A 115,343-nucleotide genomic window follows, 5' to 3' on the forward strand; every position below is an offset into this window, starting at 1 on the left:
CGCACTTCATCGGCCACCACCGCAAAGCCGCGCCCCATATCCCCGGCCCGCGCCGCTTCGATGGCGGCGTTGAGCGCGAGCAAATTGGTCTGCTCGGAAATCCCGCGAATCACCGCCAGCACTTGATCGATCGACGCCACCTGCTGGGCCAACTCACCCACCGCTCCGGCGGCGACGCCAATTTCGTCAGACATACTTTCTATATGCCGAATCGAACCACCCACCACTTCCCGCGCCTGCAGCGCTTCATCTCGCGCGGTTTGCGAAGCGACCGCCGCGTTGCCAGCGTTCTGGGCGATTTCCTGCACGGTCAGCCCCATCTCATGGACGGCGGTGGCAACCATGTCGGTCATTTCCTGCTGACGTCCAGAACGCTCAGCAGTGTTGTCCACCACCCGCGCCACCTGGCCGACCGCCGTGCGTAAACGCTCACTGGTGGCCAGCACTTCGCCGATCATCTCGCGCTGACTTTCCAGGAACCGATTAAAGCCGCGAGCCAGGTCACCCAACTCATCGGCGCGGCTGGAATCTAACCTGTGGGTCAAATCTCCACCACCGCTACCGATGGCAACCAACGCCGCTGTTACCTGACGAATCGGTCGCACCAATCCACGAGCCAGCAACACCACCAATAAAAGACAAACCAACGCCACCGCCAGACCAATGCCGCCGCTCATCCACATCGCCCGGCGAGCTTCAGCGTAGATCTGCGACTGCGGCACTTCGGCCACCAGGGTCCAGCCCAGATCACGTAGCGGCAGGCTCAACGCCAGAAACTCTTCGCCATCGCGGGCAAAACTGCTGCTGCCAGACGCGGTGGAGGTCATCACCGCTTGCGCCGCCGAAGCGCCGATCTGTTCGACCAGCGTACGTTTGCCGCTGAACTGCGCCTCGGGATGAACCTGGATCAAACCGTCGGAGCGCACGAGATAGACCTTGCCGCGCTCACCGAAGTTGAAGTTGTGGATCAGCTCCGACAGCTCTTTCATGCTCAGGCCCAGCCCGGCCACGCCCACGACTTTACCGGCCTGCTCGACCTTGAGGTCGATGAACAGCGCCAACTCGCCGGTGGCGGTGTCATTGTCGATATTGAGGGTGCGCGGTTGATTGCTGTCGAGGAACGAATAGAACCAGGCGTCATTGGGATTGGAGCGGCTGAGTGTGCGGTCCAGGCCCTTTTCGGTGAAGTAATGGTTTGAAGCGGCACCGATGATCAGCGCGGTAAAGGCTTTGTGCTCAGCGCGGATGCCTTCCAGGTAACTGACGAAGGTCGCGGTCTGGGCAGTGTTTTCGCCTCCGGCCAACCAGTCGCGCACCATGCTGTTACTGGCGATGTCCTTGGCGGCGGTGAGGGGTTGAACGAGGATGCGCTCGATGTCGTTGCGCATCGCTTCGATGCTCGACGGCAACGCCTGCTCGACCAGATAGCGCTGGGCGAGGCGGTTGACCACGAGGGTATAAATGCCAACCACGATCAGAATACTGACCAGCAGGGCGGTGCCCATGCTCAGGATCAACTGCCATTGAATACTGCGTCGCCAGAACTGCATGGAGCACCCCCAAAGAATAAGAGGCTGAAACACTGCAACAGCCATGCCGATTGTATACAACACAAACGACAATTTATTCTTTGGTTGTGCGCAAAGCCGCTCAGGCCTGTTTGATCGTCTTGGCGATCACTTCAACCGTGGCGCTGACTTGCTCTTGGTAACGGTCGAGTTCCTGCTGGTGACGCTTTTGCATTTCGATCTGCTGCGAGCACAGATTCATCGCCGCCAGCACCAGCAAGCGGTCACCGATCAGCGCCGGGTATTTCTTTTTGGTCTCGGCCAGAGCGGCCTTCAACATTAAGGCGGCGTCCAGCAGGGTCTGCTCTTCCCCGGCCGGCGCCTTGATTGAATAGTCTTCACCCAGAATCGAGACGACTTTTACCCCTGCGGCGCCGTAACTCATGCGCTGACAGGGCCGGCGCTGACGCGCTCAACCAAGGCCTGAATGCGTGCAACGGTGGCGCCTTGTTTCTCTTCCTGCTCCATCAGGCTCAGTTGCAAGCTTTCGTTTTCATCCTTGACCTGGGCCAGCTCCGCACTCAGGGATTGATTGGTGCCGAGCAGAACCTGGTTCTGTTGCACCAGGTCGCTGACCAGTTGTTCCAATTGGCTTAGGGATGCTTCTAACATTTTGATTTTCCGGGCATTTTCAAAGGGCGCGTACGATAAAGAAAAGTCACTGTGGAAGCCAGGGTTATGCAGGCGCAAGGCCTTGATTTTGCTGGCAGTCGACCTTCCTCGCGAACTTTAAAGACTGTGAATGCCGGTTCTGGTTCCTGCACTTCGTCGTCGCGGCCCTACTGCGACAAATGCGCGCAGCGACTCAAGACTTTAGTCGTATGACCGATAAGTCATCCATACAACAGTCTCAGCCTCGCACGGAGGCGCTTTTTTCGGTGAACACCATGTCCCTAAGAAATATGAATATCGCACCGCGGGCGTTCCTCGGTTTCACCCTGATTGGCGCCATGATGCTGATCTTGGGGGTGTTCGCCCTGAACCAGATGAGCAAGATTCGCGGCGCCGCCGAGGAGATCACCTCAAACAGCGTACCGAGCATTAAAAGCCTCGACGAATTCACTCAGCTGACACTGCGCCTGCGTGTGCTGGCCTATCGTCTGCTCGTGAATCGTGAGCCGGACGTCCAGCAGAAAACCATCGAGCTGCTGGAAACCCGAAACCAGCAGATCCGAGCGGCTCAGGCATCCTACGAAAAGTTGATCGCCAGCCCACAGGAACGTGCAGCCTATGATCAGTATGTGCAGTTGCTGGGGCAGTACCGCCAGATCGAAGACCGGATGAAGAGCCTGTCGCGCAACAATCAGATCGACGAACAGCGCACACTGGTCAATACCGATTTGCTGAACAACTCTGAAGCCATGAACACCGTGCTCAATCGCTTGCTAGAGATCAACACCCAGCAGACCATCGACACCAACCAGCAAGCCGCCGACCAGTATTCTTCGGCCTTCAGCCTGGTGGTGACCCTGCTGGTCATCGCCACCGGCCTGACCCTGCTGTTCGCCTGGCTGCTGACCAACAGCATCACCAAACCGATCGCCAACGCCCTGAGCGCCGCCGAAGAAATCGCCGAAGGCAACCTGACGCGCCCGATCACGGTCGATGGCGAAGATGAAGCCGGTCGTCTATTGGCCGCCATGGCGAAGATGCAGGACAAACTGCGCGACACCCTGCAACGGATTTCCGGTTCGGCCACGCAACTGGCGTCTGCTGCGGAAGAACTGAACAGTGTCACCGACGAAAGCGCCCGTGGCCTGACCCAGCAGAACAACGAAATCGAACAGGCCGCCACCGCCGTCAACGAAATGACCAGCGCCGTGGAAGAAGTCGCGCGCAATGCCGTGAGCACTTCCGAAGCCTCGAAAAACGCCACCACTTCGGCGGGCGACGGTCGTGACCTGGTACAGGAGACCGTCAGCGCCATCGAACGCATGAGCGCCGACGTGCAGAGCACCGCCACTCTGATCGGCGATCTGGCCAACGAGTCGCGAGACATCGGCAAAGTGCTGGACGTGATTCGCGGCCTGGCTGACCAGACCAACCTGTTGGCGTTGAACGCCGCCATCGAAGCGGCCCGTGCCGGTGAAGCCGGTCGTGGCTTTGCGGTGGTTGCCGACGAAGTGCGCGCCCTGGCTCATCGCACCCAGCAGTCGACCAGCGAAATCGAACGCATGATCGGCAGCATTCAGAGTGGCACCGAACACGCCGTGGACTCGATGCGCAACAGCACCGAGCGCGCCGAGTCGACCTTGAACATCGCGCGCGGTGCCGGCCTGTCGCTGGACACCATCAACAGCGCCATCGTCGAAATCAACGAGCGCAACCTGGTGATCGCCAGCGCGGCCGAAGAGCAGGCGCAAGTGGCCCGTGAAGTGGACCGCAATCTGGTGAACATTCGCGATCTGTCGGTGCAATCGGCCACCGGTGCCAACCAGACGAGTGCGGCCAGCAACGAACTGTCGCGCCTGGCGCTGGACCTGAACAACATGGTTGGGCGGTTTAGCCTGTAACGGCTGCCCCCCTGTGGCGAGGGAGCTTGCTCCCGCTCGGCTGCGAAGCAGTCGCAATTGACCCACGCGTTGAACCTGGCGCACCGCAGCGCCGGTTTGGGGGTCGCTACGCGGCCCAGCGGGAGCAAGCCCCCTCGCCACAGGGGATGATCGCCGTCAAAAGCTTTTTGACAGCATCACATTTCAACAGGTTAGAATCGCTGGCACGCGGACTGCATGGTCAGTTTGCGCCCGCCTTTATGCTTCCGGAGTACTGCCTTTGAATGCGACGACCATCAACAGCCTGTTCTTGATCGGCGCGTTGCTGGTAGGTGCGAGCATTCTGGTGAGCTCACTTTCATCGCGCCTCGGGATCCCGATTCTGGTGATCATCCTTGCGGTGGGCATGTCGGCCGGTGTCGACGGCGCCGGCATTATTTTCGATAACTACCCCACGGCTTATCTGGTCGGCAACCTCGCCCTGGCAGTGATCTTGCTCGACGGCGGCTTACGCACCCGGGTGGCGAGTTTTCGCGTGGCGTTATGGCCGGCGCTGTCGCTGGCCACGGTCGGGGTGTTGATCACCACCGGGCTGACCGGGATGGCGGCGGCGTGGTTGTTCGACCTGAACCTGATTCAGGGCCTGCTGATCGGCGCCATCGTCGGTTCCACCGATGCCGCGGCCGTGTTCTCGCTGCTCGGCGGCAAAGGCCTGAACGAGCGGGTGACCGCCAGCCTGGAGATCGAATCCGGCAGCAACGACCCGATGGCAGTGTTTCTCACCGTCACCCTGATCGACATGCTCGCCAGCGGCCAGACCGGCCTGCACTGGAGCCTGCTCGGGCACTTGCTGCGTGAGTTCGGTATTGGCGGCGTCATCGGCCTCGCCGGTGGCTGGCTGATGCTGCAACTGGTCAACCGCATCCACCTGGCCACTGGCCTTTATCCAATTCTGGTAATTGCCGGCGGCCTGGTGGTGTTCGCCCTGACCAACGCCCTGCACGGCAGCGGCTTTTTGGCGGTGTACCTGTGCGGCCTGGTGATCGGCAACCGCCCGGTACGCAGCCGTCACGGCATTTTGCATATGCTCGACGGCATGGCCTGGCTGGCCCAGATCGGCATGTTCCTGGTGCTGGGGCTGCTGGTCACGCCCCATGACCTGCTGCCGATCGCTTTGCCGGCGCTGGGCCTGGCGCTGTGGATGATTCTGTTTGCCCGCCCGCTGTCGGTGCTGGCTGGACTGCTGCCGTTCAAGGCGTTCCATGGACGCGAGAAGGCATTCATTTCCTGGGTTGGCCTGCGCGGTGCCGTACCGATCATTCTGGCGGTGTTCCCACTGATGGCGGGACTGCCCAATGCTCAACTGTATTTCAATCTGGCGTTCTTTATCGTGCTGGTGTCGCTGTTGGTGCAGGGCACAAGCCTGCCGTGGGTCGCCAAGCTTTTGAAAGTGACCGTCCCGCCGGAGCCCCTGCCGATCTCCCGATCGGCGCTGGAAGTGCATGTCACCAGCGAGTGGGAACTGTTCGTGTATCGCCTCGGTGCCGAGAAATGGTGCATCGGTTCACCCCTTCGCGAGCTGAAAATGCCCGAAGGCACACGTATCGCGGCCCTGTTTCGTGGCCAGCAACTGCTCCATCCGTCGGGTAGTACGGTGCTCGAAGTCGATGATTTGCTCTGCGTGATCGGCCATGAACACAACCTTCCGGCCCTCGGAAAACTCTTCAGCCAGGCACCGCAACGGGGGCTGGATTTGCGCTTCTTCGGCGACTTCGTACTCGAAGGAGACGCCCAGCTGGGCGCGGTTGCTGCCCTGTATGGATTGAAAGTCGAGGGCATCGATCCGAACATGTCCCTGGGCCACTTCATTGCCCAGAAAGTGGGCGGCGCTCCAGTCGTCGGTGACCAGGTGGAGTGGAACAACACCCTCTGGACCGTCGCGGTCATGGAAGGGAACAAGATTGGGAAAGTGGGCGTCAGATTCCCCGAAGGAAGTCGCCCCGGCCCCGGCCTGTTCCTCTAAACTCCTTACTTCGTCTCGTTTTCGATCGGTCTCTATGTCAACTCTGCGTACCTTTTTCATCATGGCCCTGCTGGGCTTAAGTCTTTCCATCAACACGCTGCAAGCCGCCGAGCCGCCGTCCAGCGAAGCCGTGCAAGCGAGTCTGGACAAGATCGCTGACCGCAAACTGCCGGAGGCCGATCAGAAAGCCCTGCAAGCGGTCCTGCAGAGCACGCTCACCCAGCTCAACAACCGGCGTGATTACGACCAGAAGCTGATCGATCTCAAGCAGCAGTTGACCAACGCTCCAAGGCAGAACATCGAGAACCAGCGCGAGCTGACCCGCCTCAAGGCCACCAAAGTGGTGCCGGTGGGGCAGCGCTATACCAAAGAGACGATTCAGCAGCTTGAGCAACTGCTGACCGAACGTTCCACTCAACAAAGCGACCTGCAGAAAGCCCTGGCCGAAGCGAACAGCCTGATCATTACCGCCCAGACCCGCCCCGAGCGCGCCCAGGCCGAGATCTCTGCCAGCCAGACGCGCATCCAGCAGATCAACAACATCCTCAAACTTGGCAAGGACAGCGGCAAGCCCCTGACCGCCGAGCAACGCGATCAGCTCAACGCCGAGCTTGCGGCACTGAACGCCTTGATTCCGTTGCGTCGCCAGGAACTGGCCGGCAACAGCCTGTTGCAGGACCTGGGCAACAGCCAGCACGACTTGCTGTCGGAAAAATCCGATCGCCTGGATCAGGAGATCCAGGACCTGCAAACCCTGATCAACCAGAAACGCCTGGCCCAGTCGCAAGAGACCGTGACCCAGCAGTCCATCGAGGCGCAGAAGGCCGGTGGCAGTAGCCTGCTGGCCACCGAAAGCGCGGCCAACCTGAAGCTCTCCGACTACCTGCTCAAAAGCACCGACCGCCTCAACGAAGTCACTCAACAGAACCTGCAGACCAAGCAGCAACTGGACAGCGTGACCCAGAGCGACTCGGCGCTGGACGAACAGATCAACGTGCTCAAGGGCAGCCTGCTGCTCTCCAAGATTCTCTACAAACAGAAACAGGCCCTGCCGCGTCTAAGGCTCGACCGCGACCTGGCCGACCAGATTGCCGACATTCGCCTGTATCAGTTCGAAGTCAGCCAGCAACGGGAACTGCTCAGCAACCCGATCACCTACGTCGATAACCTGCTGGCGACTCAACCACCCGAGCAAGTCACCCCACAACTGCGCAAGAGCCTGCTGGACCTGGCCAACACCCGCGCAGACCTGTTGGAGCGCTTGAATCGCGAACTGAGCGCGGTGCTCAACGAATCCATCACGCTGCAACTCAATCAGAAACAACTGCTCAGCACCGCGCAAAGTCTGCGGGCTACGCTGGACGAGCAGATGTTCTGGATTCCCAGCAACAAGCCGCTGGATCTTGAGTGGATACATAACGTACCGGAACGCCTGCAACGCCAGGTCACGACCCTGCCATGGGCCTCGAGCCTGAGCGAATTGACCGATGGCCTGACGCAACGACCGCTGCTGTTCCTGCCGCTGGCCTTGCTGATCGGCGCGCTGCTGTGGCGCCGCAAAAATCTCTATGCCCGCCTGAACAAAGTTCACCAGGACATCGGCCATTTCAAACGCGACAGTCAGTGGCATACCCCGCAAGCGATTCTGATCAACATCCTGCTGGCGATGCCGGTTTCCCTGGGCCTGGCCTTGTGCGGCCTGGCCTTGCAAATCGACGCCCGCGGGCAGAACGCCAATATGGGCGCGGCGCTGTTGCAGATGGCCCAAGCCTGGTTGGTGTTCTACACCGCCTACCGCATCCTCGCACCGGGCGGCGTGGCCGAACTGCATTTCCGCTGGGAAAAACCCCAGGTCGAATTCCTTCAAGGCTGGATTCGCCGGCTCGGGCTGGTGGTGATGGCTCTGGTGACCGTGGTGGCGGTCGCCGAACTGCAACCGGCGACGCTGGCTGATGATGTGCTCGGCATGCCGGTGGTACTGACCTGCTACGCCTTGATGGCCTGGCTGCTCAGCCGGCTGCTGGTCAGCAGCCCGACCCACGAAAACGCCTCGCTGTTCCGCAAGGCCGTGGGAGTCATGTTCACCGTCCTGCCGATCGCGTTGTTCGTCGCGGTGTGCTTCGGCTACTACTACACCGCGCTGAAACTCAGCGACCGGTTGATCAACACCCTGTACCTCTTGATGTTCTGGCTGGTGATCGAAGCCACCTTCGTGCGCGGCCTCAGCGTTGCGGCACGCCGCCTGGCCTATCAGCGCGCCCTGGCCAAACGCCAGGCTGCGAAAGAGGCTGGCGACGGCGAAGCGGTGATCGAAGAGCCGACCCTGGACATCGAGAAGGTCAACGAGCAGTCCCTGCGACTGATCCGCCTGGCCCTGCTCGGCGGTTTCATCGCGGCGCTGTACTGGGTCTGGTCAGACCTGATTTCGGTGTTCTCGTACCTGGACAACATCACCCTCTACGAATACACCAGCGGCACCGGCGCCAACATGAGCATGGTGCCGATCAGCATCGGCGACATGCTTGGCGCGCTGATCATCATCGGCATCACCTTCGCGCTGGCGCGCAACTTGCCGGGTCTGCTGGAAGTGTTTGTGCTGTCCAAGCTCAACCTGGCCCAGGGCAGTTCCTACGCCACGACCACGTTGCTGTCCTATGTGATCGCCGGTGTCGGTTTCGTCTCGACCCTGTCCACGCTCGGCGTGAGCTGGGACAAGTTGCAATGGCTGGTGGCGGCGCTGTCGGTGGGTCTCGGTTTCGGGATGCAGGAAATCTTCGCCAACTTCATCTCCGGCATCATGATCCTGTTCGAACGCCCGGTGCGGATCGGCGACACCATCACCATCGGCAACCTGTCAGGCACCGTGAGCAAGATCCGCATCCGTGCCACGACCATCACCGACTTTGACCGCAAGGACATCATCGTCCCGAACAAGACGTTCATCACCGGGCAACTGATCAACTGGTCGCTGACCGACACCATCACCCGGGTGACCCTCAAGCTCGGCGTCGACTACGGCTCGGACCTGGACCTGGTCAAAGAGCTGCTGCTCAAGGCAGCCCGCAATAACCCGCGCGTGCTGAAGGACCCGGAACCCCAGGTGTACTTCCTGAACTTCGGCGAAAGCACCCTCGACCACGAGTTGCGCATGCATGTGCGTGACCTCGGTGACCGCAACCCGGTGCTCGATGAGGTCAACCGCTTCATCAATCGCGAATTCAAGAAGCAGCACATCAACATCTCGTTCCGGCAGATGGAGGTCTATCTCAAGAACCTTCAGGGCCAAGAGTACAAGATGGTGCCGATCGAACCGGAAGCCAAAACCGTTGTTCCGGCACCCACCAGCAAACCGCGGCAAGAGCCGCCGCCTGTCGAACTCGACTAAGCGCGCTATCCCTAGCAGAATGCTCGGACATTCTGCTGGAGATGGCCGTTGAAAGCCCTCGACGAACTGACCTTCGACAATCGCTTCGCCCGCCTGGGCGATGCGTTCTCAACCCACGTCCTGCCCGAGCCCATTGCGGCTCCGCGACTGGTGGTCGCCAGCCCCGCCGCCATGGCGCTGCTGGACCTGGACCCGGCCGAGGCCGAAACGCCAGTGTTCGCCGAGCTGTTCGGCGGCCACAAGCTGTGGGCTGAAGCCGAGCCGCGGGCGATGGTCTATTCCGGGCATCAATTCGGCTCCTACAACCCGCAGTTGGGCGACGGGCGCGGCCTGTTGCTGGGCGAGGTCTATAACGAAGCCGGCGAGCATTGGGACCTGCACCTCAAGGGTGCCGGTCAGACGCCTTACTCACGCATGGGCGATGGACGGGCGGTGCTGCGCTCCTCGATCCGCGAGTTCCTTGCCTCCGAAGCCCTGCATGCCCTGAACATTCCCACCACGCGCGCACTGTGCGTGATCGGCTCTGACACGCCGGTCTGGCGCGAGAAACAGGAACGCGCGGCCATGGTCCTGCGCCTGTCGCCGAGCCATGTACGCTTCGGGCACTTCGAATTTTTCTACTACACCAAGCGCCCCGAGCAGCAGAAAGAACTCGGCGAGCACGTGCTGGCCATGCACTTCCCACACTGCCTGGAGCAGCCGGAGCCGTACCTGGCGATGTTCCGCGAAATCGTCGAGCGTAATGCCGAACTGATCGCCAAATGGCAGGCCTATGGGTTCTGTCACGGCGTGATGAACACCGACAACATGTCGATCCTCGGCATCACCTTCGACTTCGGCCCGTTCGCCTTCCTCGACGACTTCGACGCCCACTTCATCTGCAACCACTCCGATGACCAGGGCCGCTACTCCTTCAGCAACCAGGTACCGATTGGCCAGTGGAACCTCAGCGCCCTCGCCCAGGCCCTGACACCGTTCATCAGCGTCGAAGCCCTGCGCGAGACCCTCGGCCTGTACCTGCCACTGTTCCAGGCTCACTACCTGGACCTGATGCGCCGCCGCCTCGGCCTTACTACCGCCGAAGACGACGACCAGAAACTGCTGGAGCAGCTGCTGCAACTGATGCAGAACAGCGGCGTCGATTACAGCCTGTTCTTCCGCCGCCTGGGCGATGAATCACCCGAACTGGCCGTCGCCCGCCTGCGTGATGATTTCGTCGACATCAAGGGCTTCGATGCCTGGGGTGAGCGCTACATCGCCCGGGTTGCCCGTGAAGGTGAAGCTGATCAGGCGCTGCGCCGCAAACGAATGCATGCGGTCAATCCGCTGTACATCCTGCGCAATTATCTGGCGCAAAAAGCTATCGATGCGGCGGAAAGCGGCGACTATTCAGAAGTTCGTCGACTGCACGCGGTACTGAGCAATCCGTTCGAGGAGCAGCCGGGGATGGAGAGCTACGCCGAGCGGCCACCGGAATGGGGCAGGCATCTGGAGATCAGTTGTTCGTCGTAAAGCCGGCTAATCCAGAGGATCTATGGCGCTGACGACTCGAGCGACGATGTCTGCCATCGTGACGTCATCAAGTCGTTCGATAAACTTGGCCGAACCATCGCGAACACGTTGCTCAATGTCAAAACTGCGTACCTGATTACACACTGCAACGCCGTTTGTTTCGTGGCCGGACACGATAACCGCCAGACCTGAATTTCGACTGAAACTCCCGCCACTGGTCACGGGTACAGTCATGCTGACACCCAGTGCGTTGATTTCCCTTGGCGTTATCACCACGAAGCGATGACGATTCATCATCTCTCGTCCTTCGACCGGATTCGGATCAATCCAATAGACATCGCCCCGCTGCGGGGCTTGTCGACGCACCATTAACCGAGCTCCCGGCCGACTGGATCGCCTTCACGCGCAAAGGCTGTCTGTGCGTTCAATTCGGCCATTGCTTCGGAGCCCTCAAGCAACTCTTCAAGGCTGTAACGCTTGCGAGGCGGCTGGATAACCGGACGAGCTATCAACTCGCCATCCACCACATTCAATTCCAATTGTGCCCCCACCTCCAGGTGCAGGAGCTTCAATAAGGTAGGCGGAAGAGTAATCACCGCTGCGCCGCCTTGTCGGCGGATTTTGGAGGTCACGGACATGGGATAACTCCGATCCGAAAATTGAAAGGTATCGATTTCTCGATAAGTGCAACAAAAGTAGCACGCAGATAACGGCAAAGCGAACTCTCCATAGACGATTCGGGATTCTGAAGCCTTCTTCCAGCGTAGCTACCGATCACAGACCGAATGCCCGATTAAATGTGAGCATTTGCGACACTCACTCCACAAACATCTCCCTTCAAAGACTTGATATATCCCGCTCCCGACTCCAAATCAGCTTCATACGCTCACCCGCTCGGAGGCCGCCCATGCCCGCCCCACTCCTCATCCCCTGCCCCCACTGCAACGGCCTGAACCGCATCCCCGCCGAGCGCCTCAACGATCATCCAAAGTGCGGCCGCTGCAAGGCTGATGTCCTGCTGAACAAGCCGTTCGAATTGAAGCAAGGCGATTACGCCAGTCAGATCAAGGGTGACCTGCCGTTGCTGGTGGATGTGTGGGCGGATTGGTGCGGGCCGTGCAAGTCGTTTGCGCCGGTGTTCGAGCAGGCGGCGGGGCAATTGGCGGGCAAGTGTCGGCTGGCCAAGCTGGACAGCGAAGCGAATCAACAGTTGTCGGCGCAGCTGGGGATTCGCTCGATCCCGAGCCTGATTCTGTTCAAGAACGGCCGGGAAGTGGCTCGCCAAAGCGGGGCCTTCCCGTTACCGCAGTTGATGAGCTGGTTGCGCAGTCAGGGGATCTGATTGCCTTTCAGGGATTTTCCAACAGGTTGTGCAGTTCGACGAATTGCTGGGTCAGCTTGTGCCGCGGGTCGAGGTGGATCAGCGGCGTGTTGGCCTGATGGGATTCGCGCATGCGCACCGAACTCGCCAGGTACACCGGCAGTACCGGCAGCCCTTCGGCGATCAGCTCGTCGAGGATTTGCTGGGGCAGGCTGGCGCGAGCCTGGAACTGGTTGACGACAATGCCTTCGACTTCCAGCCCTTCATTGTGGTCGTCCTTCAACTCTTCGATTTCCGCCAACAGCCCATACAGCGCCTGGCGCGAGAAGCTGTCGCAGTCGAAGGGGATCAGCACACGATCAGCGGCGATCAAGGCCGAGACGGCATAGAAATTCAGCGCTGGCGGGGTGTCGAGATAGATCCGGTCGTAATCACCGTCCAGCTCCTCGAGCAATTTACGCAGCTTGTTGATCTTGTGTTTGGCCTCAAGCTTGGGCTGCAAGTCTGCCAGCTCGGCGGTGGCAGTGATGACGTGAAGGTTGTCGAACGGAGTTTCGTAGATGTCGACCTGACCTTTCTTCGAGAACGGCCCGGAGGACAGGGTCTGCTTGAAGAAGTCGGCGATACCCATCGGGATATCCTCACCGGTGAGCCCCGTCAGATATTGAGTGGAGTTGGCCTGGGCATCGAGATCCACCAATAACGTGCGATAGCCTTCGCTGGCGCTGACCGCCGCCAGATTGCAGGCAATGCTTGATTTGCCCACGCCACCTTTCTGATTGAACACCACGCGCCGCATGTCTAAACCTCCGTGTATCAAAGAATCACCGAGTGTAGTAGTCCACATCGCTGCTTAGCTACCTCGCCAGCATCTAGACTACACAGTCATAGGCAAATCTCTGGCCGGAAAAGCTGCCAACTCGTCCATTGATAGCAGACAGTGCCGACAGACATGTCCGCCGCATTGTGGATAATGGCCAAATGACAGCTTTTCGCGAACCAGACGGTACATTTCGTTGCGCAAAATGTAACCAGCATTTGCTACACGTCCGCAGCACCGGGATAATGCGCGCCACTCGGCGTTAAGCGCCACGTCAGGTCAGCCGCGGTTCTTGCGACTCACCGCGTTAAAGGAAGCCCGCAGGGGCGGGATGAATGTCTGTGATCAACTTCAACATCGCCCAATGGCGCGCTTGGGCCCCTGGGCTTGAAAGCGTGGATGATTGGCAGGCCTGGAGCCGACAACCGGTCGTGCTCGAGCCCAGCGATGCCGCCCCGGATGTGTCGTTTCTGCCGGCCATGCAGCGTCGGCGACTCAGCCGTCTGGCGCGGATGGCGTTCAGTGTCGGCTGGCCCTTGGCCGATGGTCATCCGGATTTACCGTTGGTCTTTATTTCTCGCCACGGCGAAACCCCGCGCACCTTCGAAATTCTCAGCGATCTGGCGACCGACCAACCGTTGTCGCCCACCCAGTTCAGCCTGTCGGTGCACAACGCGGTCATCGGCCTGTGGTCGATCATGCGTGGCGAAACCAGCGAAATGACCGCCCTCGCCGCCGCCGGCGATGGCCTTGAACACGGCATGCTAGAGGCCGCGGCGCTGCTTGAGGAAGGTGCGCCCGCGGTACTGCTGATCGTCACCGAAGAGCAACCGCCCGCCGCCTACTCGGCCTGGATCGATGATGTGCCTTTCCCTTATGCGGTCGGCCTGTTGATCACCCCCGGCAATCAGTGGCAACTGTCGCTGAACAGCGCCCCGCACACGTTGTCCAAAGCCCGCTGGCCCCATGCCCTGAATCTGTTGCGTACGCTGCTCGGCCAGCAAACAACCTGCCAACATGCCTGGAAAAATCGTGTATGGACCTGGCAACGCAACCCGTAACCGATAAGAACCGCGACGCCTACTACTGGCGCCTGCTGGCCACCGCCGCAAGCTTCACCCTGTTCGGGTTGAGCAGCCTGTGCCTGCGACTGGTGGTGTTCCCGCTGTTGAACTGCCTGCCGGGAGACGCTCAGGTCCATCGTCAGCGCGCGCGACATACGGTCAGTCGGTGTTTCTGGTTTTTCATTCGGTTCATGGCGCGCAGTGGCGTGCTGACCTATGACATACAGGGGGCGGAAAAGCTCGGGCGTCCAGGCCAAATGATCGTCGCCAACCACCCCTCGTTGATCGATGTGGTGTTTTTGATCGGCCTGGTGCGCCACGCCAACTGCGTGGTCAAGAAAAGCCTCTGGGAAAACCCGTTCACTCGCGGTCCGCTACGCTGTACCGAATACATCAGCAACGATGGCAGCATGGACATGCTCGACGCCGCTGCCGACGCGCTGAAAAGCGGTCAGACCCTGATCATCTTTCCCGAGGGCACCCGGACCCGACCCGGCCAACCACCGGCCTTTCATCGGGGGGGCGCGGCAATCGCGCTGCGCGGTGCGAGAATCCTCACCCCGGTGATTATCAAGGTCAACCCGACCACATTGACCAAGGCCGAACCCTGGTATCGGATCCCCAAACGCCGCGTGCACTTCAGTTTTCGCGTCGGGGCCGATATAGACCCACAGGCCTTCGCTACGCAAGGCCCTGCACCCCAGGCCTCGCGCAAGCTCAACGACTATTTGCACTCTTACTTTATCAAGGAGCTCGCCGAAGATGAGCGATCAGAACACCGTTAGCCTGATGCAGGAAATCAAAGAGCTGATCATCGAAGCCCTGGGCCTCGAAGACATCAGCGTCGACGACATCGGCGACAACCAGACGCTGTTCGGCGAAGGCCTGGGCCTGGACTCGGTAGACGCGCTGGAACTCGGCCTGGCGATCCAGAAAAAGTACGGTATCAAAATCGATGCCGACGCCAAGGACACCCGTAATCACTTCAGCAACGTGGCGAGCCTTGCGGCGTTCGTCACTGCAAAACAGGCAGCTTGAGACCGGACCATGCAAACTCGTGACGATATTTTCAACACCCTGCGCGATGCTCTGGTCGAACTCTTCGAGCTGGATCCCGAGCGCATCAGCCTGGAATCCAACCTGTACCAGGATCTGGAAATCGACAGCATCGATGCGGTCGACCTGATCGATCACATCAAACGCCAGACCGGCAAGAAAATCGCCGCCGAAGAATTCAAATCGGTGCGTACCGTCAGCGACGTGGTCGAGGCGGTCTACCGTCTGGTTCAGCCCGCCGCATGAGCCGACTGATCGGCCTTGGCCTGCTGCTCGCAGGCCTGCTGTACCCCTTTGCGGTGTATTTCGGCATGGAGCATTTTGCCCCGTGGCAGTTCGGTCTGCTGCTGGGCAGCCTGTGGCTGGCGCGAGCACTGACCGGCGAACGGCGCCCCGGCAGCCTGTGGATGTCCACGGCCGCCATCGCGTTCTGCTTGCTGCTGGCAGCGTTCGACAGCCCGGTGCTGCTGCGTTGGTACCCGGTGCTGATCAGCGCGTTCATGCTGGCGCTGTTCGGTCTTAGCCTGAAATACGGCCCGCCGATGGTCGAACGCCTGGCCCGCCTGCGAGAACCGGAATTACCGCCCAGGGCCATTCGCTACACCCGCCAGGTGACCATTGCCTGGAGCGTGTTTTTTCTCTGCAACGGTTTGTGCGCCGCCGCCCTGACCCTTTGGGCGCCGCTGAGCTGGTGGATGTTGTACACCGGCCTGATCTCCTATGGATTGATCGGCCTGATGTTTGCCATTGAATGGCTGATACGACAACGGGTACGAGGCCACCCATGAATTGGATAAAACTTGAGCAACTGCTGCTCAAGGCTCAGCCGGAGCGTGCCGTGACGGCCGAGCCGGCGTTGAATCACGCGCAATTGTGCGACCGGGCCCTGAGCCTGGCTGCCGGCCTGCAAACCCAGGGTGTGCAGCGCATCGCCGTGCACCTTGAAGACGCCGCCGACCTGGCCATCGCCCTGCTCGGCGCCTGGCGTGCCGGAGTCAGCGTACTGCTGCCCGCCGACCTGCAAGCGCAGACGCGCCAGCGCTGGTCGACCGAGGTCGATCTGTGGCTGACCGATCAGGCCGACGATGCACACCTGAGCGATTATCGGCATCCGCCACTGCCAGCCCACCCGCTGGACCTGGATCGTTGTCAGCTGAGCCTGTGCACCTCCGGTTCCAGCGGTGAACCCAAGCGCATCGACAAAACCCTGCGCCAACTGGCCAATGAAGTCGAAGCGCTGGAGCACTTGTGGGGCGCAGATCTGGGCGAAGCCTGCATCATCGGCAGCGTCGCCACCCAGCACATCTACGGGCTGCTGTTTCGGGTGTTGTGGCCGCTGTGTGCCGGGCGTTCGTTCGTGCGCAAGCAACTGGCTTTCCCCGAAGACTTGCAACGCGCCAGCCGTGAACACCCGGCCTTCGCCTGGGTCGCCAGCCCGGCATTGCTCAAGCGCATGGGCGACAACCTCGACTGGCCAGCGCTGAGCGCAGTGCACCGAGTGTTCTCCTCCGGTGGCGCGTTACCCGCCGAAGCGGCGCAGAGCCTGCACGAACGCCTGCAACAATGGCCGACAGAAATCTTCGGCAGCTCGGAAACCGGCGGCATCGCCTGGCGTCAGGGCCAGGATCTCTGGCAGCCCTTCGCCGGCGTGGAGCTGAGCCAGGACAGCGACGGCGCGCTGCTTATCGCATCGCCATACCTGCCGGAAGGTCATATCGAACACACCGCCGATGCCGCGCGCATCGCTGCCGACGGCCGTTTCGAGCTGTTGGGGCGGCTGGACCGGATCGTCAAACTGGAAGAAAAACGTATCTCGCTACCAATGCTCGAACACGCGCTGATGGCGCACGCCTGGGTCGCCGAAGCGCGCCTGGGAGTGGTTCAGGAAAACCGCGCCTCATTGGGGGCGCTGCTGGTGCTCAGCGAGCGAGGTATGCACGCGTTACGCAATCAGGGACGACGCAGCCTCACGCAGGCGTTGCGTCAGCATCTGAGCCAGCACTGTGAAACGCTGGCCCTGCCACGACGCTGGCGCCTGTTGCGGCAGTTGCCGCTGAACGCGCAGGGCAAACTGCCCCAGGCTGAGGTTGAAGCCTTGCTGCTGGCGCCCCGCCCAAAGGCGCCGCAAGTGCTGGAGCAGGTCGAAGCCGATGGTGAGTGGAGCCTGCAACTGGCCGTCCCGCCGGACCTGGCGTATTTCAGCGGACACTTTCCCCGGGCCCCGGTATTGCCCGGCGTGGTGCAAGTGGAGTGGGCAATGAGCCTGGGCCAACAATTGATGGACCTGCCGGCAAAGTTCGCCGGCATGGAAGTGCTGAAATTCCAGCAACTGGTGCGCCCTGGCGATGAAATCCAGTTGCACCTGCGCTTCGACCCGGTGCGCGGCAAATTGTATTTCGCCTATCGCAACGAAACCGCCACCTGCTCCAGCGGGCGGATTTTGCTGGAGGCTGCCAGCGATGCATAACCCCTGCGCCGTAATCCCGGTCTACAACCACGAAACCGCAATCACTGCCGTGGTCGATGCGCTGCTTGCCTGTGACCTGCCCTGCATTCTGGTGGACGATGCCAGCAGCCCCGCCTGCGCCAAGGTACTCGACCAACTGGCGCAGCGCGACAGGGTTTATCTGATCCGGCTCACCATCAATCAGGGCAAGGGCGGCGCAGTGATGACCGGCCTGCGGGAGGCTTCGCGCCTGGGCTTCAGCCATGCCTTGCAGGTGGACGCCGACGGCCAGCACGACCTGCAAGACGTCAAAGTCTTCATCGAATACTCACGCAACCATCCCGAGGCGGTGATCTGTGGCTATCCGCAATACGACGCCAGCGTGCCGAAGGGTCGTTTGTACGCGCGCTACCTGACTCACGTCATGGTCTGGATCAACACCCTGTCACTGCAGATTCGCGACTCGATGTGCGGCTTCCGTGTCTATCCATTACCGCCAACCCTGGCACTGATCGACTCGGCCAGGATCGGCAAGCGCATGGACTTCGACTCCGACATTCTGGTGCGCCTGGCCTGGCGCAATCAACCGATGCAATGGCTGAAAACCAGAGTTCATTACCCGCTGGACGGCGTTTCGCATTTCCGGCTGTTCTACGACAACGTACTGATTACGAGCATGCACACCCGGTTGTTCTTCGGCATGTTGCTGCGAGCACCGGTGATCCTCTGGCAACGGTGGCGGGCATGAACGGCAATGTAGACAAACAGCACTGGGCCGACCGCCAGGAGCGTGGCAGTTTCTGGCTGATGAAGTTCACCGCATTCTGCGCAAAGGTCTTGGGCCGACGCCTGCTGAGCCCGCTGCTCTACGGCATCGTGCTGTACTTTTTCCTGTTCGGACGCAGCGCCCGCCAAAGCGCCTGGCAATACCAGCAGCGGCTCGCCGACTGGAGCGGGCGCAGCGAATTGCGTCCGACTCATTGGCGGGTGTTCGGCCAGTTCATGGCCTTCGCCGATTCCATGCTCGACAAACTCGACGTGTGGAACGGCAAGCTGAGCATCGAGCAGATCGAAATCATCGACCCGGCGCTGCTGCGCAATAAACTGCGCGGCACACGCGGGCAGATGCTGGTGGGCACACACCTGGGCAATCTCGAGGTTTGCCGGGCACTGGCCGAGATCGGCGAGAAAGTCACCATGAACGTGCTGGTGCACACCAAGCACGCCGAGCAATTCAACCGCCTGCTGGGCGAAGCCGGGGCAACCAATCTGCGGCTGATCCAGGTCAGCGAACTCGACCCGGTGATCATGCTGCAACTGCATGAACGCCTGGAGCGCGGCGAGTGGCTGGCAATTGCCGGCGACCGTGTGCCGCTGCATGGCGGGCGCAGCGTGACGGTGGATTTTCTCGGTCACCCGGCAGCGTTCCCGCAAGGCCCGTGGCTGCTGGCCGGTCTGCTGAAATGCCCGGTCAATCTGCTGCTGTGCCTGAAGAAACCCACGGGCGACTATCGACTGACCCTCGAACCGTTCACCGAGGCGGTGGTGTGGAAACGTAGCGAGCGCGAACAGGTCATTCATCAGTGGGCTTCGCGCTATGCCGAACGCCTGGGTCACTATTGCCTCGAAGCGCCCCAACAATGGTTCAACTTTTACCCTTTCTGGAAGACCGATGACGACGCCAACGCTTGAGCCGGTAACCTTCGGCGAACTCCCTTTGTGCATCGAAGACGTGCTGGCCCTGGCCAACCGTCAGGTGCCGACGCAGTTGCAGGGCGACCCCGAGTTTCGCCAGCGCATTGCCAAGGGTCCGCAGTTCCTTGACTCCCTGCTGGACAAGGAAGGCGTGATCTATGGCGTGACCACCGGTTATGGCGATTCCTGTGTGGTGGCGGTGCCGCTGCACCACGTCGAAGCCCTGCCTCGTCATCTGTTCACGTTCCACGGCTGCGGACTGGGCAAACTGCTCGACGCCCAGGCCACCCGTGCGGTGCTGGCGGCACGTTTACAGTCTCTGTGCCAGGGCGTGTCCGGGGTGCGCGTGGAGTTGCTGGAGCGCCTGCAAGCGTTCCTTGAACACGACATCCTGCCGCTGATTCCGGAAGAAGGTTCCGTGGGCGCCAGCGGTGATCTGACGCCGCTGTCCTACGTCGCCGCGACCTTGTCCGGCGAGCGCGAAGTGATGTTCCGCGGCGAACGCCGGCAAGCGGCTGATGTGCACAAGGAACTGGGTTGGCAACCGCTGGTATTGCGCCCCAAGGAAGCCCTGGCGCTGATGAACGGCACCGCCGTGATGACCGGCCTTGCGTGCCTGGCTTACGCCCGTGCCGATTACCTGCTGCAACTGGCCACGCGCATCACCGCGCTGAACGTGGTCGCTTTGCAGGGCAACCCGGAGCACTTCGACGAGCGCCTGTTCGCCGCCAAACCCCATCCAGGGCAGATGCAAGTCGCCGCGTGGTTGCGCAAGGATCTGGCGATCGACGCGCCGACCGCGCCGCTGCATCGCCTGCAAGACCGTTACTCCCTGCGTTGCGCGCCACACGTGCTCGGTGTACTGGCCGACAGCCTGAACTGGCTGCGCTCGTTCATCGAGATCGAACTCAACAGCGCCAACGACAACCCGATCATCGACGCCGAAGCCGAACGCGTGCTGCACGGCGGGCACTTCTACGGCGGCCACATTGCGTTCGCCATGGACAGCCTGAAAAACCTGGTGGCCAACGTCGCCGACTTGCTCGACCGTCAACTCGCGCTGCTGGTGGACGAACGCTACAACCATGGCTTGCCGAGCAACCTGTCCGGCGCCACCGCCGACCGTGCGATGCTCAACCACGGCTTCAAGGCCGTGCAGATCGGCACCAGCGCCTGGACCGCCGAAGCCCTGAAAAACACCATGCCGGCCAGCGTCTTCTCGCGCTCCACCGAGTGCCACAACCAGGACAAAGTCAGCATGGGCACCATCGCCGCTCGCGACGCCATCCGCGTGCTGGAGCTGACCGAACAGGTCGCCGCTGCCACCCTGCTGGCGGCCAATCAAGGCGTGTGGCTGCGTGGCCAGGCTGAAGACGCGCGCCCACTGCCACCGGCCCTGGCCGCGATGCACGAAGAATTGGCCAAGGACTTCCCGCCGGTCATCGAAGACCGCGCCCTGGAAGGCGAATTGCGCCTGTGCCTGCAACGCATCGCCGAGCAACACTGGAGGCTGCATGCGTAGCAAGGGAGTGCTTCACACCGATACGGAAATCCTCGTCCCGTTCTTTGACGTCGACACCATGAACGTGGTCTGGCACGGCCATTACGTCAAATACCTGGAAGTCGCCCGCTGTGCGCTGCTGGACAGGATCGGCCACAACTACGACGCCATGGTTGCGTCGGGTTACGCATGGCCGGTGATCGACTTGCAGTTGCGCTATGTGCGCGGCGCCGTGTTCGGCCAGAAGCTGAATGTGCGCGCCAGCCTGGTGGAATGGGAGAACCGACTGAAGATCAATTACCTGATCAGCGATCTCGCAACCGGCGAACGTCTGACCCGCGCTGTTTCAGTGCAGGTTGCCGTCGACATGAGCAGCCGCGAAATGCAGTTGGCTTCGCCCAAGGTGTTTACCGACGCGGTTGAAAGGGTGCTGCCATGAATTCGCTTTTCAAATGCCTTGGCGCTTTAGCGTTGCTCGGGCTTTCATCGTTGGCCCAGGCCTTCGATCTGCAGCAACTGAGCGATCAACTGGCCAAACCCGATGTGATCCACGGCAACTTCATCCAGGAAAAACACCTGCGCGCCCTGCCCCAGCCGCTGACCAGCAAGGGCACCTTCGTTCTGGCGAAGAGTCACGGCTTGCTCTGGCTGCTGAAAACACCGCTGCAACAGGACTACCGCATCAGCGACAAGGGCATTGCCCGGCGGGATGCCAGCGGCTGGCAAATGCTGCCGAACAAGAGTGCCGGCGCCGAACAGAACCGTTTGTTCCTCGCCGTGCTGCAAGGCGACAGCAGTGGCCTGCAACGGGATTTCGAGCTGTCGTTGAGCGGCGATGCGCAGAACTGGAAACTGACCCTGACCCCGCGTTCGATGCTGCTCAAGCAGGTGTTCAATCAGATCAACATTGACGGCGGCGAACTGGTGCACAACATCGAGCTGCTCGAAACCCAGGGTGACCGAACCCTGTTGCGCATGCAGGACAGCACCAGCGCCCAACCTTTGAGCGATGCGGAGCAACATGACTTTGCCGAGTGAACGGACGCTGCCACGGCTGTTTCTGATCCTGCTGCTGGCGGTGCTCGCGCTTGCCGGTTGGCAGTGGCGCGATGGCGCTCCACTGTCCGCCAACCTGATGGAACTGGTGCCAGGTACCGCGCCGGACGCGCTGGAACTGCGCGCCGAACAACGCATGCAAGAACCGCTGAACCGGGAAATGCTGGTGCTGGTCGGCCATAAAAACCGTCAGCAAGCCATCGCCATGGCGCAAAAAATCGGTGAGCAGTGGCAGGCCAGCGGCGTGTTCGAAAAGGTCCAGTGGAACCTGCAAGCCGACTTGCCGGCGCTGCGCACGCAATTGCTGCAAGGCCGACTGGCGATGCTGTCCGCGGCCGACCGCCAGCAACTCATCGAGCACCCCGACGCCTTTATCCAGCAACGGGTGCAAGCCCTGTTCGATCCCTTCACCGGGTTCAGCCTGGTGCCGAGCCAGGATGACTGGCTCGGCCTGACCGGGCGCATCCAGAACAGCCAGCCACAGCGCGGCTCGGTGCAGTTGGACATCGGCAGCGGCGTGCTGGTCGCCGATGCCGACGGCAAGAGCTGGGTGATGCTGCGGGCGCGAACCGTCGGCAACGCATTCGACATGAACCTGCCGCTGCAAGTGGCCGACCTGCTCCAGCACAGTCGCGAAGAAGCCGCCCAGGCGGATGTACAACTGCTCGCCGCCAGCGGCCTGCTGTATGCCGCCAGCGGTCAACGGCAAGCCGCGCGCGAGATCACCTGGGTCGGTGGCGGCGCCACCGTGGGGATTCTGTTGCTGCTGTTGCTGGCCTTCCGGCGTTGGCGGGTGGTGCTGGCGTTCGTCCCGGTGCTGGTGGGCATGCTGTTCGGCGCGGTGGCCTGCGTGGCGCTGTTTGGTCAGATGCATGTGATGACGCTGGTGCTGGGCTCAAGCCTGATCGGCGTGGCGGTGGATTACCCACTGCATTACCTGTCGAAAAGCTGGAGCCTGAAACCCTGGCACAGTTGGCCGGCGTTGCGCCTGACCCTGCCAGGGCTGACGCTGAGCCTGATCACCAGTTGCATCGGCTACCTGGCCCTGGCCTGGACGCCGTTCCCGGCCCTGACCCAGATTGCCGTGTTCTCCGCCGCTGGCCTGCTCGGCGCTTATCTGTCGGCGGTGTGCCTGCTGCCGGCGCTGCTCAAGGGCGCGCAACTGCGTCCGGCGCAATGGCCGATGCGTATCGCCGAGTCTTTGCTGGCACTGCGTGAATTGCTGCTCAAATACGTACGCACGCCGGTGTTGCTGGCGCTGTTGATCGCCTTCTGTGTTGGCGGTCTGTTGCAGTTGCAGACCAAAAACGACATTCGCCAATGGGTCGGCGCACCGCAGCAACTGACGGACGAAGCCCAGACCATTGCGCGCATCACCGGCTATCAACCCACCAGCCAGTTTTTCCTGGTGCGCGCGGCCAATCAGCAGGAGTTGCTCGAACGCCAAACGGCACTGAGCGAGCGCCTGGATCAATTGGTCAACCTGGAAAAACTCCAGGGCTACCTGTCGCTCAACCAACTGGTCAGCCCGCCGAACGAACAGCACAAAGTGCGTGATGCACTGAGCAAGCTGCCGCAGTTCTGGCAACCGTTGCTCGACCTTGGCGTGCCTGCTGACGCGCTGCAAGCCGAGTTGGTGAAGCTACAGGCGCTGCCCACCGAAGATATCGACGCGGCCCTGGCCGGCCCATTGGCCGAGCCCTACCGCACCCTGTGGCTGGGGCCGACCGATAACGGCGTGGCCGCGATGGTCAGCCTGCAAGGCTTGAACAATCCCGCGTTGTTGCGGGTCCAGGCGCTGGACTTGCCGGGTGTGCAACTGGTCGACCGCCTCGGCGACCTGAACAAGGTATTTGCCGCAACTCAAATCAGCGCCGCTGAATTGAAACTCGCCTCCTGCGTGTTGATCGTGCTGGTGCTGATCCTGCCATTCGGTCTCGGTGGCGCGCTGCGAATCGTCTCCCTGCCGCTGCTGGCGGCCCTGTGCAGCCTGGCAAGCCTCGGCTGGCTCGGTCAGCCGCTGACGCTGTTCAGCCTGTTCGGCCTGCTGCTGGTGACGGCCATCAGCGTCGACTACGCGATCCTCATGCGCGAACAGATCGGCGGTGCCGCCGCGAGCCTGCTGGGCACCATGCTGGCAGCCGCAACCACATGGCTATCGTTTGGCCTGCTGGCGGTGTCCAGCACACCGGCTGTGAGCAACTTCGGCCTGTCGGTGAGCCTCGGCCTGGCGTACAGCTTCATCCTGGCGCCGTGGGCCGGACGCCAAGTCCACACCGCCCCGGTTGCGGAGCCAGCAGCATGATGGTCGCGGCGTTCTGGGTCATGGCCCTGGTGTTGTTCGCCATGGCCACCCATGTCGGTAGACGTTTCGGTCTGATTCCGATCGTCAGCCAGTTGTTGCTGGCAACCTTCGGCCTGCCGCTGCTGATGTATTTCTGGATCGAACCGGGCTGGCAACTGAGCGGTGCCGACCTGATCTCGCCGGGTTGGCTGAAGAACCTCTACAGCCTGAGCTTTGCCTTGCTGCTGGGGCACATCCTCAGCGACGTGATCGACCTGCGACTGGATCGCCAGAGCCTGAAAATCGCCCTGCCGAGTTTCTGCATTCCGTTTGCCTGCGGGCTGGCGACAGCGGTCTGGCTACTGCCGCCACAGCCGTGGATCAGCTCGCTGGCGGTCGGTCTGTTGTTCGCCATCACAGCGATTCCGGTGCTGTACCTGTACCTGCGACACATCAACTACCCGCCCGCCGCCACCCGACGCCTGGTGCAGACCGCGATCCTGATCGACCTGACTTGCTGGACCCTGTTCGCGTTCGCCCAAGGCAGCCTGCACCTGAGCAGCCTGTTGCTGCCGCTGGCCGGCGCCTGCCTGCCGTTGTTGCTGCGACTGCTCGGCTTGCGCCAACCGTTGCTGTACAGCGGCTGCTTCTTTGCACTGCTGGTGGTTGCCGAACACTTCAAGCTCAACGCGCTGATTTTCGGCATTGGTTACCTACTGTGCATGGCCGCGCTCAAGGTGCCGTTGGTGCTGCCATTGCCGACGGCGTGGATGAGTCGTTTGCAGACCTGGATCGCCATCCCGTTGATCCTCACGTTCGGCATCGTGCAGATCAACGTGCACAACGCCCTCGACAGTCTCGGTGGGGTGCAATTGGCCGCGCTTCTTCTGTTGCCGATCGCCAGCAAATTGTTGGGCAACTGGCTGGGCCTCGGCTGGGCCGGCGTCTCGTTTGAAGGTGCCAGCCGCTGGCGGGAAAGCCTTTTACTGAATATCCGCGGCTTGAGCGAAATCGTCTTTCTCAACCTGCTGCTGCAACAACAACTCATCAGCCCCGAGCTGTATTTCGCGCTGATGTTGATGGGCCTGATCGCAACCCTGCTGCCGGCACTCGCCGGCATGCACCGAATCCCTTTGAACATCGCCGCCCCGGCAAGGAGCACCCGTGCCAACAGTTGAAATGGAACGTCGTCAGGTGGTGGTGATCGGTGCCGGCCCCTCGGGCGCCATCGCCGCCGCGCTGCTCAAGCGCAAAGGCCATGATGTGCTGATGATCGAACGCCAGCATTTCCCACGGTTTTCCATCGGTGAAAGCCTGCTGTCCCACTGCCTGGATTTCGTCGAAGAAGCCGGCATGCTCGACGCGGTCAATGCGGCCGGTTTCCAGTTGAAGAACGGTGCGGCATTCGCCTGGGGCGATCAGTACAGCACCTTCGATTTCGGCGAGACGTTCAGCAACGGCAAGCCGACGACCTTCCAGGTCCAGCGCGCCGACTTTGACAAGCTGCTGGCCGACCAGGCTGAATTGCAGGGAGTCGACGTCCGTTACGGCGAAGCCATCGTCAGCGTTGATTTCAGCTTGGCGAAACCGCAGCTCGATGTACTTCGCGAAGATGGCAGCCAATACCGCGTCGAGGCCGATTTCGTGCTCGATGCCAGCGGCTACGGTCGCGTACTGCCTCGCTTGCTGGACCTTGAGGCACCGTCGAACTTTCCGGTGCGCCAGGCGGTGTTCACCCACGTCGAAGACTGTATCGACAGCCCGGCTTTCGAACGGGAAAAAATCCTCATTACCACCCATCCGACCCAGCGCGACATCTGGTTCTGGACCATCCCGTTCAGCAACGGTCGCTGCTCGGTGGGCGTCGTGGCAGCCGCCGAACACTTCGCAGGCCGCACCGAGAATCTGGACGATTGCCTGCGCGGTTTCATCGCCGAAACGCCAAGCCTGGCCGGGGTGCTGAACAACTCCGTATGGGATACCCCTGCGCGGACCATCGGCGGCTACTCGGCCAACGTCAAAACCCTGCATGGCCCTGGCTTCGCCTTGTTGGGCAATGCCGCAGAATTTCTCGACCCGGTGTTCTCCTCCGGCGTGACCATCGCCATGCGTTCGGCGAGCATGGCCGCCGGGGTGCTGCACCGCCAACTGCAAGGTGAAAGCGTCGACTGGCAGACCGAATTCGCCGAACCGCTCAAGCGCGGCGTCGACACCTTCCGTTGCTACGTCGAAGGCTGGTACGCCGGGACCTTTCAGGACGTGATTTTTTATCAGGGCGGTACAGAGGATATTCGCCGCATGATCAGCTCGATCCTCGCGGGTTACGCCTGGGATGAACGCAACCCGTTCGTCAGCGAACCTAAACGTCGACTGCGGATGATCTCGGACCTGTGCGCAAAGGATGCGACATGAGTTATTGGAGCGACAACTACGTCGAAGAAACCCGTTTCGGCTTCTGGTTCCTGCGCAGCCACACCTGGCAGCACCATGTATTGCGAGTGGCGATCAACGATTTGCGCAGCCTGTTCAGCGAGCCATTGCCCAACAAACCGGTCTTGCTCGACGCCGGCTGCGGCCAGGGCAAGTCGTTCCAGTACCTGCGCCAGACCTTCGCACCCAAACGCCTGATCGGGCTGGATGCCGACCCTCACAGCCTGAACCTGAGCGGAGAAGAAGCGGCCCGCCAGGGCATGGAGGTAGAGCTGATCGGCAGTGACTGCGCGAGCATTAAAGTGCCGGACGCCAGCGTCGATCTGCTGTTCTGTCACCAGACCTTCCATCATCTTGTCGAGCAGGATCAGGCCCTGGCCGAGTTCTATCGGGTGCTCAAGCCGGGCGGTTATCTGCTGTTCGCCGAGTCCACCGAGGCTTACATTGATACGTGGGTGATTCGCTGGCTGTTCCGCCACCCGATGCACGTGCAAAAGAGCGCCGCCGGCTACCTGGAGATGATTCGTCGGCAGGGTTTTGAATTCGGCCCGCAAAACGTGTCTTACCCTTACTTGTGGTGGAGTCGCGCCAAGGATTTCGGCCTGCTCGAACGCTTCGGCTTGCGTCAGCCAAAACCCTTTGGCCAACGGGAAGAAACCCTGGTCAATGTGGTCGCGCGCAAGCCCCTTGAAGAGAGTGTCTGATGATCCGTTTGCTGCTTCTGGGTTGTGTCCTGCTGCTGAGCGCCTGTGCTAGCCAGACGCCGCTGCCCGAGCGAACCCCGAACCTGGCGTTGCCGCTGCAATTGCACATCGAACGGCAGATGGCCGAGCAGCGTCAGGACTGGCTGCTGGTGATCCAGCGTGAAGGCCCGGGCATTCGGTGGTCGATGATGGACCCGTTGGGAATTCCCGTGGCACGACAGAAACTGATCGATGGCCAATGGCAAGCCGACGGTCTGCTACCACCCAATCCGGAAGCCCGGGAGCTGTTCGCCGCCCTGTTGTTTGCATTGACTCCCGAAGGCGAGTTGCACGGCAACTATCCCGCTGCCCGGCAGCATGACGGGCAACGATCATTGTCAGCGCGCTGGAACATCCGCTATTCACAACCAAGTCTTTCGCAACCACCGAGCTTTGAATTGAACGTATCCCAAGGCCCGCACTATCGCGTCACCCCGTTAGGCGAAAACACGCCATGACCGCTTACCTGAATGCCCTCGGGGTAATCTGCGCCCTCGGCCGCGACAAGCAGGAAGTCGCCCGCAACCTGTTTGCCGGCGATTGCTCGGGCATACGCAACGAGGCCGGCTGGGTCGCGGAGCGCTCGTTGCCCGTGGCGGCGGTGCGTGGTGAGCTGGCACCGATTCCGGTTGAGCTGGCTCATCAAAGCAGTCGCAACAATCAATTGCTGCTGGAGGCCGCGCTGCAAATTCGCCAAGACATCGAGCAGGCGATCCAGACCTACGGCCGCGACCGTATCGGCGTCATTCTGGGCACTAGCACCTCAGGCATCGACGAGGCCAGCCGCGGCCTGGCCCATTACATCCGTGAACATCACTTCCCGGCCGATTATGACTATCAGCAGCAAGAGCTCGGCGCTCCGGCGACGTTTCTCGCCGACTGGCTGCAATTGAGCGGCCCGGCCTATGTGATCTCCACCGCCTGCACCTCCAGCGCCCGCGCGCTGATGAGTGCCCAACGGCTGCTCGACCTGGGCATGTGCGATGCTGTGTTGTGCGGTGGTGTCGACAGTTTGTGCAAGCTGACCCTCAATGGCTTCTCAGCCCTGGAAGCGGTGTCCGAGCAGCGCTGCAACCCGTTCTCGGCGAACCGCAACGGCATCAACATCGGCGAAGCCGCAGTGCTGTTTCTGATGAGCAAAACCGCCGGCAGCGGCCAACCGATTGCTTTGCTCGGCAGTGGTGCCAGCTCCGATGCACACCATATTTCCGCGCCGGAACCCACCGGCCGTGGCGCCCGGCAAGCCATGCACAAAGCCTTGAGCCGCGCAGGCCTGCAACCCCAACAGATTAGCTATCTGAACCTGCACGGCACCGCCACCCAACACAATGACGCCATGGAAAGCCTGGCTGTGACGGCGCTGTTTCCACAAGGCGTGCCTTGCTCATCGACCAAACCGATGACCGGCCATACCCTCGGCGCCGCTGGTGCCCTGGAAGCGGCGTTCTGCTGGTTGAGCCTGAGCGCGGATAACCACGAGCATGTCCTGCCGCCCCATGTCTGGGACGGGCAGCCCGACCCCGAGTTGCCGGCATTGCATTGGGTGACCCCGACCGACCACCTGACGTCCATTGCACCCCGCTACCTGATGAGTAATTCCTTTGCCTTTGGTGGCAATAACGTCAGCCTGATTATCGGAGACGCCTCATGATTACCTGGCCGCTCGCCGAATTGCTGCCCCATGCCGGCGACATGATCCTCATCGATCAGATCCTGTCGTTCGACGACGAGCAGATCTATACCCGACTCACCGTCAAGCCCGGCGGCCTGTTCAATCGCCCCGACGGCAGCCTGCCGGCCTGGGTCGGCATCGAGTTGATGGCCCAGAGCGTCGCCGCTTATGCCGGCTGCCATGCGCGCCAGAAAGGCAATGCGGTGGAACTGGGCTTCCTGCTTGGCAGCCGCAAATTCGAATGCAACGTGGAACACTTCCCCGCCGGCACCGAACTGACCATCCACGGGATACGCTCGCTGGAAGACGACAACGGCATGGGCGTATTCGAATGCCACATCACCGCCCCCGGCATCCACGCGACCGCCCGGTTGAACGTGTTCCGCCCGCCTCAAGCCGCTCAATATCTGCATGAATCCCAAGGAGTCGAGTGATGACTGAATCCGTACTGGTCACCGGCTCCAGCCGTGGTATTGGCCGCGCCATCGCATTGCGTCTGGCCCGGGCCGGGCATGACATCGTGCTGCACTGCCGCAGCGGCTTGGCGGACGCCGAAGCCGTCAAAGCCGAAGTGGAAGCCTTGGGCCGCAACGCGCGCATCCTGCAATTCGACGTCAGCAGCCGCGCCAGCTGCAAAGCCATTCTTGAAGCCGATGTCGAAGCCCATGGCGCCTATTATGGCGTGGTGCTCAACGCTGGCCTGACCCGCGACGGCGCTTTTCCGGCCCTGAGCGAGGAGGATTGGGATGTGGTGATGCGCACTAACCTCGACGGTTTCTACAACGTGCTGCACCCGGTGATGATGCCGATGATCCGTCGTCGCGCCGCCGGGCGGATTGTCTGCATTACTTCGGTGTCCGGGCTGATCGGCAATCGCGGGCAGGTCAATTACAGCGCCTCCAAGGCCGGGCTGATCGGCGCGGCCAAGGCGTTGGCGATTGAGCTGGGCAAGCGCAAAATCACGGTTAACTGTGTCGCACCCGGCCTGATCGACACGGCGATGCTCGATGAAAACGTGCCGGTGGAAGAACTGATGAAAATGATCCCCGCACAACGCATGGGCACCCCGGAAGAGGTGGCCAGTGCAGTGAATTTCCTGATGTCGGCGGAAGCCTCGTACATCACCCGGCAGGTTCTGGCCGTCAACGGAGGCCTGTGCTGATGAAGCGCGTCGTCGTCACCGGCATGGCCGGCATCACCTCACTGGGCAGCGACTGGGACACCATCGCCGCCAACTTCGCCGCCAACCGCAGCGGCATTCGTCGCATGCACGAGTGGGATCGCTTTACCGAACTCAATACCCGCCTGGCCGGGCCGATCGACGACTTCCAGGTGCCCGGCCACTGGACGCGCAAGCAGTTGCGCAGCATGGGCCGGGTATCGCGGCTGGCAGTCGGCGCTGCAGAACAGGCCCTGGCGGACGCCGGGCTGCTGGGTGACGAGTCGATCAAGGACGGGCGCATGGGCGTGTCCTGCGGCTCGTCCACCGGCAGCACCGACGAGATCAAGGCGTTCGGCAAAATGTTGCTCAATTCGGTGGCCGAAGGCCTGAACGCCAACTCCTACGTGCGGATGATGCCGCACACCACGGCAGCGAATATCAGCATCTTCTTCGGCCTCACCGGCCGACTAATCCCGACCTCCAGTGCCTGCACCAGCGGTAGCCAGGGCATCGGTTACGCCTACGAGTCGATCAAGTTCGGCCGCCTGCCGCTGATGCTCGCCGGCGGTGCCGAAGAGCTGTGCCCGACCGAGGCCATGGTGTTCGATGCGCTCTACGCCACCAGCCTGAAAAACGATGCCCCGCAAACCAGCCCGCGCCCTTACGACAGCGGCCGCGATGGCCTGGTCATCGGTGAGGGCGGCGGCATGCTGGTACTCGAAGAACTCGAACACGCCCTGGCGCGTGGCGCCCGCATCCACGCCGAGATCGTCGGTTTCGGCAGCAACGCCGACGGCCAGCATGCCACCCGCCCCGAGCTGATCACCATGCGCCGGGCCATGGAGCTGGCTTTGGAAGACGCCGGGCTCGACCCAAGCGCCATCGGTTATGTAAATGGTCACGGTACGGCGACAGAACAGGGCGACATTGCCGAAACACTGGCGACCAACAGTTTGTTCGGCGAACACATGCCGATCAGCTCGCAGAAGAGCTTCCTCGGCCACACCCTGGGAGCCTGCGGCGCGCTGGAGTCCTGGTTCAGCATCGAAATGATGAACCGCGACCTGTACGTGCACACCTTCAACCTCGATGAGGTCGATCCCCAGTGCGGCAAGCTCGATTACCTGCGCGGTGAATTCCGGCAGATGAGCAACCAGTACGTGATGAACAACAACTTCGCTTTTGGTGGGGTCAACACCTCGTTGATCTTCCGCCGCTGGTCGTAAACGAAATACCAGGGTCAAGGAGACCAGCATGCCGGCGCCAACGCCGTGACCAACATCGTCAGCTTCTACAAGAGCAATGAGCGTAAGGATGCCAAGACGTATGAGTACCACACCGGGGCGATCATGGCCGGGGTTGCGTTGAAGGGGGATTTGGCGAAGGTCCAGTAACAACACTTGTGGCGAGGGGGCTTGCCCCCACGCTCAGCGCAGGGGCCGCCCAGACACTTACTGCGCTTGAATCAACTTGCTTTCAGCGACACCAGCACGGCCTGTCTTGTCGTCGACGACTTGCAGGTTGTTACGCGCCTTGATGAAACCCACTTTCACTTCCTGCCAGACAAAGTAGTTTTTGCCCGCTTCTGCGGTGAGTTTCAGTTCCGAGTCGTTTTCCGCCGAAGACACCAGAGTCTGCTGGCCAGCCGGGACAGCCAACATCAGATAGGACTTGGCGACTGTCTGCCCTACAGGCTTGCCATTGAGGGTCACCGGCATTTTCACCCCGGCACCCATGCTCTCGTTGCGATAAACATAGATATTGGCTTTGTCGGGGCTTACCTGGAACGTCTTCGCTTGAGCGTCCAGGGTTTCATCGGCCATTTTTACCGAAGCACAACCACCGGTCAGAGCAAACAATGCCAGCAATGCGGTGAACGTTAACTGCTTGAACATCCTGTATCTCCCTGGTTTGTGATGAGTCCAATGACAGTATCGGCCGATACGCTAAAAGACCTAGGGCTGCTCCCAATAAAAGCCTTGAAGCCCTATGGTGTCAGCTTGCGCGTCAACAACTCCACAAACGCCTTGGCCATCGGCGACTTCTGATCCTTGCGCTGCACCAGCCACACCGCCGAAATCGCCTCTGGATCGAGCAACGGCCGATAGACCACGCCATCAATGCGCATTCGCTGATAAGACGCCGGCAACACCGATACCCCCAAACCCGCCGCCACCAGCCCGATGATGGTCATCGCCTCGCCAGCCTCCTGGGCAAAGTGCGGGCTGAAGCCGGCGTCTCGCGCCAGGCTGAGCAGTTGTGCGTACAGACCGCTGCCATAGCTGCGCGGAAAAAATACGAACGGCTCGAGGGCCAGGGCGGACAGGAACAGACCTTCTTCGCTGCCATCCACCAGCGGATGCTTGGAGCTGAGCACCGCCACCAACGGCTCACGCATCAATTCCACAACGCTGAGCGAGTCCGGCAAGCCCAGCGGTCGCATGATGCCGACCTCGATCGACTCGTCCACCAGCGCATCGGCCACTTGGGTGCTGCTCATTTCCCGCAGGTTCAGGTGCACCGCCGGGAAGCGCTGGCGAAATGAGAAAATCGCCTGGGGAATGGTCGAGTTGAACGGCGCCGACGAGGTGAAGCCGATCTTCAGTTCACCCAATTCACCGAGTTGTGCCCGCCGAGCCACGTCCGCCGCTTTGTCGACCTGAGCCAGCGCCAGTCGCGCCTCTTCCAGAAACAGCCGACCGGCCTCACTCAACTCGACCCGACGATTGGTCCGCTCGAACAGACGCGCCCCCACTTCCTGCTCCAGCGCCTGAATCTGCTGGCTCAGCGGCGGCTGCGAGATGCCCAGCACCTGGGCGGCGCGGCCAAAATGCAGCTCTTCGGCGACGGCAATGAAGTAGCGCAGGTGACGCAATTCCATGAAAACTCCATTAGGTCGTTAAACCTATCAAACAGGTCGAACAATATATTGGATAGAAACATTAGCCAGCTATATGATTTTTTCATTGCCTGACCGGCTGCGCCCTCCGAGGTCCGAAGTGAAAACTGCTGTCGCCCCACTCGCCCATGAAATCCCGCCCGCCGCGCTGAATGATGTCGTCGCTGAACGCAACGAGATCTACATCGAGAAAGGCACACCGATGTTTATGCGCACGGTGCTGGCGCTGTTCTCCGGAGGCTTCGCGACCTTTGCCCTGCTCTACTGCGTGCAGCCGATGATGCCGCTGCTGTCCCGCGAGTTTTCCATCAATGCGGCCCAGAGCAGCCTGATCCTGTCGGTCGCCACCGGCCTTCTCGCCATCGGCTTGCTGATCACCGGCCCCATCTCCGATCGCATCGGGCGTAAACCGGTGATGGTCGCCGCACTGTTCGCCGCCGCACTCTGCACCATGGCCAGTGCGATGATGCCGAGCTGGCAAGGCGTGCTGGTGATGCGGGCGCTGGTCGGGCTGTCGCTGAGCGGTCTGGCGGCGGTGGCAATGACTTACCTGAGTGAAGAAATTCACCCGCAGCACATCGGCCTGGCCATGGGCTTGTACATCGGTGGCAACGCCATCGGCGGCATGTGTGGACGCTTGATCGTCGGGGTGCTGATCGACTTCGTCAGCTGGCACACGGCAATGCTGGTCATCGGCGGCCTGGCGCTGATTGCCGCTGCGGTGTTCTGGAAAATCCTTCCCGAGTCGCGCAATTTCCACGCCCGCTCGCTGCACCCGCGTAGCCTGCTCGATGGCTTCACCATGCACTTTCGCGACGCCGGCCTGCCGCTGCTGTTTGTCGAAGCGTTCGTGCTGATGGGCGCGTTCGTTACCCTGTTCAACTACATCGGCTATCGCCTGCTGGCCGAGCCGTATCACATGGACCAGGCCCTCGTCGGGCTACTCTCGGTGGTGTACCTGTCGGGCATCTACAGCTCGGCGAAAATCGGCGCCCTGGCCGACCAGCTCGGCCGGCGCAAAGTGCTCTGGGCAACCATTGTGGTGATGCTCGCGGGCCTTGCGTTGACGATGTTTACGCCCCTGCCAGTAGTGATCTTCGGCATGCTGGTCTTCACCTTCGGCTTCTTCGGCGCGCATTCGGTGGCCAGCAGCTGGATCGGTCGTCGCGCGACCAAGGCCAAGGGGCAGGCGACGTCGTTGTACCTGTTCAGCTATTACGCCGGGTCGAGTATCGCGGGTACGGCGGGCGGTATGGCCTGGCATCTGGGTGGCTGGAACGGGATCGGGCTGTTCATCAGCGGATTGCTGGTGATTGCGCTGTTGGTGGCGTTGAAATTGGCGAAGTTGCCGCCGTTGGAGAATTTGAAAGCTTAAGGATGCGATCTTTTTGATTTTGATGCAAAAACGCCCGGCAAATGCCGGGCGTTTTTTATCGGGCGACGATCACTCGTGATACTGCGCCGACAATTCATGCACCGCGCGCAAGAAAGCGCCTGCGTGCTCCGGATCGACTTCCGGCGTAATGCCATGGCCGAGGTTGAACACGTGGCCGCTGCCCTTGCCGTAGCTGGCGAGGATCCGGCCGACTTCGGCGCGGATGGCTTCTGGCTTGGCGTAAAGCACGGTCGGGTCCATGTTGCCTTGCAGGGCGACTTTGTTGCCGACGCGCTGACGAGCCTCACCGATGTCGCAGGTCCAGTCCAGGCCCAGTGCGTCAGCACCGGCGTCGGCGATGCTTTCCAGCCACAGGCCGCCGTTCTTGGTGAACAGGATGACCGGCACTTTGCGGCCTTCATGTTCGCGGATCAGGCCGCTGACGATTTTGCGCATGTAGGCCAGGGAGAATTCCTGGTACGCCGCCGCCGAGAGATTGCCGCCCCAGGTGTCGAAGATCTGCACCGCTTGCGCGCCGGCCAGGATCTGGCCATTGAGATACGAAGTGACCGACTGCGCGAGCTTGTCCAGCAGCAGGTGCATGGCTTGCGGGTTGTCGTAGAGCATGGCCTTGGTCTTGCGGAAGTCTTTCGACGAACCGCCTTCAACCATGTAGGTAGCCAGGGTCCATGGGCTGCCGGAGAAACCGATCAGCGGCACGCGGCCGTTCAGTTCGCGGCGGATGGTGCTGACTGCGTCCATGACGTAGCCGAGGTCTTTCTGTGGATCAGGAATCGGCAAGGCTTCGATGTCGGCCAAGGTGCTGACGACCTTCTTGAAGCGCGGACCTTCACCGGTCTCGAAGTACAGGCCTTGGCCCATGGCATCGGGGATGGTCAGGATATCGGAGAACAAGATCGCCGCATCCAGTTGCGGATAGCGGTCGAGCGGTTGCATCGTGACTTCGCACGCGAACGCCGGGTTCATGCACAGGCTCATGAAGTCACCGGCCTTGGCACGGCTGGCGCGGTATTCAGGCAGGTAGCGACCGGCCTGACGCATCATCCACACAGGGGTGACGTCTACGGGTTGCTTGAGCAGGGCGCGAAGGAAACGGTCGTTCTTCAGGGCAGTCATGTCGGCATCCGGAAAAAAAGTGCGGGCATTTTCTCAGAGCGCGACGCAAAAGGCACGGCAAGAGCCGATCCTTTTGTCTATCGGGTCAATTTGTCGCGGTGAAATGCAGACTTTGCAGCACCACAAAACACTGTAGGAGCCGGCTTGCTGGCGATTCAGACGACGCGGTGTATCAGGTACACCGCGTTATCGTTCATCGCCAGCAAGCCGGCTCCTACAGGGTCAGGCGTCGATCAGACGCCCAGGTAATCCAGGATTCCTTCGGCGGCATTGCGGCCTTCGAAGATCGCCGTTACCACCAGGTCGGAACCGCGCACCATGTCGCCACCGGCGAAGATTTTCGGGTTGCTGGTCTGGTGTTTGTACTGGCCTTGTTCCGGAGCCACGACGCGGCCCTGGCTGTCGGTCTGGATGCTGAACTGATCGAACCACGACGCCGGGCTTGGACGGAAACCGAACGCGATGACCACGGCGTCGGCCGGGATGATCTCTTCGGAACCCGGGATCGGCTCGGGGCTGCGACGGCCACGGGCATCCGGCTCGCCAAGACGGGTCTCGACCACCTTCACGCCTTCGACACGGTCTTCACCGACGATTGCGATCGGCTGGCGGTTGTAGAGGAATTTCACGCCTTCTTCCTTGGCGTTCTTCACCTCTTTGCGCGAGCCCGGCATGTTCGCTTCGTCACGACGATAGGCACAGGTCACCGCCTTGGCGCCCTGACGAATCGAGGTACGGTTGCAGTCCATCGCCGTGTCGCCGCCGCCCAGCACCACCACCTTCTTGCCTTTCATGTCGACGAAATCTTCCGGCGACTTTTCAAAGCCCAGGTTGCGGTTGACGTTGGCGATCAGGAAGTCCAGCGCGTCGTGCACGCCCGGCAGGTCCTCGCCGGCGAAGCCGCCCTTCATGTAGGTGTAGGTGCCCATGCCCATGAAGACCGCATCGAATTCTTCGAGCAGTTGTTCCATGGTCACGTCCTTGCCCACTTCGGTGTTCAGGCGGAACTCGATGCCCATGCCGGTGAAGACTTCGCGGCGATTGCTCAACACGGTCTTTTCCAGCTTGAACTCAGGAATGCCGAAGGTCAGCAGACCACCGATTTCCGGGTTCTTGTCGAACACCACCGGCGTCACGCCGCCACGCACCAGCACGTCGGCACAGCCCAGGCCCGCAGGGCCCGCACCGATTACCGCAACACGCTTGCCGGTCGGCTTGACCTTGGACATGTCCGGGCGCCAGCCCATGGCGAACGCGGTGTCAGTGATGTACTTCTCGACCGAACCGATGGTCACCGCACCGAAACCGTCGTTGAGGGTGCAGGCACCCTCGCACAGACGATCCTGTGGACACACCCGACCGCAGACTTCCGGCAGGGTGTTGGTCTGGTGCGACAGTTCGGCGGCCTGGAGGATGTTGCCCTCGGCCACCAATTTGAGCCAGTTGGGAATGAAGTTGTGCACCGGGCACTTCCATTCGCAATACGGGTTACCGCAGCCCAGGCAGCGGTGGGCCTGGTCGGCCGACTGCTGGGGTTTGAACGGCTCGTAGATTTCCACGAACTCTTTCTTGCGTTGACGCAACAGTTTCTTCTTCGGATCCTTGCGCCCGACATCGATGAACTGGAAGTCGTTATTCAGACGTTCAGCCATAGTTAAAACCTCATCAAACTCTTCAGGCGCATATCACTGCGGGTTGGCACGGGTGCTGGAAAGCAACGATTTCAGGTTGGCAGCCTTGGGCTTGACCAGCCAGAAACGACGCAGATAGTCATCGAGGTTTTCAGCGAGGTTACGACCCCACTCGCTGTCGGTTTCCTCGACGTATTCGTTCAGCACGCGTTGCAAGTGGCTGCGATAGGCTTCCATCGCCTCACCGCTGATCCGCTGGATTTCCACCAGTTCGTGGTTGACCCGGTCAACGAAGGTGTTGTCCTGGTCGAGCACGTAGGCGAAACCGCCAGTCATGCCTGAGCCGAAGTTGTAACCGGTCTTGCCCAGAACGCAGACGAAACCACCGGTCATGTACTCGCAGCAGTGATCGCCTGTGCCTTCCACCACGGTGTGAGCACCGGAGTTACGCACCGCGAAACGCTCGCCAGCGGTGCCGGCGGCGAACAGCTTGCCGCCAGTGGCGCCATACAGGCAGGTGTTGCCGATGATGGCACTGTCCTGCGTCTTGTAGAGGCTGCCTTTCGGCGGAACGATGACCAGTTTGCCGCCGGTCATGCCTTTGCCGACGTAGTCGTTGGCGTCGCCTTCCAGGTACATGTTCAGGCCACCGGCGTTCCACACGCCGAAGCTCTGACCCGCCGTGCCTTTGAAGCGGAAGGTGATCGGCGCGTTGGCCATGCCCTGGTTGCCGTGTTTGCGGGCGATTTCACCGGAGATCCGCGCGCCGATGGAACGGTCGCAGTTGCAGATATCCAGGGCGAAATCGGCACCGCTCAGGTCGTTGATCGCCGAGGTGGCCATGTCGACCATTTTCTCGGCCAACAGGCCTTTGTCGAACGGCGGGTTGCGGTCGACCTGGCAGAATTGAGGCTTGTCTGCCGGGATGTGATCGCTGCCGAGCAACGGGGTCAGGTCCAGGTGGTTCTGCTTGGCGGTCTGGCCTTCGAGGACTTCCAGCAGATCGGTACGACCGATCAGCTCTTCGAGGGAGCGCACGCCCAGCTTGGCCAGCCACTCACGGGTTTCTTCGGCGACGTAGGTGAAGAAATTCACCACCATGTCGACGGTCCCGATGTAGTGATCCTTGCGCAGCTTCTCGTTCTGAGTCGCGACGCCGGTGGCGCAGTTGTTCAGGTGGCAGATGCGCAGGTATTTGCAACCCAGGGCGATCATTGGCGCGGTGCCGAAGCCGAAGCTTTCAGCGCCGAGAATGGCTGCCTTGATCACGTCGAGGCCGGTTTTCAGGCCGCCATCGGTTTGTACCCGGACTTTGCCGCGCAGGTCATTGCCACGCAGGGTCTGGTGGGTTTCGGCCAGGCCGAGCTCCCACGGTGCGCCCGCGTATTTGATCGAGGTCAGTGGCGATGCACCGGTGCCGCCGTCGTAGCCGGAGATGGTGATCAAGTCCGCGTAGGCCTTGGCCACACCGGCCGCGATGGTGCCGACGCCCGCTTCTGCCACCAGTTTCACCGAAACCAGCGCATTCGGGTTGACTTGTTTCAGGTCGAAAATCAGCTGCGACAAGTCTTCGATCGAATAGATGTCGTGGTGCGGTGGAGGCGAAATCAGGGTCACGCCCGGCACTGCGTAACGCAGCTTGGCGATCAGACCGTTGACCTTGCCGCCTGGCAACTGACCACCTTCGCCGGGCTTGGCACCCTGGGCGACTTTGATCTGCAGCACTTCAGCATTGACCAGGTATTCCGGAGTCACACCAAAGCGGCCAGTGGCGACCTGCTTGATTTTCGAGCTCTTGATGGTGCCGTAGCGCGCCGGGTCTTCGCCGCCTTCGCCGGAGTTCGAACGCGCACCGAGGCGGTTCATGGCTTCGGCCAGGGCTTCGTGGGCTTCCGGCGACAGAGCGCCCAGCGAAATACCAGCGGAGTCGAAGCGCTTGAGCACCGACTCCAGAGGCTCGACTTCGCTGATGTCCAGCGGCGTGTCGAGGGTCTTGACCTTGAGCAGGTCGCGGATCATCGACACCGGGCGGTTATCCACCAGTGACGTGTATTCCTTGAACTTGCTGTAGTCGCCCTGCTGCACTGCGGCTTGCAACGTGTTGACCACGTCCGGGTTGTAGGCGTGATATTCGCCACCGTGGACGAACTTCAACAGACCGCCCTGCTGGATCGGCTTGCGCGGGCTCCAGGCTTCGGCCGCCAGGGCTTTCTGCTCGGCTTCGATGTCGACGAAGCGCGCACCCTTGATGCGGCTTGGCACGCCACGGAAGCTCAGTTCGCAGACTTCTTCGGACAGGCCGATGGCTTCGAACAGCTGCGCACCGCGATACGACGTGATGGTCGAGATGCCCATCTTCGACAGGATCTTGAGCAGGCCCTTGGTGATGCCTTTGCGGTAGTTCTTGAACACCTCATAGAGGTCGCCCAGCACTTCACCGGTGCGGATCAGGTCGCCCAGCACTTCATAGGCCAGGAACGGGTAGACCGCCGAGGCGCCGAAACCGATCAGCACCGCGAAGTGGTGCGGATCACGAGCGGTCGCGGTTTCCACCAGAATGTTGGAGTCGCAACGCAGGCCTTTTTCGGTCAGGCGGTGGTGCACGGCACCGGTCGCCAGCGAAGCGTGGATCGGCAGCTTGCCCGGAGCAATGTGACGGTCACTCAGTACGACCTGGGTGCGACCGGCGCGAACGGCTTCTTCGGCCTGATCGGCGACGTTACGCACCGCGGCTTCGAGGCCGACGCTCTCGTCATAGTTGAGGTCGATGATCTGACGCTCGAAACCTGGGCGATCGAGGTTCATCAACGAGCGCCACTTGGCCGGAGAAATGACCGGCGAGCTGAGGATCACGCGCGAGGCGTGTTCCGGCGACTCCTGGAAGATGTTGCGCTCGGCACCGAGGCAGACTTCCAACGACATGACGATGGCTTCGCGCAGCGGGTCGATCGGCGGGTTGGTGACCTGCGCGAACTGCTGACGGAAATAGTCGTACGGCGTACGCACGCGCTGGGACAGCACGGCCATCGGCGTATCGTCGCCCATCGAGCCGACGGCTTCGTAGCCTTGCTCGCCCAGCGGACGCAGCACCTGGTCGCGCTCTTCGAACGTAACCTGGTACATCTTCATGTACTGCTTGAGTTGATCGACGTCGTAGAACGCCGAACCGTGGTCGTTGTCTTCCATGGTCGCCTGAATGCGCAGGGCATTCTTGCGCAGCCATTGCTTGTACGGATGACGGGACTTCAAGCGGTTGTCGATGGCGTCGGTGTCGAGGATCTGACCGGTTTCGGTGTCCACGGCAAAGATCTGGCCCGGGCCGACACGCCCCTTGGCGATAACGTCCTCAGGCTGGTAGTTCCAGACACCGATTTCCGAGGCCAGGGTGATGAAACCGTTCTTGGTGGTCACCCAACGCGCCGGACGCAGGCCGTTACGGTCGAGCAGGCACACCGCGTAGCGACCGTCGGTCATTACCACGCCGGCCGGACCGTCCCACGGTTCCATGTGCATCGAGTTGTATTCGTAGAACGCACGCAGATCCGGGTCCATGGTTTCGACGTTCTGCCACGCAGGCGGAATGATCATCCGCACGCCACGGAACAGGTCGATGCCACCGGTGACCATCAGCTCGAGCATGTTGTCCATGCTGGAGGAGTCGGAACCGACACGGTTCACCAGCGGGCCGAGTTCATCCAGATCCATCAGGTCATTGGTGAACTTGGTGCGACGGGCCTGCGCCCAGTTACGGTTGCCGGTGATGGTGTTGATTTCGCCGTTGTGGGCAAGGAAGCGGAACGGCTGCGCCAGCGGCCATTTCGGCAGCGTGTTGGTCGAAAAGCGCTGGTGGAACACGCAGATCGAAGTTTGCAGGCGCTGGTCGCTCAGGTCTGGATAGAAGGCGGTCAAATCCGCCGGCATCATCAGGCCTTTGTAAATAATGGTCTTGTGGGAAAAGCTGCAGATGTAGTGATCGACATCGGCGGCGTTGGCCACGGACGAACGACGACGGGCGCTGAACAGCTTGATCGCCATGTCCTGATCGCTCAGGCCTTCACCACCGACGAACACTTGCTCGATCAGCGGCAGGCGCTCGAGGGCCAGGCGGCCGAGGACGCTGGTGTCGATCGGCACTTTGCGCCAGCCGACCAGGGTCAGGCCTTCGGCCAGGATTTCGCGGTTCATGTTCTCGCGAGCGGCTTCGGCTTTCACCGGATCCTGGTTGAAGAAGACCATGCCCACGGCATATTGCTTGGGCAGTTCGACGCCGAAGGTTTCCTGGGCGATGGCACGCAGGAACACATCCGGCTTTTGAATCAGCAGACCGCAACCGTCACCGGTCTTGCCGTCGGCGTTGATCCCACCGCGGTGGGTCATGCAGGTCAGGGCCTCAATGGCCGTTTGCAAAAGGGTATGACTGGGCTCGCCCTGCATATGGGCTATCAGGCCAAAACCGCAGTTATCCTTGAATTCATCTGGTTGGTACAGACCTGCTTTCATAGACACTTTCTCACCAGGCTGCCTCTTATCGAGGCAAATTTCTTTTCAATTCAACCAGTTACCATCCGCGCCGAACGTACGCCAGCTTTGCGGGGGCAAAAGGGAGGTCATTGTACACACCGACACAGAGGCTCACAAATTTGACGACGAAATGTCGCAAATCTATGTCGCATTTGTGAAAGGTTTAAAGCGATATGCTGTGCTAGTCAAAACTTTTTTAATTTTGACCGCAGCGACTCAAAGACTACTGTGACGCAGACACCACAAGGCACGCAGCCGCAGGGACTGTTGGCGGCATGCGCTTGTAGAAATTTTGAGGTGCTTGGAGAGGCGGCCTGGGTAAGGCCGCCGAATCTTCAGCGAGTTGTTGCCAGTTCCTGTTGGACGCTGGCGACAGTGCGAGGCCAAGGTTTACCAGCCTGAACCTTCGCTGGCAAGGCCTTGATGGCAGTAACGGCTGCATCGCGGTTGGCGAAGCTACCGTAGGTGATGACGTAAAGCGGCTTGCCGTTGAGCACTTTCTTGAAATAACGGTACTCGCCGCCCTGCTCCTTGACGAAGTTTTGCGCGGTCGATTCGGAGCTGGTGCCAAGGATCTGCACTACGTAGCTGCCCGGTGCCTGGCCTGCGTACCAGCTGCCACCAGCGGCTTTGGCCACGGCAGCTGGCTTCTCGGCGGGTTTGGCCACGACGGCCGGTTTGGCGGGCGCTGGAGCCGGTTTGGCAGCCGGTGCAGGCGCTGGCGCTGGCTTGGCCGCAGGCGCGACAGGCTTGGCGGTCGCGACTTGAGTCGGCGCAGGCGTCGGCTTGGCGGCCGGTGTCGGCGCGGGCCCCGCTGGAACGCCTGCCGGTGGCGCAGTAGTGGTCACGGTCGGCGGTGTGGCGCTGGAACCTTCGACCGGTACGCCATCATCGCCTTCGGTAATGCCTCCAGCCGCTTCGGCCAACGGACCACGCATCACTGGCTGCGAGTTACCGACCAACGGCAATGGCATCGGTTGCGTATTACCGGCGAACTCCACGGAGGGAGCGCCTGCGCTGTTAGGTTTTGGCGTGCCCTGGCCCAGCGGCAGTTGTGCCTGTTCGTTGGCAGGCGCGCCGGTGGTCGGTGCTTTGTTGCGACCTGGCATCAACCAGGCGGCAGCTACCGCGACCACGACGACGGCGGAAATTGCCAATACGTGTTTCTTCGGCATGTTGAACCCCATACTTGGACGCTTGACCGCTGAGCGGCTGGCAATCATGGCTTCGATCATTGCATCGCGGGCGACCTGGTTGATGTTGCCAGGCCAACCGTCGGAGCTTTCGTGAATATCAGAGATCTGATCCGCGGTGAAAAGTTCGATTCCCCGGCCAGCACCTTCGAGACGCTGATCCAGATATTCGCGGGTTTCTTCTTCGGTGTAGGGCTGCAATTCGATGACGTGAAAACGCTCTTCCTCGAGACTCAGCGCATCAAGTTGAGCAATCAACGAGGACTCACCGAACAGGAATACATGCGGACGACCTTCCGGTGCGCCGGCAGCCAGGGCCAACAAGGCTTCCAGTGCAGACTCGTCGAGTTGCTCGGCGTCATCCACCAGCAAATAGACTTCCTGCCCCGTGAGCGCAAGCTGCACCACTTGAGCCAGGATCGCACCGATCTCGGCCTGAGCAACGTCCAGCGCCTGAGCCACTTGATTCAGCACGCCAGCGGCATCGCCGGCGCCACGGGCGGAAACCACCACGCTCTGCACTGACTGTTTGTTGGTGCTGGCCACCAGCGCCTGACGCAACAGGGTTTTACCGCTGCCTTGCGGGCCGGTGACCACCAGCAGCAACTGGCTGTAGCGAGCCAGGTGATGCAACTGGCCCAGCACCGGCTTGCGCTGGGCCGGGAAGAATTTGAAGCCAGGCACCCGTGGAGCGAAAGGGTCATGACTTAACTGGTAATGGCCGAGGAAAGCCTCGTCGGCATGCAAACTAGTCATCGGGATCTTATTAACCTTTAAGCTGAGCCAGGGCGCGGTAATCCGCTCCCAGCGTGGCCTGTAAAACCTCTTTCGGATAATCGTCGGTCACCACTGCTTCGCCCATATGGCGCAGCAGCACCAGGCGCAAACGACCGTCGATCACTTTCTTGTCAATTGCCATGTGTTCGAGAAAATCGGCTTCGGTCATCTCTTCCGGCGGAATGACCGGCAGGCCGGCGCGCTGGAACAGGCGAATACCGCGATCACGCTCCTCTTCGCTGATCCAGCCCAAGCGCGCGGACATTTCCAAAGCCATCACGGTGCCAGCAGCGACTGCTTCACCATGCAACCAGACACCATAGCCCATATGGGTTTCGATCGCGTGGCCGAAGGTATGCCCCAGGTTCAACGTGGCACGCACGCCGGTCTCTTTCTCGTCGGCACCCACCACCGCAGCCTTGGCCGCACAGGAACGTTCGATGGCGTAAGTCAGGGCGGCCTGGTCCAGGGCGCGCAGGCGATCGACGTTTTCTTCAAGCCAGGTCAGGAACGGCTCGTCGCAGATCAGCCCGTACTTGATGACCTCCGCCAGCCCGGCAGACAGTTCGCGGGCCGGCAGTGTATTGAGGGTGGCGGTATCGATCAGCACCACATTGGGCTGATAGAAGGCGCCGACCATGTTCTTGCCCAGCGGATGATTGATCCCGGTCTTGCCGCCCACCGAAGAATCGACTTGCGACAGCAACGTGGTCGGCACCTGGATGAAATCGACGCCCCGCTGGTAGCAGGCCGCGGCAAAACCGGCCATGTCACCGATCACGCCACCACCGAGGGCAATCACTGTGGTGCGACGGTCGTGCCGAGCGGTCAGCAGGCCATCGAAAATCAGTTGCAGGGTTTCCCAGGTCTTGAAGGCTTCGCCATCGGGCAGCACCACGGAAATGACCGAGAACTGCGCCAGACTGCGGGTCAGACGCTCGAGGTAGAGCGGCGCGACGGTCTCGTTGGAGATGATCGCCACCTGCCGCCCGCGAATATGCGGGGCCAGCAGCTCAGGCTTATCCAACAAACCTTCGCCAATATGAATCGGGTAGCTGCGCTCGCCTAGATCGACCTTGAGTGTCTGCATGTGTCCCCACAGTGAAGATGGAATCAGGCGTCCTGCCTTGAGTTTACGAATTCCATGGCGTCTGCTGGTGTGACGCCGTCCGGTAGCCATCCGCCACAACCTTGAGCGGCTGCGACAGGACGCCGAGGATAGCGCATTTCGCCCCGTGCATTAACGGGGCGGCAGCTGCTGCAAGCGTTCGAGAATATCGAGCACCACCATCCGCGGCGGCCGCTCATCGGTTTCCACCACCAGGTCGGCGATTTCCCGATACAGCGGGTCACGGATCGCCAGCAAGTCCCGCAGGGTCTTGGCCGGATCGGCGGTACGCAGCAGTGGCCGATTGCGATCGCGAGCCGTTCGGCCCACTTGCTGCTCGACAGACGCGTGCAGATAGACCACCCGACCACCGGCGTGCAGCGCCCGACGATTGGCCTCGCGCATTACCGCTCCGCCACCGGTCGCCAACACCACGCCGTCGGACGCGCACAGCTCGGCAATCATCGCCTGCTCGCGGTCACGAAAACCCGGTTCGCCTTCTTTATCGAAAATCCACGGGATATTGGCGCCCGTGCGCAATTCAATTTCCTTATCGGAATCTTTGAACGGCAGGCGCAGCTCTTTGGCCAGCAACCGGCCGATGGTGCTTTTTCCAGCCCCCATCGGTCCAACAAGAATCAAATTTCGCACAGAATCAATGACTCACAGCAATCGCCTGATTGTTCATGATACGCGGAGTGAGAAATACCAGCAGCTCGGATTTTTTCTCCGAAACCACGTCACGCCGGAAAAGGCGGCCAAGATACGGCACATCACCGAGAAATGGCACCTTATCTACAACCTTGCTCTGAGTATTTGAGAAAACCCCACCAATCACGATGGTCTCGCCGTCGTTGACCAACACCTTGGCGTTGACCTCGTTTTTCTTGATCGGCGGTACATCCTGCACTTTGTTCAGGTAGTCCGGTTCGTCCTTGGTGACCTTGACCTCCATGATGATGCGGTTGTCCGGGGTGATCTGCGGCGTCACTTCCAGGGACAGCGAGGCTTCCTTGAACGACACTGAAGTGGCACCGCTGGAGCTGGCTTCCTGATAGGGGATTTCGGTGCCCTTGAGGATTTTCGCGGTTTCCTTGTCAGACGTGACCACCTTGGGCTGCGAGACGATTTCCCCGTTGCCGGTTTTTTCCATGGCCGTCAGCTCAAGGTCCAGCAGCACATTGTCGGTAATGAAGGCGATGCCGATCCCCGAGGTGTTGGAGGAAGTCCCTAGGTCGACGAACGGCGAGTTGGTGCTGGTGCTGCCCGGCGTGCCAACGGTGGTCGAGGAGCCGTTGACCCCGGAGCCATTCCAATTACCCTTCTGCACCGAACCGCCCCAGCGCACGCCGAGGCTTTTGTCGTAATCGACGTTGGCTTCAACGATGCGCGCCTCGATCATCACCTGACGCACCGGAATATCCAGCTGTGCAACGATGCGACGCAATTCGTCGAGGCGGTCCTGGGTCTGGTAGGCAATGATGTTGTTGGTCCGCTCATCGACAGTGATTGAACCGCGCTCGTCGACTTTCGCCTCGGCGCTGGTCACCGACTGGAACAGCTTGGCGATATCGGCTGCCTTGGCGTAGTTGACCTGCAACAGTTCGCGACGCAGAGGCGCCAGTTCGGCGATTTGCTTCTGCGACTCCAGCTCCTGACGCTCCCGGGCGGCGATTTCATCGGCCGGCGCCACCAGCAACACATTGCCAATCTTGCGTTTATCCAGGCCTTTGGTTTTCAACACCAGGTCCAGCGCCTGATCCCACGGCACATTCTGCAGGCGCAACGTGATGCCGCCCTGCACCGTGTCACTGGCCACCAGATTGAGGTTGGTGAAATCGGCGATCAGTTGCAGCACCGAGCGCACATCGATGTCCTGGAAGTTCAACGAGAGCTTTTCGCCGCTGTAGGCAAAACGTTCGGCGTTGCGTTTTTGCAAGTCATCGACAGTCATCGGCCGGATGCTGACGGTCAGTTTGTTATCGGTCTGGTAGGTCGAATAATCGAAGGCGCCGCTGGGCTCGATGCTGATGATGGCCCGGTCGCCCGTGGCGCTGGCGTTGACGAACTGCACCGGGGTAGCGAAATCCTTGACGTCGAGACGGACGCGCAACCGCTCAGGCAATTGGGTTTTGGTGAAGCCGACGATGATCTTGCCATCGCGTTCCTGGATGTCCGGGGCGATGGACGGATCCGACAAATCGATAACCACGTTGCCTTCACCCTGGGTACCGCGCTGGAAATCCACGCCACGAATAGCCTTGCCCACGGGAGCACTGGCTCTGGCGGGCGCGGGTACCGCCGTGGCCGCGCGTGGTGCGCTGGCAATCGGCTTGGACGCTTTGTTACCGGCCGCCTGCCCGACAACCACAAACAGGTTGTTGCCTTCGACACGTGCGTTATACGGAGTCAGTTGAGTCAGACCGATGATCAGCCGCGTGCGGTCCTTGGCTTCCACCACCGTGGCGCTGCGGGCATTGCCGCCGCCCAGGTCACGACTTTTGTTCGCCAGCTGGCTGGTAACCCCCGGCAGGTCCAGCGCAATCCGCGCAGGCTGCTCCGTCGTATAGCCATGCGGCTGCGGTGGTGGCCCGTCGAACGACAACTTCAGCTCGACACGGTCACCAGGCAGCGCGGCGACATCCAGCGCTTTGAGGTTGGCCGCCTGTACCAACGGCGACAGAAACGCTATCCATAGCGAAATACCGAAGGTTGAGAAAATCCTGTTCATTGTTCGAGTTCCACTATGAGTGCTCTTTCAAAGGGATGGTCCGCGGCCGCTCCAGCCAGGCGCCTTCGCCATCGGGAACGATTTCGACCACATCGACTTGCGAAGCGCTGATGGCGACGATCCGCCCATCATTACGTCCCAGGTAATCGCCGACTTTCAGCCGATGCACACCGCCCGCCCCGCGCAGCAGCGCAAAGGAGCCGGAGGCATTGGAGATTGTGCCGACCATTTCAAATTGCTCGATGTTGAAGCCTTCGAGGTACTGCTTGACCCGATTGAGGTCGGGTTTGACGTTGCGCGAGCCGTGCTTCTGGCCAGCCAGATCGACTCTGACCTGCCGGGAGAACGGGCTGCGCAGGTTGGCAGCGCTGTAGGTGAATGTCGGATAAGACTGGAATGTCGGCGTTGGTTCAATCTTGCCGGGCGCTCGCAGGCGCACTTCGTTCAGGTAGGCGTCGATGTCGCTGAAACCATTGTCACCGCCACAACCGGCCAGGGCGACCAGGCACATAACCATCGACAGGCAACGAATCGGGTTCATTTCTGCAACCCCTTGTCGTTGTAGCGGTAGGTCTTGGCAAGGATGCTCATGCGCAGCTTCGGACCGCCTTCGGGATTGGCCGGCACCAGGTCGAAATCATGCAGGGTGACGATCCGCGGCAACCCCGCCACGCCGCTGACGAAAGTGGCCAGGTCGTGATAAGCGCCGGTGACGGTGATCTGGATAGGGAGTTCGATGTAGAACTGCTGGGTGACCTCCGGCAGCAGCTTGATCTCTTCGAATTCCAGGCCGCTGCCCAGGCCGGTGCGGGTGATGTCCTCCAGCAGGCCGGGCACTTCGGTGTCGCTGGGCAATTGCCGTAATAGCATGCCGAAGGAATTCTCCATTTCCTTCATCTGCTGGGTATACAGCTCAAGATTGGCCGCCATGTGGGCTTTGGTCGCGAACTGCTCCTTGAGCGTCGACTCCTCCTCACGCTTGAGTTCCAGGTGGCTTTGCAGGTCGCTGATCAGGAAGCTATAGCCCAGGGCCAGCACCAGTACCATCAGCAGAACACTCGCAAGGACCTTGATCGCCCTTGGCCAGGAACCCATGTTGTTGGTGTCCAGATCGCTGATGTCGATCTGGCGCAACCCTTCGAGCCATTCGGACGGCCTCATTTAGCCACCCCCACAATTGCCGGCTGAGTCTGACGGACGGTCAACTGAAAAACATTGGCCTGATCCAGCTGACCGGCGGTGTTCGCTTTGACTTCCGTGAGATTGGGCGCATCGAACCAGTCGGATGCATCTAGATTGCGCATCAAATCCGAAACACGATTGTTGGACTCCGCCGCGCCGGTGATGGACAAGGTCTTGCCGACCATTTTCACTTCGGTGAAATACACGCCGTCCGGCAAGGTGCGCGCCAACTGATCGAAGATCCTCCCGCTGATCGGCCGGTTGCCTTGCAGGTCCTGGATGATGCGCATGCGCTCGACGAGCTGCTGGCGACGAGCCTTCAGATCGCTGATCTGTTTGATCCGCTCGTCGACCACGGCAATCTGCTTGGCGATGTAATCGTTGCGCGCGACTTGTCGATCAATGGCGCTGTTAATGACCTGGTCCGTGATCAGCAGCGCCCCCACCGACCCTGCCAGCACACCGACCAACGCCAGCAAAAAGCGTTTGCGCCGCGCTTCGCGCAACTCTTCACGCCAGGGTAAAAGATTGATCCGTGCCATCAGTCGAAACTCCTGAGGGCCAGCCCGCAGGCGATCATCAGTGCCGGCGCATCGCTCGCCAGGGCACTGGCATTGACCCTGCTGCTCAGGGTCATGTCGGAGAATGGGTTAGCGACCTGGGTCGGCGTACCCAGGCGCTGCTCGATCAACCGATCCAGCCCTGGGACCGAGGCAGTGCCGCCGGCCAGGAGAATGTGATCGACCGAGCTGTATTGGCCGGAGGCAAAGAAAAACTGCAATGAGCGCGATACTTGTTGCACCAACGCATCCCGAAACGGCTGCAAGACCTCACTGACGTAATCGTCCGGCAAACCGCCCTGTTTCTTCGCCAACCCTGCCTGCTCGACCGTCAGGCCATAACGGCGCTGGATTTCTTCCGTCAGTTGTCGGCCGCCGAACAATTGTTCGCGGGTGTAGATGATCCGCCCATTGTTCAACACGCTCAGGGTGGTCATGGTGGCGCCGATATCGACCACCGCCACGGTCAGATGCTCCTGAGAGGCGGCCAACTGGGTTGCCAGCAAGCCGAAGGATCGCTCCAGGGCATAGGCTTCGACATCGACTACTCGCGCGGTCAGCCCGGCCAGGGCCAGGGCCGCTTCACGAACCTCGACGTTTTCCTTGCGACAGGCGGCCAGCAGCACATTGACCCGCTCGGGGTTGCGCACTGACGCGCCTTGCACTTCGAAGTCGATCGCCACTTCATCCAGCGGATACGGGATGTACTGATCGGCCTCGATCTTCAGCTGGTTTTCCATCTCGTCGTCGGAAAGACCAGCGTCCATCTCGATGGTCTTGGTGATCACCGCCGAGCCGGCGACCGCCACGGCGACGTTCCTCTGGCTGGTTTTGGCCTTGAGCAGCACGCGCGCAAGGGCCTGCCCCACGCCTTCGAGCTCGGCAATATTTTTTTCGACCACGGCACTGGCGGGCAGCGGCTCGACCGCATAGGCCTCGACCCGATAACGGTCGCCTTGGCGGCTTAACTCCAACAGCTTCACCGACGTAGAGCTGATGTCGATCCCCAGAAGCGCATTGGTTTTTTTATTGAAGAGTCCTAGCACTACCAATTCCCTATGACTATCCGTGAGTTACGGACTCTGTAATATCCATTGCGTTCAATACCCCCCGTCTTGACAGAAGCGCAAATGACGCTCCCTGCGGAAAAATGCTTATAATGCCGAGCGTTTTTCCGCTTTCACTGCAAGCGCGGGTCATTCTCTTTATAGCCTGAACCCTGATGCCTAATTCATTCTTTGCCCTGGATATCCAAAAGCCTTGATTCGTCTGCTGAAATTCTTCGGTTGGTCCATCGTCGCCGTTTTCTGCGGACTGCTCCTGGGTCTGAGCGGCGCCTTTCTTTACCTTAGCCCTGGATTGCCATCTGTGGAGGCGCTGAGAAGCATTCAGTTGCAGATTCCTTTGCGGGTGTACAGCAGCGACAACAAGTTGATCGCAGAATTTGGCGAAATGCGCCGTACGCCGATCCGTTTCGCCGACATTCCCCCCAATTTCATTAATGCGTTACTAAGTGCTGAAGACGACAATTTCGCCAACCACTATGGCGTCGATCCCAGCAGCCTGATGCGTGCCGCCACCCAGCTGGTAAAGAGCGGACACATTCAGTCCGGCGGCAGCACCATCACCATGCAGGTGGCGAAGAACTTCTTCCTGAGCAGCGAACGCAGCTTCTCGCGCAAAACCACCGAAATTCTCCTGGCCCTGCAGATCGAACGGCAGCTGACCAAGGACGAAATCCTCGAGCTGTACGTCAACAAGATTTACCTGGGCAACCGCGCCTATGGCATCGAGGCAGCGGCGCAGGTCTATTACGGCAAGTCGATTCGTGACGTCAGCCTGGCGCAGATGGCGATGATCGCCGGTCTGCCAAAAGCCCCGTCGCGCTTCAACCCGCTGGCCAACCCAGCCCGCAGCAAGGAGCGTCGCGACTGGATCCTGGGGCGCATGTACAAGCTCGGCAAGATCACCGAAGCCGACTACACCGCGGCGATCAACGAACCGCTGAACGCCAGCTATCACGTGCCGACCCCGGAAGTGAACGCACCGTACGTCGCCGAAATGGCCCGCGCCGAAATGGTCGGTCGCTATGGCAGCGATGCGTACACCGAAGGTTTCCGCGTCACCACCACGGTGCCGAGCGATTTGCAGGAAATGGCCAACAGCGCGGTTCACGAAGGCTTGATGACCTACGATCAACGGCACGGTTATCGCGGCCCCGAGTCACGCCTGCCGGGTAAAACCCGAGAGGCCTGGACCCTGGAACTGACCAAGCAGCGGACCATCAGCAGCCTGGAGCCGGCGATCGTGACTCAGGTCGACAAGAACGGCGTGCAAGTGCTGACCCGCACCGGCGAAGAGCACGTTGCCTGGGACACCATGAAGTGGGCCCGTCCGTTCCTGAACACCAACAGCATGGGCGCCAATCCGAAGCAACCGTCGGACGTCGCGCAGGTCGGCGATCTGATTCGCGTACAACGTCAGCCGGACAATTCGCTCAAATTCAGCCAGATTCCGCAGGCCCAGGGCGCACTGGTATCCCTCGACCCGCAGAACGGTGCCATTCGCTCCCTGGTCGGCGGTTTTGCCTTCGAGCAGAGCAACTACAACCGCGCCATGCAGGCCAAGCGTCAGCCGGGTTCGAGCTTCAAGCCGTTCGTCTATAGTGCCGCCCTGGATAACGGCTACACCGCCGCCAGCCTGGTGAACGACGCACCGATCGTGTTCGTCGACGAATACCTGGACAAGGTCTGGCGCCCGAAGAACGACACCAACACCTTCCTCGGCCCTATCCGCATGCGTGAAGCGCTCTACAAGTCGCGCAACCTGGTATCGATCCGTCTGCTGCAAGCACTGGGCGTCGACCGCACCATCGACTACATCAGCAAGTTCGGCTTCAACAAGCAGGATCTGCCACGCAACCTGTCCCTGGCACTGGGCACCGCGACCCTGACGCCAATGGAAATCGCCACCGGCTGGAGCACCTTCGCCAACGGCGGCTACAAGATTTCCCCGTATATCATCGACAAGATCGAAAGCCGCAACGGCGACACACTGTTCGTTGCCAACCCGCCGAGCGTTCCGAAAGGCAACGTAGTCAGCGACGGCATCGCCGTGCCGGCCGCCAATACCTTCACCGTCAACGCCACCCCAGGCGAAGCGCCGAGCGCCCAGCCAGTGTCACAAGCGCCAGCGGTGGCCGAACGTATCATCGATGGTCGCACTACCTACATCCTCAACAGCATGCTTGAGGACGTAATCAAACTCGGCACTGGCCGTCGCGCACTGGCCTTGGGCCGCAGTGACATTGCGGGCAAGACCGGCACCACCAACGAATCCAAGGACGCCTGGTTCTCTGGCTACAACGCCGATTACGTGACCACCGTCTGGACCGGCTTCGACCAACCGGAAAGCCTGGGCAAACGCGAGTTCGGCGGCACTGTCGCCCTGCCGATCTGGATGAACTACATGGGCGCCGCCCTCAAAGGCAAGCCACCTCATACCCAGCCGGAACCTGAAGGCATCCTCAGCCTGCGGGTCGACCCGGTCAGCGGTCGTGCAGCCACCCCAAGCACGCCAGGCGCCTACTTTGAGCTGTTCAAGGCCGAAGATACGCCACCGTCGGTGAATGAGCTGGGTAACGGCAATGTGCCAGGCAGCCCGCTGCCAGCGGACGAAGCAGCGCCGATCGATTTGTTCTGATCGCCGCAACACCAAAAAGCCCCGCCTTCGAAAGAAGTGCGGGGCTTTTTATTGCCTGCCTGCAAACCCTCAGATACAAAAAAGCCCCGACTCAGAATGAGCCGGGGCCTTTGGTTGAAGCGCTACAACGGCTTAGCCGTTGAACACGTCATCCACGCTTTTCAGCGGGTAGTTCTTCGGATACGGCAGGGTCGCCACGCCGGTCTCGATCGCAGCCTTGGCCACGGCATCGGAGATCACGGTGATCAGACGGGCATCCATTGGTTTCGGGATGATGTACTCACGACCGAATTCCAGCTTGATGCCACCGTAGGCGTCGCACACTTCCTGAGGCACTGGCAGTTTGGCCAGTTCACGCAGGGCGTTGGCGGCAGCCACTTTCATTTCTTCGTTGATGCGCTTGGCGCGAACGTCCAGGGCACCACGGAAGATGAACGGGAAGCCCAGTACGTTGTTGACCTGGTTCGGGTAGTCCGAACGGCCGGTGGCCATGATCACGTCGTTGCGAGTGGCGTGCGCCAGTTCCGGGGAGATTTCCGGATCCGGGTTCGAGCATGCGAACACGATCGGGTTGGCCGCCATGGACTTCAGGCCTTCAGCGCTCAGCAGGTTCGGGCCGGACAGGCCAACAAACACGTCAGCACCTTCCAGTGCGTCAGCCAGAGTGCGCTTGTCGGTCGCGTGAGCGAAGACGGCCTTGTACTGGTTCAGGTCATCACGGCCGGAGTGGATCACACCGGTACGGTCAACCATGTAGATGTTTTCGATGTTGGCGCCCATGCTCACCAGCAATTTCATGCAGGAGATGGCGGCAGCACCGGCGCCCAGGCAGACGATCTTGGCTTCCGGCAGGGTTTTACCGGCGATTTCCAGGGCGTTGATCATGCCGGCAGCGGTCACGATCGCGGTACCGTGCTGGTCATCGTGGAATACCGGAATGTCGCACTGTTCGATCAGAGCGCGCTCGATTTCAAAGCACTCAGGTGCCTTGATGTCTTCCAGGTTGATGCCACCGAAGGTGATGGAGATACGCTTGACGGTGTCGATGAAGGCTTGCGGGCTTTCGGAGTCGACTTCGATGTCGAACACGTCGATGCCGGCGAAGCGCTTGAACAGAACACCTTTACCTTCCATTACCGGCTTGGAAGCCAATGGACCGAGGTTACCCAGGCCCAGAATCGCGGTGCCATCGGAAATGACTGCAACCAGGTTGCCTTTGCCGGTGTATTTGTAGGCCAGTTCAGGATCGCGGGCGATTTCGCGTACTGGTTCGGCTACGCCGGGGCTGTAGGCCAGCGACAGGTCGCGGGCGGTAGCAGTGGCCTTGGTGAGCTCGACACTCAGCTTCCCTGGACGAGGATTGGCGTGATATTCGAGAGCGGCAGTTTTCAAATCAGACATGTGGGCATTCCGCTTTTTACTGTTGGACAGACGGACCGCCGAGGATACTCGTGTCGCAAAGTCCCCACAAGACTGACCAGTCACCCCTGTCAAGCGCCCTGCCCTACGACTTTGGGCCAAGAGCCACGGAATACAAGGGATAGACTGTTCACAATCTACAGAATAAATGTCTACAATTTTTCTTACGGTGCGACCTGCAACATCGCCGGATCGGTCAGCGGCAAAAGCCAGCGCGCCTGTCCAGGCTTCAGCCCGCCACGGCGCGAACGATCCACGACCCAGCCACGAGCCTCGATTTGCTTGCCTATGAGCCTTTCAAGCGATGCGCCATCGAACTGGCCCAACATATTGGGTGCAACCCGCAATACAACTGAATCCTGCAACTCGATCCAAACCCCGCCACGATTGCGCTGAACCTTGCTCACACGGCCACTGAGCACAGCGAAGCCGGACGCGTTGATCTGCTCCGCTTTCAGTACAGGTGACTGTCGCCACAGCCCGAGGCCGGCCTGACGAGCACTGCGTTCCGCCGCCTGCTGGCAGCCGACCAAATCGACGTTCGGCGCTACCGCGACCTGAAAACCGAGACCTTCAGCAAGCATCTGCGCTTCGAGGTTGGCGCCATCGACGCTGTAAACATGGGCCAGGGTGCGGCCGTAATGGTCCTTGCCTTCTTTACCCGGCAGCAAACCGACCCGCCCGTCGCTGGCGGCCACCAGGGCTTCCAGGCGTTTGCGCGCGGCCACGGCGAACGGCTCGTCGGAACGACCCTGCTTGCCCAGCTCCGGCGTGTTCAAACCGATCATGCGCACACTGCGTCCATCGCTCAGACGCAAGGTGTCGCCATCCACCACCCGCTGCACCACAACCGGCGTCAGCCCGCTCGGCGCCGAGCAGAAGGCCTGGGCAGCGGAAAGCCAAATCGCAGACATAAAAAAGGCGCCCGCGAGGGACGCCTTTTTCATCAGCATGGAAAAACCGTAACGGCTTCCCAAGTTGATCGGCCTTAGGCCTTTTTCGCGCCGAAAGCACCGAAACGGTCTGCGAAACGCTGAACGCGGCCGCCAGTGTCCAGAGTCTTTTGCTTACCGGTGTAGAACGGGTGGCATTCGTTGCAAACGTCGATCGCCAGGGCTTTGCCGTAGGTCGAACGGGTTTCGAACTTGTTGCCGCAGCTGCAGGTAACAGCAACTGCTGGGTATTCTGGATGGATATCAGCTTTCATGGTGTCTTCCTCAGGCTAGCGTGCCGCCACCCAACACTATTGTTGAATACCGCACGTAATTAGGCCGCGGATTCTACCAGACCTTTGCAAACACGCAAGCTGTCGTGGGTGCCCTCCATCAGGAAAGACTGTTCAATGTTGACGGCGTCTTTTAACGCCATGCTGCGTTGCTACTCCTCCCCATAGCGCGCTATGAGTCGTCGTAGCGCCTTGCCTGGCATTAAAATCCACTCGTCAACACTTGAACGTTTTCCTGATGGAGGACACAAATCCGACCGTCTGCTAGGCTCCCGGCCTTCGTCATCGCTCCCCTATCGAGAAAACAATCGCGTGCCCAACGCCATTCTGCGCCTCGCCCTGCCTTCGCCCCTGCGCCGCCTGTTCGACTATCGCGCCCCGGCCGGAGTCCTGCGCGCCCAGTTACACCCGGGCATGCGTTTGCGGGTGCCGTTCGGCCGGCGGGAGATGATCGGGATTCTGGTGGAGATCACCGACCACAGCGAAGTCCCGACAGAAAAACTCAAACCGGCGCTGGCCCTGCTCGATGCGGTACCGCCGCTGCCACCCGCGCTGTTCAAGCTGTGCCTGTGGACGTCCCAGTATTATCAGCACAGCCTCGGCGACACATTGAGCTGGGCGCTGCCGGTGTTGCTGCGTCAGGGTGAGCTGGCCGAAGCCCGTCAGGAGCGGTTCTGGTCCGCCGCGCCCGGCGCCAGCCTCGATGACCCGCGCATTGCCCGCGCCCCGAGGCAGCGCGAAGCCCTGGCGACCCTGGCGCAACATCCCCACGGCGTCGCCCATCAGTTGCTGAGCAAACTGATGCTGAGCAAGGACAGCCTCGATCTGTTGCTGGCCAAGGATCTGGTGCAGGTAGACATCCGCAGGCACGCGCCCGGCGCTCGCCACGAACACTGGCTGGCACAACCGGAATTGCCGCTCAACCCGGAGCAGCGCGCCGCTTATGAAGCGATTCGCGCCGGGTTCGACAGTTATCATGCGTTCCTGCTGGCCGGCGTCACCGGCAGCGGCAAGACCGAAGTCTATTTGCAACTGATCCGCGAAACCCTTGAGGCCGGCAAGCAAGCCCTGGTGTTGATCCCGGAGATCAACCTCGGCCCGCAAACCCTGGCGCGCTTCGAACAGCGCTTCAATGCACGCATCGCACTGATCCACTCCGCCGTCAACGACCGCGAGCGCCTGGACGCCTGGCTGGCCGCGCGGGATGGCGAAGCCGACATTATTATCGGCACCCGTTCGGCGCTGTTCACGCCGATGAAGAACCCCGGCCTGATCATCATCGATGAAGAGCACGACGGCTCTTATAAACAGCAGGAAGGCTTGCGCTACCACGCCCGCGATCTGGCACTGGTTCGCGCCCGGCAGGAAAACATCCCGATTGTCCTCGGCTCCGCCACGCCTTCTCTGGAAAGCCTGCAAAACGCCTACACCGGTCGTTACGGCCTGCTGCGCCTGAATGAGCGCGCCGGCGGCGCCAAGCAACCGCGTTTCCTGCGCCTGGACGTGAAAAGTCGTCCACTGGACAGCGGCATTTCCGGGCCGATGCAGCAAGCCATCGGTCAGACCCTGGCCGCCGGCCAGCAGGTGCTGGTGTTCCTCAATCGCCGAGGGTTCGCCCCGACGCTGCTCTGCCACGATTGCGGCTGGATGTCCGAATGCCAGCGTTGCGACGCGCGAATGACCGTGCACCAGCGCTCGGGCGAATTGCGCTGCCATCATTGTGGCTACGTCGAGCGCGTGCCTCGGCATTGCCCAAAGTGCGGCAAGGTCGATTTGCGGCCCGTGGGCGCCGGCACCGAGCGTGCCGAGGAACGCCTGGGGATTCTATTTCCGGACGTCCCGGTGCTGCGAGTCGACCGCGACAGTACTTCACGCAAAGACGCGATGAATCAGCTGTTCGCGACCATCCAGAAAGGCCAGCCGTGCATTCTGGTCGGCACACAGATGCTTGCCAAAGGGCACCACTTTCCTCGGGTGACACTGGTGTCGATTCTCGATGCCGACGGCGGGTTGTTCTCCGGCGACTTCCGCGCCAGCGAGCGCATGGCGCAGTTGATCGTCCAGGTCGCCGGACGCGCGGGCCGCGCCGAAGAGCCGGGCAAAGTGATCATCCAGACGCACCTGGCGGACCACCCGCTGCTGGTGCAACTGACCGAGCAGGGCTATTTCGCCTTTGCCGAACAGGCATTGAGCGAACGCCGCTCCGCCGGGTTGCCGCCATTTGCGCATCTCGCGCTGCTGCGGGCCGAAGCGCACAAACCGGGGCAGGCCGAAGGGTTCCTCGATGAAGCGTGCAGCGAGGCCGAGCGACTGCTGGCCGAACAGCATCTGACCGGTATCGAGTTGCTGGGGCCGGTTCCGGCACCGATGGAGCGCCGGGCCGGGCGCTATCGCGCACAGTTATTGCTGCAAGCCACGGCCCGGGCGCCGCTGCATCGATTGTTGAGCAGTTGGTTGCTGGCTTTGGAGCAGATGCCCAGTGGGCGGGCAGTGCGTTGGTCTTTGGATGTCGATCCGGTCGATTTGTATTGATTTCAAAATCGCCATCGCGGGCAGACCTCGCTCCTACAACGGATCTTGCTGATCCGCACACTGCCTCTGTAGGAGCGAGGCTTGCCCGCGAAGGCGGCCGATTTGTCACCACATATCCATAACCTGCCCGCTATAGTTGGCAAGCCCGTCTTCGCAACGGATAATGCCCAGTTTTTCCACCAGCGCACTGAAGCGCCGCCGCGCCTGCGGTCGAAAGAGAAGACCATGAAAGACACCATTCGCCAGCTGATCCAACAAGCCATCACCCAACTCGTCAACGAAGGTGTGTTGCCTGAAGGCCTGTCGCCGGCGATCCAGGTGGAAAACTCCCGTGACAAGACCCACGGCGACTTCGCCAGCAACATCGCGATGATGCTGGCCAAACCGGCCGGCATGAAGCCCCGTGACCTGGCCGAGAAAATCATCGCCGCGCTGCCGGCTGACGAAAACGTCTCCAAAGCCGAAATTGCCGGTCCTGGCTTCCTGAACTTCTTCCAGAACACCCAAGCCCTGGCGACCCGCCTGGACGCGGCCCTGGCCGACGACCACATCGGCGTACGCAAGGCCGGCCCGGTGCAGCGCACCGTGGTTGACCTGTCGGCCCCGAACCTGGCCAAAGAGATGCACGTCGGCCACTTGCGCTCGACCATCATCGGCGACGGCGTGGCCCGGGTGCTGGAGTTCCTCGGCGACACCGTGATCCGTCAGAACCATGTCGGCGACTGGGGTACCCAGTTCGGCATGCTGATGGCTTATCTGCAGGAAAACCCGATCACCAGCGACGAGCTGTCGGACCTGGAAAACTTCTACCGCGCCGCCAAGCAGCGCTTCGACGAGTCCGAAGAGTTCGCCGACCGCGCCCGTGGCCTGGTGGTCAAGCTGCAAGCCGGCGACCCGGACTGCCTGGCCCTGTGGACCAAGTTCAAGGACATCTCGCTGTCCCACTGCCAGAAAATCTACGAACTGCTGAACGTCAAACTGACCATGGCCGACGTGATGGGTGAAAGCGCCTACAACGACGACCTGATCAACGTGGTCAACGACCTCAAGGCCAAAGGCATGCTGGTCGAGAGCAACGGCGCCCAGTGCGTGTTCCTCGACGAGTTCAAGAACGCCGAGGGCGAACCGCTGCCAGTGATCATCGTCAAGGCCGATGGCGGCTACCTCTATGCCACCACCGACCTGGCGGCCGTGCGCTACCGCAGCGGCGTGCTGAAAGCCGATCGCGCGCTGTACTTCGTCGACCAGCGCCAGGCCCTGCACTTCCAGCAGGTGTTCCAGGTCGCGCGTCAGGCCGGCTTCGTGACCCATCCGATGGAAATGGAACACATGGGCTTCGGCACCATGAACGGCGCCGATGGCCGCCCGTTCAAAACCCGTGACGGCGGCACCGTGAAGCTGATCGACCTGCTGACCGAAGCCCAGGAACGCGCCTACACGCTGGTGAAGGAGAAGAACCCGGAGTTGGCCGAAGACGAGCTGCGCAACATCGCCAAGGTCGTGGGCATTGGCGCGGTGAAGTACGCCGACCTGTCCAAGCACCGCACCAGCGACTACAGCTTCAACTTCGACCTGATGCTGAACTTCGAAGGCAACACCGCACCGTACCTGCTGTACGCCTACACCCGAGTGGCCGGCGTGTTCCGCAAGCTCGGCAAGGACTTCAGCGAAGTCGAAGGGCAAATCGTCCTCGAAGCGCCGCACGAACATGAGCTGGCGGCGAAACTGACGCAGTTCGGCGAAATCCTGAATAACGTGTCCGACAAAGGCACGCCGCACATTCTCTGCACCTACCTGTACGATGTTGCCGGCCTGTTCTCCAGTTTCTACGAGAACTGCCCGATCCTCAGCGCCGACACCCCGGCGCAAATGCAGAGCCGTCTGCGCCTTGCTGCGTTGACCGGCCGCACTCTCAAGCAAGGCCTGGAACTCTTGGGTCTGGAAACTCTGGAGCGTATGTAAGTTGGCTGCCAAGAAAAAACCTGCACCCAAGCGTGGCGCCAGCCGTTACCAAGCCCCTGCAAAGCAACCGATCCCGGGCTGGCTGTGGATGGCCATCGGCCTGACGGTCGGCGCGTTCATTGTGTTCCTGATGAAGCTGGAGCCGGGCAAGGGCAGTGACAGCGTCAAGCGCGAGAAGGTCGAGCAACAGCAGAAAGCGACCAAGATCGCCGAAGCCAACAAGACCCCGCCGAGCCCGACGCAACCGGTGAAGCCGAAGTACGACTTCTACACCTTGCTGCCGGAGTCGGAAGTGATCGTGCCGCCGGATGCAGTACCTGAGAAAACCCTGCCGACACCACAAGTGCCGGCCATTCCGACCACGCCGGTGACGCCTGCGGAAGCAGCGAAGATCGACACCGCCCGGGCTCAGGCGGCATTGGCCGGCATCACCCCGCCGCCAGCGCCACCGGTGGCTAAAGCGGCGCCGGTGACCAAGTTCTTCCTGCAGGCCGGTTCGTTCCGCAAACAAGCCGATGCCGACAAGGTTCGGGCGCAGATCATCCTGCTGGGTCAGGCCGTGGCGGTTGAATCCGGCACAGTGAAGGACGAGACCTGGTACCGGGTGCTGGTCGGCCCGTTCAGCAACCGCGAACAACTGACCACCGCCCAGAAACAATTGGCGGGCAGCGGCTTCAGTAACCTGTTGTTACAACAACGCCAGAGCCGCTGATCCCACTTTACAGTCAGAAGCAATCTGCTTTTGTGGCGAGGGAGCTTGCTCCCGCTGGAGCGCGAAGCGCTCCCAACCCAGCCATTGCGGTATGCCAGACAAGCCGCGATGCCCGGATTTACGACTGCTTCGCAGCCGAACGGGGGCAAGCCCCCTCGCCACAGGGATTCACTTGCACCCGCCTTCGCAAATGACACACCGCTCGTCCCCCACCGCGTCCTACAGTTGAAAAACGCTCCACCACCCCCATATGAGTTGGCATAAGGCATTTTCGCCCCGCTGCGTGGAGACTCTCCCTTGACCACCATCGTTTCAGTTCGCCGCCACGGCAAAGTCGTCATGGGCGGCGACGGCCAGGTTTCGCTCGGCAATACCGTGATGAAAGGCAACGCGAAGAAAGTTCGCCGCCTGTACCACGGTCAGGTTATCGCCGGTTTTGCCGGGGCTACCGCTGACGCCTTCACCCTCTTCGAGCGCTTCGAAGGCCAACTCGAAAAACATCAGGGCCACCTGGTTCGCGCCGCTGTCGAACTCGCCAAAGAATGGCGCACTGACCGCTCCCTCAGCCGCCTCGAAGCCATGCTCGCGGTCGCCAACAAAGACGCCTCCCTGATCATCACCGGCAACGGTGACGTGGTTGAGCCTGAAGAAGGCTTGATCGCCATGGGTTCCGGCGGCGGCTACGCCCAGGCTGCGGCCAGCGCGCTGTTGAAAAAGACCGACCTGTCGGCCCGGGAAATCGTCGAAACCGCTTTGGGCATCGCTGGCGACATTTGCGTGTTCACCAACCACAACATCACCATCGAGGAGCAGGATCTCGCTGAGTAAGCCTGTCTTGGCCTAGCGCCACGGCTCACTTTTGCTTGAGGACCGCCAATTACTATGCCCATGACCCCCCGTGAAATCGTCCACGAACTCAATCGCCATATCATCGGCCAGGACGATGCCAAACGCGCCGTCGCCATTGCCTTGCGCAACCGCTGGCGCCGGATGCAGCTGCCCGAAGAGCTGCGCGTCGAAGTCACCCCCAAGAACATTCTGATGATCGGCCCGACCGGCGTCGGTAAAACCGAGATCGCCCGTCGCCTGGCCAAACTCGCCAACGCTCCGTTCATCAAAGTCGAAGCGACCAAATTCACCGAAGTGGGCTATGTCGGCCGCGACGTCGAATCGATCATTCGTGATCTGGCGGACGCGGCGATCAAGCTGCTGCGCGAACAGGAAATGACCAAGGTTCGCCACCGCGCCGAAGACGCCGCCGAAGAGCGCATCCTCGACGCCTTGCTGCCACCGGCACGCATGGGCTTCAGCAACGAAGACGCCGCCCCGGCCCAGGACTCCAACACCCGCCAGCTGTTCCGCAAACGCCTGCGTGAAGGTCAGCTGGACGACAAGGAGATCGAAATCGAAGTTGCCGAAATCACCGGCGTCGATATCTCCGCGCCACCGGGCATGGAAGAAATGACCAACCAGTTGCAGAGCCTGTTCGCCAACATGGGCAAGGGCAAGCGCAAGAGCCGCAAGCTCAAGGTCAAGGAAGCGCTGAAACTGGTTCGCGACGAAGAAGCCGGTCGCCTGGTCAACGAAGAAGAGTTGAAGGCCAAGGCGCTGGAAGCTGTCGAACAGCACGGCATCGTGTTCATCGACGAAATCGACAAGGTCGCCAAGCGCGGCAATACCGGTGGCGTCGACGTATCCCGTGAAGGCGTACAGCGCGACTTGCTGCCGCTGATCGAAGGCTGCACCGTCAACACCAAACTGGGCATGGTCAAGACCGACCACATCCTGTTCATCGCCTCCGGTGCGTTCCACCTGAGCAAGCCGAGCGATCTGGTGCCGGAACTGCAAGGTCGCCTGCCGATTCGGGTCGAACTCAAGGCCCTGAGCCCGGAAGATTTCGAACGCATTCTTAGCGAACCGCATGCCTCGCTCACCGAGCAGTATTGCGCGCTGCTGAAAACCGAAGGGCTGCTCATCGAGTTCCAGCCGGACGGCATCAAGCGTATTGCCGAGATTGCCTGGCAGGTCAACGAGAAGACCGAGAACATCGGCGCCCGTCGCCTGCACACCTTGCTGGAGCGTCTGCTTGAAGAGGTGTCGTTCAGTGCCGGCGATCTGGCCAGCACCCATGACGAAAAGGCGATCCTGATCGATGCCGATTACGTCAACAGCCACTTGGGCGAATTGGCACAGAACGAAGACCTGTCCCGTTATATCCTGTAGGTCACCTACTCTCCTGTGAGAACGTGAACCCAGCAGGAGCTGCCGTAGACTGCGGCAGCTCCTGCACAACGTTCCACATAGACGGACGACCTGCCATGACCCAACTCCCCACCGACATCAAACTGCACAAAGCCTCGAAAACCCTGACGCTCAAATATGCGTCCGGCGAGGAGTATCACCTGCCCGCAGAATTCCTTCGCGTGCACTCTCCTTCCGCCGAGGTCCAGGGCCACGGCAAACCTATCCTGCAATTTGGCAAGATCGGCGTAGGCCTGAGCAAGGTCGAACCAGCCGGTCAGTACGCACTGAAATTGACCTTCGACGACGGCCACGACAGCGGCCTGTTCACCTGGGAATATCTGTACCAGTTGGCGGTGCGCCAAGAGGATCTGTGGAACGATTATCTTGCCGAACTCAAAGCGGCTGGAAAGACCCGTGATCCGAACGAGTCGGTCGTCAAGCTGATGCTCTAGGTCAGGCCTCGAGGTATTTAGAGGGCATTTTCTAATTCCATCTGTTTGAATGCTTGGCTGCCGGGTCAACGATTGGCCCGCTTGCGAAAAAAATTAAACTCGGGTAACCAATGGAGCTGGCAAGTTCCGTGCAGTGCTCTCTGAACTGAAAAGCAGCTATGCAATCAACGGTCACCCGAGCAGTAGTACCTGGCGCATTGTGTGACTACACAGCTGGGCTCAGGTACTCGCCTCAGGACAATGGAGCGTCGTAGATGAGTAACAAGCAAAACGATGACCTGAAATTCCAGGCTTCAGAAAATACCTTGGGACTGAATCCTGTTGTTGGGCTGCGTAGAAAGGATCTACTGGGCTCTGCCCGAATGGTGCTGACCCAGGCCATCAGACAACCCATCCACAGTGCCAGGCACGTCGCCCATTTCGGCATCGAACTCAAGAACGTGCTGTTCGGAAAATCCGAGCTTCAACCGCAAAGCGACGACCGCCGTTTCCTCGACCCGGCCTGGAGCCAGAACCCTCTCTACAAACGTTATTTGCAAACTTATCTGGCGTGGCGCAAGGAACTCCACACCTGGATCGATAAGAGCAATCTCTCGCCCAAGGACGTCGCTCGCGGGCATTTCGTGATCAACCTCATGACCGAAGCCATGGCCCCGACCAACACGGCAGCCAACCCGGCGGCGGTCAAACGCTTCTTCGAAACCGGTGGCAAAAGCCTGCTCGACGGCCTCTCCCACCTGGCCAAGGATCTGATCCACAACGGCGGGATGCCGAGCCAGGTCAACATGGGCGCGTTTGAAGTCGGCAAGAGCCTGGGTGTAACCGAAGGCGCAGTGGTCTTTCGCAACGACGTGCTGGAGCTGATCCAGTACAAGCCGATCACCGAGCAAGTGCATGAACGCCCACTGCTGGTGGTGCCGCCGCAGATCAACAAGTTCTACGTTTTCGACCTGAGCCCGGACAAGAGCCTGGCGCGCTTCTGCCTGCGCAACAACGTGCAGACCTTCATCGTCAGCTGGCGCAACCCGACCAAGGAGCAACGCGAGTGGGGTCTGTCGACCTACATCGAGGCGCTCAAGGAAGCGGTCGATGTAGTCACCGCGATCACCGGCAGCAAAGACGTGAACATGCTCGGCGCCTGCTCCGGTGGTATCACCTGCACTGCCCTGCTGGGTCACTACGCAGCGATCGGCGAGAAGAAAGTAAACGCCCTGACTCTGCTGGTCAGCGTGCTCGACACCACCCTCGACAGCGACGTGGCCCTGTTCGTCGACGAGCAGACCCTCGAAGCCGCCAAGCGCCATTCCTACCAGGCCGGTGTGCTGGAAGGTCGCGACATGGCGAAAGTCTTCGCCTGGATGCGCCCCAACGACTTGATCTGGAACTACTGGGTCAACAACTACCTGTTGGGCAACGAGCCACCGGTGTTCGACATTCTGTTCTGGAACAACGACACCACTCGCCTGCCGGCCGCTTTCCACGGCGACCTGATCGAGATGTTCAAAAACAACCCACTGATCCGTCCCAACGCACTGGAAGTGTGCGGCACACCGATCGACCTCAAACAGGTCGATGCCGACATCTTTTCCCTGGCCGGTACCAACGATCACATCACCCCGTGGAAGTCCTGCTACAAGTCGGCACAACTGTTCGGTGGCAAGGTCGAGTTCGTGCTGTCCAGCAGCGGGCATATCCAGAGCATTCTGAACCCGCCCGGCAACCCGAAAGCGCGCTACATGACCAGCACCGACATGCCGGTCAAGGCCGAGGACTGGATGGAAAACTCCACCAAGCACACCGACTCCTGGTGGTTGCATTGGCAAGCGTGGCAGGCCGAACGCTCGGGCAAACTGAAGAAGTCCCCCGCCAACCTTGGCAACAAGGCCTATCCTGCGGGTGAGGCGTCGCCAGGCACATATGTGCACGAACGTTGAACTTCAAACAACTCGCAGTCCGCGGCACTGGGAGGTGCCGCGATTGTCATTAATCAGCCTCGAGGCCAGCCTCGAACATTCTGCGACGGCCCGGGATGGCCCGATCAGCGTTTAAAACCTACAGGGCTTCGTGCATGCCGCAACCGTTCATATTCCGTACCGTCAACCTGGATGGGCAGACCCTCCGCACCGCGGTACGCCCCGGCAAGCCTCACTTGACGCCCTTGCTGGTTTTCAATGGCATCGGTGCCAACCTGGAGCTGATATTTCCGTTCGTCCAGGCGCTGGATCCGGACCTGGAAGTCATCGCCTTCGACGTACCCGGTGTCGGCGGCTCATCGACGCCCAGCCGGCCGTATCGCTTTTCGGGCCTGGCGAAACTGACGGCGCGAATGCTCGACTATCTCGATTACGGGCAGGTCAATGTGATCGGCGTGTCATGGGGGGGCGCCCTGGCGCAGCAATTTGCCTATGACTATCCCGAGCGCTGCAAGAAGCTGGTGCTGGCAGCCACGGCGGCCGGCACAGTGATGGTGCCGGGCAAACCGAAAGTGCTATGGATGATGGCCAGCCCACGACGCTACATCCAGCCGTCCCATGTGATTCGCATCGCGCCGATGATCTATGGCGGCTCGTTCCGTCGCGATCCGACCCTGGCGGCCAGTCACGCCGCGCGAGTTCGCTCGGCAGGCAAACTGGGCTACTACTGGCAGCTGTTCGCCGGGTTCGGCTGGACCAGCATTCACTGGCTGCACAAGATCCACCAGCCGACCCTGGTGCTGGCGGGCGACGACGACCCACTGATCCCGCTGATCAATATGCGCATGCTGGCCTGGCGAATTCCCAATGCCCAACTGCACATCATCGACGACGGGCATCTGTTCTTGATTACCCGGGCCGAAGCGGTGGCACCGATCATCATGAAGTTTCTCGAAGAGGAACGTCAGCGCGCAGTGATGCATCCGCATCCGGCGCCATCGGGCAGTTGACCTGCCCCGGATTTGGTTCAGGAAAAGAGCGTCGACAGGACGTCGTACCGCGCAACAATCCGCAACAACGTCTATGGTGATTTGTTCGGTGAGTTTGTTTTTGGCCTGATGACGAAGGAGTGTTGACTCATGCGCGACAAACCAGCGAAGGGCTCCTTGCCCACTCCCGCTGCATTCATCAACGCACAGAGTGCGGTGACCGGTCTGCGCGGCCGGGACCTGCTTTCGACCTTGCGCAGCCTGGCCACCCACGGCCTGCGCAACCCGGTGTACACGGCCCGGCATGCCTTGAAGCTGGGAGGCCAGCTTGGCCGCGTGCTGCTGGGTGAGACACTGCACCCGATCAATCCGCAAGACAATCGCTTTGCCGACCCGGCGTGGAGCCTCAACCCTTTTTATCGACGCAGTTTGCAGGCCTACCTGAGTTGGCAGAAGGAGGTCAAAAACTGGATCGACGAGAGCAACCTGAGCCCGGACGATCGCGCCCGCGCCCACTTTGCGTTTGCCTTGATCAACGACGCCGTGGCGCCGTCCAACACCCTGCTCAATCCGCTGGCGGTCAAGGAGATCTTCAACTCTGGCGGTCACAGCCTGGTGCGGGGTATCGGCCATTTGCTTGACGATCTGCTGCACAACGACGGCTTGCCCAGACAGGTCACCAAACAAGCATTCGAGGTAGGCAAGACAGTCGCCACCACCACCGGCTCCGTGGTGTTTCGCAATGAGCTGCTGGAACTGATCCAGTACAAGCCAATGAGCGAAAAACAGTATTCCAAGCCATTGCTGATCGTGCCGCCACAGATCAACAAGTTCTACATTTTCGACTTGAGCCCCAGTAACAGCTTCGTCCAGTTCGCCCTTAAAAACGGCTTGCAGACCTTCGTGATCAGCTGGCGCAATCCTGATGTGCGTCACCGCGAATGGGGGCTGTCGTCTTACGTCGAAGCCACCGAAGAAGCGATGAATGTGTGCCGGGCTATCACCGGTTCCCGCGACGTGAACCTGATGGGTGCCTGCGCCGGCGGGCTGACCATCGCCGCGCTGCAAGGGCACTTGCAGGCCAAGCGGCAGCTGCGGCGGGTGTCCAGCGCGACCTATCTGGTCAGTCTGCTCGACAGTCAGATAGAAAGCCCGGCCACCCTCTTCGTCGACGAACAAACGCTGGAAGCAGCCAAGCGCCGCTCATATCAGAAGGGCGTTCTGGAAGGTCGCGACATGGCCAGGGTTTTTGCCTGGATGCGCCCCAACGATTTGATCTGGAATTACTTCGTCAATAACTACCTGTTGGGCAAGGAGCCACCGGCGTTCGACATCCTCTACTGGAACAATGACAACACACGCCTGCCGGCAGCGTTTCATGGCGACCTGCTGGACTTCTTCAAGCACAACCCGCTGAGTCATCCGGGCGGGCTGGAAGTGTGCGGCACTCCGATCGACCTGCAGAAAGTCACCGTCGACAGTTTCAGCGTGGCCGGCATGAACGATCACATCACCCCGTGGGATGCGGTGTATCGCTCGACCTTGCTGCTGGGTGGCGAGCGGCGCTTCGTGCTGTCGAGCAGCGGTCATGTGCAGAGCATTCTCAACCCGCCGCACAACTCGAAAGCCAACTACGTCGAGAACCCGAAACTGAGCAGCGACCCGCGGGCCTGGTATTACGACGCCAAACGCGTCGACGGCAGTTGGTGGACACAATGGCTGAGCTGGATTCAGGAACGCTCCGGCACTCAACACGAAACCCTGATGACCCTTGGCAACCAGAACTATCCACCGATGGAGGCGGCGCCCGGTACTTACGTGCGCGTGCGCTGACGCTCAATGAACCACGGCCGCCAATGGCCGTGGCCTGACTCGACCATTAAGAAGACTGGATGAAAACCCGCGACCGGATTCTCGAATGTGCCCTGCAGTTGTTCAATCAGAAGGGCGAACCGAACGTGTCCACCATGGAGGTGGCCAACGAAATGGGCATCAGCCCCGGCAACCTCTACTACCACTTCCACGGCAAGGAGCCGCTGATCCTGGGGCTGTTCGAACGCTTCCAGACCGAACTGACGCCCTTGCTCGATCCACCGTCCGATGTGGAATTGGCACCCGAAGATTACTGGCTGTTCCTGCACCTGATCGTCGAACGCCTGGCCCAATACCGGTTTCTGTTCCAGGACTTGTCGAACCTTGCCGGCCGCCTGCCGAAACTGGCCAAGGGGATACGCAACTTGCTCAATGCGTTGAAGCGCACACTGGCTTCATTGCTGGCGCAGTTGAAGGCTCAGGGGCAGTTGGTCAGCGACACCCAGGCGCTGGGGCAACTGGTGGAGCAAATCACCATGACATTGCTGTTCTCGCTGGACTATCAGCGGATTCTCGACCGTGAAGGTGAAGTACGACTGGTGGTGTACCAGATCATGATGCTGGTGGCGCCGCACTTGTTGCCGCCGGTCAAAGTCGCGACCGAGCGGTTGGCGTTGCAGTACCTCGAAGAGCACGACTGACCCGGTGGGTCTTCGATGGTTTCTGGAATCCATGCACAAACAAAAACGCCCGACCTTTACAGGCCGGGCGTTTTTTTGCGTCCTGGAAATCAGGACTGACTGGTTGGCGCCGATGGAGTCGGTGCGATAGTCGGGGTTACAGCAGGGGTCGGTGCAGCGGCGGAGTTCGCCGGACTGACCGGGGTTGCCGGTTTGGCGGCAGCCACTGCTGGTTTCGGAGCGGCCGCTTTCGGGGCGGCTGGTTTCTTCACTGCTGGCTTCTTCGCCGCAGCGGGTTTGGCCGCTGCGGTTTTAGCTGCAGGTTTGGCCGCTGGTTTAGCGGCTGGTTTTGCAGCAGCTTTTGCAGCGGGTTTAGCAGCGGGTTTAGCGGCCGCTTTGGCTGCAGGTTTCGCAGCAGCAGTTTTGGCTGCCGGCTTGGCGGCAGGTTTCGCTGCGGCCTTGGCCAATGGTTTGGCCGCGCTTTTAGCTGCCGGTTTGGCCGCCGCGGTTTTCGCCGCAACAGGCGCAACCTTGGCACCGGTGAGTTTTTCGATTTGCTTGGTCAGGGTATCGACCTTGCTGTGCAGTGCCTTGACTTCATTGCGGCTCGGTACACCCAGGCGCGAAATGGCGCTGTTCAGGCGCTTGTCGAAAGCCCCTTCCAGCTCATCCCACTTGCCCAGTGCGCGATCTTTCACGCCGCTGATGCGCGACTTGGCCGACGAAGCGGAGTCCTTGGCAGCATCGACAGTCTTGCCGACCGCGCTCTTGGTGAGCTTCTCGGCTTTCTCGCCGTCCTTAACCAATGCATCGAAGAGTTTGCTGCCGTCAGTATCAATCTTCGAGTACACGCCTAAACCAGCCAGCCAGATCTTGCGGGAGTAGTCTTCGACCTTCCCGATCCACGAGCTGCTTTCTTTTTCAGTATTCTTTTTGCCAGCCATCCCGTTCTCCTTAAGATTTACGCGCGACACGTTCGAGCAATGCTGTCAGCTCATCGAGCTTAGCAGAGAGTGTCTCCACGTCATGTTTAGACGGAATGCCGATACGATTCAAGGCACTTGCGATACGCGTATCGAAAGCCTTCTCGACTTTGTCGAGTTGAAGTTCGACTTTGCCTTTGAAAGTACTCACTTCATTCTTGGCTTCATCGATCTCGGCATTAGCCGCTTCAAGTTTCTCAGCAACTACTTTTTTACCTTTCTTTTCAACAGCTTGACCAGCCTTGATCAACTCTTGAACGTACTCGCTACCCTCTTGACCGACCTTGGTGTAAGCACCCAGGCCCGCCAACCAGATCTTGCGGGCATACGATCTGACGTCGTTCAGAGTGTTGGTCTCAACGTCGACTTTTTTCTTCACAATAACTTTGGCCATGGTCCACCTCACGCGCAGAAGGGTTGAGGAACTGCCCGCGAAAGTGTCGGGCTCAGGCACAAAGTAGGGAGAAAAATTAGAAACGGCACCCTAACAAATGACACAAATCGGTGGTGCCTCCGGGAAAAGATCTCAGTCTTCGGCAGCGCCTGCAGATGTACACATTTCAATGCAGGAGCTGTCGAAGGCTGCGATCTTTGGGGAATCACGCGAGGGCTTTGTCGAGGGCCCTTTCGATTTCCGATTTGATGGTGCCGCTCATGGCGGACATCAACAGCCCCAGTTCGACATCGACCCTGATCGAATCCTCGCCCACATGCACCGCCCCTTTCACACCGGAGCGCTTGAGGTTCAGCGTGTCGCCAGACCACTGCGGCTCCAGGCCATATTGATCGGACAGTTTCTGCGCCAACTTGTCGGCCTTCTCGCGGGCCGCTTCCTTACCCAGGCCATGGGCACGCTCAACACTAATATGGGCCATCGAATGACTCCTGCTTTATGGACACTTCCTGAAGCATCTTGACCGTTACTGCGTCAAAACGTCCCGGTTTCTCTCTATCTTACCTTCAGCCTTGCCAAGACAAAGCAAGCCACCGGGATTAGAATGTCGCGCATTCTCTTTTGGTGACAGCGATATGACTGATCAGCGCAAAGGCAGCGATGCCGAACCCACCACTCACTTCGGCTTCAAAAACGTTCCGGAAAGCCAGAAAGCGGAAAAAGTCGCTGAGGTTTTCCACTCGGTAGCCGCCAAGTACGACCTGATGAACGACCTCCTGTCGGGCGGCATGCACCGTCTGTGGAAGCGTTTCGCGATCGAACTGTCGGGCGTGCGTGCCGGTAACCGCGTGCTGGACATCGCCGGCGGCACTGGCGACCTGACCAAAAAGTTTTCGCATCTTGTGGGACCGACTGGTCAGGTAGTGTTGGCCGACATCAACGAATCCATGCTCAAGGTCGGTCGTGACCGCCTGCTGGATCTGGGTGTGTCCGGCAACGTCGAATTCGTCCAGGCCGACGCTGAAAAGCTGCCGTTCCCGGACAACCACTTCGACTGCGTGACCATCGCTTTCGGCCTGCGCAACGTGACGCATAAAGAAGACGCCCTGCGCTCGATGCTGCGCGTGCTCAAGCCCGGCGGTCGCCTGCTGGTGCTGGAGTTCTCCAAACCCACCAACGCACTGATGTCCAAAGCCTACGATGCCTATTCGTTCGCCTTCATGCCGTTGATGGGCAAGCTGATCACCAATGATTCGGAAAGCTATCGCTACCTGGCCGAATCGATCCGCATGCACCCGAATCAGGAAACCCTGAAGTCGATGATGGTCGAGGCCGGTTTCGACCGCGTGACCTACCACAACATGACCGCAGGCATCGTCGCCCTGCACCGTGGCATCAAACCCTGATGTTGCTGGCCGGCCTGCTCGCCAGCGTTGAACTCGGTCTGAACCGGGTGCTGCGTCTCGACAGCACGGCGCTGCCGCGGCTGGCGCATTTGAGTGGCAAGGTGATTGCCGTCGACTGCCGCAGCCCGGCGTTGCAATTGTTCATCCTGCCCAGCGATGAAGGCCTGATGCTGGCGTCCCACTGGGAAACCGGTGCCGACTGCACCTTGCGCGCACCGGCCTCAAGCCTGCTGAAACTGGCGACGAGCAAAGACAAGACTTCCGTGCTGCATGGCCCGGAAGTCGAGCTCGACGGCGACAGCGGCGTGCTGCTGGAACTGGCGGTGGTCCTTCAGGACCTGGAGCTGGACTGGGAGTATGAACTCTCGCGCTGGCTGGGGCCTGTGGCCACGCAACTGGTCGGAGGTCATCTGCGCAGCCGCGCACGCTGGTATCAGCAAGGGTTCGCCAGCCTCAACCAGAACCTGGGCGAATACCTGGCCGAAGAATCGCGCACCCTGGTCGGTCAGCGCGAAGCGGAAGCCCGTTTCAGTGAACTGGACCAGATCAAACTCGATCTGGAACGTCTCGAGGCGCGTTTCGAGCGCCTTTCCCGATCCCTCGACCCAAGCGATAACGCATGAAGCTGCTTGCCGTCCGCCGTTTGTTGCGCATCCAGCGCGTCGTGATCCGTTACCGCCTCGATGACCTGCTGTTCGCCCTGCCATTGCCCTGGTTTCTGCTGGCGCTGCGCTATGCATTGCCGTGGCGCTGGTTCCCGCGCAAGCCCCTGGACCTGAGCCGTGGCGCACGATTGCGCCTGGCGTTGCAGGACCTCGGGCCGATTTTCATCAAGTTCGGCCAGATCCTTTCGACGCGCCGCGACTTGCTGCCCGAAGACATCGCCGATGAACTGATGATGTTGCAGGACCGGGTACCGCCGTTCGACTCGCAAGTGTCGGTCCGGTTGATCGAAGAGCAGCTCGGCAAGAAGATCAATGAAGTCTTCTCACGTTTCGACGTCGAACCGCTGGCCTCGGCTTCGGTGGCGCAGGTGCATGCCGCGCAGCTGAAAACCGGTGAAGAAGTAGTGGTCAAGGTGATCCGCCCGGGCCTCAAGCCGGTGATTGCCCAGGACCTGGCATGGCTGTTCATTCTGGCCCGCGCCGCGGAAAAACTCTCGGCCGACGCCCGTCTGCTACACCCGGTGGACGTGGTCAGTGATTACGAAAAAACCATCTACGACGAACTCGATCTGCTGCGTGAGGCCGCCAACGCCAGCCAGTTGAAGCGCAACTTCGACGGTTCGCCGCTACTGTATGTGCCGCAAGTCTATTGGGACTGGTGCCGACCGAAAGTGCTGGTGATGGAGCGCATCTACGGGATTCAGGTCACCGACCTCGCGACCCTGGCCGACCAGCGCACCGACATGAAAATGCTCGCCGAGCGTGGTGTGGAGATCTTCTTCACCCAGGTATTCCGCGACAGTTTCTTCCACGCCGACATGCACCCCGGCAACATTTTCGTCAGCACCGTGCAGCCTTGGAGCCCACAGTACATCGCCATCGACTGCGGCATCGTCGGCAGCCTGACCCCGGAAGACCAGGACTATCTGGCGCGCAACCTGTTCGCGTTCTTCAAGCGTGACTACCGGCGTGTCGCGCAATTGCACATCGACTCGGGCTGGGTGCCGGCGGAAACCAAACTCAACGAATTCGAAGCGGCAATCCGCACGGTGTGCGAACCGATCTTCGAAAAACCTTTAAAAGATATTTCCTTTGGTCAGGTGCTGATGCGCCTGTTCCAGACCGCTCGACGCTTCAACATGGAAGTGCAGCCGCAGCTGGTCTTGCTGCAAAAAACCCTGTTGAACATCGAAGGCCTGGGTCGTCAGTTGTACCCGGACCTCGATCTGTGGAACACCGCCCAGCCGTTCCTCGAACGCTGGATGCGCGAGCGCGTCAGCCCCAAAGCCTTGCTGGGCAACGTGCAGAGCCAGTTCGAGCAGCTCCCGCACCTGGCCAACATGGCCCGCGACCTGCTTGAGCGCATGTCCCAACCCCACGCCAACGACCCGCCGCCTCCGTGGCACCGGCGCAAGGACGACGTGTTCCTGCGCCTGCTCGGTACCGCTCATCTGGCGGGTGGCACGATACTCGCCGCCGGTGGCCCGTTACACGAACTGGGGCATTGGCCCGCCGGAATCATGGTGGCGATCGGCTTGTATCTGGTCGTTCGCCGATAGCCAGTTGGATCATCGGCTGGCACACTGTTTGAACGCTGAATTTGAACATTGGCCTCAACTATTGAAGTAGAGCCCGCTGTCGGAGTCGAAGATGAAAAACTGGCTGGACGAGATCAAGTGGGACGCCGATGGACTGGTGCCGGCGATTGCCCAGGATCACAAGACCGGACGCGTCCTGATGATGGCCTGGATGAACCGCGAAGCACTGCAATTGACCGCCGCCGAGAACCGTGCCATTTACTGGTCACGTTCCCGTGGCAAGCTGTGGCGCAAGGGCGAAGAGTCCGGCCACGTGCAAACCCTGCATGAGATGCGCCTGGACTGTGACGCTGACGTGATCATCCTGATGGTCGAGCAGATCGGCGACATCGCCTGCCATACCGGCCGTCAGAGCTGCTTCTATCGCGTCTTCGAGAACGGCGACTGGAAAACCGTCGACCCGGTTCTCAAAGACCCGCACGCCATCTACTCCGCAGGACATACCCATGAGTGACACTTTGACCCGTCTGGCCCAGGTGCTGGAAGAGCGCAAAGGCGCAGCCGCCGACAGCTCGTACGTCGCCAGCCTGTACCACAAGGGCTTGAACAAGATTCTGGAAAAAGTCGGCGAAGAGTCGGTCGAAACCATTATCGCCGCCAAGGATGCCGCCATCAGCGGTGACTGCAGCGATGTGATCTACGAGACCGCCGACCTGTGGTTCCACAGCATGGTCATGCTCGCCCAGTTGGGGCAACATCCACAGGCTGTGCTCGATGAACTGGACCGTCGCTTCGGTCTGTCCGGACACGCCGAGAAAGCCTCGCGCCCGTCCGCCTGAACAATTATTAGAGAGGAACGCAACATGGGCATTTTTGACTGGAAACACTGGATCGTCATCCTGGTTGTCGTGGTGCTGGTGTTCGGCACCAAGAAACTGAAAAACCTCGGCACTGACGTCGGCGAGTCGATCAAGGGCTTTCGCAAGGCCATGAACGACGAAGAGAAACCGGCCGACCCGACTGCGACTCCGGCCCAACCGGTTCCACCGACCCAGCCACAGGCCACAACGTCTGTGAACCCGCCGCACACCATCGACGTGCAGGCGCAAAAAGTCGAAGAGCCGATCCGCAAAGACTCGTGAGCACTGACTAATGTTTGGTATCAGCTTCTCTGAACTGCTGCTCGTCGGCCTCGTCGCCCTGCTGGTGCTGGGCCCCGAGCGCCTGCCGGGTGCTGCGCGCACCGCTGGCCTGTGGGTCGGGCGGCTGAAGCGCAGCTTCAACGCGATCAAACAGGAAGTTGAACGTGAAATCGGTGCCGACGAGATTCGCCGGCAACTGCACAACGAGCACATTCTGTCCCTGGAGCAGGAGGCGCGGAAAATTTTCACGCCGACCCAGCAGGAGCCAACTCCGGTGGAACCTGTGGCGACGCCGACGATTCATGCGCCGACAACTGACGCTACGCCGGCGGTTGCAGCCGCTGAACCTGCACCTGCTACTCCGGTAGAACCTGTTGCTCCTGCCGCCGCGCCGACAACCCCGGCGCCTCACGACACCACTTTGCCGCCGCGAGCCCCATGAGCGATCTCCCCGAAAACGACCAGCACATGCCGCTGGTTTCGCACCTCACCGAGTTGCGCACCCGTCTGCTGCGCTGTGTAGCGGCGATTTTCATTATCTTCGCCGGGTTGTTCGCCTTCACCCAGCAGATCTACACCTTCGTCTCCACGCCGCTGCGCCAGTACCTGCCGGCCGGCGCGACGATGATCGCCACCGACGTGTCGTCGCCATTCCTGACGCCGCTGAAGCTGACCATGATGGTCTCGCTGTTCCTGGCAATCCCGGTGATCCTGCATCAGATCTGGGGTTTCATCGCGCCAGGCCTGTACAAGCATGAGAAGCGCATCGCCGTGCCGTTGCTGGTCTCCAGCATCCTGCTGTTCTACACCGGCATGGCCTTCGCCTATTTCCTGGTGTTCCCGCTGATCTTCAAGTTCTTCGCCGCTGCCACCCCGGCCGGCGTGGAAATGATGACCGACATCACCAGCTACCTCGATTTCGTCATGACATTGTTCTTCGCCTTCGGCGTGGCGTTCGAGATCCCGGTGGCCGTGGTGCTGCTGGTGTGGATCGGCGTGGTCAACGTCGCCTACCTGAAGAAAATCCGCCCGTACGTGGTCATCGGCTGCTTCGTGGTCGGCATGATCCTGACGCCGCCGGACATCTTCTCGCAGACGCTGTTGGCCGTACCAATGTGGTTGCTGTTCGAGATCGGCGTCCTGTTCGGCGGCCTGATCAGCAAGCGCGGCGAGCACCCGGACGAAAAACCGGCTGACGATCACAACGACCAGCCGCCAGCGACCCAAGCGTGAACCTGCTGCTCCTTGAGGAGGCCGATTTCATTGCGGCCGACCGGGCGATCCTGCGCGATCGCCGCTTGACCCATATGCAGGAAGTCCACCGCTGTGAAGTGGGTGACAGCATGCGCGTCGGGCGTATTGGTGGGCTGATGGGCGCCGCCGAAGTGCTGCGCCTGGACGCCGACGAAGCCGAGTTGCGCGTCACCCTCGATCAACCGCCACCGACCAAGCTGCCACTGACCCTGGTGTTGGCCCTGCCACGCCCGAAAATGCTCCGCAGGGTGTTCCAGACCGTGGCCGCCATGGGTGTGCCGCGAATCGTTCTGGTAAACAGCTATCGCGTCGAGAAGAGCTTCTGGCAAACCCCGTTCCTCGAACCTGAGGCTATTCGCGAGCAATTGATCCTGGGGCTTGAACAAGCCCGGGACAGCGTGCTGCCGGAAGTCGTCATCGAAAAGCGTTTCAAACCTTTTGTCGAAGATCGCCTGCCAGCAATCACTGAAGGCACTCTCGGCCTGGTCGGTCATCCCGGCAATTACCCGCCCTGCCCCCGTGGCCTGGACGAACCCGTGACCCTGGCCATCGGCCCCGAAGGCGGCTGGATTCCTTACGAAATCGACCTGCTGGCCAAGGCCGGCCTGCAACCGGTGCAGCTCGGCGAGCGCATCCTGCGGGTCGAAACAGCGGTCACTGCACTGCTCTCGCGTTTGTTCTGACCCAGACACTTACCCTTGCCACAGGTGTTTGCTCACCTACAGGTTCCAGCCTGCCTGCCGATACAGTCCCCATAAATCCGAATAATGGTCCGAGGGGAGTTGCAGCATGTACCGTTGGCTAGCCGAGAAACTGGGGAACGTAAGCGTCAATCGCAAACTGGGTGTCGGCTTCGGTCTGGTGCTGCTTCTCACCTTGTTGATCACCTTCACCGGCTGGACCGGCCTGAGCGGTGTGATCAGCCGTGGCGACACGCTCGGGTTTATTTCCAGCCTCAATGAGCTGACCAAAGACCTGCGCCTCGCCCGTCTGGACTACGACATGCGCCGTGGCGAACAAGGACCGGGCGCCGTCAACGAGCTGATCGGCAAAATCGATACTGGTCTGAAAACCGCCCGCACACTGATCGAACAACCTGACGACGTGGCATTGATCGACCAGCAAGTGGCCGCCATCAGCGAGTACAAACGCGCCTTCGCCGACCTGACCCAGGCCACCGTCGCTCGCGAAGATGCTCGCAGCAAACTGGGCGCCACCGCCGATAACGCCGTGGCCCGCGTCGCTGAAGTCGAAAAATCCATGCTGCAGGGCGACAGCGTCGCTCAATTCAACAGCGTGATCGAACTGAGCAAGCTGATCCAGCAGGCGCGCTTCCAGGTCCGCGGCTACACCTACAGCGGCAAGCCCGAGGCCGAGCAACCAGCGCTGGACGCCATCGACAACGCCCTGAAAAACCTCGAAAGCCTGCCGTCCAAACTACCGGAGCAACACATCGCCAACCTGCAACAGGCGACCGACTCGCTCAAGGCCTATCGCGCGGCTGTCAGCCAGTTCCGCGACTCCCAGGTCGCCAGCGCTGCTGCCTTCAAACGCATGAGCGCCCAGGGCGACATACTGTTCGACGTCAGCAAAAAGCTCACCACCTCGCAAACCGCCGTGCGTGACGCCGATACGGCGCATGCCAAGAATCTGCTGCTGATGGCCACCGTCCTGGCGTCGGCCTTTGGCCTGTTCGCGGCCTGGGCCATCACCCGGCAGATCGTCATTCCCCTGAGCCAGACCCTGAAAGTGGCCGAGCGCGTCGCCGCGGGCGACCTGAGCCACAACCTGATTTCCGAACGCCAGGACGAACTGGGCCAGCTACAGCGCGCCATGCAGAGCATGACCCTGGGCCTGCGGGAACTGATCGGCGGCATCAGCGACGGCGTGACCCAAATCGCCAGCGCCGCTGAAGAACTGTCTGCCGTTACCGAGCAGACCAGCGCCGGGGTCAACAGTCAGAAGGTCGAAACCGATCAAGTGGCCACCGCCATGCACGAAATGACCGCCACCGTGCAGGAAGTCGCGCGTAACGCCGAGGAAGCATCAGAAGCAGCCGTCGCCGCCGACCAGCAGGCCCGCGAGGGTGACAGGGTGGTCGGCGAAGCCATCGCCCAGATCGAGCGCCTGGCCCTCGAAGTCGGCAATTCCACTGCCGCCATGGGCGACCTGAAACGCGAAAGCGACAAGATCGGCAGCGTGCTCGACGTGATCAAATCCGTGGCCCAGCAAACCAACCTGCTGGCGCTCAACGCCGCCATCGAAGCCGCTCGCGCCGGTGAAGCCGGGCGTGGCTTTGCGGTGGTCGCCGACGAAGTCCGCAGCCTGGCCCAGCGTACCCAGAAGTCCACTGAAGAAATCGAAGAGCTGATCGTTGGCCTGCAAACCGGCACTCAGCAAGTCGCGACCATCATGGACAACAGCCGCAGCCTGACCGACAGCAGCGTCGAACTGACCCGCCGTGCCGGTGGCTCACTGGAAAGCATCACCCGCACCGTGTCGGCGATCCAGTCGATGAACCAGCAGATCGCCGCTGCCGCCGAACAACAGAGCGCGGTGGCCGAAGAGATCAACCGCAGCGTGCTGAATGTGCGTGACGTATCCGAGCAGACCTCGGCCGCCAGTGAAGAGACCGCGGCCTCCAGCGTGGAACTGGCGCGGCTGGGGACGCATCTGCAGATGCTGGTGGGCAGATTCAAGGTTTGAGCGTTCGCTTAAGACCGAGGTGAAGCCATTCGCGGGCAAGCCTCGCTCCTACGGGGGAATTCCTGTAGGAGCGAGGCTTGCCCGCGAATGCGATGGATCAGGCGACGAAGTTAGAGAACCTGCCGCAAAAACGCCTGCGCACGCGGATCCTTCGGTGCATCGAAGAACTCGGTCGGCGAGGCATCTTCCAGCAATTTGCCGTGATCGAAGAACAGCACCCGATCCGCCACTTCCCGGGCGAAGCCCATTTCGTGGGTGACGCACACCATGGTCATGCCTTCCACGGCCAGGGTCTTCATCACATCCAGCACTTCACCGACCATTTCCGGGTCGAGCGCCGACGTCGGCTCATCGAACAGCATGACCTTCGGCTCCATCGCCAACGCCCGAGCAATGGCCACGCGCTGCTGCTGACCACCGGACAGGCGCGATGGAAACTCGTGGGCCTTCTGAGCGATACCGACCTTTTCCAGCAACACCATGGCCTTGGCCTCGCGCTCCTTCTTGCCTCGCTTGCGCACGACTTTCTGGGCCAGGCAGAGGTTCTCCAGCACGGTCATGTGCGGGAACAGGTTGAAATGCTGAAACACCATGCCGACTTCGCGGCGGTAGGCGTTGACGTCGGTTTTCGGGTCGGCCAGTTGCAGACCGTCGATGCTCACCGAACCGGAGTCGAACGCTTCCAGGCCATTCAGGCAGCGCAGAAAGGTCGATTTGCCGGAACCGGACGGGCCGATCACCACCAATACTTCGCCCTTCGCCACTTGGGTGGTGACGTTGTCCACCGCGCGAACCACCTGGCCGCGAGTGTCGAAGACTTTTATCAGATCGCGGACTTCAATCACTTTGCGCGAGCCTCCGCTCAAGCCGACTGGCGATTTTCGACAGCGGCAGGTTGATCAACAGGTACAGCCCAGCCACGCAGAACAGGATTTCGAACGGCGAGAACGAGGTGGTGATGACTTCGCGACCGCTTTTCAACAGTTCGGTAATCGCGATCACCGACACCAGCGAGGTGTCCTTGACCAGACTGATGAACTGCCCGGCCAGCGGCGGCAGCACGCGCTTGAACGCTTGCGGCAGCACCACATGGCGCATCGACTGGCCACCGCTCAAACCGAGGGAACGCGCCGCTTCGTTCTGGCCACGGGCAATGGACTGCACCCCAGAGCGGATGATCTCCGCCACGTAGGCACCGGTGAACAGCGACAACGCGGCGATCCCGGCGAACTCCCGGGAGAGGTTCATCACGGTGCCGATGAAGAAGTAGAAAATGAAAATCTGCACCAACAGCGGCGTACCGCGCACCAGCTCGACATAGATCGTCGAGAGGTCGCGCAGGGTCGGGTTGTTCGACAGGCGGCACAGCCCGGTGGCCAAGCCGATCAGCAGGCCAAGCACGCCAGACACCAGGGACAACCACAACGTGGTCCAGAGACCCCATAGCAGCGGGCCGGCGGCCCAATGCCGGGTCACACCGATCACGTCGCCTTCGGCCACATCATCGCCTTGCGCGACTTGCAGGCTGTTGTCGTCAACCGTCAGGTGCTGCTCATCCCCGGCATCATTGCGCAGGGTCACTTCAGCCTTGCCGCCCTTGCGCACCAGCTCACTGACGGTGGAGATGTCGGCCGCACGCTGGGACTCTTCGGCGTGGTAGGCGAAGTACTGCGGCACACGGTTCCAGCGCCATTCGTAGGACATCAGCGAGGTGGCGTAGTACAACGCGCCAGCCAGGCCGATCAGCACCAGCACGGTTAATACGTGCCAGGGCCATTGGGTTTTTTTCTGTTTCATTGGGGTTTGCAGGTTCCGAATGCTAAGTCGCTGGGGAGGACGCCTTCGCGGGCAAGCCTCGCTCCTACAAGGGATCGCGTTTGCGCAAGATTGGGATTACTCCAATCCCGCCTGTAGGAGCGAGGCTTGCCCGCGAAGGGGGCGACTCGATCTATCTGACCGAGTGTTACTCCATATCCTTGAGCCAAGCGGTGTCTTTAAACCACTTGTCATGGATGCGATCGTAGGTGCCGTCTTCGTGGATCTGGTGCAGGAAGTTGTTGATGAAGTTGAGGCTGTCGTAGTCGCCCTTCTTCAGGCCGAAAGCCAGAGGCTCATAGGTAAACGGCTTGTCGAGGAACAGCAGTTTGCCGTTGCCGACCTTATTCACCGCCACGACGTTGTAAGGCGCGTCGTAGATGAAGGCGTCAGCCTTGCCGTTGACCACGTCGAGCACTGCTTCCTGCTCGTTGTCGTAGCCGTGGTACTTGGCTTTGGAAATGAGTTTTTTGGCGACCATCTCGCCGGTGGTGCCGAGCTTGGAGGTGATGCGGTAGTCGGCGGTATTCAGGTCTTTATAGGACTTGATGGTGCCTTCCAGCTCCTTGCGGATCAGCAGCGTCTGGCCGACCACGATGAAGGGCTCGCTGAAGTTCAGGCGCAGGTTGCGTTCCTGGGTCAGGGTCATGCCACTGCCGATCATGTCGAACTTGTCGGTCAGCAGGGCCGGGATGATGCCGTCGTAGCCGGTGGATACCATTTCCAGCTTGACGCCCATGGCCTTGGCCATGGCTTTGAGGATGTCGACTTCGAAGCCGATGATTTCGCCGCGCTTGTTGGTCATTTCGAACGGCATGTAGGTCGGGTCCATGCCGACTTTCAGCGTGCCGCGCTTGACCGCGTCATCGATGGCACCGGCCTGCGCCGCGCTGACTGCAACCAATGCCGTGACGCCGACCAGCAGCATCGACAGATACTTCTTCATCTTCAAGTCCCCAAAACCCATCGCATTGTGAGGCACGCAAACGGCAGGTTTCCTTTGGGAAACCGGCAGATACGAACAGAAAGTTGTCCGGGCGCACCAATTCGGGGACGGATGCTAACGCACTCGGCCGTTTGCACAAGGGGTTGAAGGAGATTTGTTTGATCGTTCCCACGCAGAACACGGAACGATCATCAGCACAAAAAAAACCCCGCTCTCGCGGGGTTTTTCATTATGCCAACTGAGGCTGCACGCTCAACGGCTTGAGCGGCAACAGCGGCGCATGAGGATCGGCATCCACCGAAGTGCGCCAGGCCTGCAGCCACTCGGCATGGCCTTCGCTCCAGACTTGCTCATGCAAGCGACCCAGTGCCACCGGATCGCTCAGCAGGGCCACTCGCTCGTTGTTGGTCAGCCCTTCAGGCCCGACCTTCATCGCATGGCGAACCCGCTCGATACGCAGCCATTCGATCGGCTCGGCCTGACGGTGACGAGACGTCGCCAGCGCACACGCCAACGCGTTCTGCTGTGGATCGACCACCGACCGGACGAAGCCGTCATGCAGTGCATGCCAGCGGTTTTCGTGGGTGTACTGATCGGTCGCCAGCAATGCCTGCGGCGGATTGTATTCCTCAGGAATCAGGAACAGGCTCTCGTCACGGGATTTCAGGCCCAGGCCGACACGACTGGAGATCACCGACACCGGAATCGACAGCATCAGCGAACCGACGATCGGCACCAGCCACCAGAGGAAGCTCGGGTTCAGCCAGATCACCAACAGCGCCCAGAAGAAGCCCAGCACGGTTTGCGGACCGTGGCGCTTGACCGCCTCGCTCCAAGGCGTGGAGTCGTCGTCACGTTGCGGCGAGTTCCAGGTCGCGGCCCAGCCGAGGAACGCGGCGAGCACGAAACGGGTGTGAAAAATCATCCGCACCGGCGCCAGCAGCATGGAGAACAACATCTCCAGCAGCATCGACAGCGTCACCTTGAACTTGCCACCGAACTCTTTCGCGCCCTTGGCCCAGATCAGGATGATGCTCAGCAACTTCGGCAGGAACAACAGCACGATGGTCGTCGAGAACAGCGCGATCGCCTTGTCCGGGTGCCATTGTGGCCACAGCGGATAGAGCTGGCGCGGCTCCAGGAAGTACTGCGGCTCCATCAGCGTGTTGGTCGCCAGCAGGGCCGTCGACAGCACGAGGAAGAAGAACCACAACGGCGCCGACAGGTAAGACATCACGCCTGTCAGGAACACCGCGCGGTGTACCGGGTGCATGCCTTTGACCAGGAACAGCCGGAAGTTCATCAGGTTGCCGTGGCACCAGCGACGGTCACGCTTGAGTTCGTCCAGCAGGTTCGGTGGCAGTTCTTCGTAGCTGCCCGGCAAGTCATAGGCAATCCACACGCCCCAGCCGGCACGGCGCATCAGCGCCGCTTCAACGAAGTCGTGGGACAGAATCGCACCGGCGAACGCGCCTTTACCGGGCAACGGCGCCAGGGCGCAGTGCTCGATGAACGGCTTCATGCGGATGATCGCGTTGTGGCCCCAGTAGTGGGATTCGCCCAACTGCCAGAAGTGCAGGCCAGCGGTGAACAGTGGACCGTACACACGGGTGGCGAACTGCTGCATACGCGCATAAAGGGTGTCCATGCCCGACGCACGCGGCGCGGTCTGGATGATCCCGGCGTCCGGCGTGGCTTCCATCAGGCGCACCAGGCTGCTCAGGCATTCGCCACTCATTACGCTGTCGGCGTCGAGCACGACCATGTACTTGTAGTCACCGCCCCAACGACGGCAGAAGTCGTCGAGGTTGCCGCTTTTACGTTTTACACGACGACGACGGCGGCGGTAGAAGATCTTGCCGAAGCCCTTGGCTTCACGGCAGACGTCCAGCCAGGCCTGCTGTTCGGCGACGCAGATATCGGCGTCGTTACTGTCGCTGAGCACGAAAAAGTCGAAGCGATCCAGGTTACCCGAGGCTGCAACCGACTCGAAGGTCGCCCGCAAACCGGCGAACACCCGCGGCACGTCTTCGTTGCAGATCGGCATCACCAATGCGGTGCGTGCGTCCTTGGCGATCGGCTCGTTGCCGGCGCTGGCGCCGGAAATGCGGTACTTGTCGCGACCGGTGATCAACTCGAGGAAGCCCATCAGCGCGGTCCAGAAACCGGCCGACACCCAACAGAACAGAATCCCGAACAGAATCAGGATGCTGGTTTGCAACGCGTAAGGCAGCACTTGGGCCGCGGTTTGCAGAAGCGGTTGGTGCAGGACTTCTTCAAGATCGACGAACGACCAGCCCTGGTACGGCATGATGCCTTTCATGTACCAGCCGGCGACGATCGTCTGACCGAGCATCAGCACCAGCAGAATATAGCGGCGGATCGAACCGACGGTGCGCCAGCGAGCCGCCGGCAGCACGTTCTCGTCTTTCGGCGGCTGCGGCGGATTGGTGCGACCGGTCAGCCGACGCCAGCCACGCACCAGAATATTGGTGCGCCATGGCTCCGGAACGACTTTGGTCCGACGGATCGGCGGGGCTGCCTTGAGGCAAACCCGACCACTGGCGTCGAGCCCCAGCATTTGCGCATCCGCCAGTTCTTCGGCGGTGTTCAGGGTCAGGCGCCGCCCGACCGATGCCTGGGCGGCATCGGTCGGCGCGTCGAACGCCTGGGACGACAGACGTTCGTGCAGTTCACTGAAAGACTTGCAGCCCGCGAGTTCCGCGCGCTGCTCGTCGGTCATCGGCAAATGCGCCAGGTACTCGGCAAGCGTTTGTGGCTGTACTTGTGAATTACTCATCGGCGGGCAACTGATAGCTCCAGGTCTCGGTCAGGACTTGTTCAGTCGGTGCCGATTCCGGTGTGGCAGGGGCCGCTTCGGCAGCGACAGGCTGCTTGGCGTCTTTGTTGTCCTTGTCCTTGGTGTCCTTGACTTGCTGGGCTTGCGCTTCAGCTTGCTTGGCCTCCTTGTCCTTCTTCTCCTGCTGCTTGGCGGCGATCTTGTCGGCCTTGGCAACGGAAGAGCTGGACGCTGGCGCCGTGGTCTTGATCGTCTCGGCAGGCGTGATGGTCTTGACCAGTGCTGCACGCATTTCGGTGGACTTGTTCGGATCCTTGATCTTCATCCGCAGGGTCAGGCGCCAGCCCTTGGTTTCAGGGTTGTAACGGACGCTGTTCTCGACCAGTTCCGCGTTGTCGCCAACGCTCACCTGACTGCGCACTTCGGCATCTTCCGGCAAGTCTTGCAGGGACGGACCCTGGAAATCCACCAGGTAGGCCACGCTGCCGTCCGGCTGACGAATCAGGTTCGACTGCTTCACATCACCCGTGGAACGCAGGGTCTGTTGGACCCAGGCGCTGTCCGCCGAATGCAGGGCGGCTTCGTCGATGGTCCAGTGCATGCGATAGGCGACGTCCAGGGGCTGGCCAGGCTCTGGCAGTTTTTCCGGGCTCCAGAAAGCAACGATATTGTCGTTGGTTTCGTCAGCGGTAGGAATCTCCACTAGATCGACGGAGCCCTTGCCCCAATCGCCTTTCGGCTCGATCCAGGCGCTTGGGCGCTTGTCGTAGCGGTCATCGAGGTCTTCGTAGTGGCTGAAGTCACGACCACGCTGCAGCAAGCCGAAACCGCGCGGGTTCTCGATCGAGAAGTTGCTCACGGCCAGGTGTTTCGGGTTGTTCAATGGGCGCCAGATCCATTCGCCGTTGCCGGCATGGATCGACAGACCGCTGGAGTCGTGCAGTTCGCGACGGTAGTTCAGCACTTTCGACGGCTGGTTGGCGCCGAACAGGAACATGCTGGTCAGCGGCGCAACGCCAAGTTTGGTGACCTTGTCACGCAGGAACATCTTGGCCTTGACGTCGACGACCGTGTCGCTGCCCGGACGCAGGGTCAGGCGATAGGCACCGGTGGCGCGCGGCGAGTCCAGCAGGGCGAAGATCACCAGGTGCTTGTCGCCCGGCTTCGGCTGCTGAATCCAGAACTCGGTGAAACGCGGGAACTCTTCGCCGGACGGCAAGGCGGTATCGATGGCCATGCCGCGAGCGGACAGGCCATAGGTGTGGCCCTTGCCGACGACGCGGAAATAACTCGCGCCGAGCATGGTCATGATTTCGTCTTGCTTGTCGGCCTTGTTGATCGGGTAGAGCACACGGAAACCGGCATAACCCAGCTTCTCAGTGGCTTTAGGATCGAACTTCATATCGCCGAAATCGAAACGACTTGGGTCGTATTTGATCTCTTCGACGGCGTTGGCCGTGATTTCGTTGATTTTCACCGGCGTATCGAAGTGCATGCCCTGGTGATAGAACGACAGCTTGAATGGGGTTTTCTGGTTAGCCCACTCGGCTTTTTCGGTGAGGAAGCGAATTTTTTGATAATCCGCGAATTTCATCTCACGAAATTCATTCGGCAGGTTACTGCGCGGGGCTTCGTATTTTTGCCCGGCCAGCTCTTTTGCCTTGACCGATACGTCATCCAGATTGAATGCCCAAAGCTGGCCGGCGCTGAACAGGCAGAGCAGTGCAGAGCCCGCTACCAGAGCATTTCGAAACCGTTTGGCAGACAATTTTGGTGCATTACAGGGACTAACAATCACGAGCAACCCTCGCCGAAAACAGATCAAAAAACCAACGGCCAGTTAAAGTGCCAGCACGGTGTACGGTGGAAAAAAACCGACCCTGCGGACCACTCTTGCCAAGTTGGCGAGCATTGTTCCGACTCCCATGGGGCAAAATGATTCCCCAACAGGCCGCGGACAAGTCTCTACCTAAGTCAAAATGGACCAACGAACGCTGATCCCCGTAGCGCGCGATTATCTAGTAGGCCGCGTTACAACGCATCAGGGGGAAGCAAGTATTTATCGGGAAAAGCCTCTGTTTTCAGCCGAAATGCCCTTAAAAACATGTTTCAAGCGCTTTCACGTCTGTAACAGGAAGGTTACCGGGCCATCATTGACCAGGTGCACCTGCATATCCGCGCCGAATCTACCTGATGCCACAGTGCCATGCACCTGTTTCGCTTTGCCCAATAGATAGTCGAACAGCGCCTCGCCCAAGGCCGGAGGGGCTGCAGTCGAAAAACTCGGACGCAACCCGTTTTTGGTATCGGCGGCCAGGGTGAACTGCGAGACCAGCAACAACCCGCCGTCCACGTCAGCCAAGGACAGATTCATCTTGCCCTCGGCATCACTGAATACTCGATAGTTAAGCAGTTTATGCAGAAGTTTGTCGGCGCTGGCCTGCGTGTCGTCGGGTTCGACCGCCACCAGCACCAGCAACCCCTGATCTATCGCACCAACCACCTCTCCCGCGACCTCGACTCGCGCGCCGCGCACGCGTTGCAGCAAGGCCTTCATGCTTCGTCAGGCGACAGGTCGAGCAAGCGACGGGCCATCTGATCGGCGGCGCGTACCAATGCATCGGTGATCCCCGGTTCGGACGCCGCATGGCCGGCGTCGCGGATCACCTGCAATTCGCTGTTCGGCCAGGCTTGATGCAGTTCCCAGGCGTTGTCCAGCGGGCAGATCACGTCATAGCGACCATGGACGATGACGCCGGGCAAATGGGCGATCTTGCCCATGTCGCGGATCAGCTGGTTCGGCTCAAGGAAAGCGTTGTTGGTGAAGTAGTGGCATTCGATGCGGGCGATGGACAACGCACGCTGGGGTTCGGAGAAACGATCGACCACCAGCGGGTTCGGACGCAGGGTCGCGGTGCGGCCTTCCCAGATGGACCAGGCCTTGGCCGCGTGCATCTGGGCGATCTGGTCGTTGCCGACCAGGCGTTTGTGGAATGCCGTGAGCAAGTCGTCGCGCTCGTCCAGCGGGATCGGCGCGATGTAGTCCTGCCAGTAATCGGGGAACAGGCGACTGGCGCCACACTGGTAGAACCACTCGATTTCCTGGGGACGGCAGAGAAAAATCCCGCGCAGAATCAGACCGTGCACGCGCTCCGGGTGGGTTTGCGCGTAAGCCAGGGCCAGGGTCGAACCCCAGGAACCGCCGAACAGCACCCATTTGTCGATGCCCAAGTGCTTGCGAATCCGCTCGAGGTCGGCGACCAGATCCCAGGTGGTGTTGTTCTCAAGGCTGGCGTGGGGCGTGGAGCGACCGCAACCGCGCTGGTCGAAGGTGACGATGCGATACAGGTTCGGATCGAAATACCGGCGGCTCTGCGCATCACACCCGGCGCCAGGGCCGCCGTGAATGAACACTACCGGCAAACCTTCCGGTGAACCGCTTTCGTCGACATACAGCGTATGGGTTTTATCGACGGCCAGATCGTGCCGGGCGTGGGGTTTGATCTGCGGGTACAAAGTCTGCATTGCGCGCTCCGTAAGGGGTCGAGGTCATCCCTGTAGGGACTTCTATTATTCTGCCGTCCGGCATCATAAACCCGAATTACTTCAATGAGCATGCCCCTCGCAGCGTCAGCGTTTGTCAGACCGTCTTCTCAGCCCGTCTTGTCTGCCAAATAGCCGAGCAGGGTTTCATAGAGTCGGTCGACCTCGGCAACCTGCCCCCGCGCCCGCAAACAACCGTGAACCAGCCCCTGACCGTAATAAAGCATTGCGCTCACGCCGGCGGCGTTGAGTCGCCCGGCGTAAAGCACGCCGTCGTCACGCAATGGATCGAACTGCGCCACGGCGATCAACGCCGGCGGCAGGCCGCTGAAATCGTTGGCGAGCAAGGGCATCGCATAGGCCGTTGGCTGACGGATCCCCCCCAAGTACAGCGCGTGATAACAATCCAGATCGCTGCTACCCAGCAATGGCGCGTCGGCGCATTCGCTGCGTGATGGCAACCGGTGATCGCCGCCCAGGCCCGGATAGATCAGAACCTGTGCGCAAGGCCCCGGTTCGCCGGCATCGCGCAAGGCCAGACACAACGCAGCGGCAAGGTTGCCGCCAGCGCTGTCGCCGGCCACCAGCGTCCGCGCCGGGTCGAGCTGAAACGGCCCCGTTTGCAGCGCTTGCCAAACACCCAGGCAATCATCGAACGCCGCCGGAAACGGATGCTCCGGCGCCAGCCGATAATCGACGGCGATCACCAACACACCGAGCACCGATGCCAGTTCGGCGCAGATGAAGTCGTGGGAATCCAGATCCCCTACCACCCAACCGCCGCCATGCAGATACACAATGCAGGGCCAACCGTTGGTCGGCGGCGGAACCGGTGGTTGCCAGGCGCGCACCGCGACTCCCGCCAACTCTAGATCGACCACCTCAAGCCCCGCGGGATGTGGCGGGGTAAACGCCCGGCACATCTCGCTGTAGGCCTGACGCATACCGGCGAGGCTGCTGTCAGTGCTGTTGAAGCTGAGGGTTTTCTCGACGAATGCCGACATCTGCGCAGAGATCGGATACGCGGCCATCAGGGTTTCAAACTGGCCTGAACGGTCGCCACGCCATCCTTGCCATCGAAACTGCTGACACCCGCCAGCCAGCGCTGAAGGTCTTCGGGATGATCACGCAGCCACTGTTTGGCGACATCCTGCGGCGTCTTGCGCTCCATGATCGGCACCATCAACTGGCTTTCCTGGGCAGCGGTGAAGGTCAGGTTTTCCAATAGACGGTTCACGTTCGGGCAACGCTCGGCATAGTCCGGCGCGGTCACGGTGGAAACGGTCGCCGCGCCTTCGTTCGGGCCATAGACGTCTTCGCTGCCGGTCAGGTAGGCGATGTTCATGTTGATGTTCATCGGATGCGGGGTCCAGCCGACGAACACCACGAACTCCTTGCGATTGACCGCCCGCTGCACGGCGGCGAGCATCCCGGCCTCACCGGACTCGATCAGCTTGAAGTCCTTCAAACCGAAGCGGTTGGTCTCGATCATGGTTTTGATGGTGGTGTTGGCACCGCTGCCCGGCTCGATGCCGTAGATTTTGCCGCCCAACTGATCCTTGAACCTGGCGATGTCAGCGAAGGTTTTCAGGCCGGCGGCGGCGACGTAATCAGGTACCGCGAGCGTTGCCTGGGCGTCGGCCAGGCTCGGTTTGTCCATGACCTTCACTTGATTGGCAGCGACGAACGGGGCGATGTTCTTGTCCATCGCCGGTTTCCAGTAACCGAGGAAGATATCGAGGCGTTTGTCGCGGATGCCGGCGAAGATGATTTGCTGTACGGCGCTGGTTTGCTTGCTTTCATAGCCAAGGCCATTAAGCAGCACATCGGCCATGCCGCTGGTGGCAATGACGTCGGTCCAGTTGACCACGCCCATGCGCACGGTCTTGCAGGCAGCGGGGTCGTTGGCGAAAACGCTGGTGCTCAGAAGAGCAGTGCCGGTGAGGATTAACAGACAGCGGTTGAACAGTCGTTTCATCGGGAAGGCTCGCTCGGCAGCAGATTATTGTGGGCCCGGTGTCTTCGTGCACCGTGCCCACAACGTTACGCAGCGCCGAGTCGGCAAAAGTGACCTGTGGCGACCGTGTTTTGCACGGTGGCGACTGTCCTGATGCGCTACCAAGGCGAACACTAATCTGTGGCGAGGGAGCTTGCTCCCGCTGGGTTGCGAAGCAGCCCCCAAACCATTCAACCGAGCTTCATCAGATACGCCCGACCAACCGGGTTTACGACGGCTTCGCCGCCGAGCGGGACGGTGCGGCGATCCGACAAGCTCCCTCGCCACAAAGGCCCGTTCGCCACAGGGTTACGCGCTGTAATGCTTTTCGCCCCACGCCAACAACCCTTGCAGCAACTCCCTGAGCACCACCTGAGTCGGTTCCGCCAGATCCGGGCGATAACGGAACGGCTGGAACTCTTCCATATACGTGCACTGGCCCAACTCCAGTTGCACGGCATGAATGTTCTCGGCCGGATTGCCATAATGCCGGGTGATGTGACCGCCCTTGAAGCGACCGTTCAGCACATGGCTGTAATCGGTGTGCTTCGCGCAGATCGCTTCCAGCTGTGTGGCCAACTGTGGATCGCAGCTGGCGCCGTTGAAGGTGCCGAGGTTGAAGTCCGGCAGCTTGCCGTCGAACAGGTGCGGGATCACCGAGCGGATCGAGTGCGCGTCGAACAGCAGCGCGTAGCCGAACTCGGCTTTCAGCCGCGCCAGCTCTTCCTGCAAGGTGCGGTGGTACGGCGTCCAGATCTGCTCCAGATACGTCGCCCGCTCTGCAGCCGACGGCTCCAGCCCTTCGCGGAACAACGGCACGCCATCGAACAGCGTCGCCGGATACAGACCGGTGGTGGCGCCGACATATAAAGGCTTGTCGTCGGACGGCCGATTCAGGTCGATGACAAACCGCGAGTACTCGGCCGCCAGGGTGCTGGCGCCCAGTTCGGCGGCGAATTCATAAAGCCTGGGGATATGCCAATCGGTGTCCGGCAGGCTTTTCGCGTCAGGGATCAACCCCGCTTCCACCGTCGGGGTCAGGCGCAGGCCGGCGTGGGGCATGCTGATCAGCAGCGGCACGCGGCCTTGTTTGAAGTTCAGAACCTTATCCACAACCGCTCTCCTACAGATTTGATTCAACGCCGTGACGCACGACGCGTTTTTCCAGGTCGCCGCCCAGCCAGTACGACAGGTCGGCCGGACGATCGATTTGCCAGGCGACGAAGTCTGCGACCTTGCCGGCTTCCAGCGAACCGTGGGTTTGGCCCATGCCCAACGCGGTGGCGGCATGAATAGTCGCGCCCGCCAGTGCCTCTTCCGGAGTCATGCGGAAACAGGTGCAGGCCATGTTCAGCATCAAGCGCAACGACAACGCCGGCGAGGTGCCCGGGTTGAGGTCGCTGGCGATGGCGATTTTCACCCCGTGTTTGCGCAGGGCTTCCATCGGTGGCAATTGGGTTTCCCGCAGGAAGTAAAACGCACCGGGCAGTAATACCGCGACGGTGCCGGACTTGGCCATGGCGATGGCGTCGTCTTCGGTCATGAATTCCAGATGATCGGCGGACAGTGCGTGGTAACGCGCCGCCAGGCTCGAACCGTGCAGCGATGACAATTGCTCGGCGTGCAGCTTCACCGGTAAGCCGAGGTTCTGCGCGGCGACGAACACCCGCTCGACCTGCTCTGGCGAAAACGCCAGGTATTCACAGAACGCGTCTACCGCATCCACCAGCCCTTCGGCCGCCAGGGCCGGGAGCATTTCGCTGCAGATGTGATCGATGTAGGCGTCGGCGCGGTCGGTGTATTCCGGCGGCAAGGCGTGGGCCGCCAGGCACGTGCTGCGCACGCTGACGGGTAGCTCGGCGCCGAGACGGCGGATCACCCGCAGGATCTTGCGTTCGCTGGCCAGGTCCAGGCCGTAGCCGGATTTCATTTCGACGGTGGTCACGCCATCACGCATCAGGCTTTTCAGACGCTTGGCGGCGCTGGCGAACAGCTCATCTTCGCTGGCGGCGCGGGTGGCGCGCACGGTGCTGGCAATGCCGCCGCCGGCAGCGGCGATTTCCGCGTAGCTGACGCCTTGCAGGCGCTGCTCGAATTCGCCGCTGCGGTTGCCGCCGAACACTGTGTGGGTGTGGCAGTCGATCAGGCCCGGAGTGACCCAGGCCCCGCTCAAGTCATTGACGGCCGGGTACTCGCCGGCCGGCAGTTCGGCGCGTGGGCCGATCCACTCAATGTGCGCACCGGACGTCACGATGGCCGCATCCTCGATGATCGAGTAGACGCCTTGCGCCATGGTTGCGACGTGGCAGTGTTGCCAGAGCGTTTTCATCCTTGGCCTCCGTTAGGTTATCGATGAGAAAAAATGGGTTCCTGCTCAACCAGTACCGCCTTCCCTGCCGCCGGCTTGACCCACGTCAGGTAGGCCAGCACCAGCAACACAATCCAGACCACGCCGACGATCAACGCCGCCTGGGTATCCGGGAAATAACCCAGCACGCCGAAGATGAACAGCATGAAGGCAATCGCCGCCATCGGCGCATAGGGCCAGAACGGCACCGGGAATTTCAATTGCGCGACCTGCTCGGCACTCATGGAGCGACGCATGGCCACCTGGGTGAACAGAATCATCAGCCAGACCCACACCGTGGCAAACGTCGCGATGGAGGCGATCAACAGAAACACGTTTTCCGGGATCAGGTAGTTCAGCAACACACCCAGCAGCAGAGCACAACTCATCACCATCACCGTCAACCACGGCACGCCATTGCGCGACAAGCGAGCGAAGCCTTTCGGTGCGTGCCCTTGCTGAGCCAGGCCATACATCATGCGGCCCGCGCCGAAGATGTCACTGTTGATGGCCGACACCGCCGCCGAGATCACCACGATGTTGAGGATGGTCGCCGCCGAGCTGATCCCCAGGTTGTCGAAAATCTGCACGAACGGGCTGCCTTGGCTGCCGATCTGCTGCCACGGGAAGATCGACATCAGCACCAGCATCGTCAGCACGTAGAACAGCAGGATTCGCAACGGTACGGCATTGATCGCGCGAGGCAGCACATGCTGCGGGTCTTTGGCTTCACCGGCGGTAACGCCGATGATTTCAATACCGCCAAAGGCAAACATCACCACCGCAAACGAGGCGATCAAGCCGCCCACGCCATTGGGCATGAAGCCGCCCTGGGTCCAGAGGTTGCTGATATCGGTCGCCTGGGCACCGGGCGCATTGCTGATGCCGAACAGCATGATGCCGAAACCGCCGAGGATCATCGCGACGATGGCCGCGACCTTGAGCAGCGACAACCAGAACTCCATTTCGCCGAAGACTTTGACGTTGCACAGGTTCAAGCCGCCGACCACCGAAACGATGCCCAGCACCCAGATCCAGCGGGAGACTTCCGGAAACCAGAAACCCATGTAAATGCCGAATGCGGTCACGTCGGCCATACCGACAATGACCATTTCAAATGCGTAGGTCCAACCGAGGATAAAGCCCGCCATTGGCCCCAGATAGGTGCTGGCGTACTGGCCGAAAGAACCGGCCACCGGGTTATGCACCGCCATCTCGCCAAGGGCGCGCATGACCATGAACACCGCCGCGCCACCAATCAGGTAAGCGAGCAGGACCGCGGGGCCGGCCATTTGAATGGCCGAGGCAGAACCGTAAAACAGCCCGGTGCCGATCGCCGACCCCAGTGCCATGAAGCGAATATGTCGGGCAGAGAGCCCGCGTTTCAAACCTTTTGCTGGCTGTTGCATTTCTCGTCCTTAATTATTCTTATTCGACGCTAAATGATCATTCCCACGCTCCGCGTGGGAATGATCATCAGAGAAGGAGCTATTACAGGCTAGGCAGCAACTTCGCCATCACCAGGCCATTCAGGCAACGCGTAGCCAACAACTCACTGGCCGCATTGATGTCCGGCGCAAAGAAGCGGTCCTTCTCATAGAACGGCACTTCAGCACGCAGGATCGCGCGGGCTTTTTCCAGTTTTGGCGAGGTTTTCAGACCGTCGCGCAGATCCAGACCCTGGGCCGCCGCCAACCATTCCACCGCGAGAATCCCGCGAGTGTTCTCGGCCATTTCCCACAGACGCTTGCCGGCAGCCGGCGCCATGGACACGTGGTCTTCCTGGTTGGCGGAAGTCGGCAGGCTGTCCACCGAATGCGGATGGGACAGCGCCTTGTTCTCGCTGGCCAGTGCCGCAGCCGTTACTTGAGCGATCATGAAGCCGGAGTTCACGCCGCCATTGGCCACCAGGAACGGCGGCAGTTGCGACATGTGCTTGTCCATCATCAGCGAGATGCGGCGTTCGCTCAGGGAGCCGATTTCGGCAATGGCCAAGGCCATGTTGTCGGCAGCCATGGCCACCGGCTCGGCGTGGAAGTTACCGCCGGAGATCACGTCGCCTTCAGCGGCGAACACCAATGGGTTGTCCGATACGGCGTTGGCTTCGATGGCGAGCACTTCGGCGGCCTGACGGAACTGGGTCAGGCAGGCGCCCATGACTTGCGGCTGGCAGCGCAGGGAGTATGGGTCCTGGACCTTTTCGCAGTTCTCGTGCGAGTCGGACACTTCACTGCGCTCGCCCAGCAAATCGCGGTAAGCAGCAGCGGCGTCGATCTGGCCTTTCTGGCCGCGAGCGGCATGAATACGCGCGTCGAATGGCGAGCGCGAGCCCAGTACCGCTTCGACCGTCAGGCCGCCAAGGGCCAGGGCGCCGGCGAACAGATCTTCACCTTCGAACAGGCCACGCAGGGCGTAGGCGGTGGACACCTGAGTGCCGTTGAGCAGCGCCAGGCCTTCTTTCGCTGCCAGGGTCAGCGGCGTCAGACCGGCGACTTTCAGCGCTTCGGTGGCGGGCAGCCATTCGCCTTTGTAGCGCGCCTTGCCTTCGCCCAGCAGCACCAGCGACATGTGGGCCAGTGGCGCCAAATCGCCGGAGGCACCAACCGAACCTTTCAGAGGAATATGCGGGTAAACCTCGGCATTGATCAGCGCGATCAGTGCGTCGATCACCTGACGACGAATACCGGAGAAACCACGGCTCAGGCTGTTGACCTTGAGCACCATGACCAGTCGCACCAGGGCGTCGCTGATCGGCTCGCCGACACCGGCGGCATGGGACAGCACCAGCGAGCGCTGGAGGTTTTCCAGGTCTTCGCTGGCGATGCGGGTCGAGGCCAGCAGGCCGAAACCGGTGTTAATGCCATACGCGGTGCGGTTCTCGGCGAGGATCTGTTCCACGCAGGCAACGCTGGCTTCGATTTGCGCCGAAGCGCTTTCGTCGAGGGTGATTTTGACCGGTTGCTGATACACATCACGCAGTTGGGCAAGGCTCAGTTGGCCGGGAATCAAATTAAGCGCAGTCACATTCATTCTCCTTTTGAGAGCATTTTTATTAACTAACCAGACGCTCCGGAGATATCCGTTGTCCGTCGCTTCCCGCCTTTTGGAGGGGCCGCGCCTTGGCACGCTGGTGGTTGTGGAAATCAGTTGAGGTTCGGTACAGCCTTGTGCAGCAAAATCGGGTCTTTCAAAACAGCAGCGGCGCTGGCGATGTCCGGCGCCAGCCAGCGGTCCTGGTCGTAGGCCGGAATACGTTCGCGCAGCAGGCGCCACGCGGCATCGGTGCCGGCGCCGAAGCGTTGTTCTTTCAGGAATTCAAAAGCCTGAGCCGCCAACAGGTACTCGATGGCGAGGATCTGCGTGCAGTTTTCCAACGCGCGATGCAGCTTCAGCGCGGCGTTGGTGCCCATGCTCAGGTGGTCTTCCTGCAAGCCCGAAGTGACGTAGTTATCGAGCACCGCCGGTTGCGCCAACTGGCGGTTTTCCGCACACAGCGACGCGGCGACGTATTGCACGATCATCATCCCGGAATTCACGCCCGGATTGGCCACCAGAAAGGCCGGCAAACCGCTGACGTGCGGGTTGACCAAGCGGTCCAGGCGACGCTCGGCGATAGAGCCGATTTCGGCCATGGCAATGGCGAGCAAGTCAGCCGCCAAAGCAACTGATTGGCCGTGCGGATTGGCCTGGGACATGACGCGGAAATTGTCCGGCGTGCCCAGCAGCAACGGGTTGTCGGTCGCGGAGTTGAGCTCGGTTTCGATCTGTTTTCTGGCGTGCTCCAGCTGATCGCGGGCAGCGCCATGCACTTGCGGAATCGAGCGGATGCTTAATGCATCCTGAGTGCGAATGCCTTTGCTGTTGGCGATCACTTCACTGCCGTCGAGCAACGCTCGCAGATTGATACCCACCTGTTGCATGCCCGGATGCGGTTTGAGCGCAATGATCTCGGCGTCGAACGCGGCAATCTGGCCACGCTGGGCTTCGAAGCTCATGGCGCCGATCACATCGGCCCACTGCACCAGGTTCGTTGCATCGGCCAGGGCCAGGCAGATGAGGCCAGTCATGCACGGTGTGCCGTTGACCAGGCACAAACCATCTTTGGCACCCAGTTGAACCGGTTGCAGCCCTTCTTCGGCCAAGGCTTGTTGTGCAGAAACGATCTGCCCGCGATAGCTGACATTACCGACGCCCAGCAGCGCGATGCCGATGTGGGCCATGTGGGTCAGATAACCGACCGACCCCTGGGACGGCACTTGCGGAGTGATGCCGCGATTGAGCAGCGCCAGCAGGGCTTCGACCACCCGGCGGTGAATGCCGGATTTGCCATGGCTGTAGTTGTGGATCGCGGCGCAGAGGATCGCGCGAGTCTGCTCGTCGGACAGCGGAGCACCGACGCCGCAGGCATGGCTGAGCAAGGTATTGCGCGACAGCTGGCTGAGTTGTTCGTCCTTGAGCGAGACGTTGCACAAGGCGCCCAGGCCGGTGTTGACGCCATAGGCGCGCTCGCCGCTGGCGACGATGCGCTGGACGATCGCCTGGGCATTCTCGATCCGCGTCCAGGTTTGGGCCGACAGCTCAAGCTGCGCGCCGTGGCGGGCGACCGCGACCACATCCTGCCAACGCAACGGGGCATCGGCGATAACGATTTTTTCAGCCTGGGACATCTAGAGCCTCATACACATTCTATTGATCAATGAAACCCTGTGGCGAGGGGGCTTGCCCCCGTTCGAGCGCGAAGCGGTCGCAGATTTTTTGGGGCTGCTCCGCAGCCCAACGGGGGCAAGCCCCCTCGCCACAATGGATCTCACCACTCGCCAATCATCAACCTCAAACCACCGCAGCCCGCCGCTGTACGAACCGGTCTACATACTCATCCGCCGGCGAATGCAGGATCTCTCGTGGCGTGCCGACCTGAATCAGCCGGCCATCCTTGAGGATCGCGATGCGGTTGCCGATGCGCACGGCCTCATCGAGGTCGTGGGTGATGAAGACGATGGTCTTGTGCAGGGTCTTTTGCAGTTCCAGCAACTGGTCCTGCATTTCGGCGCGGATCAGCGGGTCGAGGGCGCTGAAAGCTTCGTCCATCAGGATGATGTCGGTGTCCGCCGCCAAGGCGCGAGCCAAGCCCACACGCTGGCGCATACCGCCGGAAAGCTGATGCGGGTATTTGTTTTCGTAGCCCTTCAGGCCCACGGTGTTGATCCAGTGCAGCGCGCGCTCGGCGCACATCTGCTTGCTCTCGCCACGCACTTTCAGGCCGTAGGCGACGTTATCCAGCACGCTTTTGTGCGGCAGCAGGCCAAAGCTCTGGAACACCATGCTGATCTTGTGCCGGCGAAATTCGCGCAAGGCTTCCATGTCGTATTGCAGGATGTCCACGCCGTCCACCAGGATCGCGCCGCTGGTCGGGTCAATCAGGCGGTTGAAGTGACGCACCAGGGTCGACTTGCCGGAACCCGACAGGCCCATGATCACGAAGATCTCGCCGGTGCCGATGCTCAGCGACAGGTCATTCACGCCGACCACGCAACCGGTTTCGGCCAATACCTGGTCTTTGGTTTTGCCCTGGCTAATCATGGCCAGCGCATCCTTGGAACGGTTGCCGAAAATCTTGAAGACGTTTTTGACTTCGATCTTGCTGATGGCTGCGTTGCTCATTTGCTCACCTCATGCCGTGCACGACCGTACGCCTGTGTAATGCGGTCGATCACCACTGCCAGAATCACGATCGCCAGACCGGCCTCAAGACCACGTCCGACGTTGAGGGTCTGAATCCCCACCAATACGTCTTCACCCAAGCCACGGGCACCGATCATCGAGGCGATCACCACCATCGACAGGGCCATCATGGTGGTCTGGTTGATCCCGGCCATGATGCTCGGCAGGGCCAGCGGCAGTTGCACGCCGAACAGTTGCTGCCAGCGGTTGGCACCGAAGGCGTTGATCGCTTCCATCACTTCACCGTCAACCTGGCGAATACCCAGATCGGTCAGGCGGATCAGCGGCGGCGCAGCGTAAATAACGGTAGCGAAAATCGCCGGGACCTTGCCCAGGCCGAACAGCATCAGCACCGGGATCAGGTACACGAAGCTCGGCATGGTTTGCATGATGTCCAGCAACGGCATCAACACCGAACGCAGGCGATTGCTGCGCGCAGAAAGAATGCCCAACGGAATGCCGATCAGCACCGAGATGACCGTCGCCACCATCATCAGCGCCAGGGTCTGCATCAGCTTGTCCCAGAGACCGACCGCGCCCACCAGGAACAGCAGGCCGACGATGACCGCCGTGGTCACGACTTTGCGGGTCGCGTGCCAGGCCACGCCCGCCACGATCGCCAGCATCAGCCACCAGGGCGCCGCACGGAGCAGCCCTTCAAGATTGACGATGGCCCACAGCAGGGTGTCAGAGATGCTGCGGAACACGTCGCCGTAGTTGGTGACCAGCGTATCGACCCAACCGTTGACCCAGTCGGCGATGGAAAAGGTAAAGCTTTCGGGAAACATAAGAGACTCTCAATCAAGGGGTTGCGATCAAGCATCCGACTGCCGTTGCCGACAGTCGGAGAGGCTCAACCTACAAGGCCGCGTCGATTTTCTTGGCTGCGTCTTCGCTCACCCACGCGTGCCAGACTTCAGGATGTTCCTTCAAGAAGATCTTGGCCAGTTTTGGCGACTCGATCCGCTCTTTGGCCATACGCCCCAAGTTCTGATTCAACAGGTCGATCGGCAGGTTGACCTTTTCCAGCACGGTCACCAGTTCCGGGGCCTGCTCGTGGAAAGTCTTGGAGAGGCCGACCTTGATGGTCACGCGCTTGTCGACACCCGGTTTTTCTTCCAGTTTGACCACGTCGATCTGGCCCATCAGCGGGGTTGGCGACCAGTAGTAGAACAGGATCGGCTCGCCACGCTTGTAGCTCGACAGCACCGCCGCATCCAGCGCCGGGCCGGTGCCTGGACGGAAGTTGGTGTAGCTGTTTTCCAGGCCGTAGCTTTTCAGCATTTCGCTGTTATCCAGCTCGCAGGTCCAGCCGGCCGGGCAGTTGTAGAAACGCCCTTTGGATGGCTCTTCGGCGTCCTTGAATACCGCGGAATATTTAGCCAGATCGGCAATGTTTTTCAGGTCCGGCGCCTTGGCTTCCAGTTTGCGCTTGGCGTCGCCTTCGATCACGTAGCGCGGCACGTACCAGCCTTCGACGGCACCCACCACCGGAGCGCCGACACCGACGACCTTGCCGGCCTTCTCGGCCTTGTTCCAGACTTCGCTGCGGCCGACCCACTCTTCGGCGAACACTTGGATGTCGTTGCTGCTCAGGGCGTTTTCCATGGTGATGGAGTTGCCCGGCAGGCTGTCGGTCTTGCAGTCGTAGCCTTTCTCCAACACGACTTGCAGCACGTCGGTCAGCAGCATGGCGCTTTCCCAGTTCAGGCCGGCGAATTTCACCGGTTTACCCGATTCGCACCAGCCAGCCGCCTGGGTAGCACCGGCACTGGCCAGCAGGCCCATGGAAAGCAAAGTGGTCAGCAGGGTCTTGTTCGATTTCATTGTGTGACGCTCCTAATCATGAGTTGGCTTACGGCAGTCAAGAGGCATCCAGCCCTGTCCACGTCCAATCAGGCCTGCGCTACGCGCGACCCGCCCCGCTTATTGTTGGGTCTGCAACATCGTGATCTCTGCAGGAGCTGCCGCGACAGCTCCTGCAGTGGTCTTTTCTCTTATTTGCCGGTGATCATCGGCAGGTTCAGCCCTTGTTCCTTGGCGCAGTCGATCGCGATCTGGTAACCCGCATCGGCGTGACGCATGACACCGGTGGCCGGGTCGTTGTGCAGCACGCGAGCGATACGTTCAGCCGCTTCGTCAGTACCGTCGCAGACAATCACCATGCCCGAGTGCTGGGAGAAGCCCATGCCGACGCCGCCGCCGTGGTGCAGGGAAACCCAGGTCGCGCCGCTCGCGGTGTTCAGCAGAGCGTTGAGCAGTGGCCAGTCGGACACGGCGTCGGAACCGTCCTGCATCGATTCGGTTTCGCGGTTCGGGCTGGATACGGAACCGGAGTCCAGGTGGTCGCGACCGATCACGATTGGCGCGGACAATTCACCGCTACGGACCATTTCGTTGAACGCCAGACCGAGCTTGGCGCGCAGGCCCAGGCCAACCCAGCAGATACGTGCCGGCAGACCCTGGAAGCTGATGCGCTCGCGAGCCATGTCCAGCCAGTTGTGCAGGTGGGCGTCGTCCGGGATCAGTTCTTTGACTTTAGCGTCGGTCTTGTAGATGTCCTGCGGGTCGCCCGACAGCGCAGCCCAACGGAACGGGCCGATGCCACGGCAGAACAGTGGACGGATGTAAGCCGGTACGAAACCCGGGAAGTCGAATGCGTTTTCCACACCTTCTTCTTGCGCCATCTGACGGATGTTGTTGCCGTAGTCGAACGTCGGCACCCCCATTTTCTGGAAGTCCAACATCGCTTTAACGTGCACGGCCATCGATTGCTTGGCGGCCTTGACCACGGCAGCAGGTTCGGTCTTGGCGCGAGCGCGGTATTCGTCCCAGGTCCAGCCGGCCGGCAGGTAGCCGTTGAGCGGGTCGTGGGCGCTGGTCTGGTCGGTGACCATGTCCGGGCGCACGCCACGACGGACCAGTTCCGGGAGGATTTCCGCAGCGTTGCCCAGCAGGGCGATGGAGATCGCCTTGCCTTCGGCAGTGTATTTGGCGATACGGGCCAGGGCGTCGTCGAGGTCTTTGGCTTGCTCGTCGACGTAACGGCTTTTCAGACGGAAATCGATGCTGACCTGCTGGCATTCGATGTTCAGCGAGCAAGCGCCGGCCAGGGTTGCAGCCAGAGGCTGAGCGCCGCCCATGCCGCCGAGGCCTGCGGTCAGGACCCAACGACCTTTCAGATCATCGTTGTAATGCTGGCGACCGGCTTCGACGAAGGTTTCGTAGGTGCCTTGAACGATGCCCTGGCTGCCGATGTAGATCCAGCTGCCGGCGGTCATCTGGCCGTACATGGCCAGGCCTTTGGCGTCGAGTTCGTTGAAGTGCTCCCAGTTCGCCCAGTGTGGTACCAGGTTGGAGTTGGCGATCAGAACGCGTGGTGCGTTGCTGTGGGTCTTGAACACGCCGACCGGCTTGCCGGATTGCACCAGCAGGGTCTCGTCGTCGTTCAGGTTAGTCAGGCTTTCGACGATCTTGTCGTAGCATTCCCAGTTACGTGCCGCACGACCGATACCACCGTAAACCACCAGTTCTTTAGGGTTCTCGGCGACTTCCGGGTCGAGGTTGTTCATCAGCATGCGCAGCGGCGCTTCAGTCAGCCAGCTCTTGGCGGTCAGCTTGTTACCACGCGATGCGCGGATTTCAACGTCACGGCGCTTTGTAAAAGAGGCGGTAGTAGGTTTTTTCTCAGTCACGAAAAGAACTCCTCAGCAATCAATCCAAACCAACCCAGGCAGTGGGCGAGCAAGCCGATGGGCATCAGTGCACATCAGCGAATCAGTGGACGATGGTTGAGTCTTCGTGACTCATACACATACGTCTTTACTTGTACATACAAGCATATGCAATCAAGCGGCCAACTTGTTGAATGAGCATCCAAGAAAATTTCTTACAGGGCTGGAAAGCGCCTGGATCAAGGGTTCTGGCGTAAGTGAAATTTTTCGCGGGGATTTATTCGGGGACGTGCTGGTTGTTACTTGAGCATGGTTTTGCGCCACGCTGGGGCGTTCGGTAACAAATTGGTGCGCGATGGGGAACGGATTTGCGAGGACGAAAAGCATCGCGGGCAAGCATCGCTCCCACAAGATTGTCATCGACCTTGTGGGAGCGAGGCTTGCCCGCGATAGAGGCGACTCGATATTGGATCAGCGTGCAGTCAGCTCAATGACGCAGCACGAACCATTGATGGCGACGTCCTGCAGACCGACGTTACCGTCCAGTTGCAGACAATCATGGCGACCGAGTTGCGATGCGCTGTTACCGACCTTCACTTCAAGCGCTTCACTGACACTGAACACCAGCAGAGTCCCGGCTTCACTAAAAAACCGCTGCTTGCCTTCCAGCCACTGCAACCGCGCACTGTAACGATCCGGCGCATAAATCAGGTTGAAGTCGCGAATCGGCCCACCGAGCAATGCGCAGGACACGTGACTCTCGCCACTGAAAGCAAACGGGTCGAGCGGTAACAACGCTCGCGTGTCCTGGCCATCAACGCGCAAGGTCATGCCCTCGCCTTGCAGCACGGTGATCACCCGCTCATAACCGGCAAAGGTGGAAAAACCGCCCGACTCGCCGATGTCGGCAATCGACAGGCGCCAGCCAAAACCATCAAGACCTACCCCCGTATCACGGGTGATTTCTTCAGTGCTGCCGCCGCCGTTCTTCCACGGCATGCGCGGGTAATCGGCCGCGCGTAAAACCTTCAACTGACTCATTTATGGCTCTTCTTATTTGTGGAACCGTCCTTCCAGACGATGACGGGAACCGGGGTGGATCAAACGGGCAGCGGTCACTGGCTGACGGCCGGACCAGGTGCGGCGACGAATCAGCAGGCACGGTTCGCCCTTTTCAATCTGTAGCAACTTGCACTCGGACGGCTCGGCGAGAATCGCTTCGACCACATGCTCGCCTTCGGTCAACGGCGCGACCTGATTCAGATAGGCGTAAGGCGTTTGCAGGGTGAAGTCTTGCTTGAGGTAGTCCGGCGCCACCAGCGCGTTGACGAAGCGGTCTTCGATTTGCACCGGGATATCGTTTTCGAAATGCACGATCAGCGAGTGGAACACCTTCTGGCCTTCGCGCATGTCCAGGGCCAGGGCCCGCTCGGAACCGGCGGCCTCTTCTTCGAGGGTGATCACCTTGCACGTGTGACGATGGCCACGGGAGGCGATCTCGTCGGCGATGTTGTGCACTTCAAACAGCGCAGACTGACTTTTCGGCTCGGCGACGAACGTTCCGACGCCTTGCATACGCACCAACAGGCCGTCGGCAGTCATCTCGCGCAGGGCGCGGTTGATGGTCATGCGGCTGAAACCCAGCTGGCTGACCAGCTCGCTTTCCGACGGAACGCGGTAGTGCGGCGGCCAGTTTCCACTGTCGATTTGCTGGGTGATCATCTGTTTTACGCGGGCGTACAAGGGCGCCGGACTGTCGCCCATGTTCGCGGCCAACGGGGAGACTGCAGGCGGAGTCGGCACGGTTAATCCTTGTTCATTTGTTAGAGGTTGCTAGCTTGCCGGAGTTTACCGAGCAGGCAAACGTCTGTATATGTATATACAAATAACACACGATGGGGTGCTGAACCATGTCCGCCTTCTTTGCCGAACGCGCGCTGCTGCCTAGTGGATGGGCCAACAATGTACGTCTTGAAGTCAACGCCGATGGCGTGCTGACCCATATCCAGGCCGATTCCCACGCAGATGGCGCCGAACGGTTGAGCGGTCCGCTGCTGCCGGGAATGCCGAATTTACACTCCCACGCCTTCCAGCGGGCCATGGCAGGACTTGCGGAAGTGGCGGGTAATCCGAATGACAGTTTCTGGACCTGGCGCGATCTGATGTATCGGCTCGTCGGAAAAATCAGCCCGGACCAACTCGGCGTTATCGCCCGTCAGCTGTACATCGAAATGCTCAAGGCCGGTTACACATCGGTCGCTGAATTTCATTACGTCCATCACGACAATAATGGCCAGCCGTATGCGGACCCAGCCGAACTGGCACTGCGCATCAGCCAGGCGGCCAGCTCCGCCGGTATCGGCTTGACCTTGCTGCCGGTGCTCTACAGCCACTCCGGTTTCGGCGGCCAGACCCCGAACGAAGGCCAGCGCCGCTTTATCAACAGCACCGAAAACTACCTGAAGCTTCAGTCGCGTTTGCAGCCGATTCTGGCGCAGCAACCGGCGCAGTCGCTCGGCCTGTGTTTCCACTCGTTACGCGCGGTAACCCCACAGCAGATCAGCGAAGTGCTGGCAGCCAGCGACAAGCAATGCCCGGTGCACATTCACATCGCCGAGCAGCAGAAGGAAGTCGACGACTGCCTTAGCTGGAGCGGTCGCCGTCCGCTGCAATGGCTGTACGAAAACACCGAGGTCGATCAACGCTGGTGCCTGGTCCACGCCACCCACGCCAACCCGGAAGAAGTCACGCTCATGGCCAAGAGCCGCGCCATCGCCGGCCTGTGCCTGACCACTGAAGCCAACCTCGGCGACGGGATTTTCCCGGCGGTGGACTTCCTGGCGCAGGGCGGGCGCATGGGTATCGGTTCCGACAGCCATGTGTCGTTGAGCGTGGTTGAAGAATTGCGCTGGCTGGAATACGGCCAGCGTCTGCGCGATCAGCGGCGTAATCGGTTGTATGGCGCGAATCAGCCGATGGTCGGCCGCACGCTGTACGACGCAGCGCTGGATGGCGGCGCCCAGGCGCTGGGGCAGCCGATCGGCGCCCTGGAAGTCGGCAAGCGCGCAGATTGGTTGGTGCTGGATGGCAACGATCCATACCTGGCGACAGCCAGTGGCGACGGGATTCTCAATCGTTGGCTGTTTGCCGGTGGCGATCGCCAGGTCCGGGATGTGCTGGTCAATGGCCAGTGGGTCGTGCGCGATGGGCGGCATGCCGACGAGGAAGAGAGTAACCGGGCATTCACCCAAGTCCTGCGCGATCTCTTGGGCTGACGCAAAAAAACTGTGGGAGCGAGCCTGCTCACTCCCACAGTTTTTGCTCTTCGGTGACCGTTAGTTCGAGGTCTTGGCCATCTTGCTATCCGACGTACGCCAGATCAGTCGCGTCGTGTCATAGCCCTGCTGACGCGCCCTGCTCAGCAGTTCTTCACGCACTACGCCATTGACCGTCGGGGTCCGTGACAGCAGCCAGAGGTGATGGCGGCTCGGGTCGCCGACAATCGCGGTCTTGTAGTCATCGCTGACGTACAACACCCAGTACTCTCCCTTCGACACACCGGGTATCAGTCTCGAGAACCAGGTATCGAACTCGACCCACAGCTTGTCGGCCTTGCCGGGTACCTGTGGATAAGCCCTGCCCTTGGCCTCTTCCCATTGCCATTGCGAGGTCAGGCAGCGGTTCAGCACCGCCATCTCACCGTCAGGCTTGAGGCTGTAATGGGCTTCGGATTGCGCACAGTTACGCTGGAAATACACCGGCAGACGCGCCAATTCGTACCAGGTTCCCTGGTAACGCTTGAGGTTGACACTATTGACGGTCTTGGGCGCCAACGGATCTACGCCAGAAGAGGCGCAGCCGGCCAATACCAGGCCGGCCAAAAGAACGATCAGGAACCGCTTCATTATTTTTTTCTCCCGTGGGCGAAAAGCCCCGGTTTACTTCAGGCCTTGGCCCGAAAACATCAGCACTTTGTCACCGGCATACTGCACGCTGATAAAGCTGTTTTTGTCGCCCCAGGTGCAGCTGGACATGCCGAGTGCGCCCGAGCAGTCGGTGGGTTTGCCCAGCAAGGTTTCAACCTGGGCCTTGGGCATGCCGGTCGACAGCTTCGAATAATTTTCCTGATTGATCTTGCTGCACGCGGCCAACAGCACGCAGAACGAGAGCAAGGCGATAGAACGCAGCGACATGGTGTAACTCCTGGAGCGGAAGAGAGGTGGCATGTTGCCAACCAGAAGCTTAGAAGAGAAAACCCTAATCTGGTTCCCCGACCGTCCGCCTATTTATTAGGCCACTCGTCAGCCTTTTACTGATAAATCAGCCCCTTTCTCAGGTCATTGGGTATTTCGTCGGTTTTCGTCAATACCCGCCTAATCTTTGGCGCTGGCCAGTCGACATAAAAGCAGCGCCAAGCCCTCGACTGTGGCAAATTGACGCCCCTTTGCTGACCAGCCACTGCGCGGTAGATCATTTAATGACCAGAAACATGAAATTCAGCCACAAGATCTTGTTGGCAGCCGCTCTCGTGGTGGCCGTTGCATTCGCCTGTTTCATCCTGTTCAACGATTACCGCCAGCGTCAAACCCTGCGCAGCAGTACCGAGTCCTCGATGCAGGAACTCGGCAGCCTGACCACCAGTAACATCCAGACCTGGCTGGAAAGCCGCATCCAATTGCTGCAATCGCTGTCCCAGCAGATCGCCGTGGACGGCGGCGCCCCGGCCAATCTCAAACGCGCCATCGACCTGCCGGCCTATACCAGCAACTTCCAGCTGAGCTACTTCGGCGGCACCGATGGCGTGATGTTCTCGATCCCGGCCGGCAACCGCGCTGCGGACTACGACCCTCGCGCCCGTGGCTGGTACAAGGCAGCCAACAACGCGCAACAGACCATCGTCACTGAACCCTACATCGCGGCGTCGTCGGGCAAACTGGTGATCACCGTGGCCACGCCGGTGAAGTACCAGAGCCAGATGATTGGTGTCGCCGGCGCGGATATCGACTTGTCCAGCGTCAGCGCGATCATCAACTCGCTGAACTTCGGCGGTCATGGTCATGCGTTCATTGTCAGTGCCGACGGCAAGATCCTGATCCACCCGGACAGCAAACTGATACTCAAGAACCTGGCCGACGCCTACCCCAACGGCGCGCCGAAAGTCAGTTCGGGCCTGAAAGAAGTCGAACTGGACGGCAAAACCCAGTTCATCTCCTTCACCCACGTTAACGGTGTGCCGTCGGCGGACTGGTACGTGGCGCTGGTACTGGATCAGGAAACCGCGTTCTCGATGCTCAGCGAATTCCGCACCTCGGCGATCATCGCCATGGTCATCGCCGTGGTGATCATCATCGCGCTGCTGAGCATGTTGATCCGCGTACTGATGCAGCCTCTGCTGATCATGGGCCGCGCCATGCATGACATCGCCGAGGGCGAAGGCGACCTGACCAAACGCCTGACCATTCACGGCCAGGACGAATTCGGTGCTCTGGGCACCTCGTTCAACCGTTTCGTCGAGCGTATCCACACCTCGATCCGCGAAGTATCTTCGGCCACCGGCCAGGTCAACGAAGTTGCCCTGCGCGTAGTGGCGGCCTCGAACTCGTCGATGTTCAACTCCGATCAACAGGCCTCGCGCACCAGCAGCGTCGCGGCAGCGATCAACCAACTCGGTGCCGCCGCCCAGGAAATCGCCCAGAACGCCGCCCTCGCCTCGCAACATTCGAGCGACGCGCGCAGCCTGGCCGAAGAGGGTCAGCAGGTAGTGGATAAAACCATCGCCGCGATGCACCAGCTTTCGGCAAAAATCAGCGATTCGTGCGGCAACATCGAAACCCTGAACAGCAACACGGTGAACATCGGACAGATTCTGGAAGTGATCACCAGCATCTCGCAGCAAACCAACCTGCTGGCCCTCAACGCGGCCATCGAAGCGGCGCGCGCCGGTGAAGCCGGCCGTGGTTTTGCCGTGGTGGCCGACGAAGTACGCAACCTCGCCCACCGCACTCAGGATTCGGCGCAGCAAGTGCAGAAGATGATCGAGGAGCTGCAAGTTGGCGCCCGGGAAGCGGTCAGCACCATGACCGACAGCCAGCGCCAGAGCGAAAGCAGCGTCGGCATCGCCAACCAGGCCGGCGAACGCCTGGGCAGCGTGACGCAGCGCATCGGTGAAATCGACGGGATGAACCAGTCGGTGGCTACCGCGACTGAAGAACAGACCGCCGTGGTGGAATCGATCAACGTCGACATCACCGAGATCAACACGCTGAACCAGGAAGGTGTGGAGAATTTGCAGTCGACGTTGCGTGCGTGTGCCGATCTTGAGCAGCAAGCGGCGCGGTTGAAGCAATTGGTGGGGAGTTTCCGGATCTAGTGCTTTTGCCCGCGAAGGCGGTATCAGGCGCAATGATTGTCTGAAGCCTTGGGCTCATGCTCTACAAAAGAACGCCGGTCGGCAGAACCTGACGCAGGACTGAATTAAGACTAAACTCAGTCCTATTCAATCTGGCGAGGCTCACTCCATGAAGCTTTCATCTCAAATAAAACCGATCAGTTACCTGAAAAGCCACACTGCGGAAATCGTCAAAACAATCACAGAGAACCGTGAACCCTTGGTGATCACCCAAAATGGTGAAGCGAAGCTCGTGGTCATGGATGTGAAAAGCTTTGAAGAGCAAGAAGACACAATGGCTCTTTTGAAGCTCTTGGCGATGGGTAATCGGGAGATTGAAGAGGGCAAGTTTCGGGATGCTGAAGACGTCTTCGCGGATTTGGACAAGGCCGACCATCAATGAGTTTAAAGGTCGTCATTCTTCAATCCGCCGAAACAGACCTCAAAGAAATTCGTACTTATCTCACCAAACAGTTTTCTGCACAGACATGGCAAAACACCTACGCCAATCTAAAGGCAGCCATCCGCCATTTGGGAAGTCAGCCCTATGCAGGGCCAGTCCCGGAAGAGATCGAGAAGCTCAATCTCAGCCAATATCGACAAATTCTCTCAGGAATGAACCGGATCATTTATGAAGTGCGGGAGCAAACGGTTTACGTCCACATCATTGCCGATACGCGAAAAAACCTGCCGACACTGCTGATGAAACGACTGCTGCAGGGGAATCCGTGAGTCAGAACCGTGACCCCGGCCCACTCAAAAACTCCAGCTCCTCAGCCGTAGACTCACGCCCCAACACCGCATTGCGATGGGGAAACCGCCCAAATCGCGCAATGATCTTCTGATGCCGTTCGGCGTAATCCAGGTTGCTGGCAAACACCGCCCGATCCGCCTCGGGTTGCTGTTCAACCAGATCGAGAAACCGCGAAACCGCTTCGTTCTGCACCGCCAGGTTTTCGCAGTGCTCGAACACCAGATAGATAAAAACCCGCTGGATCGGTCGCAGTTGCCGATCGAAATCCGCGGCAATGCCTTGCGCCACCAGTGCCTGGGCCCTGACGTCGCCGGAAAAGGATTTGGGGGTGTCGCGAAAGATCATTCGCGGCAATTGATCGAGTAACAGCACCAGGGCCAGCCAACCTTCGGGGCGTTGCGCCCATTCGGTCAATCCGCCGGCCAGTGCCTGCTCGACCAGATCCCCGAAACGCATCCGCGCTTCGAGGTCCTGACTGTCACGCTTGCCGAACCATAACTTGCCCTTGTCAGCCGCTATTTCGTTGGGTGATTCGAAAGATCCAAACCACCATTCGAGTAACGGCTGCCAGGGCACGGTCATGTTTTATTCCTTGTGGTAAGCCGTGACGCGGGCAACTTCTTCTTTCGAACCGAGGAACACCGCAACACGCTGGTGCAGGCCTTCCGGCTGGATGTCGAGGATGCGCTGGTGGCCGTCAGTGGATGCGCCACCCGCTTGCTCCACCAGGAACGACATCGGGTTGGCTTCGTACATCAGGCGCAGTTTGCCCGGCTTCGACGGCTCGCGGCTGTCGCGTGGGTACATGAACAGACCGCCGCGGGTCAGGATGCGGTGCACGTCGGCCACCATCGCGGCGACCCAACGCATGTTGTAGTTCTTCTTCAGCGGGCCTTCATCGCCAGCCAGCAATTCGTCGACGTAACGTTGTACCGGCGCTTCCCAGTGACGCTTGTTGGACGCGTTGATCGCGAATTCCTGCGTGGACTCCGGTATCGTGATGTCTTCATGGGTCAGTACGAAGCTGCCCATTTCACGATCCAGGGTGAAGCCTTTGACGCCATTGCCCAGGGTCAGCACCAGCATGGTCTGTGGACCGTAAATCGCGTAACCGGCGGCAACCTGCTGAGTGCCTGGCTGCAGGAAGGCCTTTTCGTTCAAAGGCTCGTTCTGGGTCAGGTATTCGTTCGGGCAACGCAGCACCGAGAAGATCGTACCGACCGGCGCGTTGATGTCGATGTTCGACGAACCGTCCAGCGGGTCGAACACCAGCAGGTACGCGCCTTTCGGGTATTTGCCCGGGATCTGGTAGGCATTGTCCATTTCTTCGGATGCCATGCCGGCCAGGTGACCGCCCCATTCGTTGGCTTCGAGCAGGATGTCGTTGGACATCACATCAAGCTTCTTCTGCACTTCACCTTGGACGTTTTCAGTGCCCATGCTGCCCAGGACACCACCCAGGGCGCCTTTGGAGACGGCGTGGCTGATTTCCTTACAGGCACGCGCCACCACTTCGATCAGGAAACGCAGATCGGCAGGAGTGTTGTTGCTGCGGGTCTGCTCAATCAAATAGCGACTCAGGGTAACGCGGGACATGGACGGCTCCGGAGGAATGGGGGGGCTAAAAACCCGCGCAGTTTAACGCGAGTCGGGGCGCATTTCCTCCTATCAGACGTGATACACCCAATAGAGTTCATGCGCGGGGTTGAGCGTAGTTGGAAATGGGCCGGGATTGGGCGCCAGTTTCGATATTTTTGGTGGCAGGAAGGACGTCTTCGCGGGCAAGCCTCGCCCCTGCAGGAGCGGCTTGCCCGCGATCTGGCGCACAGCGCCAGCCATCCTCAGGATTTAGCAGCAGGCTTGCGCAGCAAACTGAATGCCATCCCCCCCAGAAACAGCACACTGAGCAGCAACACCGCCCACAGCCCGATCTTTTTCCAGTTCGTGCCCAGCACCGTGGGCGCTGTCGCCACCGGGGTCACCACGGCCCCGCCGTCCACCGTCGCCTTGCCCAGCGTCGCCAGCTTCGCCGCGCTGTAATCGGGAATCAGCGTCGACAGCGGCAAGCTTGCAGCCTTCACCGTCGCACTTCCCAGCGCCAGCGTATAAGGCCCGGCACCGCGTGCCAGGAACACCAGTTGCGTGGAGCGCACGGCATACCGCACGGTGGGTGCTTCGGCGCCCAGGCCGCCGCCGCGCTCATCTACCGTCAGCTTCAATTGCTGCACGGTCTGTCCCGACAACTGCAATTCGTTCTGCACCACGTCTTGGCCATTCTGGGTCAGGCGATAGAGCAAACCGTTGGTCAGCGGTTGCCACGGCAGGCTGGTCTCCCGGCGCCCCGACAACGTTACCGGTGCCAGGCTGTTGGGCTGATTCAGCTCGATCTGCAAACGCTGGACGTTCAACCCCATCGGCAATTGCCAGATGTACTCACCGGCCTTCACGCTGCTGCCGGCCAGGGGTTGCGACCAGACCAACGGCAGCGGCAAGGTGCGAGGATTGGTGCTTTCCAGTTGCGCCGAGGTCAGCACTGGCGCCGACTGAGGCGAATTCCAAAGCAAACGCAGATAGCGCGCCGATTGCCCCGGCAGGCCGACTTCATGTTGCTCGACCCGTTCGTCGGCAAACGTCAGACGCGCCACCTGCCCTTCACCCCACGACTGCCAATGCTGCAAATCGTTGCTGGCCTCGATGCTGAAACGCTGGAAGCCGTCGCGTTCACTGGTCCAGTCGAGGATTAATTGCTGCAACGGCGCCTTGATGCCGCTGGCATCGAGTAACCAGCCGCGCAGTTCTTCTTCGCCCGCCTCCAACTGGCTGGACGGCTGCACTTCGATCAACGTGCCGTTGGTGTTCGATTGCACCCGTACGCTTGGCGTGCGTTCGCTGGCATCCGCCGAGTTGTACAACGGGAACCACTTTACGTCGGTCAGCGTGCGGTTTTCGTGGGTCTGCGCAGGCTCTCGGGCCAGAGCGTACGCCTGAGGCTCACCGGCGGCGTTGAACACACGCACATCGCTGAGATCGGTTTGCCGCGCGTTCAGTTGCACGCCCAAGGGCAACTCCAGGCGATACCACGGGCCTTCGCCGCTCACAGACAATGGCACCTGCGTGGCGAAGTCCGCAGGTTTTTCCTGCGCGCCAGCCGACAGTGTCACACCCAGCACAACAGCAGCCCACCAGCCCAGGTTCAGCTTCTGACTCAAGATGACGCTCCTTCGGTTTCAGGGGCCGGTTTTTCAGCATCCGGCACGGCTTCGGCACGCTTGGGTGGCAACGGGGCGAAATAGCCCACCACCAACAGCAACACGCCAACGCCGATAAACGACACGATCCGCGCCAACCCGCCACGGTTACTCAATTCAACGAAGAACAGCTTGGCGACCACCAGCGCGATCAGCCCTGCGCCGATCAGCCAGACTTCACGGCGGTGACGCAGATGCCCACCGATCATCAGGCTCAGGGCCATCAGGGTCCAAACGATGGACAGGCCGGCCTGCACCAGCATCGATTCAAGCAGCAGATCCAGCGCGAACGGCACGCCACCCCAGTGGTGAGCCGCGCGCATCACCAACGCGGTAAAGAAGGCGAACAGTGAAACACCGGCAATCACCTGCGTGGCGTTATCGGTGTAATCCTTGCGGATCGCCAGTTGCGTGACTGCGTTGCGGGACCAGACATAAACGCCGAACAGGGCGAACAACAGGCCCAGCTCCAGCGGGTTGATCAGCGGCACATAGGGCAATGGCTCGGCGGTGCCGTCGCTGGCGATGTTCGCCAGCCAGAACCAGCCGAGCATCAACACCGCCAACGGCGCAGCGGCATAGACCCGGTACTCGCGGGAATAAGCCGACACTGGCCATGGCCACGCACGCGGTGCGGCCATCAGCACCAGATACAGGCTCGGCAGAATCGCCCAACCCAGCCAACGCCAGGCGTTGTACTGCTCCGACAACAGTAGCAAGCCATAACGCAGCTCCAGGGCTAGCACGCCGATCAACAGCCAGCAGCCGAGCACATGGGCGGTGCTCAGGGCTTTTTCGGGCAGCATCGACGCCAGACGCTGCAACGAGATGAAATGCACGACGAACACCGCGGCCCAAACCAGCCAGCCGAAGTTGGCGGCCGGGTGATAACGCGAATGCCAGGCCGCGAGCAACACCAGACCGGCGGCGGGAATCAGCAAGGTGCAGAGCAAGCCCAGCGACGACCACTTCAGGCGCAGCGCCAGCACCGCCCACAGCGCCACACTCACCGCCGCGACCGCCATCAACAACGTCGCTTGCAGGTTCACAGGCGCAAAACGCAGCACTTCGCTGATCCACGCCAGAGCCCACCAACCCGTTCCCCACACCAGCAACACTTCGGACAAGCGCTGCAGGCTCAACACATCGAAAGCCGAAGCATGGTTGCCTAGCTGCAGACGCCAGGCCCCGACAAATGCCGCCAGCCCCAGCACCAGCGGCGTCCAGAACCCGCTATGCGCCAACGGTCGCAAGCCTTCGCTGAGCAGCGGCCCAAGCAGGTCTGGCCCGGCGAACAGGAACGCTACGCCGCCGATCACCTGCAACAGCAGACCAAAGACAAAACTCACCCGCTGCTTCAGGTACAGACTCAGCCAGATGATGAACAAACCACTGGCCGCCCACACCGCACTCGCGGTTTGCCACGGCAACACGAACAGCACAGCCAGGTTGATCAGCACCAGACCGGCCAATAGCACCACTGACAAGCCACGCAGCAAACGTACGTCACTGCGCACCATTTCGTCCCGGGCCGCCAACAACATGCCGGCGATCAGTGCCAGCCCGATCAAAGATGCGCTGAGCAAACCGCTCCAGCCGGCGCTGAACACCGCAGCCGAGTCTCCGCTCGCCCCTCGCAGCCGCACCAGGAACAACGCACCGCCAAGCAGTTGCACAGCGAACGCGCTGAACAGGAACGCCCGCGATTGCAGGCGCAGGCCGACGAACAGCGTCGCCAACCCGGCCAGCGCCCAACTGATCGCCGTGCCGTGAGTGAAGAAAAACAGCGGCGCCAGCAGATAGAGGAACGTCAGGCCCAGGCAGGCCAGCACCGGCAACCCCTGGCGTTCCCACGGCAACGCTTGTTCAGGCAACGCTTTGCGTAATTGGTAGAAGCTGAACAGCAGCGCCACGCCGAGCATCAACGCCCCCAGCGGCGCACCGTCGAGCAGGCTGCTCTCGCCGCTGCGCAATTCGCTGATAAAGGCCAACGCCGAGCCCAATTGCAACAGCAAGGCAAAGGCCCGCGCCAGCGGCCGTCGTTGACGCAGGCCGAGCCAGAAAATCCCCGCGCCTTCCACCGCCCAGGCTGCGGCAGTCCAACGCGCATCAAGCCCCAGAGGGATCGCCAGGCTGGCGAAGATCACCCCCAGCGCCAGACAGGTTTCGGCCAACAACAGTGCTCGACCACCCATCAGCAACCGGGCCAGGCTCATGTAAATAATGCCCAGGGCCAAGGCGCTGAAGGCCGCGGCAAATTCAAAGTGCTCCACCAGTGCGAACTGCAGACCGAAGCCCACCAACGGTGGCGCGAACAGCATCATGCCGTCGACGTAATCGCCCTTGTGCGCCGACCAGCGCAGCAGCGCTTCACGGCTGTCGTCCTCGGGCGCGTCGCTCATCTCCAGCAACTTGCGCCGGGTGAACAACAAACCGATGGCCAGGTACATCAGGAAGAACAGAATCAGGAACGGCTCGGTACTCCACAGCAACTCCGGTCTATAGGAGCGCAGACCCCAGGCAAAGCCGATGCCGAAGGTGCCGACAAACCCGATCAGGTTGAGCAGCCGCCAGGCCTTGAACCACGCGATGGCGAGGATGCCAGCGTTGAGCAGGGCGAAATAGCTGAACAACGCGACGTGATTGCCGGCGCCAGTGGAGGTCAGGATCGGCGCGACGAAACCGCCCAACGCGGCAGCGGCGGCCAGGCCCAACGCATTTTGGGTAATGGCGAGAATCGCCGAGAACACCGTCACCACCACCAACAGACCCAATGCTGCCTTTGGATCAAGCAACGGATGCAGACGCATCGCGGCAAATACCGTCAGGTACAACACCGCGATCCCGGTGCCTTGCAGCATCAGCGCGTAGTTGCTGTTGCGCAGTCGCAGCCACCAGCCCAGCGCGAGCAGGCCCAAGGCCGCCGCCGCAACGCCGGCGTAACGCAACTCGATCGGCACTACCATGCCTTCTGTGGCATAGCGCAACAGGAAGGCCAGGCCGAGGAACAACAGCACCACACCGACCCGCAACACGG

The 115,343-nt window shown here is 60.7% G+C and carries 102 protein-coding genes and 4 pseudogenes (2 of these 106 cut by a window edge); 54 read left to right on the forward strand and 52 right to left on the reverse strand.

The features are described 5' to 3' along the window. The 4 genes and pseudogenes from JUI81_RS32150 to JUI81_RS05865 all read right to left on the reverse strand — a co-directional run. Positions 1 to 458, reverse strand: partial view of a methyl-accepting chemotaxis protein gene (locus JUI81_RS32150; protein ID WP_374707259.1) — the 5' portion only. Its footprint begins 388 nt before the window's first position; 458 of the gene's 846 nt are visible here — the first part of the coding sequence; it begins with the start codon at positions 456 to 458; its stop codon lies off the left edge, out of view. Between the two features lie 18 nt (positions 459 to 476). After that, positions 477 to 1,595: pseudogene (locus tag JUI81_RS32155) on the reverse strand (cache domain-containing protein); the annotation flags it as partial. A 55-nt stretch (positions 1,596 to 1,650) separates the two neighbouring features. After that, complete coding sequence (locus JUI81_RS05860; protein WP_019581893.1) at positions 1,651 to 1,953, reverse strand: cell division protein ZapA; 303 nt, start codon at positions 1,951 to 1,953, stop codon at positions 1,651 to 1,653. Further along, the gene (locus JUI81_RS05865; RefSeq protein ID WP_019581892.1) at positions 1,950 to 2,180 is read right to left on the reverse strand and encodes a hypothetical protein; all 231 of its coding nucleotides are present in this window, start codon (positions 2,178 to 2,180) and stop codon (positions 1,950 to 1,952) included. Before JUI81_RS05865 ends, JUI81_RS05860 begins: the two co-directional genes overlap by 4 nt. Positions 2,181 to 2,470: 290 nt before the next feature. Here JUI81_RS05865 and JUI81_RS32160 point away from each other — a divergent pair. The 5 genes and pseudogenes from JUI81_RS32160 to selO all read left to right on the forward strand — a co-directional run. Continuing rightward, positions 2,471 to 3,226, forward strand: a pseudogene (locus JUI81_RS32160) (MCP four helix bundle domain-containing protein); the annotation flags it as partial. Beyond that, the gene (locus JUI81_RS32165) at positions 3,218 to 4,081 is read left to right on the forward strand and encodes a methyl-accepting chemotaxis protein (RefSeq protein ID WP_370741086.1); all 864 of its coding nucleotides are present in this window, start codon (positions 3,218 to 3,220) and stop codon (positions 4,079 to 4,081) included. The pseudogene JUI81_RS32160 and the gene JUI81_RS32165, both read left to right, overlap by 9 nt. 259 nt (positions 4,082 to 4,340) lie before the next feature. Then, positions 4,341 to 6,083, forward strand: a complete 1,743-nt coding sequence (locus JUI81_RS05875; protein WP_019581890.1) for a potassium/proton antiporter — start codon at positions 4,341 to 4,343, stop codon at positions 6,081 to 6,083. A gap of 34 nt (positions 6,084 to 6,117) precedes the next feature. Then, positions 6,118 to 9,468, forward strand: coding sequence for a mechanosensitive channel MscK (gene mscK, locus JUI81_RS05880; RefSeq protein ID WP_204123928.1), 3,351 nt, complete (start codon positions 6,118 to 6,120; stop codon positions 9,466 to 9,468). Between the two features lie 48 nt (positions 9,469 to 9,516). Next, positions 9,517 to 10,980 (forward strand): protein adenylyltransferase SelO, encoded by a 1,464-nt coding sequence (selO, locus tag JUI81_RS05885; RefSeq protein WP_204123929.1) that lies wholly within the window; start codon positions 9,517 to 9,519, stop codon positions 10,978 to 10,980. Between the two features lie 6 nt (positions 10,981 to 10,986). On the opposite strand, the gene JUI81_RS05890 is transcribed toward selO, so the two are convergent. Both JUI81_RS05890 and JUI81_RS05895 read right to left on the reverse strand, forming a co-directional pair. Next, on the reverse strand, positions 10,987 to 11,349 hold the full coding sequence (locus JUI81_RS05890) for a type II toxin-antitoxin system PemK/MazF family toxin (protein WP_204123930.1): 363 nt from the start codon (positions 11,347 to 11,349) through the stop codon (positions 10,987 to 10,989). After that, positions 11,349 to 11,618 (reverse strand): PbsX family transcriptional regulator, encoded by a 270-nt coding sequence (locus JUI81_RS05895; protein ID WP_019581886.1) that lies wholly within the window; start codon positions 11,616 to 11,618, stop codon positions 11,349 to 11,351. The genes JUI81_RS05890 and JUI81_RS05895 overlap by 1 nt, the downstream gene beginning before the upstream one ends. A 269-nt stretch (positions 11,619 to 11,887) precedes the next feature. Between JUI81_RS05895 and trxC the strand changes: the two genes are divergently transcribed. Beyond that, positions 11,888 to 12,322 carry a thioredoxin TrxC gene (trxC, locus tag JUI81_RS05900; RefSeq protein WP_019581885.1) on the forward strand — a complete coding sequence of 145 codons (435 nt, stop codon included), beginning with the start codon at positions 11,888 to 11,890 and terminating at the stop codon, positions 12,320 to 12,322. Positions 12,323 to 12,329: 7 nt separating this feature from the next. Here the strand turns inward: trxC and JUI81_RS05905 are convergent, their stop codons facing one another. Beyond that, on the reverse strand, positions 12,330 to 13,100 hold the full coding sequence (locus tag JUI81_RS05905) for a ParA family protein (RefSeq protein ID WP_019581884.1): 771 nt from the start codon (positions 13,098 to 13,100) through the stop codon (positions 12,330 to 12,332). Positions 13,101 to 13,456: 356 nt separating this feature from the next. On the opposite strand from JUI81_RS05905, the gene JUI81_RS05910 reads away from it, so the two are divergent. From JUI81_RS05910 to JUI81_RS31765, 21 genes and pseudogenes are all read left to right on the forward strand, one after another. Beyond that, positions 13,457 to 14,182 carry a beta-ketoacyl synthase chain length factor gene (locus tag JUI81_RS05910; RefSeq protein WP_019581883.1) on the forward strand — a complete coding sequence of 242 codons (726 nt, stop codon included), beginning with the start codon at positions 13,457 to 13,459 and terminating at the stop codon, positions 14,180 to 14,182. Beyond that, positions 14,158 to 14,970: a 1-acyl-sn-glycerol-3-phosphate acyltransferase gene (locus JUI81_RS05915; RefSeq protein ID WP_018928587.1), complete on the forward strand. Its 813-nt coding sequence runs from the start codon at positions 14,158 to 14,160 to the stop codon at positions 14,968 to 14,970. Before JUI81_RS05910 ends, JUI81_RS05915 begins: the two co-directional genes overlap by 25 nt. Beyond that, positions 14,948 to 15,223, forward strand: a complete 276-nt coding sequence (locus tag JUI81_RS05920; protein ID WP_018928588.1) for a phosphopantetheine-binding protein — start codon at positions 14,948 to 14,950, stop codon at positions 15,221 to 15,223. The genes JUI81_RS05915 and JUI81_RS05920 overlap by 23 nt, the downstream gene beginning before the upstream one ends. Positions 15,224 to 15,232: 9 nt before the next feature. Beyond that, positions 15,233 to 15,487, forward strand: coding sequence for an acyl carrier protein (locus tag JUI81_RS05925; RefSeq protein ID WP_007936741.1), 255 nt, complete (start codon positions 15,233 to 15,235; stop codon positions 15,485 to 15,487). Next, on the forward strand, positions 15,484 to 16,029 hold the full coding sequence (locus JUI81_RS05930) for a hypothetical protein (RefSeq protein ID WP_204123931.1): 546 nt from the start codon (positions 15,484 to 15,486) through the stop codon (positions 16,027 to 16,029). The genes JUI81_RS05925 and JUI81_RS05930 overlap by 4 nt, the downstream gene beginning before the upstream one ends. Continuing rightward, positions 16,026 to 17,708 (forward strand): acyl-CoA synthetase family protein, encoded by a 1,683-nt coding sequence (locus JUI81_RS05935; RefSeq protein ID WP_204123932.1) that lies wholly within the window; start codon positions 16,026 to 16,028, stop codon positions 17,706 to 17,708. The genes JUI81_RS05930 and JUI81_RS05935 overlap by 4 nt, the downstream gene beginning before the upstream one ends. Continuing rightward, complete coding sequence (locus tag JUI81_RS05940) at positions 17,701 to 18,435, forward strand: glycosyltransferase family 2 protein (protein WP_019581880.1); 735 nt, start codon at positions 17,701 to 17,703, stop codon at positions 18,433 to 18,435. Before JUI81_RS05935 ends, JUI81_RS05940 begins: the two co-directional genes overlap by 8 nt. Continuing rightward, positions 18,432 to 19,379 (forward strand): glycosyl transferase, encoded by a 948-nt coding sequence (locus JUI81_RS05945; RefSeq protein ID WP_204123933.1) that lies wholly within the window; start codon positions 18,432 to 18,434, stop codon positions 19,377 to 19,379. The genes JUI81_RS05940 and JUI81_RS05945 overlap by 4 nt, the downstream gene beginning before the upstream one ends. Next, on the forward strand, positions 19,360 to 20,904 hold the full coding sequence (gene hutH / locus JUI81_RS05950; RefSeq protein ID WP_204123934.1) for a histidine ammonia-lyase: 1,545 nt from the start codon (positions 19,360 to 19,362) through the stop codon (positions 20,902 to 20,904). The genes JUI81_RS05945 and hutH (JUI81_RS05950) overlap by 20 nt, the downstream gene beginning before the upstream one ends. Further along, positions 20,897 to 21,322 (forward strand): thioesterase family protein, encoded by a 426-nt coding sequence (locus tag JUI81_RS05955; RefSeq protein WP_018928594.1) that lies wholly within the window; start codon positions 20,897 to 20,899, stop codon positions 21,320 to 21,322. Before hutH (JUI81_RS05950) ends, JUI81_RS05955 begins: the two co-directional genes overlap by 8 nt. After that, positions 21,319 to 21,921 carry an outer membrane lipoprotein carrier protein LolA gene (locus JUI81_RS05960; RefSeq protein WP_019581877.1) on the forward strand — a complete coding sequence of 201 codons (603 nt, stop codon included), beginning with the start codon at positions 21,319 to 21,321 and terminating at the stop codon, positions 21,919 to 21,921. Before JUI81_RS05955 ends, JUI81_RS05960 begins: the two co-directional genes overlap by 4 nt. Further along, a complete protein-coding gene (locus JUI81_RS05965) occupies positions 21,905 to 24,244 on the forward strand; it encodes an MMPL family transporter (protein ID WP_096481351.1) in 2,340 nt (779 codons plus the stop codon). Before JUI81_RS05960 ends, JUI81_RS05965 begins: the two co-directional genes overlap by 17 nt. Further along, positions 24,241 to 25,401, forward strand: coding sequence for a hypothetical protein (locus JUI81_RS05970; RefSeq protein WP_028939625.1), 1,161 nt, complete (start codon positions 24,241 to 24,243; stop codon positions 25,399 to 25,401). Before JUI81_RS05965 ends, JUI81_RS05970 begins: the two co-directional genes overlap by 4 nt. After that, positions 25,388 to 26,635, forward strand: a complete 1,248-nt coding sequence (locus JUI81_RS05975; RefSeq protein WP_019581874.1) for an NAD(P)/FAD-dependent oxidoreductase — start codon at positions 25,388 to 25,390, stop codon at positions 26,633 to 26,635. The genes JUI81_RS05970 and JUI81_RS05975 overlap by 14 nt, the downstream gene beginning before the upstream one ends. Continuing rightward, on the forward strand, positions 26,632 to 27,357 hold the full coding sequence (locus JUI81_RS05980) for a class I SAM-dependent methyltransferase (protein ID WP_019581873.1): 726 nt from the start codon (positions 26,632 to 26,634) through the stop codon (positions 27,355 to 27,357). Before JUI81_RS05975 ends, JUI81_RS05980 begins: the two co-directional genes overlap by 4 nt. Beyond that, the gene (locus JUI81_RS05985) at positions 27,357 to 27,854 is read left to right on the forward strand and encodes a DUF3261 domain-containing protein (RefSeq protein ID WP_019581872.1); all 498 of its coding nucleotides are present in this window, start codon (positions 27,357 to 27,359) and stop codon (positions 27,852 to 27,854) included. The genes JUI81_RS05980 and JUI81_RS05985 overlap by 1 nt, the downstream gene beginning before the upstream one ends. Further along, the gene (locus JUI81_RS05990; protein WP_019581871.1) at positions 27,851 to 29,047 is read left to right on the forward strand and encodes a beta-ketoacyl-[acyl-carrier-protein] synthase family protein; all 1,197 of its coding nucleotides are present in this window, start codon (positions 27,851 to 27,853) and stop codon (positions 29,045 to 29,047) included. Before JUI81_RS05985 ends, JUI81_RS05990 begins: the two co-directional genes overlap by 4 nt. Further along, the gene (locus JUI81_RS05995; protein WP_018928602.1) at positions 29,044 to 29,502 is read left to right on the forward strand and encodes a hotdog family protein; all 459 of its coding nucleotides are present in this window, start codon (positions 29,044 to 29,046) and stop codon (positions 29,500 to 29,502) included. The genes JUI81_RS05990 and JUI81_RS05995 overlap by 4 nt, the downstream gene beginning before the upstream one ends. Next, the gene (fabG, locus tag JUI81_RS06000; protein WP_028939623.1) at positions 29,502 to 30,230 is read left to right on the forward strand and encodes a 3-oxoacyl-ACP reductase FabG; all 729 of its coding nucleotides are present in this window, start codon (positions 29,502 to 29,504) and stop codon (positions 30,228 to 30,230) included. Before JUI81_RS05995 ends, fabG begins: the two co-directional genes overlap by 1 nt. Then, positions 30,230 to 31,456: a beta-ketoacyl-ACP synthase gene (locus tag JUI81_RS06005; protein ID WP_019581869.1), complete on the forward strand. Its 1,227-nt coding sequence runs from the start codon at positions 30,230 to 30,232 to the stop codon at positions 31,454 to 31,456. Before fabG ends, JUI81_RS06005 begins: the two co-directional genes overlap by 1 nt. 15 nt (positions 31,457 to 31,471) lie before the next feature. Beyond that, positions 31,472 to 31,624: pseudogene (locus tag JUI81_RS31765) on the forward strand (excinuclease); the annotation flags it as partial. A 57-nt stretch (positions 31,625 to 31,681) separates the two neighbouring features. Here the strand turns inward: JUI81_RS31765 and JUI81_RS06010 are convergent. Further along, a complete protein-coding gene (locus JUI81_RS06010; protein WP_019581867.1) occupies positions 31,682 to 32,125 on the reverse strand; it encodes a DUF2846 domain-containing protein in 444 nt (147 codons plus the stop codon). 92 nt (positions 32,126 to 32,217) lie between these two features. Then, positions 32,218 to 33,111, reverse strand: a complete 894-nt coding sequence (locus JUI81_RS06015) for a LysR family transcriptional regulator (protein ID WP_019581866.1) — start codon at positions 33,109 to 33,111, stop codon at positions 32,218 to 32,220. Positions 33,112 to 33,229: 118 nt separating this feature from the next. Here JUI81_RS06015 and JUI81_RS06020 point away from each other — a divergent pair, with 118 nt between their 5' ends. After that, entirely contained in the window at positions 33,230 to 34,504 is a 1,275-nt protein-coding gene (locus JUI81_RS06020) for an MFS transporter (protein ID WP_026345983.1), read from the forward strand. A 69-nt stretch (positions 34,505 to 34,573) separates the two neighbouring features. Here JUI81_RS06020 and hemE read toward each other — a convergent pair whose 3' ends face one another. The 11 genes from hemE to JUI81_RS06075 form a co-directional block, all read right to left on the reverse strand. Beyond that, entirely contained in the window at positions 34,574 to 35,641 is a 1,068-nt protein-coding gene (gene hemE, locus JUI81_RS06025) for a uroporphyrinogen decarboxylase (protein WP_018928609.1), read from the reverse strand. A gap of 233 nt (positions 35,642 to 35,874) precedes the next feature. After that, positions 35,875 to 37,293: an FAD-dependent oxidoreductase gene (locus JUI81_RS06030; RefSeq protein ID WP_096481361.1), complete on the reverse strand. Its 1,419-nt coding sequence runs from the start codon at positions 37,291 to 37,293 to the stop codon at positions 35,875 to 35,877. A 33-nt stretch (positions 37,294 to 37,326) separates the two neighbouring features. After that, a complete protein-coding gene (gene gltB, locus JUI81_RS06035) occupies positions 37,327 to 41,772 on the reverse strand; it encodes a glutamate synthase large subunit (RefSeq protein ID WP_204123935.1) in 4,446 nt (1,481 codons plus the stop codon). Between the two features lie 356 nt (positions 41,773 to 42,128). Then, entirely contained in the window at positions 42,129 to 43,742 is a 1,614-nt protein-coding gene (locus JUI81_RS06040; RefSeq protein WP_019581862.1) for an AAA family ATPase, read from the reverse strand. A gap of 10 nt (positions 43,743 to 43,752) precedes the next feature. Next, positions 43,753 to 44,853 carry a 3-dehydroquinate synthase gene (aroB, locus tag JUI81_RS06045; RefSeq protein ID WP_019581861.1) on the reverse strand — a complete coding sequence of 367 codons (1,101 nt, stop codon included), beginning with the start codon at positions 44,851 to 44,853 and terminating at the stop codon, positions 43,753 to 43,755. A 150-nt stretch (positions 44,854 to 45,003) separates the two neighbouring features. Next, the gene (aroK, locus tag JUI81_RS06050) at positions 45,004 to 45,522 is read right to left on the reverse strand and encodes a shikimate kinase AroK (protein ID WP_019581860.1); all 519 of its coding nucleotides are present in this window, start codon (positions 45,520 to 45,522) and stop codon (positions 45,004 to 45,006) included. A 4-nt stretch (positions 45,523 to 45,526) separates the two neighbouring features. Continuing rightward, positions 45,527 to 47,602, reverse strand: coding sequence for a type IV pilus secretin PilQ (pilQ, locus tag JUI81_RS06055; RefSeq protein ID WP_019581859.1), 2,076 nt, complete (start codon positions 47,600 to 47,602; stop codon positions 45,527 to 45,529). Positions 47,603 to 47,615: 13 nt separating this feature from the next. Then, entirely contained in the window at positions 47,616 to 48,143 is a 528-nt protein-coding gene (locus tag JUI81_RS06060; protein ID WP_019581858.1) for a pilus assembly protein PilP, read from the reverse strand. Then, positions 48,140 to 48,763: a type 4a pilus biogenesis protein PilO gene (gene pilO, locus JUI81_RS06065; protein WP_019581857.1), complete on the reverse strand. Its 624-nt coding sequence runs from the start codon at positions 48,761 to 48,763 to the stop codon at positions 48,140 to 48,142. The genes JUI81_RS06060 and pilO overlap by 4 nt, the downstream gene beginning before the upstream one ends. Continuing rightward, positions 48,760 to 49,326, reverse strand: a complete 567-nt coding sequence (locus JUI81_RS06070; RefSeq protein ID WP_019581856.1) for a PilN domain-containing protein — start codon at positions 49,324 to 49,326, stop codon at positions 48,760 to 48,762. Before JUI81_RS06070 ends, pilO begins: the two co-directional genes overlap by 4 nt. After that, entirely contained in the window at positions 49,326 to 50,390 is a 1,065-nt protein-coding gene (locus JUI81_RS06075; protein WP_019581855.1) for a pilus assembly protein PilM, read from the reverse strand. The genes JUI81_RS06070 and JUI81_RS06075 overlap by 1 nt, the downstream gene beginning before the upstream one ends. Positions 50,391 to 50,607: 217 nt before the next feature. On the opposite strand from JUI81_RS06075, the gene JUI81_RS06080 reads away from it, so the two are divergent. Next, a complete protein-coding gene (locus tag JUI81_RS06080) occupies positions 50,608 to 53,046 on the forward strand; it encodes a penicillin-binding protein 1A (RefSeq protein ID WP_371929199.1) in 2,439 nt (812 codons plus the stop codon). 132 nt (positions 53,047 to 53,178) lie between these two features. Here the strand turns inward: JUI81_RS06080 and JUI81_RS06085 are convergent, their stop codons facing one another. The 3 genes from JUI81_RS06085 to rpmE all read right to left on the reverse strand — a co-directional run bounded on the left by JUI81_RS06085 (position 53,179) and on the right by rpmE (position 55,672). Beyond that, entirely contained in the window at positions 53,179 to 54,447 is a 1,269-nt protein-coding gene (locus JUI81_RS06085) for a malic enzyme-like NAD(P)-binding protein (protein WP_204123936.1), read from the reverse strand. 182 nt (positions 54,448 to 54,629) lie between these two features. Beyond that, the gene (locus tag JUI81_RS06090; protein WP_204123937.1) at positions 54,630 to 55,418 is read right to left on the reverse strand and encodes a thermonuclease family protein; all 789 of its coding nucleotides are present in this window, start codon (positions 55,416 to 55,418) and stop codon (positions 54,630 to 54,632) included. Positions 55,419 to 55,453: 35 nt separating this feature from the next. Beyond that, positions 55,454 to 55,672, reverse strand: a complete 219-nt coding sequence (gene rpmE / locus JUI81_RS06095; RefSeq protein ID WP_018929146.1) for a 50S ribosomal protein L31 — start codon at positions 55,670 to 55,672, stop codon at positions 55,454 to 55,456. A 330-nt stretch (positions 55,673 to 56,002) separates the two neighbouring features. Here rpmE and JUI81_RS06100 point away from each other — a divergent pair, with 330 nt between their 5' ends. The 10 genes from JUI81_RS06100 (at position 56,003) to JUI81_RS06145 (ending at position 69,007) form a co-directional block, all read left to right on the forward strand. After that, on the forward strand, positions 56,003 to 58,222 hold the full coding sequence (locus tag JUI81_RS06100) for a primosomal protein N' (protein WP_007936815.1): 2,220 nt from the start codon (positions 56,003 to 56,005) through the stop codon (positions 58,220 to 58,222). Between the two features lie 225 nt (positions 58,223 to 58,447). Continuing rightward, positions 58,448 to 60,184, forward strand: a complete 1,737-nt coding sequence (argS, locus tag JUI81_RS06105; RefSeq protein WP_204123938.1) for an arginine--tRNA ligase — start codon at positions 58,448 to 58,450, stop codon at positions 60,182 to 60,184. Between the two features lies 1 nt (position 60,185). Further along, the gene (locus JUI81_RS06110; protein WP_028939616.1) at positions 60,186 to 60,896 is read left to right on the forward strand and encodes an SPOR domain-containing protein; all 711 of its coding nucleotides are present in this window, start codon (positions 60,186 to 60,188) and stop codon (positions 60,894 to 60,896) included. Positions 60,897 to 61,193: 297 nt separating this feature from the next. Continuing rightward, entirely contained in the window at positions 61,194 to 61,724 is a 531-nt protein-coding gene (hslV, locus tag JUI81_RS06115) for an ATP-dependent protease subunit HslV (RefSeq protein WP_007936812.1), read from the forward strand. 54 nt (positions 61,725 to 61,778) lie between these two features. After that, a complete protein-coding gene (gene hslU, locus JUI81_RS06120; RefSeq protein ID WP_019581849.1) occupies positions 61,779 to 63,119 on the forward strand; it encodes an ATP-dependent protease ATPase subunit HslU in 1,341 nt (446 codons plus the stop codon). Between the two features lie 95 nt (positions 63,120 to 63,214). Next, complete coding sequence (locus tag JUI81_RS06125) at positions 63,215 to 63,592, forward strand: gamma-butyrobetaine hydroxylase-like domain-containing protein (protein WP_019581848.1); 378 nt, start codon at positions 63,215 to 63,217, stop codon at positions 63,590 to 63,592. A 254-nt stretch (positions 63,593 to 63,846) separates the two neighbouring features. Next, entirely contained in the window at positions 63,847 to 65,526 is a 1,680-nt protein-coding gene (gene phaC, locus JUI81_RS06130; protein ID WP_007936808.1) for a class II poly(R)-hydroxyalkanoic acid synthase, read from the forward strand. 134 nt (positions 65,527 to 65,660) lie between these two features. Next, on the forward strand, positions 65,661 to 66,515 hold the full coding sequence (gene phaZ, locus JUI81_RS06135) for a poly(3-hydroxyalkanoate) depolymerase (protein WP_019581847.1): 855 nt from the start codon (positions 65,661 to 65,663) through the stop codon (positions 66,513 to 66,515). Positions 66,516 to 66,644: 129 nt separating this feature from the next. Continuing rightward, entirely contained in the window at positions 66,645 to 68,327 is a 1,683-nt protein-coding gene (phaC, locus tag JUI81_RS06140) for a class II poly(R)-hydroxyalkanoic acid synthase (RefSeq protein ID WP_019581846.1), read from the forward strand. 59 nt (positions 68,328 to 68,386) lie between these two features. Continuing rightward, positions 68,387 to 69,007 carry a TetR/AcrR family transcriptional regulator gene (locus tag JUI81_RS06145; RefSeq protein ID WP_019581845.1) on the forward strand — a complete coding sequence of 207 codons (621 nt, stop codon included), beginning with the start codon at positions 68,387 to 68,389 and terminating at the stop codon, positions 69,005 to 69,007. An 89-nt stretch (positions 69,008 to 69,096) separates the two neighbouring features. On the opposite strand, the gene JUI81_RS06150 is transcribed toward JUI81_RS06145, so the two are convergent. The 3 genes from JUI81_RS06150 to JUI81_RS06160 all read right to left on the reverse strand — a co-directional run bounded on the left by JUI81_RS06150 (position 69,097) and on the right by JUI81_RS06160 (position 70,844). After that, positions 69,097 to 69,930 carry a phasin family protein gene (locus tag JUI81_RS06150; RefSeq protein ID WP_019581844.1) on the reverse strand — a complete coding sequence of 278 codons (834 nt, stop codon included), beginning with the start codon at positions 69,928 to 69,930 and terminating at the stop codon, positions 69,097 to 69,099. 10 nt (positions 69,931 to 69,940) lie between these two features. Then, positions 69,941 to 70,363 carry a phasin family protein gene (locus JUI81_RS06155; protein ID WP_018929157.1) on the reverse strand — a complete coding sequence of 141 codons (423 nt, stop codon included), beginning with the start codon at positions 70,361 to 70,363 and terminating at the stop codon, positions 69,941 to 69,943. Between the two features lie 205 nt (positions 70,364 to 70,568). Beyond that, positions 70,569 to 70,844 carry a polyhydroxyalkanoic acid system family protein gene (locus tag JUI81_RS06160; protein WP_018929158.1) on the reverse strand — a complete coding sequence of 92 codons (276 nt, stop codon included), beginning with the start codon at positions 70,842 to 70,844 and terminating at the stop codon, positions 70,569 to 70,571. Positions 70,845 to 70,998: 154 nt separating this feature from the next. On the opposite strand from JUI81_RS06160, the gene ubiE reads away from it, so the two are divergent. The 10 genes from ubiE (at position 70,999) to JUI81_RS06210 (ending at position 79,074) form a co-directional block, all read left to right on the forward strand. Then, the gene (gene ubiE / locus JUI81_RS06165) at positions 70,999 to 71,769 is read left to right on the forward strand and encodes a bifunctional demethylmenaquinone methyltransferase/2-methoxy-6-polyprenyl-1,4-benzoquinol methylase UbiE (RefSeq protein ID WP_007936800.1); all 771 of its coding nucleotides are present in this window, start codon (positions 70,999 to 71,001) and stop codon (positions 71,767 to 71,769) included. Next, positions 71,769 to 72,392 carry an SCP2 domain-containing protein gene (locus tag JUI81_RS06170; RefSeq protein WP_204123939.1) on the forward strand — a complete coding sequence of 208 codons (624 nt, stop codon included), beginning with the start codon at positions 71,769 to 71,771 and terminating at the stop codon, positions 72,390 to 72,392. The genes ubiE and JUI81_RS06170 overlap by 1 nt, the downstream gene beginning before the upstream one ends. After that, a complete protein-coding gene (ubiB, locus tag JUI81_RS06175; RefSeq protein ID WP_028939613.1) occupies positions 72,389 to 73,993 on the forward strand; it encodes a ubiquinone biosynthesis regulatory protein kinase UbiB in 1,605 nt (534 codons plus the stop codon). The genes JUI81_RS06170 and ubiB overlap by 4 nt, the downstream gene beginning before the upstream one ends. A 91-nt stretch (positions 73,994 to 74,084) precedes the next feature. Continuing rightward, on the forward strand, positions 74,085 to 74,486 hold the full coding sequence (gene hisI / locus JUI81_RS06180; RefSeq protein ID WP_007936797.1) for a phosphoribosyl-AMP cyclohydrolase: 402 nt from the start codon (positions 74,085 to 74,087) through the stop codon (positions 74,484 to 74,486). Continuing rightward, complete coding sequence (locus JUI81_RS06185) at positions 74,479 to 74,811, forward strand: phosphoribosyl-ATP diphosphatase (protein ID WP_007899279.1); 333 nt, start codon at positions 74,479 to 74,481, stop codon at positions 74,809 to 74,811. The genes hisI and JUI81_RS06185 overlap by 8 nt, the downstream gene beginning before the upstream one ends. 24 nt (positions 74,812 to 74,835) lie before the next feature. Then, positions 74,836 to 75,114 (forward strand): twin-arginine translocase TatA/TatE family subunit, encoded by a 279-nt coding sequence (locus tag JUI81_RS06190; protein ID WP_018929163.1) that lies wholly within the window; start codon positions 74,836 to 74,838, stop codon positions 75,112 to 75,114. Positions 75,115 to 75,124: 10 nt separating this feature from the next. Then, positions 75,125 to 75,556 (forward strand): Sec-independent protein translocase protein TatB, encoded by a 432-nt coding sequence (gene tatB, locus JUI81_RS06195; RefSeq protein ID WP_019581838.1) that lies wholly within the window; start codon positions 75,125 to 75,127, stop codon positions 75,554 to 75,556. Further along, positions 75,553 to 76,347 carry a twin-arginine translocase subunit TatC gene (gene tatC / locus JUI81_RS06200; protein WP_019581837.1) on the forward strand — a complete coding sequence of 265 codons (795 nt, stop codon included), beginning with the start codon at positions 75,553 to 75,555 and terminating at the stop codon, positions 76,345 to 76,347. The genes tatB and tatC overlap by 4 nt, the downstream gene beginning before the upstream one ends. Further along, the gene (locus JUI81_RS06205; protein WP_019581836.1) at positions 76,344 to 77,051 is read left to right on the forward strand and encodes a 16S rRNA (uracil(1498)-N(3))-methyltransferase; all 708 of its coding nucleotides are present in this window, start codon (positions 76,344 to 76,346) and stop codon (positions 77,049 to 77,051) included. The genes tatC and JUI81_RS06205 overlap by 4 nt, the downstream gene beginning before the upstream one ends. A 106-nt stretch (positions 77,052 to 77,157) precedes the next feature. After that, positions 77,158 to 79,074 (forward strand): methyl-accepting chemotaxis protein, encoded by a 1,917-nt coding sequence (locus JUI81_RS06210; protein ID WP_204123940.1) that lies wholly within the window; start codon positions 77,158 to 77,160, stop codon positions 79,072 to 79,074. Positions 79,075 to 79,184: 110 nt separating this feature from the next. On the opposite strand, the gene JUI81_RS06215 is transcribed toward JUI81_RS06210, so the two are convergent. The 20 genes from JUI81_RS06215 to hutC form a co-directional block, all read right to left on the reverse strand. Further along, the gene (locus tag JUI81_RS06215) at positions 79,185 to 79,919 is read right to left on the reverse strand and encodes an amino acid ABC transporter ATP-binding protein (protein ID WP_204123941.1); all 735 of its coding nucleotides are present in this window, start codon (positions 79,917 to 79,919) and stop codon (positions 79,185 to 79,187) included. Continuing rightward, positions 79,912 to 80,871 carry an amino acid ABC transporter permease gene (locus tag JUI81_RS06220; protein WP_019581834.1) on the reverse strand — a complete coding sequence of 320 codons (960 nt, stop codon included), beginning with the start codon at positions 80,869 to 80,871 and terminating at the stop codon, positions 79,912 to 79,914. Before JUI81_RS06220 ends, JUI81_RS06215 begins: the two co-directional genes overlap by 8 nt. Positions 80,872 to 81,037: 166 nt before the next feature. Next, complete coding sequence (locus tag JUI81_RS06225; RefSeq protein ID WP_026286648.1) at positions 81,038 to 81,835, reverse strand: transporter substrate-binding domain-containing protein; 798 nt, start codon at positions 81,833 to 81,835, stop codon at positions 81,038 to 81,040. A gap of 229 nt (positions 81,836 to 82,064) precedes the next feature. After that, positions 82,065 to 84,635 carry a glucans biosynthesis glucosyltransferase MdoH gene (gene mdoH, locus JUI81_RS06230; protein ID WP_019581833.1) on the reverse strand — a complete coding sequence of 857 codons (2,571 nt, stop codon included), beginning with the start codon at positions 84,633 to 84,635 and terminating at the stop codon, positions 82,065 to 82,067. Then, positions 84,628 to 86,433, reverse strand: a complete 1,806-nt coding sequence (locus tag JUI81_RS06235; RefSeq protein WP_019581832.1) for a glucan biosynthesis protein G — start codon at positions 86,431 to 86,433, stop codon at positions 84,628 to 84,630. The genes mdoH and JUI81_RS06235 overlap by 8 nt, the downstream gene beginning before the upstream one ends. A gap of 321 nt (positions 86,434 to 86,754) precedes the next feature. Continuing rightward, the gene (dtd, locus tag JUI81_RS06240) at positions 86,755 to 87,192 is read right to left on the reverse strand and encodes a D-aminoacyl-tRNA deacylase (protein ID WP_018929172.1); all 438 of its coding nucleotides are present in this window, start codon (positions 87,190 to 87,192) and stop codon (positions 86,755 to 86,757) included. Then, complete coding sequence (gene pip / locus JUI81_RS06245; protein WP_018929173.1) at positions 87,189 to 88,160, reverse strand: prolyl aminopeptidase; 972 nt, start codon at positions 88,158 to 88,160, stop codon at positions 87,189 to 87,191. Before pip ends, dtd begins: the two co-directional genes overlap by 4 nt. 128 nt (positions 88,161 to 88,288) lie before the next feature. After that, a complete protein-coding gene (locus tag JUI81_RS06250) occupies positions 88,289 to 89,209 on the reverse strand; it encodes an alpha/beta hydrolase (protein ID WP_204123942.1) in 921 nt (306 codons plus the stop codon). Beyond that, on the reverse strand, positions 89,209 to 90,156 hold the full coding sequence (locus JUI81_RS06255) for a choline ABC transporter substrate-binding protein (protein WP_096481379.1): 948 nt from the start codon (positions 90,154 to 90,156) through the stop codon (positions 89,209 to 89,211). Before JUI81_RS06255 ends, JUI81_RS06250 begins: the two co-directional genes overlap by 1 nt. A gap of 327 nt (positions 90,157 to 90,483) precedes the next feature. Continuing rightward, complete coding sequence (hutG, locus tag JUI81_RS06260) at positions 90,484 to 91,287, reverse strand: N-formylglutamate deformylase (RefSeq protein ID WP_018929176.1); 804 nt, start codon at positions 91,285 to 91,287, stop codon at positions 90,484 to 90,486. A gap of 10 nt (positions 91,288 to 91,297) precedes the next feature. Beyond that, positions 91,298 to 92,503, reverse strand: a complete 1,206-nt coding sequence (hutI, locus tag JUI81_RS06265; RefSeq protein ID WP_018929177.1) for an imidazolonepropionase — start codon at positions 92,501 to 92,503, stop codon at positions 91,298 to 91,300. Positions 92,504 to 92,520: 17 nt separating this feature from the next. After that, entirely contained in the window at positions 92,521 to 93,930 is a 1,410-nt protein-coding gene (locus JUI81_RS06270) for an amino acid permease (protein WP_028939607.1), read from the reverse strand. Between the two features lie 82 nt (positions 93,931 to 94,012). Then, positions 94,013 to 95,551 carry a histidine ammonia-lyase gene (hutH, locus tag JUI81_RS06275; RefSeq protein ID WP_204123943.1) on the reverse strand — a complete coding sequence of 513 codons (1,539 nt, stop codon included), beginning with the start codon at positions 95,549 to 95,551 and terminating at the stop codon, positions 94,013 to 94,015. 113 nt (positions 95,552 to 95,664) lie between these two features. Further along, complete coding sequence (gene hutH / locus JUI81_RS06280) at positions 95,665 to 97,188, reverse strand: histidine ammonia-lyase (protein ID WP_204123944.1); 1,524 nt, start codon at positions 97,186 to 97,188, stop codon at positions 95,665 to 95,667. A 163-nt stretch (positions 97,189 to 97,351) separates the two neighbouring features. After that, positions 97,352 to 98,182, reverse strand: a complete 831-nt coding sequence (locus tag JUI81_RS06285) for a glycine betaine/L-proline ABC transporter ATP-binding protein (protein WP_018929181.1) — start codon at positions 98,180 to 98,182, stop codon at positions 97,352 to 97,354. After that, on the reverse strand, positions 98,179 to 99,030 hold the full coding sequence (locus JUI81_RS06290; protein WP_018929182.1) for a proline/glycine betaine ABC transporter permease: 852 nt from the start codon (positions 99,028 to 99,030) through the stop codon (positions 98,179 to 98,181). Before JUI81_RS06290 ends, JUI81_RS06285 begins: the two co-directional genes overlap by 4 nt. Positions 99,031 to 99,100: 70 nt before the next feature. Further along, a complete protein-coding gene (locus JUI81_RS06295; protein WP_018929183.1) occupies positions 99,101 to 100,069 on the reverse strand; it encodes an ABC transporter substrate-binding protein in 969 nt (322 codons plus the stop codon). A gap of 170 nt (positions 100,070 to 100,239) precedes the next feature. Beyond that, a complete protein-coding gene (hutU, locus tag JUI81_RS06300) occupies positions 100,240 to 101,937 on the reverse strand; it encodes a urocanate hydratase (RefSeq protein ID WP_096481384.1) in 1,698 nt (565 codons plus the stop codon). 450 nt (positions 101,938 to 102,387) lie between these two features. Beyond that, the gene (locus JUI81_RS06305; protein ID WP_019581823.1) at positions 102,388 to 102,957 is read right to left on the reverse strand and encodes a HutD family protein; all 570 of its coding nucleotides are present in this window, start codon (positions 102,955 to 102,957) and stop codon (positions 102,388 to 102,390) included. 12 nt (positions 102,958 to 102,969) lie between these two features. Beyond that, positions 102,970 to 103,680 carry a histidine utilization repressor gene (hutC, locus tag JUI81_RS06310; protein ID WP_162135916.1) on the reverse strand — a complete coding sequence of 237 codons (711 nt, stop codon included), beginning with the start codon at positions 103,678 to 103,680 and terminating at the stop codon, positions 102,970 to 102,972. A 146-nt stretch (positions 103,681 to 103,826) separates the two neighbouring features. Here hutC and JUI81_RS06315 point away from each other — a divergent pair, with 146 nt between their 5' ends. Beyond that, positions 103,827 to 105,191 carry a formimidoylglutamate deiminase gene (locus JUI81_RS06315; RefSeq protein ID WP_204123945.1) on the forward strand — a complete coding sequence of 455 codons (1,365 nt, stop codon included), beginning with the start codon at positions 103,827 to 103,829 and terminating at the stop codon, positions 105,189 to 105,191. A 60-nt stretch (positions 105,192 to 105,251) separates the two neighbouring features. Here JUI81_RS06315 and JUI81_RS06320 read toward each other — a convergent pair whose 3' ends face one another. Beyond that, positions 105,252 to 105,821 (reverse strand): lipocalin family protein, encoded by a 570-nt coding sequence (locus JUI81_RS06320; RefSeq protein ID WP_019581820.1) that lies wholly within the window; start codon positions 105,819 to 105,821, stop codon positions 105,252 to 105,254. A 33-nt stretch (positions 105,822 to 105,854) separates the two neighbouring features. Then, positions 105,855 to 106,109 (reverse strand): outer membrane protein assembly factor BamE, encoded by a 255-nt coding sequence (gene bamE / locus JUI81_RS06325; protein ID WP_018929189.1) that lies wholly within the window; start codon positions 106,107 to 106,109, stop codon positions 105,855 to 105,857. A gap of 296 nt (positions 106,110 to 106,405) precedes the next feature. On the opposite strand from bamE, the pseudogene JUI81_RS32170 reads away from it, so the two are divergent. The 4 genes and pseudogenes from JUI81_RS32170 to JUI81_RS06340 form a co-directional block, all read left to right on the forward strand. Beyond that, positions 106,406 to 107,428, forward strand: a pseudogene (locus JUI81_RS32170) (cache domain-containing protein); the annotation flags it as partial. 93 nt (positions 107,429 to 107,521) lie between these two features. Next, a complete protein-coding gene (locus JUI81_RS32175; RefSeq protein ID WP_370695245.1) occupies positions 107,522 to 108,286 on the forward strand; it encodes a methyl-accepting chemotaxis protein in 765 nt (254 codons plus the stop codon). A gap of 148 nt (positions 108,287 to 108,434) precedes the next feature. Next, the gene (locus JUI81_RS06335; RefSeq protein WP_019581817.1) at positions 108,435 to 108,707 is read left to right on the forward strand and encodes a type II toxin-antitoxin system Phd/YefM family antitoxin; all 273 of its coding nucleotides are present in this window, start codon (positions 108,435 to 108,437) and stop codon (positions 108,705 to 108,707) included. Further along, on the forward strand, positions 108,704 to 109,036 hold the full coding sequence (locus JUI81_RS06340; RefSeq protein ID WP_096481387.1) for a type II toxin-antitoxin system RelE/ParE family toxin: 333 nt from the start codon (positions 108,704 to 108,706) through the stop codon (positions 109,034 to 109,036). The genes JUI81_RS06335 and JUI81_RS06340 overlap by 4 nt, the downstream gene beginning before the upstream one ends. Before the next feature lies 1 nt (position 109,037). Here JUI81_RS06340 and JUI81_RS06345 read toward each other — a convergent pair whose 3' ends face one another. From JUI81_RS06345 to JUI81_RS06360, 4 genes are all read right to left on the reverse strand, one after another. Then, entirely contained in the window at positions 109,038 to 109,640 is a 603-nt protein-coding gene (locus JUI81_RS06345; protein ID WP_019581815.1) for a DUF924 family protein, read from the reverse strand. Positions 109,641 to 109,643: 3 nt separating this feature from the next. After that, a complete protein-coding gene (locus JUI81_RS06350; RefSeq protein ID WP_007933966.1) occupies positions 109,644 to 110,654 on the reverse strand; it encodes a class 1 fructose-bisphosphatase in 1,011 nt (336 codons plus the stop codon). A gap of 245 nt (positions 110,655 to 110,899) precedes the next feature. Then, positions 110,900 to 112,267 (reverse strand): DUF3999 domain-containing protein, encoded by a 1,368-nt coding sequence (locus tag JUI81_RS06355; protein ID WP_019581814.1) that lies wholly within the window; start codon positions 112,265 to 112,267, stop codon positions 110,900 to 110,902. Further along, positions 112,264 to 115,343, reverse strand: partial view of a DUF2339 domain-containing protein gene (locus JUI81_RS06360; RefSeq protein ID WP_204123946.1) — the 3' portion only. It continues 508 nt past the right edge of the window; the window shows 3,080 of its 3,588 coding nt (coding positions 509-3,588); its start codon lies beyond the right edge, outside the window — the gene reads right to left on this strand; it ends in the stop codon at positions 112,264 to 112,266. Before JUI81_RS06360 ends, JUI81_RS06355 begins: the two co-directional genes overlap by 4 nt.

It is taken from the genome of Pseudomonas sp. 008, from assembly GCF_016861935.1.
Taxonomy (GTDB): Bacteria; Pseudomonadota; Gammaproteobacteria; order Pseudomonadales; family Pseudomonadaceae; genus Aquipseudomonas.

What these genes read in the sequence shown, in the direction of transcription:
- mdoH (WP_019581833.1), bottom strand. Translation starts at nt 84,635, where the DNA reads ATGAGTAATTCACAAGTACAGCCACAAACGCTTGCCGAGTACCTGGCG.
- JUI81_RS06210 (WP_204123940.1), top strand. Translation starts at nt 77,158, where the DNA reads ATGTACCGTTGGCTAGCCGAGAAACTGGGGAACGTAAGCGTCAATCGC.
- ubiB (WP_028939613.1), top strand. Translation starts at nt 72,389, where the DNA reads ATGAAGCTGCTTGCCGTCCGCCGTTTGTTGCGCATCCAGCGCGTCGTG.
- JUI81_RS05960 (WP_019581877.1), top strand. Translation starts at nt 21,319, where the DNA reads ATGAATTCGCTTTTCAAATGCCTTGGCGCTTTAGCGTTGCTCGGGCTT.
- JUI81_RS06170 (WP_204123939.1), top strand. Translation starts at nt 71,769, where the DNA reads ATGTTGCTGGCCGGCCTGCTCGCCAGCGTTGAACTCGGTCTGAACCGG.
- JUI81_RS06335 (WP_019581817.1), top strand. Translation starts at nt 108,435, where the DNA reads ATGAAGCTTTCATCTCAAATAAAACCGATCAGTTACCTGAAAAGCCAC.
- JUI81_RS05925 (WP_007936741.1), top strand. Translation starts at nt 15,233, where the DNA reads ATGCAAACTCGTGACGATATTTTCAACACCCTGCGCGATGCTCTGGTC.
- argS (WP_204123938.1), top strand. Translation starts at nt 58,448, where the DNA reads ATGAAAGACACCATTCGCCAGCTGATCCAACAAGCCATCACCCAACTC.
- JUI81_RS06030 (WP_096481361.1), bottom strand. Translation starts at nt 37,293, where the DNA reads ATGGCTGAACGTCTGAATAACGACTTCCAGTTCATCGATGTCGGGCGC.
- JUI81_RS05905 (WP_019581884.1), bottom strand. Translation starts at nt 13,100, where the DNA reads ATGCGGCGCGTGGTGTTCAATCAGAAAGGTGGCGTGGGCAAATCAAGC.
- JUI81_RS06085 (WP_204123936.1), bottom strand. Translation starts at nt 54,447, where the DNA reads ATGTCTGATTTGAAAACTGCCGCTCTCGAATATCACGCCAATCCTCGT.
- JUI81_RS05935 (WP_204123932.1), top strand. Translation starts at nt 16,026, where the DNA reads ATGAATTGGATAAAACTTGAGCAACTGCTGCTCAAGGCTCAGCCGGAG.
- JUI81_RS05970 (WP_028939625.1), top strand. Translation starts at nt 24,241, where the DNA reads ATGATGGTCGCGGCGTTCTGGGTCATGGCCCTGGTGTTGTTCGCCATG.
- aroB (WP_019581861.1), bottom strand. Translation starts at nt 44,853, where the DNA reads ATGCAGACACTCAAGGTCGATCTAGGCGAGCGCAGCTACCCGATTCAT.
- JUI81_RS05980 (WP_019581873.1), top strand. Translation starts at nt 26,632, where the DNA reads ATGAGTTATTGGAGCGACAACTACGTCGAAGAAACCCGTTTCGGCTTC.
- JUI81_RS06005 (WP_019581869.1), top strand. Translation starts at nt 30,230, where the DNA reads ATGAAGCGCGTCGTCGTCACCGGCATGGCCGGCATCACCTCACTGGGC.
- fabG (WP_028939623.1), top strand. Translation starts at nt 29,502, where the DNA reads ATGACTGAATCCGTACTGGTCACCGGCTCCAGCCGTGGTATTGGCCGC.
- JUI81_RS05945 (WP_204123933.1), top strand. Translation starts at nt 18,432, where the DNA reads ATGAACGGCAATGTAGACAAACAGCACTGGGCCGACCGCCAGGAGCGT.
- JUI81_RS06295 (WP_018929183.1), bottom strand. Translation starts at nt 100,069, where the DNA reads ATGAAATCGAACAAGACCCTGCTGACCACTTTGCTTTCCATGGGCCTG.
- JUI81_RS05965 (WP_096481351.1), top strand. Translation starts at nt 21,905, where the DNA reads ATGACTTTGCCGAGTGAACGGACGCTGCCACGGCTGTTTCTGATCCTG.
- JUI81_RS06290 (WP_018929182.1), bottom strand. Translation starts at nt 99,030, where the DNA reads ATGTTTCCCGAAAGCTTTACCTTTTCCATCGCCGACTGGGTCAACGGT.
- pilO (WP_019581857.1), bottom strand. Translation starts at nt 48,763, where the DNA reads ATGAGGCCGTCCGAATGGCTCGAAGGGTTGCGCCAGATCGACATCAGC.
- JUI81_RS06220 (WP_019581834.1), bottom strand. Translation starts at nt 80,871, where the DNA reads ATGAAACAGAAAAAAACCCAATGGCCCTGGCACGTATTAACCGTGCTG.
- JUI81_RS06190 (WP_018929163.1), top strand. Translation starts at nt 74,836, where the DNA reads ATGGGCATTTTTGACTGGAAACACTGGATCGTCATCCTGGTTGTCGTG.
- JUI81_RS05930 (WP_204123931.1), top strand. Translation starts at nt 15,484, where the DNA reads ATGAGCCGACTGATCGGCCTTGGCCTGCTGCTCGCAGGCCTGCTGTAC.
- bamE (WP_018929189.1), bottom strand. Translation starts at nt 106,109, where the DNA reads ATGTCGCTGCGTTCTATCGCCTTGCTCTCGTTCTGCGTGCTGTTGGCC.
- JUI81_RS06225 (WP_026286648.1), bottom strand. Translation starts at nt 81,835, where the DNA reads ATGAAGAAGTATCTGTCGATGCTGCTGGTCGGCGTCACGGCATTGGTT.
- JUI81_RS06015 (WP_019581866.1), bottom strand. Translation starts at nt 33,111, where the DNA reads ATGGAATTGCGTCACCTGCGCTACTTCATTGCCGTCGCCGAAGAGCTG.
- hutH (WP_204123934.1), top strand. Translation starts at nt 19,360, where the DNA reads ATGACGACGCCAACGCTTGAGCCGGTAACCTTCGGCGAACTCCCTTTG.
- JUI81_RS32175 (WP_370695245.1), top strand. Translation starts at nt 107,522, where the DNA reads ATGTTCAACTCCGATCAACAGGCCTCGCGCACCAGCAGCGTCGCGGCA.
- JUI81_RS06070 (WP_019581856.1), bottom strand. Translation starts at nt 49,326, where the DNA reads ATGGCACGGATCAATCTTTTACCCTGGCGTGAAGAGTTGCGCGAAGCG.
- JUI81_RS06345 (WP_019581815.1), bottom strand. Translation starts at nt 109,640, where the DNA reads ATGACCGTGCCCTGGCAGCCGTTACTCGAATGGTGGTTTGGATCTTTC.
- hutI (WP_018929177.1), bottom strand. Translation starts at nt 92,503, where the DNA reads ATGAAAACGCTCTGGCAACACTGCCACGTCGCAACCATGGCGCAAGGC.
- JUI81_RS06010 (WP_019581867.1), bottom strand. Translation starts at nt 32,125, where the DNA reads ATGTTCAAGCAGTTAACGTTCACCGCATTGCTGGCATTGTTTGCTCTG.
- JUI81_RS06285 (WP_018929181.1), bottom strand. Translation starts at nt 98,182, where the DNA reads ATGAGCAACGCAGCCATCAGCAAGATCGAAGTCAAAAACGTCTTCAAG.
- JUI81_RS06160 (WP_018929158.1), bottom strand. Translation starts at nt 70,844, where the DNA reads ATGGCCCATATTAGTGTTGAGCGTGCCCATGGCCTGGGTAAGGAAGCG.
- rpmE (WP_018929146.1), bottom strand. Translation starts at nt 55,672, where the DNA reads ATGAAAGCTGATATCCATCCAGAATACCCAGCAGTTGCTGTTACCTGC.
- JUI81_RS06060 (WP_019581858.1), bottom strand. Translation starts at nt 48,143, where the DNA reads ATGAACCCGATTCGTTGCCTGTCGATGGTTATGTGCCTGGTCGCCCTG.
- JUI81_RS05910 (WP_019581883.1), top strand. Translation starts at nt 13,457, where the DNA reads ATGTCTGTGATCAACTTCAACATCGCCCAATGGCGCGCTTGGGCCCCT.
- JUI81_RS06270 (WP_028939607.1), bottom strand. Translation starts at nt 93,930, where the DNA reads ATGCAACAGCCAGCAAAAGGTTTGAAACGCGGGCTCTCTGCCCGACAT.
- JUI81_RS06040 (WP_019581862.1), bottom strand. Translation starts at nt 43,742, where the DNA reads ATGACTAGTTTGCATGCCGACGAGGCTTTCCTCGGCCATTACCAGTTA.
- hemE (WP_018928609.1), bottom strand. Translation starts at nt 35,641, where the DNA reads ATGACTGCCCTGAAGAACGACCGTTTCCTTCGCGCCCTGCTCAAGCAA.
- JUI81_RS05990 (WP_019581871.1), top strand. Translation starts at nt 27,851, where the DNA reads ATGACCGCTTACCTGAATGCCCTCGGGGTAATCTGCGCCCTCGGCCGC.
- JUI81_RS06145 (WP_019581845.1), top strand. Translation starts at nt 68,387, where the DNA reads ATGAAAACCCGCGACCGGATTCTCGAATGTGCCCTGCAGTTGTTCAAT.
- JUI81_RS32165 (WP_370741086.1), top strand. Translation starts at nt 3,218, where the DNA reads ATGCAGGACAAACTGCGCGACACCCTGCAACGGATTTCCGGTTCGGCC.
- phaC (WP_007936808.1), top strand. Translation starts at nt 63,847, where the DNA reads ATGAGTAACAAGCAAAACGATGACCTGAAATTCCAGGCTTCAGAAAAT.
- hutH (WP_204123944.1), bottom strand. Translation starts at nt 97,188, where the DNA reads ATGTCCCAGGCTGAAAAAATCGTTATCGCCGATGCCCCGTTGCGTTGG.
- tatC (WP_019581837.1), top strand. Translation starts at nt 75,553, where the DNA reads ATGAGCGATCTCCCCGAAAACGACCAGCACATGCCGCTGGTTTCGCAC.
- JUI81_RS05890 (WP_204123930.1), bottom strand. Translation starts at nt 11,349, where the DNA reads ATGGTGCGTCGACAAGCCCCGCAGCGGGGCGATGTCTATTGGATTGAT.
- JUI81_RS06090 (WP_204123937.1), bottom strand. Translation starts at nt 55,418, where the DNA reads ATGCTGATGAAAAAGGCGTCCCTCGCGGGCGCCTTTTTTATGTCTGCG.
- JUI81_RS05915 (WP_018928587.1), top strand. Translation starts at nt 14,158, where the DNA reads ATGGACCTGGCAACGCAACCCGTAACCGATAAGAACCGCGACGCCTAC.
- JUI81_RS06255 (WP_096481379.1), bottom strand. Translation starts at nt 90,156, where the DNA reads ATGAAACGACTGTTCAACCGCTGTCTGTTAATCCTCACCGGCACTGCT.
- pip (WP_018929173.1), bottom strand. Translation starts at nt 88,160, where the DNA reads ATGCAGACTTTGTACCCGCAGATCAAACCCCACGCCCGGCACGATCTG.
- phaC (WP_019581846.1), top strand. Translation starts at nt 66,645, where the DNA reads ATGCGCGACAAACCAGCGAAGGGCTCCTTGCCCACTCCCGCTGCATTC.
- mscK (WP_204123928.1), top strand. Translation starts at nt 6,118, where the DNA reads ATGTCAACTCTGCGTACCTTTTTCATCATGGCCCTGCTGGGCTTAAGT.
- JUI81_RS06250 (WP_204123942.1), bottom strand. Translation starts at nt 89,209, where the DNA reads ATGGCCGCGTATCCGATCTCTGCGCAGATGTCGGCATTCGTCGAGAAA.
- JUI81_RS06305 (WP_019581823.1), bottom strand. Translation starts at nt 102,957, where the DNA reads ATGAGTCAGTTGAAGGTTTTACGCGCGGCCGATTACCCGCGCATGCCG.
- hisI (WP_007936797.1), top strand. Translation starts at nt 74,085, where the DNA reads ATGAAAAACTGGCTGGACGAGATCAAGTGGGACGCCGATGGACTGGTG.
- tatB (WP_019581838.1), top strand. Translation starts at nt 75,125, where the DNA reads ATGTTTGGTATCAGCTTCTCTGAACTGCTGCTCGTCGGCCTCGTCGCC.
- JUI81_RS05940 (WP_019581880.1), top strand. Translation starts at nt 17,701, where the DNA reads ATGCATAACCCCTGCGCCGTAATCCCGGTCTACAACCACGAAACCGCA.
- gltB (WP_204123935.1), bottom strand. Translation starts at nt 41,772, where the DNA reads ATGAAAGCAGGTCTGTACCAACCAGATGAATTCAAGGATAACTGCGGT.
- JUI81_RS06350 (WP_007933966.1), bottom strand. Translation starts at nt 110,654, where the DNA reads ATGTCCCGCGTTACCCTGAGTCGCTATTTGATTGAGCAGACCCGCAGC.
- JUI81_RS05860 (WP_019581893.1), bottom strand. Translation starts at nt 1,953, where the DNA reads ATGAGTTACGGCGCCGCAGGGGTAAAAGTCGTCTCGATTCTGGGTGAA.
- ubiE (WP_007936800.1), top strand. Translation starts at nt 70,999, where the DNA reads ATGACTGATCAGCGCAAAGGCAGCGATGCCGAACCCACCACTCACTTC.
- JUI81_RS05920 (WP_018928588.1), top strand. Translation starts at nt 14,948, where the DNA reads ATGAGCGATCAGAACACCGTTAGCCTGATGCAGGAAATCAAAGAGCTG.
- JUI81_RS06155 (WP_018929157.1), bottom strand. Translation starts at nt 70,363, where the DNA reads ATGGCCAAAGTTATTGTGAAGAAAAAAGTCGACGTTGAGACCAACACT.
- JUI81_RS05865 (WP_019581892.1), bottom strand. Translation starts at nt 2,180, where the DNA reads ATGTTAGAAGCATCCCTAAGCCAATTGGAACAACTGGTCAGCGACCTG.
- JUI81_RS06150 (WP_019581844.1), bottom strand. Translation starts at nt 69,930, where the DNA reads ATGGCTGGCAAAAAGAATACTGAAAAAGAAAGCAGCTCGTGGATCGGG.
- JUI81_RS06125 (WP_019581848.1), top strand. Translation starts at nt 63,215, where the DNA reads ATGACCCAACTCCCCACCGACATCAAACTGCACAAAGCCTCGAAAACC.
- pilQ (WP_019581859.1), bottom strand. Translation starts at nt 47,602, where the DNA reads ATGAACAGGATTTTCTCAACCTTCGGTATTTCGCTATGGATAGCGTTT.
- hutH (WP_204123943.1), bottom strand. Translation starts at nt 95,551, where the DNA reads ATGAATGTGACTGCGCTTAATTTGATTCCCGGCCAACTGAGCCTTGCC.
- hslU (WP_019581849.1), top strand. Translation starts at nt 61,779, where the DNA reads ATGCCCATGACCCCCCGTGAAATCGTCCACGAACTCAATCGCCATATC.
- JUI81_RS06185 (WP_007899279.1), top strand. Translation starts at nt 74,479, where the DNA reads ATGAGTGACACTTTGACCCGTCTGGCCCAGGTGCTGGAAGAGCGCAAA.
- phaZ (WP_019581847.1), top strand. Translation starts at nt 65,661, where the DNA reads ATGCCGCAACCGTTCATATTCCGTACCGTCAACCTGGATGGGCAGACC.
- trxC (WP_019581885.1), top strand. Translation starts at nt 11,888, where the DNA reads ATGCCCGCCCCACTCCTCATCCCCTGCCCCCACTGCAACGGCCTGAAC.
- JUI81_RS05955 (WP_018928594.1), top strand. Translation starts at nt 20,897, where the DNA reads ATGCGTAGCAAGGGAGTGCTTCACACCGATACGGAAATCCTCGTCCCG.
- JUI81_RS06320 (WP_019581820.1), bottom strand. Translation starts at nt 105,821, where the DNA reads ATGAAGCGGTTCCTGATCGTTCTTTTGGCCGGCCTGGTATTGGCCGGC.
- JUI81_RS06340 (WP_096481387.1), top strand. Translation starts at nt 108,704, where the DNA reads ATGAGTTTAAAGGTCGTCATTCTTCAATCCGCCGAAACAGACCTCAAA.
- JUI81_RS05995 (WP_018928602.1), top strand. Translation starts at nt 29,044, where the DNA reads ATGATTACCTGGCCGCTCGCCGAATTGCTGCCCCATGCCGGCGACATG.
- JUI81_RS05985 (WP_019581872.1), top strand. Translation starts at nt 27,357, where the DNA reads ATGATCCGTTTGCTGCTTCTGGGTTGTGTCCTGCTGCTGAGCGCCTGT.
- hutC (WP_162135916.1), bottom strand. Translation starts at nt 103,680, where the DNA reads ATGGGCGACAGTCCGGCGCCCTTGTACGCCCGCGTAAAACAGATGATC.
- JUI81_RS05895 (WP_019581886.1), bottom strand. Translation starts at nt 11,618, where the DNA reads ATGTCCGTGACCTCCAAAATCCGCCGACAAGGCGGCGCAGCGGTGATT.
- dtd (WP_018929172.1), bottom strand. Translation starts at nt 87,192, where the DNA reads ATGAAGGCCTTGCTGCAACGCGTGCGCGGCGCGCGAGTCGAGGTCGCG.
- JUI81_RS06315 (WP_204123945.1), top strand. Translation starts at nt 103,827, where the DNA reads ATGTCCGCCTTCTTTGCCGAACGCGCGCTGCTGCCTAGTGGATGGGCC.